At 68.9% G+C, this 113,053-nt stretch carries 107 protein-coding genes and 1 tRNA gene (2 of these 108 cut by a window edge); 42 read left to right on the top strand and 66 right to left on the bottom strand.

The features are described from left to right. The 4 genes from MKK82_RS23370 to folK all read left to right on the top strand — a co-directional run. A protein-coding gene (locus MKK82_RS23370) for a hypothetical protein (RefSeq protein WP_238285395.1) crosses the window boundary here: on the top strand, window positions 1-223 show its 3' portion. 140 nt of this gene lie to the left of the window's left edge; only the last 223 of its 363 coding nucleotides appear in the window; the start codon falls outside the window, past its left edge; the stop codon is at window positions 221-223. Window positions 224-311: 88 nt separating this feature from the next. Continuing rightward, window positions 312-1,148, top strand: a complete 837-nt coding sequence (gene folP / locus MKK82_RS23365; RefSeq protein WP_238285397.1) for a dihydropteroate synthase — start codon at window positions 312-314, stop codon at window positions 1,146-1,148. A gap of 2 nt (window positions 1,149-1,150) precedes the next feature. Next, the gene (gene folB, locus MKK82_RS23360; RefSeq protein ID WP_238285694.1) at window positions 1,151-1,528 is read left to right on the top strand and encodes a dihydroneopterin aldolase; all 378 of its coding nucleotides are present in this window, start codon (window positions 1,151-1,153) and stop codon (window positions 1,526-1,528) included. Beyond that, window positions 1,525-1,995, top strand: coding sequence for a 2-amino-4-hydroxy-6-hydroxymethyldihydropteridine diphosphokinase (gene folK, locus MKK82_RS23355; protein ID WP_283206423.1), 471 nt, complete (start codon window positions 1,525-1,527; stop codon window positions 1,993-1,995). Before folB ends, folK begins: the two co-directional genes overlap by 4 nt. A gap of 53 nt (window positions 1,996-2,048) precedes the next feature. On the opposite strand, the gene xoxJ is transcribed toward folK, so the two are convergent. From xoxJ to MKK82_RS23325, 6 genes are all read right to left on the bottom strand, one after another. Continuing rightward, entirely contained in the window at window positions 2,049-2,909 is an 861-nt protein-coding gene (gene xoxJ, locus MKK82_RS23350; protein ID WP_409566832.1) for a rare earth element methanol dehydrogenase accessory protein XoxJ, read from the bottom strand. Further along, on the bottom strand, window positions 2,894-3,505 hold the full coding sequence (locus tag MKK82_RS23345) for a c-type cytochrome, methanol metabolism-related (protein ID WP_238285399.1): 612 nt from the start codon (window positions 3,503-3,505) through the stop codon (window positions 2,894-2,896). The genes xoxJ and MKK82_RS23345 overlap by 16 nt, the downstream gene beginning before the upstream one ends. Before the next feature lie 132 nt (window positions 3,506-3,637). Then, window positions 3,638-5,443 carry a lanthanide-dependent methanol dehydrogenase XoxF1 gene (gene xoxF1 / locus MKK82_RS23340; protein ID WP_238285400.1) on the bottom strand — a complete coding sequence of 602 codons (1,806 nt, stop codon included), beginning with the start codon at window positions 5,441-5,443 and terminating at the stop codon, window positions 3,638-3,640. A gap of 709 nt (window positions 5,444-6,152) precedes the next feature. Then, window positions 6,153-6,419, bottom strand: a complete 267-nt coding sequence (locus MKK82_RS23335) for a hypothetical protein (protein WP_238285401.1) — start codon at window positions 6,417-6,419, stop codon at window positions 6,153-6,155. Between the two features lie 130 nt (window positions 6,420-6,549). After that, a complete protein-coding gene (gene rnd / locus MKK82_RS23330; protein ID WP_238285402.1) occupies window positions 6,550-7,761 on the bottom strand; it encodes a ribonuclease D in 1,212 nt (403 codons plus the stop codon). A 75-nt stretch (window positions 7,762-7,836) separates the two neighbouring features. Beyond that, window positions 7,837-8,397, bottom strand: coding sequence for a hypothetical protein (locus MKK82_RS23325; RefSeq protein WP_373323267.1), 561 nt, complete (start codon window positions 8,395-8,397; stop codon window positions 7,837-7,839). Between MKK82_RS23325 and aspS the strand changes: the two genes are divergently transcribed. The 4 genes from aspS to MKK82_RS23305 are packed head-to-tail and all read left to right on the top strand — an operon-like array spanning window position 8,392 to window position 12,543. Next, window positions 8,392-10,236, top strand: a complete 1,845-nt coding sequence (gene aspS, locus MKK82_RS23320; RefSeq protein ID WP_243986953.1) for an aspartate--tRNA ligase — start codon at window positions 8,392-8,394, stop codon at window positions 10,234-10,236. The two genes, MKK82_RS23325 and aspS, sit on opposite strands and share 6 nt — an antisense overlap. Before the next feature lie 41 nt (window positions 10,237-10,277). Beyond that, entirely contained in the window at window positions 10,278-11,144 is an 867-nt protein-coding gene (locus MKK82_RS23315) for a glycosyltransferase family 2 protein (protein ID WP_238285697.1), read from the top strand. Continuing rightward, entirely contained in the window at window positions 11,141-12,217 is a 1,077-nt protein-coding gene (locus MKK82_RS23310) for an acyltransferase family protein (RefSeq protein ID WP_238285405.1), read from the top strand. The genes MKK82_RS23315 and MKK82_RS23310 overlap by 4 nt, the downstream gene beginning before the upstream one ends. Continuing rightward, window positions 12,214-12,543, top strand: coding sequence for a hypothetical protein (locus MKK82_RS23305; protein WP_238285407.1), 330 nt, complete (start codon window positions 12,214-12,216; stop codon window positions 12,541-12,543). The genes MKK82_RS23310 and MKK82_RS23305 overlap by 4 nt, the downstream gene beginning before the upstream one ends. Here MKK82_RS23305 and MKK82_RS23300 read toward each other — a convergent pair. Then, window positions 12,513-12,764, bottom strand: a complete 252-nt coding sequence (locus tag MKK82_RS23300) for a DUF3297 family protein (RefSeq protein ID WP_238285408.1) — start codon at window positions 12,762-12,764, stop codon at window positions 12,513-12,515. The two genes, MKK82_RS23305 and MKK82_RS23300, sit on opposite strands and share 31 nt — an antisense overlap. After that, complete coding sequence (locus MKK82_RS23295) at window positions 12,761-13,438, bottom strand: CatB-related O-acetyltransferase (protein ID WP_279603235.1); 678 nt, start codon at window positions 13,436-13,438, stop codon at window positions 12,761-12,763. Before MKK82_RS23295 ends, MKK82_RS23300 begins: the two co-directional genes overlap by 4 nt. Before the next feature lie 78 nt (window positions 13,439-13,516). Between MKK82_RS23295 and MKK82_RS23290 the strand changes: the two genes are divergently transcribed. Together MKK82_RS23290 and MKK82_RS23285 are read left to right on the top strand one after the other, a co-directional pair. Continuing rightward, entirely contained in the window at window positions 13,517-15,847 is a 2,331-nt protein-coding gene (locus MKK82_RS23290) for an NADP-dependent malic enzyme (RefSeq protein ID WP_279603215.1), read from the top strand. Between the two features lie 82 nt (window positions 15,848-15,929). Beyond that, entirely contained in the window at window positions 15,930-17,375 is a 1,446-nt protein-coding gene (locus tag MKK82_RS23285) for an acetamidase/formamidase family protein (protein WP_243986951.1), read from the top strand. Window positions 17,376-17,603: 228 nt separating this feature from the next. Here MKK82_RS23285 and ppx read toward each other — a convergent pair whose 3' ends face one another. The 4 genes from ppx to MKK82_RS23265 all read right to left on the bottom strand — a co-directional run bounded on the left by ppx (window position 17,604) and on the right by MKK82_RS23265 (window position 23,780). Further along, on the bottom strand, window positions 17,604-19,145 hold the full coding sequence (gene ppx / locus MKK82_RS23280; RefSeq protein ID WP_238285410.1) for an exopolyphosphatase: 1,542 nt from the start codon (window positions 19,143-19,145) through the stop codon (window positions 17,604-17,606). Between the two features lie 284 nt (window positions 19,146-19,429). Continuing rightward, a complete protein-coding gene (locus MKK82_RS23275; protein WP_243986949.1) occupies window positions 19,430-21,811 on the bottom strand; it encodes an RNA degradosome polyphosphate kinase in 2,382 nt (793 codons plus the stop codon). Window positions 21,812-21,916: 105 nt separating this feature from the next. Beyond that, complete coding sequence (locus tag MKK82_RS23270) at window positions 21,917-22,627, bottom strand: DnaA/Hda family protein (RefSeq protein WP_238285414.1); 711 nt, start codon at window positions 22,625-22,627, stop codon at window positions 21,917-21,919. Window positions 22,628-22,655: 28 nt separating this feature from the next. Next, window positions 22,656-23,780, bottom strand: a complete 1,125-nt coding sequence (locus tag MKK82_RS23265; RefSeq protein ID WP_243986947.1) for an AI-2E family transporter — start codon at window positions 23,778-23,780, stop codon at window positions 22,656-22,658. 141 nt (window positions 23,781-23,921) lie between these two features. On the opposite strand from MKK82_RS23265, the gene purM reads away from it, so the two are divergent. Then, complete coding sequence (gene purM, locus MKK82_RS23260) at window positions 23,922-25,001, top strand: phosphoribosylformylglycinamidine cyclo-ligase (protein ID WP_238285417.1); 1,080 nt, start codon at window positions 23,922-23,924, stop codon at window positions 24,999-25,001. Then, entirely contained in the window at window positions 25,001-25,657 is a 657-nt protein-coding gene (purN, locus tag MKK82_RS23255; RefSeq protein ID WP_238285418.1) for a phosphoribosylglycinamide formyltransferase, read from the top strand. The genes purM and purN overlap by 1 nt, the downstream gene beginning before the upstream one ends. A 228-nt stretch (window positions 25,658-25,885) precedes the next feature. Here purN and MKK82_RS23250 read toward each other — a convergent pair whose 3' ends face one another. Together MKK82_RS23250 and ndk are read right to left on the bottom strand one after the other, a co-directional pair. After that, complete coding sequence (locus tag MKK82_RS23250; RefSeq protein WP_238285419.1) at window positions 25,886-26,251, bottom strand: hypothetical protein; 366 nt, start codon at window positions 26,249-26,251, stop codon at window positions 25,886-25,888. A 167-nt stretch (window positions 26,252-26,418) separates the two neighbouring features. Beyond that, the gene (gene ndk / locus MKK82_RS23245; RefSeq protein ID WP_238285420.1) at window positions 26,419-26,841 is read right to left on the bottom strand and encodes a nucleoside-diphosphate kinase; all 423 of its coding nucleotides are present in this window, start codon (window positions 26,839-26,841) and stop codon (window positions 26,419-26,421) included. Window positions 26,842-27,108: 267 nt separating this feature from the next. On the opposite strand from ndk, the gene MKK82_RS23240 reads away from it, so the two are divergent. Continuing rightward, on the top strand, window positions 27,109-27,570 hold the full coding sequence (locus MKK82_RS23240) for a DUF2147 domain-containing protein (RefSeq protein WP_238285421.1): 462 nt from the start codon (window positions 27,109-27,111) through the stop codon (window positions 27,568-27,570). A 7-nt stretch (window positions 27,571-27,577) separates the two neighbouring features. On the opposite strand, the gene MKK82_RS23235 is transcribed toward MKK82_RS23240, so the two are convergent. Next, window positions 27,578-28,213, bottom strand: a complete 636-nt coding sequence (locus tag MKK82_RS23235) for a glutathione S-transferase N-terminal domain-containing protein (RefSeq protein ID WP_238285422.1) — start codon at window positions 28,211-28,213, stop codon at window positions 27,578-27,580. Window positions 28,214-28,453: 240 nt separating this feature from the next. Between MKK82_RS23235 and MKK82_RS23230 the strand changes: the two genes are divergently transcribed. From MKK82_RS23230 to MKK82_RS23210, 5 genes are all read left to right on the top strand, one after another. Continuing rightward, window positions 28,454-28,744, top strand: a complete 291-nt coding sequence (locus MKK82_RS23230) for a hypothetical protein (RefSeq protein WP_243986945.1) — start codon at window positions 28,454-28,456, stop codon at window positions 28,742-28,744. A 129-nt stretch (window positions 28,745-28,873) separates the two neighbouring features. Next, window positions 28,874-30,907, top strand: a complete 2,034-nt coding sequence (locus MKK82_RS23225; RefSeq protein WP_243986935.1) for an FUSC family protein — start codon at window positions 28,874-28,876, stop codon at window positions 30,905-30,907. A 23-nt stretch (window positions 30,908-30,930) separates the two neighbouring features. Next, a complete protein-coding gene (locus MKK82_RS23220) occupies window positions 30,931-31,125 on the top strand; it encodes a DUF1656 domain-containing protein (protein ID WP_238285425.1) in 195 nt (64 codons plus the stop codon). Continuing rightward, entirely contained in the window at window positions 31,126-32,181 is a 1,056-nt protein-coding gene (locus MKK82_RS23215) for an HlyD family secretion protein (protein ID WP_238285427.1), read from the top strand. A gap of 109 nt (window positions 32,182-32,290) precedes the next feature. Continuing rightward, entirely contained in the window at window positions 32,291-32,491 is a 201-nt protein-coding gene (locus tag MKK82_RS23210; RefSeq protein ID WP_238285429.1) for a DUF2380 domain-containing protein, read from the top strand. A 707-nt stretch (window positions 32,492-33,198) separates the two neighbouring features. Here MKK82_RS23210 and gatB read toward each other — a convergent pair. From gatB to MKK82_RS23185, 5 genes are all read right to left on the bottom strand, one after another. Then, window positions 33,199-34,671: an Asp-tRNA(Asn)/Glu-tRNA(Gln) amidotransferase subunit GatB gene (gene gatB / locus MKK82_RS23205; RefSeq protein ID WP_238285431.1), complete on the bottom strand. Its 1,473-nt coding sequence runs from the start codon at window positions 34,669-34,671 to the stop codon at window positions 33,199-33,201. A gap of 210 nt (window positions 34,672-34,881) precedes the next feature. After that, the gene (locus MKK82_RS23200) at window positions 34,882-35,181 is read right to left on the bottom strand and encodes a hypothetical protein (RefSeq protein WP_238285433.1); all 300 of its coding nucleotides are present in this window, start codon (window positions 35,179-35,181) and stop codon (window positions 34,882-34,884) included. After that, a complete protein-coding gene (gene gatA / locus MKK82_RS23195; protein ID WP_243986934.1) occupies window positions 35,178-36,656 on the bottom strand; it encodes an Asp-tRNA(Asn)/Glu-tRNA(Gln) amidotransferase subunit GatA in 1,479 nt (492 codons plus the stop codon). Before gatA ends, MKK82_RS23200 begins: the two co-directional genes overlap by 4 nt. 76 nt (window positions 36,657-36,732) lie before the next feature. Further along, window positions 36,733-37,020, bottom strand: coding sequence for an Asp-tRNA(Asn)/Glu-tRNA(Gln) amidotransferase subunit GatC (gatC, locus tag MKK82_RS23190; RefSeq protein WP_091713574.1), 288 nt, complete (start codon window positions 37,018-37,020; stop codon window positions 36,733-36,735). A 112-nt stretch (window positions 37,021-37,132) separates the two neighbouring features. After that, window positions 37,133-37,330 (bottom strand): hypothetical protein, encoded by a 198-nt coding sequence (locus MKK82_RS23185; protein WP_238285436.1) that lies wholly within the window; start codon window positions 37,328-37,330, stop codon window positions 37,133-37,135. 119 nt (window positions 37,331-37,449) lie between these two features. Here MKK82_RS23185 and MKK82_RS23180 point away from each other — a divergent pair, with 119 nt between their 5' ends. Both MKK82_RS23180 and ruvX read left to right on the top strand, forming a co-directional pair. Further along, complete coding sequence (locus MKK82_RS23180) at window positions 37,450-38,019, top strand: SMI1/KNR4 family protein (RefSeq protein WP_238285437.1); 570 nt, start codon at window positions 37,450-37,452, stop codon at window positions 38,017-38,019. Beyond that, window positions 38,016-38,516 (top strand): Holliday junction resolvase RuvX, encoded by a 501-nt coding sequence (ruvX, locus tag MKK82_RS23175; protein WP_238285438.1) that lies wholly within the window; start codon window positions 38,016-38,018, stop codon window positions 38,514-38,516. The genes MKK82_RS23180 and ruvX overlap by 4 nt, the downstream gene beginning before the upstream one ends. On the opposite strand, the gene dprA is transcribed toward ruvX, so the two are convergent. From dprA to MKK82_RS23070, 21 genes are all read right to left on the bottom strand, one after another. After that, window positions 38,506-39,717, bottom strand: coding sequence for a DNA-processing protein DprA (dprA, locus tag MKK82_RS23170; RefSeq protein ID WP_243986933.1), 1,212 nt, complete (start codon window positions 39,715-39,717; stop codon window positions 38,506-38,508). The genes ruvX and dprA overlap by 11 nt on opposite strands. Window positions 39,718-39,751: 34 nt before the next feature. Next, window positions 39,752-40,354, bottom strand: coding sequence for a glycerol-3-phosphate 1-O-acyltransferase PlsY (plsY, locus tag MKK82_RS23165; protein ID WP_243986968.1), 603 nt, complete (start codon window positions 40,352-40,354; stop codon window positions 39,752-39,754). Continuing rightward, the gene (locus tag MKK82_RS23160; RefSeq protein ID WP_238285440.1) at window positions 40,354-41,658 is read right to left on the bottom strand and encodes a dihydroorotase; all 1,305 of its coding nucleotides are present in this window, start codon (window positions 41,656-41,658) and stop codon (window positions 40,354-40,356) included. The genes plsY and MKK82_RS23160 overlap by 1 nt, the downstream gene beginning before the upstream one ends. Next, the gene (hisF, locus tag MKK82_RS23155; protein WP_238285441.1) at window positions 41,655-42,458 is read right to left on the bottom strand and encodes an imidazole glycerol phosphate synthase subunit HisF; all 804 of its coding nucleotides are present in this window, start codon (window positions 42,456-42,458) and stop codon (window positions 41,655-41,657) included. The genes MKK82_RS23160 and hisF overlap by 4 nt, the downstream gene beginning before the upstream one ends. Window positions 42,459-42,492: 34 nt before the next feature. Further along, window positions 42,493-43,236 carry a 1-(5-phosphoribosyl)-5-[(5-phosphoribosylamino)methylideneamino]imidazole-4-carboxamide isomerase gene (gene hisA, locus MKK82_RS23150; RefSeq protein ID WP_243986931.1) on the bottom strand — a complete coding sequence of 248 codons (744 nt, stop codon included), beginning with the start codon at window positions 43,234-43,236 and terminating at the stop codon, window positions 42,493-42,495. A gap of 37 nt (window positions 43,237-43,273) precedes the next feature. Next, on the bottom strand, window positions 43,274-43,933 hold the full coding sequence (gene hisH, locus MKK82_RS23145) for an imidazole glycerol phosphate synthase subunit HisH (RefSeq protein ID WP_238285443.1): 660 nt from the start codon (window positions 43,931-43,933) through the stop codon (window positions 43,274-43,276). A gap of 19 nt (window positions 43,934-43,952) precedes the next feature. After that, window positions 43,953-44,438 carry a DUF2628 domain-containing protein gene (locus MKK82_RS23140; RefSeq protein ID WP_238285444.1) on the bottom strand — a complete coding sequence of 162 codons (486 nt, stop codon included), beginning with the start codon at window positions 44,436-44,438 and terminating at the stop codon, window positions 43,953-43,955. Window positions 44,439-44,502: 64 nt separating this feature from the next. Then, window positions 44,503-45,090, bottom strand: a complete 588-nt coding sequence (hisB, locus tag MKK82_RS23135; RefSeq protein ID WP_238285446.1) for an imidazoleglycerol-phosphate dehydratase HisB — start codon at window positions 45,088-45,090, stop codon at window positions 44,503-44,505. Between the two features lie 82 nt (window positions 45,091-45,172). Continuing rightward, window positions 45,173-46,048, bottom strand: coding sequence for an S-methyl-5'-thioadenosine phosphorylase (locus MKK82_RS23130; protein ID WP_238285448.1), 876 nt, complete (start codon window positions 46,046-46,048; stop codon window positions 45,173-45,175). Between the two features lie 264 nt (window positions 46,049-46,312). Further along, the gene (locus tag MKK82_RS23125; protein ID WP_238285450.1) at window positions 46,313-47,224 is read right to left on the bottom strand and encodes a cytochrome c1; all 912 of its coding nucleotides are present in this window, start codon (window positions 47,222-47,224) and stop codon (window positions 46,313-46,315) included. Window positions 47,225-47,242: 18 nt separating this feature from the next. After that, window positions 47,243-48,529: a cytochrome b gene (locus MKK82_RS23120; RefSeq protein ID WP_238285451.1), complete on the bottom strand. Its 1,287-nt coding sequence runs from the start codon at window positions 48,527-48,529 to the stop codon at window positions 47,243-47,245. Window positions 48,530-48,542: 13 nt separating this feature from the next. Beyond that, window positions 48,543-49,127 carry a ubiquinol-cytochrome c reductase iron-sulfur subunit gene (petA, locus tag MKK82_RS23115; RefSeq protein ID WP_243986929.1) on the bottom strand — a complete coding sequence of 195 codons (585 nt, stop codon included), beginning with the start codon at window positions 49,125-49,127 and terminating at the stop codon, window positions 48,543-48,545. 178 nt (window positions 49,128-49,305) lie between these two features. Next, window positions 49,306-51,171, bottom strand: coding sequence for an ABC transporter ATP-binding protein (locus MKK82_RS23110; RefSeq protein ID WP_238285701.1), 1,866 nt, complete (start codon window positions 51,169-51,171; stop codon window positions 49,306-49,308). Between the two features lie 161 nt (window positions 51,172-51,332). Further along, window positions 51,333-51,917, bottom strand: a complete 585-nt coding sequence (locus tag MKK82_RS23105; RefSeq protein WP_238285453.1) for an AprI/Inh family metalloprotease inhibitor — start codon at window positions 51,915-51,917, stop codon at window positions 51,333-51,335. Between the two features lie 187 nt (window positions 51,918-52,104). Beyond that, entirely contained in the window at window positions 52,105-52,929 is an 825-nt protein-coding gene (locus MKK82_RS23100; protein WP_238285454.1) for a succinate dehydrogenase iron-sulfur subunit, read from the bottom strand. 82 nt (window positions 52,930-53,011) lie between these two features. After that, entirely contained in the window at window positions 53,012-54,829 is a 1,818-nt protein-coding gene (gene sdhA / locus MKK82_RS23095) for a succinate dehydrogenase flavoprotein subunit (protein ID WP_238285455.1), read from the bottom strand. Window positions 54,830-54,860: 31 nt separating this feature from the next. Next, a complete protein-coding gene (sdhD, locus tag MKK82_RS23090) occupies window positions 54,861-55,280 on the bottom strand; it encodes a succinate dehydrogenase, hydrophobic membrane anchor protein (RefSeq protein ID WP_243986928.1) in 420 nt (139 codons plus the stop codon). A 10-nt stretch (window positions 55,281-55,290) separates the two neighbouring features. Next, window positions 55,291-55,692 (bottom strand): succinate dehydrogenase, cytochrome b556 subunit, encoded by a 402-nt coding sequence (gene sdhC, locus MKK82_RS23085; protein ID WP_238285457.1) that lies wholly within the window; start codon window positions 55,690-55,692, stop codon window positions 55,291-55,293. A gap of 129 nt (window positions 55,693-55,821) precedes the next feature. Next, complete coding sequence (locus MKK82_RS23080) at window positions 55,822-57,123, bottom strand: SLC13 family permease (RefSeq protein WP_238285459.1); 1,302 nt, start codon at window positions 57,121-57,123, stop codon at window positions 55,822-55,824. Beyond that, on the bottom strand, window positions 57,120-57,428 hold the full coding sequence (locus MKK82_RS23075; RefSeq protein ID WP_238285460.1) for a hypothetical protein: 309 nt from the start codon (window positions 57,426-57,428) through the stop codon (window positions 57,120-57,122). Before MKK82_RS23075 ends, MKK82_RS23080 begins: the two co-directional genes overlap by 4 nt. A gap of 178 nt (window positions 57,429-57,606) precedes the next feature. Next, window positions 57,607-59,100, bottom strand: coding sequence for an AMP nucleosidase (locus MKK82_RS23070; RefSeq protein ID WP_238285462.1), 1,494 nt, complete (start codon window positions 59,098-59,100; stop codon window positions 57,607-57,609). 112 nt (window positions 59,101-59,212) lie between these two features. On the opposite strand from MKK82_RS23070, the gene tsaA reads away from it, so the two are divergent. Then, window positions 59,213-59,710, top strand: coding sequence for a tRNA (N6-threonylcarbamoyladenosine(37)-N6)-methyltransferase TrmO (gene tsaA, locus MKK82_RS23065; protein WP_238285464.1), 498 nt, complete (start codon window positions 59,213-59,215; stop codon window positions 59,708-59,710). Then, window positions 59,707-60,399, top strand: a complete 693-nt coding sequence (locus MKK82_RS23060) for an SGNH/GDSL hydrolase family protein (RefSeq protein ID WP_243986927.1) — start codon at window positions 59,707-59,709, stop codon at window positions 60,397-60,399. The genes tsaA and MKK82_RS23060 overlap by 4 nt, the downstream gene beginning before the upstream one ends. Before the next feature lie 75 nt (window positions 60,400-60,474). Here the strand turns inward: MKK82_RS23060 and guaA are convergent, their stop codons facing one another. From guaA to MKK82_RS23020, 8 genes are all read right to left on the bottom strand, one after another. Continuing rightward, window positions 60,475-62,031: a glutamine-hydrolyzing GMP synthase gene (gene guaA, locus MKK82_RS23055; RefSeq protein WP_238285468.1), complete on the bottom strand. Its 1,557-nt coding sequence runs from the start codon at window positions 62,029-62,031 to the stop codon at window positions 60,475-60,477. Window positions 62,032-62,284: 253 nt separating this feature from the next. After that, the gene (locus MKK82_RS23050) at window positions 62,285-62,704 is read right to left on the bottom strand and encodes a hypothetical protein (RefSeq protein ID WP_238285470.1); all 420 of its coding nucleotides are present in this window, start codon (window positions 62,702-62,704) and stop codon (window positions 62,285-62,287) included. Beyond that, window positions 62,701-63,099, bottom strand: coding sequence for a hypothetical protein (locus MKK82_RS23045; protein ID WP_238285472.1), 399 nt, complete (start codon window positions 63,097-63,099; stop codon window positions 62,701-62,703). The genes MKK82_RS23050 and MKK82_RS23045 overlap by 4 nt, the downstream gene beginning before the upstream one ends. 284 nt (window positions 63,100-63,383) lie before the next feature. Beyond that, entirely contained in the window at window positions 63,384-64,757 is a 1,374-nt protein-coding gene (locus MKK82_RS23040) for an NTP/NDP exchange transporter (RefSeq protein WP_238285473.1), read from the bottom strand. Between the two features lie 158 nt (window positions 64,758-64,915). Next, window positions 64,916-65,659: an NADPH-dependent F420 reductase gene (locus tag MKK82_RS23035; RefSeq protein ID WP_238285474.1), complete on the bottom strand. Its 744-nt coding sequence runs from the start codon at window positions 65,657-65,659 to the stop codon at window positions 64,916-64,918. Then, window positions 65,649-66,554 carry an aldo/keto reductase gene (locus MKK82_RS23030; protein WP_243986926.1) on the bottom strand — a complete coding sequence of 302 codons (906 nt, stop codon included), beginning with the start codon at window positions 66,552-66,554 and terminating at the stop codon, window positions 65,649-65,651. Before MKK82_RS23030 ends, MKK82_RS23035 begins: the two co-directional genes overlap by 11 nt. A 101-nt stretch (window positions 66,555-66,655) precedes the next feature. Beyond that, on the bottom strand, window positions 66,656-66,994 hold the full coding sequence (locus MKK82_RS23025; protein ID WP_238285476.1) for a hypothetical protein: 339 nt from the start codon (window positions 66,992-66,994) through the stop codon (window positions 66,656-66,658). A gap of 63 nt (window positions 66,995-67,057) precedes the next feature. After that, window positions 67,058-67,498, bottom strand: coding sequence for a CHRD domain-containing protein (locus MKK82_RS23020; RefSeq protein WP_243986924.1), 441 nt, complete (start codon window positions 67,496-67,498; stop codon window positions 67,058-67,060). A 234-nt stretch (window positions 67,499-67,732) separates the two neighbouring features. On the opposite strand from MKK82_RS23020, the gene MKK82_RS23015 reads away from it, so the two are divergent. The 3 genes from MKK82_RS23015 (at window position 67,733) to MKK82_RS23005 (ending at window position 70,886) form a co-directional block, all read left to right on the top strand. Further along, a tRNA-Met gene (locus tag MKK82_RS23015) sits at window positions 67,733-67,809 on the top strand. 233 nt (window positions 67,810-68,042) lie between these two features. Beyond that, window positions 68,043-68,954: a metallophosphoesterase gene (locus tag MKK82_RS23010; RefSeq protein WP_243986923.1), complete on the top strand. Its 912-nt coding sequence runs from the start codon at window positions 68,043-68,045 to the stop codon at window positions 68,952-68,954. 183 nt (window positions 68,955-69,137) lie between these two features. Continuing rightward, a complete protein-coding gene (locus MKK82_RS23005) occupies window positions 69,138-70,886 on the top strand; it encodes a hypothetical protein (RefSeq protein ID WP_238285479.1) in 1,749 nt (582 codons plus the stop codon). A gap of 381 nt (window positions 70,887-71,267) precedes the next feature. Here MKK82_RS23005 and MKK82_RS23000 read toward each other — a convergent pair whose 3' ends face one another. Further along, entirely contained in the window at window positions 71,268-72,524 is a 1,257-nt protein-coding gene (locus MKK82_RS23000; RefSeq protein ID WP_238285480.1) for a glycosyltransferase family 2 protein, read from the bottom strand. Between the two features lie 149 nt (window positions 72,525-72,673). After that, the gene (locus tag MKK82_RS22995) at window positions 72,674-72,940 is read right to left on the bottom strand and encodes a hypothetical protein (protein ID WP_238285482.1); all 267 of its coding nucleotides are present in this window, start codon (window positions 72,938-72,940) and stop codon (window positions 72,674-72,676) included. 505 nt (window positions 72,941-73,445) lie between these two features. Between MKK82_RS22995 and MKK82_RS22990 the strand changes: the two genes are divergently transcribed. The 4 genes from MKK82_RS22990 (at window position 73,446) to MKK82_RS22975 (ending at window position 79,235) form a co-directional block, all read left to right on the top strand. Continuing rightward, on the top strand, window positions 73,446-75,428 hold the full coding sequence (locus MKK82_RS22990) for an acyl CoA:acetate/3-ketoacid CoA transferase (RefSeq protein ID WP_238285483.1): 1,983 nt from the start codon (window positions 73,446-73,448) through the stop codon (window positions 75,426-75,428). Window positions 75,429-75,533: 105 nt separating this feature from the next. Continuing rightward, entirely contained in the window at window positions 75,534-76,409 is an 876-nt protein-coding gene (gene mdcB, locus MKK82_RS22985; protein ID WP_313902112.1) for a triphosphoribosyl-dephospho-CoA synthase MdcB, read from the top strand. A gap of 85 nt (window positions 76,410-76,494) precedes the next feature. After that, entirely contained in the window at window positions 76,495-77,229 is a 735-nt protein-coding gene (locus tag MKK82_RS22980; protein WP_238285484.1) for a DUF3750 domain-containing protein, read from the top strand. Between the two features lie 338 nt (window positions 77,230-77,567). After that, window positions 77,568-79,235, top strand: a complete 1,668-nt coding sequence (locus tag MKK82_RS22975; protein WP_243986921.1) for a methyl-accepting chemotaxis protein — start codon at window positions 77,568-77,570, stop codon at window positions 79,233-79,235. Window positions 79,236-79,249: 14 nt separating this feature from the next. Here MKK82_RS22975 and asd read toward each other — a convergent pair whose 3' ends face one another. Then, window positions 79,250-80,161: an archaetidylserine decarboxylase gene (gene asd / locus MKK82_RS22970; RefSeq protein WP_238285486.1), complete on the bottom strand. Its 912-nt coding sequence runs from the start codon at window positions 80,159-80,161 to the stop codon at window positions 79,250-79,252. 32 nt (window positions 80,162-80,193) lie between these two features. Between asd and MKK82_RS22965 the strand changes: the two genes are divergently transcribed. Then, window positions 80,194-81,876: an aminotransferase class III-fold pyridoxal phosphate-dependent enzyme gene (locus tag MKK82_RS22965; RefSeq protein WP_243986919.1), complete on the top strand. Its 1,683-nt coding sequence runs from the start codon at window positions 80,194-80,196 to the stop codon at window positions 81,874-81,876. Window positions 81,877-82,186: 310 nt separating this feature from the next. Here MKK82_RS22965 and MKK82_RS22960 read toward each other — a convergent pair whose 3' ends face one another. Together MKK82_RS22960 and MKK82_RS22955 are read right to left on the bottom strand one after the other, a co-directional pair. Next, the gene (locus tag MKK82_RS22960; RefSeq protein ID WP_238285488.1) at window positions 82,187-82,798 is read right to left on the bottom strand and encodes a hypothetical protein; all 612 of its coding nucleotides are present in this window, start codon (window positions 82,796-82,798) and stop codon (window positions 82,187-82,189) included. A gap of 50 nt (window positions 82,799-82,848) precedes the next feature. Beyond that, window positions 82,849-83,535, bottom strand: a complete 687-nt coding sequence (locus tag MKK82_RS22955) for a class I SAM-dependent methyltransferase (RefSeq protein WP_238285489.1) — start codon at window positions 83,533-83,535, stop codon at window positions 82,849-82,851. 648 nt (window positions 83,536-84,183) lie between these two features. Between MKK82_RS22955 and MKK82_RS22950 the strand changes: the two genes are divergently transcribed. Together MKK82_RS22950 and MKK82_RS22945 are read left to right on the top strand one after the other, a co-directional pair. Further along, the gene (locus MKK82_RS22950; RefSeq protein WP_243986967.1) at window positions 84,184-84,975 is read left to right on the top strand and encodes a lytic transglycosylase domain-containing protein; all 792 of its coding nucleotides are present in this window, start codon (window positions 84,184-84,186) and stop codon (window positions 84,973-84,975) included. Window positions 84,976-85,209: 234 nt separating this feature from the next. After that, complete coding sequence (locus MKK82_RS22945; protein ID WP_238285491.1) at window positions 85,210-86,340, top strand: DUF2778 domain-containing protein; 1,131 nt, start codon at window positions 85,210-85,212, stop codon at window positions 86,338-86,340. 52 nt (window positions 86,341-86,392) lie between these two features. On the opposite strand, the gene gyrB is transcribed toward MKK82_RS22945, so the two are convergent. The 4 genes from gyrB to MKK82_RS22925 all read right to left on the bottom strand — a co-directional run bounded on the left by gyrB (window position 86,393) and on the right by MKK82_RS22925 (window position 92,381). Further along, entirely contained in the window at window positions 86,393-88,837 is a 2,445-nt protein-coding gene (gene gyrB, locus MKK82_RS22940) for a DNA topoisomerase (ATP-hydrolyzing) subunit B (protein ID WP_238285492.1), read from the bottom strand. Between the two features lie 178 nt (window positions 88,838-89,015). Then, window positions 89,016-89,978, bottom strand: a complete 963-nt coding sequence (locus MKK82_RS22935) for an aldo/keto reductase (protein ID WP_238285493.1) — start codon at window positions 89,976-89,978, stop codon at window positions 89,016-89,018. A 4-nt stretch (window positions 89,979-89,982) separates the two neighbouring features. After that, on the bottom strand, window positions 89,983-90,627 hold the full coding sequence (locus tag MKK82_RS22930; RefSeq protein WP_238285494.1) for an MBL fold metallo-hydrolase: 645 nt from the start codon (window positions 90,625-90,627) through the stop codon (window positions 89,983-89,985). Between the two features lie 86 nt (window positions 90,628-90,713). Continuing rightward, window positions 90,714-92,381: an alpha-amylase family protein gene (locus MKK82_RS22925; protein ID WP_238285495.1), complete on the bottom strand. Its 1,668-nt coding sequence runs from the start codon at window positions 92,379-92,381 to the stop codon at window positions 90,714-90,716. A 158-nt stretch (window positions 92,382-92,539) separates the two neighbouring features. On the opposite strand from MKK82_RS22925, the gene MKK82_RS22920 reads away from it, so the two are divergent. After that, on the top strand, window positions 92,540-95,563 hold the full coding sequence (locus tag MKK82_RS22920) for a penicillin-binding protein 1A (RefSeq protein WP_243986918.1): 3,024 nt from the start codon (window positions 92,540-92,542) through the stop codon (window positions 95,561-95,563). Window positions 95,564-95,603: 40 nt separating this feature from the next. Next, complete coding sequence (locus MKK82_RS22915) at window positions 95,604-96,656, top strand: hypothetical protein (protein ID WP_373323269.1); 1,053 nt, start codon at window positions 95,604-95,606, stop codon at window positions 96,654-96,656. A gap of 15 nt (window positions 96,657-96,671) precedes the next feature. Here the strand turns inward: MKK82_RS22915 and MKK82_RS22910 are convergent, their stop codons facing one another. Beyond that, window positions 96,672-96,887, bottom strand: coding sequence for a hypothetical protein (locus tag MKK82_RS22910; protein ID WP_238285500.1), 216 nt, complete (start codon window positions 96,885-96,887; stop codon window positions 96,672-96,674). A 270-nt stretch (window positions 96,888-97,157) separates the two neighbouring features. On the opposite strand from MKK82_RS22910, the gene MKK82_RS22905 reads away from it, so the two are divergent. Together MKK82_RS22905 and MKK82_RS22900 are read left to right on the top strand one after the other, a co-directional pair. Further along, window positions 97,158-97,406 carry a hypothetical protein gene (locus MKK82_RS22905; protein WP_238285502.1) on the top strand — a complete coding sequence of 83 codons (249 nt, stop codon included), beginning with the start codon at window positions 97,158-97,160 and terminating at the stop codon, window positions 97,404-97,406. A 187-nt stretch (window positions 97,407-97,593) separates the two neighbouring features. After that, complete coding sequence (locus MKK82_RS22900; protein WP_238285504.1) at window positions 97,594-98,232, top strand: hypothetical protein; 639 nt, start codon at window positions 97,594-97,596, stop codon at window positions 98,230-98,232. Window positions 98,233-98,244: 12 nt separating this feature from the next. Here the strand turns inward: MKK82_RS22900 and MKK82_RS22895 are convergent, their stop codons facing one another. Then, window positions 98,245-98,823, bottom strand: a complete 579-nt coding sequence (locus MKK82_RS22895; protein WP_238285705.1) for a polysaccharide biosynthesis/export family protein — start codon at window positions 98,821-98,823, stop codon at window positions 98,245-98,247. A gap of 188 nt (window positions 98,824-99,011) precedes the next feature. Here MKK82_RS22895 and MKK82_RS22890 point away from each other — a divergent pair, with 188 nt between their 5' ends. After that, a complete protein-coding gene (locus MKK82_RS22890) occupies window positions 99,012-101,234 on the top strand; it encodes a GumC family protein (RefSeq protein WP_238285506.1) in 2,223 nt (740 codons plus the stop codon). Window positions 101,235-101,238: 4 nt separating this feature from the next. On the opposite strand, the gene MKK82_RS22885 is transcribed toward MKK82_RS22890, so the two are convergent. Further along, complete coding sequence (locus MKK82_RS22885) at window positions 101,239-102,423, bottom strand: GNAT family N-acetyltransferase (protein WP_238285507.1); 1,185 nt, start codon at window positions 102,421-102,423, stop codon at window positions 101,239-101,241. A gap of 248 nt (window positions 102,424-102,671) precedes the next feature. Between MKK82_RS22885 and MKK82_RS22880 the strand changes: the two genes are divergently transcribed. Beyond that, window positions 102,672-103,733 carry a polysaccharide deacetylase family protein gene (locus MKK82_RS22880; RefSeq protein WP_238285508.1) on the top strand — a complete coding sequence of 354 codons (1,062 nt, stop codon included), beginning with the start codon at window positions 102,672-102,674 and terminating at the stop codon, window positions 103,731-103,733. A gap of 4 nt (window positions 103,734-103,737) precedes the next feature. Here MKK82_RS22880 and MKK82_RS22875 read toward each other — a convergent pair whose 3' ends face one another. Both MKK82_RS22875 and MKK82_RS22870 read right to left on the bottom strand, forming a co-directional pair. Beyond that, window positions 103,738-104,076 (bottom strand): hypothetical protein, encoded by a 339-nt coding sequence (locus MKK82_RS22875; protein ID WP_238285706.1) that lies wholly within the window; start codon window positions 104,074-104,076, stop codon window positions 103,738-103,740. An 84-nt stretch (window positions 104,077-104,160) separates the two neighbouring features. Beyond that, on the bottom strand, window positions 104,161-104,367 hold the full coding sequence (locus MKK82_RS22870; protein ID WP_238285510.1) for a DUF2842 domain-containing protein: 207 nt from the start codon (window positions 104,365-104,367) through the stop codon (window positions 104,161-104,163). A 165-nt stretch (window positions 104,368-104,532) separates the two neighbouring features. Here MKK82_RS22870 and MKK82_RS22865 point away from each other — a divergent pair, with 165 nt between their 5' ends. The 4 genes from MKK82_RS22865 to MKK82_RS22850 all read left to right on the top strand — a co-directional run bounded on the left by MKK82_RS22865 (window position 104,533) and on the right by MKK82_RS22850 (window position 109,460). Then, on the top strand, window positions 104,533-105,633 hold the full coding sequence (locus MKK82_RS22865) for a COX15/CtaA family protein (RefSeq protein WP_243986966.1): 1,101 nt from the start codon (window positions 104,533-104,535) through the stop codon (window positions 105,631-105,633). 149 nt (window positions 105,634-105,782) lie between these two features. Then, window positions 105,783-106,466 (top strand): PAQR family membrane homeostasis protein TrhA, encoded by a 684-nt coding sequence (trhA, locus tag MKK82_RS22860; RefSeq protein WP_238285511.1) that lies wholly within the window; start codon window positions 105,783-105,785, stop codon window positions 106,464-106,466. Between the two features lie 131 nt (window positions 106,467-106,597). Then, complete coding sequence (locus MKK82_RS22855; RefSeq protein WP_238285512.1) at window positions 106,598-107,797, top strand: glycosyltransferase family 4 protein; 1,200 nt, start codon at window positions 106,598-106,600, stop codon at window positions 107,795-107,797. A 142-nt stretch (window positions 107,798-107,939) separates the two neighbouring features. Beyond that, on the top strand, window positions 107,940-109,460 hold the full coding sequence (locus MKK82_RS22850) for an undecaprenyl-phosphate glucose phosphotransferase (protein ID WP_238285514.1): 1,521 nt from the start codon (window positions 107,940-107,942) through the stop codon (window positions 109,458-109,460). A gap of 41 nt (window positions 109,461-109,501) precedes the next feature. Here the strand turns inward: MKK82_RS22850 and MKK82_RS22845 are convergent, their stop codons facing one another. From MKK82_RS22845 to MKK82_RS22835, 3 genes are all read right to left on the bottom strand, one after another. Then, window positions 109,502-109,855, bottom strand: coding sequence for a hypothetical protein (locus MKK82_RS22845; RefSeq protein ID WP_238285516.1), 354 nt, complete (start codon window positions 109,853-109,855; stop codon window positions 109,502-109,504). Between the two features lie 206 nt (window positions 109,856-110,061). Further along, complete coding sequence (locus MKK82_RS22840) at window positions 110,062-112,632, bottom strand: TonB-dependent receptor (RefSeq protein WP_238285517.1); 2,571 nt, start codon at window positions 112,630-112,632, stop codon at window positions 110,062-110,064. Window positions 112,633-112,891: 259 nt separating this feature from the next. Further along, window positions 112,892-113,053: the 3' end of a hypothetical protein gene (locus MKK82_RS22835; protein WP_238285518.1), read on the bottom strand. Its footprint extends 468 nt past the window's final position; only the last 162 of its 630 coding nucleotides appear in the window; its start codon lies beyond the right edge, outside the window; its stop codon occupies window positions 112,892-112,894.

Raw genomic sequence — 113,053 nt, 5'->3', positions numbered from 1 at the left:
CGGTCAGACCCGCGAAAGCCTGCAGAAATGCTCCTGCTCGCTCGACCAGCTGGCCGCGATCCTGCCCTACGACAAGTACGTTCAGGCCAGCACGGTCCTGTCCATGCGTCAGGGCGTGGGGAATCGCGCCAACGAGTTCAAGTCGACCAAGATCTTCGACGACAAGGTCGCCGACCTCCGCCGCGCCCAGGCCGAGGCCGAGATCCGCTGCTACCGCGGCTGACCGCGGGATCACGCCGGCCGGCGTTGCGCCGGCCGTGCGATTCGCGCACACCGGCTCCCGAACCGCGTTCAAGAACGGGACCCGCTCCGTGACCCCCTCCTCCGGCCTGTCCGACCTGCTGCCCGATCTCGGAGGGCGCACGCTGGTCATGGGCATCCTCAACGTCACGCCGGACTCCTTCTCGGATGGCGGTCTGTTCGCCGGGGAGCAGGAGGCCGTGGCGCAGGCCGAGCGGCTTGTGGCGGAGGGTGCGGCGATTCTCGATGTCGGCGGCGAGTCGACGAGGCCCGGTCACGTTCCGGTCCCGGCCGACGAGGAGCAGGCGCGCGTGCTTCCGGTGATCCGGGCCGTCGCTCCGCGGCTTGCGGTGCCGATCTCCATCGACACCTACAAGGCGTCCACGGCGCGGGTCGCCCTGGAAGCCGGCGCCCGGATCGTGAACGATGTCTGGGGTCTTCAGCGCGAGCCCGACATCGCCTCCGTGGCTGCCGCGCACGGCGCTCCGGTCATCATCATGCACAACCGCGAGACCATCGAGGCGGATCTCGACATCGTCGCCGACATGCTGGCCTTCTTCGAACGGTCGCTCGCCATCGCGCATCGCGCAGGCATCCCGGATTCCGAAATCGTGCTCGACCCGGGCGTCGGCTTCGGCAAGACGTGGACGCAGCACCTCGAAGCGCTGCGCCGGCTCCCCGAGATCCGCGCCCTGGGCTTTCCGGTCCTGGTCGGCGTCTCCCGCAAGTCGCTCCTCGGACGCCTGCACGATCGCGAGACCCGTCCGGCAGACCGGCTTCACGGATCCCTGGCCGCGCATGCGCTCGCGGCCACGCTGGGAGCCGATATCGTCCGCGTTCACGACGTGGCTGCGCACATCGACGCGATGCGAGTGGTCGATGCCGTGATGCGGCCGGAGGGCCGGTGAGCATGGGACGCGACCTGATCCGTGTCAGCCGCATCGCGGTGTTCGGTCGGCACGGCCTGCTGCCCGAAGAGGCCGTGCTCGGCCAGCGCTTCTACCTCTCGCTGGAGGCGCGTCTCGACCTGAGCGATGCGGGGGGCTCCGACGACGTCGCCGGCACGGTGAGCTACGCGGACCTGACGCAGGTCACGGTCGATATCGCCACGGGCCGGCGGTTCAATCTGATCGAAGCGCTGGCGGAGTCGATCGCCTCGGCCATCCTGACGGGGTTCCCCTTGGTCGAGGAAATCACCGTTCGGGTCGATAAGCCGAGCGCACCGGTCCCCGCGATTCTGGACGGCGTCAGCGTCGAGATCACGCGCCGCCGCGAGGACCGCCCGTGAAAGCCTATCTCGGCATCGGCAGCAACGTCGGCGACATGGCTGCCATGCTCGAACGGGCAGTCACCGGGCTGGCGGCAACGCCAGGCGTCAGCGTCTTGAAGCGCTCGGCCGATTACCGCACGCCCCCGTGGGGCAAGACCGACCAGCCATGGTTTCTCAACGGTGCGGTCGCCGTCGAGACGGAACTCGAACCGCACGGGCTGCTCGATACATGCCTGCGGATCGAACACGAGCTCGGTCGCGTACGCGAAGAACGCTGGGGTCCGCGGGTGATCGATATCGACGTGCTGGCCTACGAGGGCGCAGCCGTGAACGACGCGCGCCTCGTCCTTCCGCATCGTTTCGTCCGCGAGCGGGCTTTCGTTCTGGTTCCGCTGGCCGAAATCGCCCCGGACCTCGTTATCGGCGGCGAGCGCGTCGCCGATGCCTTGGCAAAGCTGGATCGCACCGGTATCGCGCGGGCCTGAGCGGCCCGTCTTCGGGATGACGAAGCACCCCGACTTCCGCGGTCCCGGGTCCGTCAGCGTTCGCCCGGCTCTGCCAGCTTGTTTTCCTCGTCATCGAGGAGCGGCACGTCGAATGCGCGCAGAACCGCATCGATATCCGCCTTCCGCTTGCGCAGAATGGTGTTGAGCGACCGCTTCCAGTCGTTCTCGCCGATCCGAACGCCCATGGCGATCCGGTAGGCCATCGGCGGCCGCTGCGGCTCCCTGAGCAACGGGACGACGCGCATGGCCGTCCCGGATTGCTTCGCCAGCCAGCCGGCCGCAGGTCCCCAGAGCACAGCAGCATCGATCTCCTTGGCGGCGAGCGCCCCGACGATCTCGGCTCCGACGGTCTGATAATTGCGCGAGGGGTCGAGCTGGTAAGGCGCGTAGGCCTTCATGGAGGACACCAACCCGACCTCGCCCATCCGGTTGACGGGCGGCGTACCGGCGATCACGCCGACGCTCTTGCCCTTCAGGCGCGGGTCGTCAAGGGCCTCGATGCCGTCGAACTCCCCCGATCGGGTGACCAGCGTATAGGCGGAACGGTAATAGGGATTGGTGGTCTGAACGAGGTCGCTGCCGAAGGCCTGCCCCATGATGAGGTCGCAGAGGCCGGTGCCGAGGGTATTGCGGACGAAGCCCGGTCCCTGGGTCAGCCAATAATAGCGGACCTTCACCTTCAACTCGTCGGCGATGATCGCCGCGATCTTGTTCTCGAAGCCGTCCTCCTTGCGCTCGGAGAACGGCATGTTGCCCGGATCCCCGCAGACGCGCAGGACGTCCGTGGTGACCATATCGGGCACATGCTGAGCATGGGCACCCTGCGCCACTGTCAGAGACAGGGCGCAGAGCGCTGCAATCCGTGCGAAGGACGACATCAGCCGCCCATGCATTCCTTCTCCGCCTTCCGGGCGGTTTCGGGCTTGTCCTCGTGATCGGAAGGCCGGATACGCCCGATCGCCCCGGCGGCACGCGCCTTGAGGTAGACGTAGAGGTCGTCCGAGTAGCACATGACGTTCTTGTTGTCGCCGAAGGCGGGCATGACCTTCTGCTCAGCGGCGCTCACGTCCTGCTTGCCGCCGACCAGGATGCCGATGAACTCCTCGTAGGAGAGGTGCTTCAGCGAATCCTTCAGCGCGGGCGCGTAGGTGGAGCCCATGCCGTCGGGGCCGTGGCAGACGTGGCACTCGGCATGATAGCGGCGGTAACCCGAGTAGGTATACCAATCGAGCTTTTTGCCGTCCTGCGTCACGCGGAAGGTGGGGTGACCCTCGGCGTCGACATACTTGCCGTCCTCGACCTTGACGGCCGCGTCTTTCTTCAAAAGCTTTTCGTCCTGCTCGGCCGTCTTGTCATTCGCGTTGAGCGAGTTGGCGAGGGCGGGATCGGCAGGCTTGGCATCCTCAGCATGTACGGCCACCGCGGAAACGGTGGCTAGGGCGAGGGCGGCGATAACCGGCCGCGTTACGATCGTGCTGAGGTTGAGCAACGCATCTGTCTCCCTGGAGCGAGGCCTTTCGTCTCCCTTCGAGCCGCAGCCTCTTGCGCCTAAGTCTAATCACAAGGATGCCGGCGCGGGAACCCGCGCCGGCATCTATTTTACTCTTGCACCTGCGGCCGATTAGTTCGGCAGAGCGAAGACGGTGAGCTGACCACCGAGGTTGGTGTACTGCGACAGAGCCGCATAGCCACCCACCGCGCCGAGGCCGGCGTTCGGGTCGGTCAGGCCGGCCGCGAGGCCGATGCCGGCCCAGCCGCCGACGCCCGACAGGACGCCCACGTACTGCTTGCCCTTGTGCTGGTAGGTCATCACGTTGCCGATGATGCCCGACGGGGTCTTGAACTTGAACAGCTCCTTGCCGCTCTTGTCGTCGACCGCCTTCAGGTAACCCTCAAGCGTTCCGTAGAACACCACGTCGCCGGCGGTGGCCAGAGCACCGGACCACACCGAGAACTGCTCGGCGTTGGACCACTTGATCTTGCCGTTGACGCCATCCCACGCGATGAAGTTGCCCATGCCGCCGTGCGAGTTCGGAGCCGGGTACATCGAGAGGGTCGCACCGACGTAGGGCTGGCCCGGGGTGTAGGTCACCCGGAACGGCTCGTAGTCCATGCAGACGTGGTTAGTGGGCACGTAGAACAGGTTGGTCTTCGGCGAGAAGGCAGCAGGCTGCTGATCCTTGGTACCAAGCGCCGCCGGGCAGATGCCCTTGGAGTTGGTGTCCTCACCGTTCTGCTCAGTCGAGTACTTCGACACGACCAGCGGCCGGCCGTAGTTCTTCGAGCCCTTGTCCATGTCGACCTTGGTCGCCCAGTTGACGGCCGGGTCGAACTTCTCGGCGACGAGCAGGCTGCCGTCCGCGCGGTTCAGCGTGTAGCCGAAGCCGTTGCGGTCGAAGTGGGTCAGGAGCGGCTGCTCCTTGCCGTCAACCTTCTGATCCGTGAGGATCATCTCGTTGATGCCGTCGTAGTCCCACTCGTCGTGGGGGGTCATCTGGTAGACCCACTTGGCGACGCCGGTATCCGGGTTACGCGCCCAGATGGTCATGGACCACTTGTTGTCGCCCGGACGCTGCTTGGGGTTCCAGGTCGAGGGGTTGCCCGAGCCGTAGTACATCAGGTCGAGCTTCGGGTCGTACGAGAACCAGCCCCAGGTGCAGCCGCCGCCGGTCTTCCACTGATCGCCTTCCCAGGTCTTCAGCGAGGAGTCCTTGCCGACGGGCTTGCCCAGCGAGGTGGTCTTCTCCGGGTCGACCAGCATCTGGTCGTCCGGGCCCTCGGAGTAGCCGCGCCACACCTTCTTGCCGGTCTTCAGGTCGTAGGCCGTGACGTGGCACTGCACGCCGAACTCGCCGCCCGAGATGCCAACGATGACCTTGTCCTTCACGGGCAGAACCGTGGCGGTGTTGGTCTCGCCCTTCTTCGGGTCGCCGTTCACGACGGACCAGTTGACCTTGCCGGTCTTGGCGTCGAGCGACACGAGGGTGGTGTCGGCCTGGTGCAGGAGGATGGTGCCGTCGGCGTAGGCCAGACCACGGTTGACCGTGTCACAGCACATAACCGGGATCACGGACGGATCCTGCTTCGGCTCGTACTTCCAGACGATCTTCGCCTCGTGGTCGAGGTCGAGGGCGTACACGATGTTCGGGAACGGAGTGTGCACGTACATCATGTTGCCGACGACGAGCGGCGAGCCCTCGTGGCCGCGCAGAACGCCGGTCGAGAAGGTCCAGGCGACCTGGAGGTTCTTCACGTTCGACGCATTGATCTGGTCGAGCTTCGAATAACGGGTGTTCGCGTAATCAACCGTCTGGAGCACCTGCTCCGCCGGGTTGGCGATGCCCTTCATCACGCTTTCGTTGGCCAGGGCCGGCGCCGCGACTGCCGCGACACCTGCACCGAGCGCAAGGAGATGTACCGCTCTCATGGGTTCCTCCGACAAGTCTTTGAGAGTATTCGCGCGCACCTAGAGAGTGGTGTCGCTCAGACCCCGACCTGACTGTTTGCGACAGGGATGGACGCCTCGGTAGCGGGCATTTCGGACTTGAGGAGATCGAGAGATCTCCGAGCCAGGAGCCGCCATCCCTGAGGCGGCCCCCTCGAAACCGAGGCTTGCGGCGACCTTAAGAGATTTTTGAGCGCCGTCAACTCGCTCTTGGCCTTCGCGATGCTCACGGTGAAAGCTTCATTTCCGGTGACAGAAGCATGGCTGTTGTCATTGCTTCGCAAAAATTAATTTTGCGCCGCACAACGACCGATGCGTTCTTTGTGGCAGATCCTGCGGCTACGTGGGGGCTTCTCATGCAGGTCTTGCAATCCAGAGAGCTTTGCTGGAGCGGCTCATGCGGTGGCGACTTGGTTCATCTCGCTGACGCGAGGAAGCTGAGCCGTGGGAGGGCAAATCCGCCCGCGGCGCAACGACCCCTCCGGACCCCGGGCGTCACCACCAGAGCAGGCCCGATACGGCTGCGCCCAGTCGCCGCAGACTACTCGGTGCCGGATCTTTCGCAGGCTCGGGGTGTTTGCGGGGCGAAATTTGCCGAATCGTCCCGTCCAGCGGAGCGGCTGTTGAGAGGTTTGTGAGACGTACAGCCTGACGAACCCGGGCTGTCGGCAGCGCCGGTGGGAGCGCCGGATCAGAGGGCCCCGATCGTCCCGATCCCTTCGAACTCGGCCGTGTCGTTGACGAGATCGGTGATCGAGATGTTCAGCCGCCGCCCATTGGCGAGGCGGAGTTGCGCGTCTGGTTCGAGCCAGATCGGCCGCAGGCTCACATGGCTGCCGTAGAGGTTGCCGTAGGCGACGACCCCGCCTTCCCGACGCTCGACGACCACGCGATAACGAACGCGCGCGGATCCACAGCCTTCCGCCGAGACCAGCCCGCGACCGGTCAGGGTCTTCAAGACTTCATTCGGCTCAAACATTCACGCGACGCACGATGGGACTTATCGGCAAGCCTATTGCCGTTTAATCCCGGTCCGCCTGTGTGTCACGCCGGCAAGGACGGTTTGCCGTCCCGCGGGTGGTGCCGGATCAGCCGTTCTCGTCGCGTCCGGCACCGGGTGCTTCATCGGGTACCTCACCGGGCGAAATGCCCTGGAGTTCCCGCACGACGATGCGACCTGCCACGACCGAGAGCGCTACACGGCCCTGCTTGAGCGCCAACGCCTTCTCGCCGAAGAGCGACCGCCGCCAGCCTTGAAGAGCCGGCACCTCGGCAGCGTCGTCGTCCGCGAGCGCCTCAAGGTCGTCCACGGTGCCGATGATCTTGGGCGCGACGCCCTCGGCCTCACAGACCGCCTTCAATAGGACTTTCAGGAGCTCGACGATCGCGCCGTTGCCGCCGCTCCGACGGATCCGCTCCGGCAGGCGGATGTCGCTCGTGTCGCGGTTCAGGCCCCGCTCCACCGCCGCCATGATGTCGGCTCCGGTCCGGGAGCGCTCGAAGCCGGCCGGGATCGTGCGCAGCCGGCCGAGGGCTTCGGCGTTGCGCGGGGCCGCGGAGGCCACGTCGATCACCGCCTCGTCCTTCAAAACACGGCCGCGGGGCACATTGCGCGCCTGGGCCTCGGCCTCGCGCCAGGCGGCGACCTCCATCAGAACGGCGATCTCGCGGGGCTTGCGCATCCGGCCGGACAGCCGCCGCCAGGCCTGCGCGGGGTCGGCACGGTAGGTTTCCGGCGAGGTCAGAACCGCCATCTCCTCGTCCAGCCAAGCGCCGCGGTCGGTGCGCAGCAGCTCGGCCACCAGGACTTCGTAGACCTTGACCAGGTGGGTCACATCCGAAAGCGCGTAGCTGAGCTGCGCCTCGGAGAGCGGCCGCCGGGACCAGTCGGTGAACCGCGACGACTTGTCGATCTTCGCCTTGGCGACGTCGTTGACGAGCTGCTCGTACGAGACGGAATCGCCGTAGCCGCACACCATGGCGGCGACTTGTGTGTCGAAGAACGGGTGCGGCAGGATCCCGCCCATCAGCCAGATGATCTCGAGATCCTGGCGGGCCGAGTGGAACACCTTAACGGTCCGCTCATCCGCCATCAGATCGATAAACGGCTGGAGATCGATCCCCGGAGCCAGGGGGTCGACCAGCGCGGCGGTCCCATCCGGAGCCGCCATCTGGATCAGACAGAGCTTCGGGTAATACGTCGTCTCGCGCATGAACTCCGTGTCGACAGTCACGAAGGGCTGCTCGGCAAGGCGCACGCAGACGTCGCGCAACGCGGCGGTGGAAGTGATCAGATCCATATCCCGGCTATACGCAACCGCCGCGAACATGGGGAGGCACCGCCGCAAAGCTCCCCATCTTTCCCACGTCCCCTGTCACGAAACTGCATCCGCCGACCCGGCGAGGACGGCCTTGCGGCGCGCGAGGGCCTGTCGGCGGATCCGTACAGCGTCGGCGCGACGCTGGGATTCAGCCCGCGCGAGCAGACGATCCAGGATACCGGTCTCGACACGCTCGCCGGTGGCGCCATCGACAAGTCGGCGGATCCGATCGACCCGGAAGCCTCGATAGCCGCCCCGCCGGGCGTCGATTCCGCCGAGCAGCGTCCGACCGGGGCCCAGCTTCAGTTCGCGCGCCGCCAGGGACCGGTTGCTCCAGGCGCCGGCCGCGTCCTCGTAGACGAGGTCGAAATGGCCGTCGAGGGGCAGCGTCCGCCACGCGCCGAGGTTGGTCTCCGATGGCGGATCACGGGACACGGCTGGAGGGAAAAAAGCGTTCTGCTTCATAGACATCATATGGGTATCGAACGGGCCGTCCGGTAGTCCGGAACACGGGAAACGCCCGCCTTTCGGGGCCTCGGGGCGCCGCCCGCGCTTGACTTGGGGGGCACCGCGTGAATGGTGCCGGCCTTCCGTCAGAAGAAGCCCGTCATGCACCGTTACCGTTCCCACACCTGCGGGGCGCTCCGCCCGTCCGACGTCGGGCAGAGCGTCCGCCTCTCCGGCTGGTGCCATCGCATCCGCGACCATGGCGGCGTGCTCTTCATCGATCTCCGCGATCATTACGGCCTGACGCAATGCGTGGTCGATTCCGACTCACCGGCCTTCAAGGCCGCCGAGGCCGGGCGCTCGGAGTGGGTGGTGCGGATCGACGGCCGCGTCCGCACGCGGCCGGCCGGCACCGAGAATGCCGAGCTGCCGACCGGCGCAGTCGAGGTGTACATCGACGATCTGGAAGTGCTGGGCCCGGCGGGCGAGCTGCCGCTGCCGGTCTTCGGGGACCTGGAATACCCTGAGGAAACGCGCCTCCGGTACCGCTTCCTCGACCTGCGTCGGGAGAAGCTCCACGCCAATATCATGAAGCGCGGCGCGATCATCGACTCGCTGCGGCGGCGGATGCGCGAGGGCGGCTTCTTCGAGTTCCAGACCCCGATCCTGACGGCCTCCTCGCCGGAGGGTGCGCGCGACTACCTCGTGCCGTCGCGGGTGCATTCCGGCAGATTCTACGCCCTCCCGCAGGCGCCGCAGCAGTTCAAGCAGCTGACGATGATCGCGGGCTTCGACCGCTACTTCCAGATCGCGCCCTGCTTCCGCGACGAGGACGCCCGGGCGGACCGGAGCCCCGGCGAGTTCTACCAGCTCGACATCGAGATGAGCTTCGTCACCCAGGAGGACGTGTTCCAGGCGGTGGAGCCGGTCCTGCGCGGGGTGTTCGACGAGTTCGCCAATGGCAGGCGCGTCACCCGGGAGTTCCCGCGGATCACCTTCGCGGAGTCGATGTTGAAATACGGTGTCGACAAGCCGGACCTGCGCAACCCCCTGATCATCGCCGACGTCACCGACCTGTTCGGCCGCGAGGACGTGGCCTTCAAGGCGTTCAAGGGGGTCATCGCCTCGGGCGGCGTGGTCCGGGCGATCCCGGCGACCGGGGCTGCGGCACAGTCGCGCTCGTTCTTCGACCGGCTGAACGACTGGGCCCGCTCAGAGGGGGCGCCGGGCCTCGGTTACATCGTGTTCGAGGCGGAGAACGGCGGTCTCGCCGGCAAGGGGCCGATCGCCAAGTTCATCCCGGCCGAGGTTCAGGCGCTCATCGCGGAGCGCGTGGGCGCGAAGGCCGGCGACGCGGTGTTCTTCTCTGCCGGCGCCGAGGTTAAGGCGGCCGGACTGGCCGGCAAGGCCCGCATCCGCATCGGCGACGAGCTGGGCCTGTGCGACAAGGACCAGTACGCGTTCTGCTGGATCACCGACTTCCCGATGTACGAGTGGAGCGATGAGGAGAAGCGGATCGACTTCTCCCACAACCCGTTCTCGATGCCGAACATCGACCGTGAGGAGTTCCTCAATCTCGATCTCGATGCGCTGGCCGCCGAGGACGAGAGCGGTGCCAACACCCGGAAGATCCTCGGCATCAAGGCGTTCCAGTACGACATCGTCTGCAACGGCATCGAGCTGTCCTCCGGCGCAATCCGGAACCATCGACCCGATGTGATGGAGAAGGCCTTCGCCATCGCGGGCTACGGCAGCGAGGTGCTCGAACAGAAGTTCGGCGGCATGCTGAACGCCCTGCGCATGGGCGCCCCGCCGCACGGCGGCATCGCGCCGGGTGTCGACCGGATCGTCATGCTCCTGTGCGACGAGCCGAACATTCGCGAGGTGGTGCTGTTCCCGATGAACCAGCGCGCCGAAGACCTGATGATGGGCGCACCCGCCGAGGCAACCCCGAAGCAGCTGCGCGAGCTGCATATCCGGCTCAACCTGCCCGAGAAGAAGGCCTGAGGCCCGGTTAGATCCGCCGCGCGGTGGCGGGCTCCGTCGCGATGGTCGTCGCCGTCGTGGTCGCCCATGACAGCGCCGACGTGCTCGCCGCCTGTATCGGGGCGCTCGCCGGCCAGGGCGTGCCGGTGATCGTCGTGGACAATGCCAGCCGGGACGCCTCCGCGGCGGTCGCGGAGGCCGCCGGCGCGCAGGTCATTCGCAACGTCCGCAACGAGGGCTACGGCCGCGCCAACAACCAGGGCATCCGCGCCGCGGAGACGGCGGAGCACGTGCTCATCGTCAACCCGGACGTTGTCCTGCGCGCCGGCGCCGTGGATGCCCTGCGCGACGCGGCCCGCTCCTGGCCGGAGGCCGGACTGTTCGCGCCCCGCCTCGTCGAGCCGGACGGCCGCTTCTTCTTCCAGGCGCGGTCGCTGCTGGCGCCCTATCTGACCAATCCCGGTGGCCGCCGCGCGCTGCCTGAGGGCGATGCCTGCGCACCGTTCCTCTCCGGGGCCTGCCTGATGATGCCCCGCGCCCTGTTCATCGAACTCGGCGGCTTCGACGAGAACATCTTCCTGTTCTACGAGGATGACGACCTCTGCCGGCGCGTGGCGGATTCCGGCCGCGCCCTGATCCACGTCCACGGCGCCGAGGCACTGCACGGCCGCGGCCGTTCGTCGGCGCCGGAGCCCGGGCGGGTCTTCCGCTCACGCTGGCACCAGGCGTGGTCACGAGCCTATGTCAGCCGCAAATACGGCTTGCGCGCTCCGAGCTTCGCCGACCTGATGACCAACCTGCCCAAAGCGCTCCTGTCCGCCGTCGTCCTGCGCCGGGCCGGGCTGGAGCGCTACGGCGGCTCCGCCACCGGGGCTCTCGCGTTCCTGTTGGGGCGCACGGCTCTGGCCCGCGAGGGTCTGAGCCGATGAGTGCGCCGACAATTGCGACCGCGCTCGACGCGCGGCGCAACGGCTTCACCGGCCTGCGGCTCGCCCTGGCGCTCGCGGTGGTCGTGTCCCACGCCTTCAGCGTCGCCACCGGCGCTGCCGGGGATGAGCCCCTGGCCCGGCTCACCGGCTACACCCTCGGTGAGCACGCGGTGAACGGCTTCTTCGCCGTGTCGGGCTTCCTGGTCACCATGAGTTGCGACCGCCGCGGGCTGCGCGACTACGTCCTCGCCCGGACCCTGCGGATCCTGCCCGGCTTGCTCGCCGCGACGACCGTGGTTTCGCTGGGGCTGGGCGCCGCGCTGACCCGCCTGCCCGTGTCCGAGTATCTGCGTGAGCCGGCCGTGTGGTCGTTCATCCGCGGGACGCTGACGACCTTCAAGAGCAACGCCGCCCTCCCCGGGCTCTTCGAAGCCAACCCGTACCGGGCGCCCCTCGGCACGGTCTGGACCCTCAAATACGAGGTGCTGTGCTACCTGGGGGTTGTGGTCGCCGCCCTGTGCGGACTGCTCCGGCGGCGCTGGCCGGCGCTCCTGATCGTGGCGGGACTGGCGCTGGCCCTCTCGGTGGCCAGCGGCCTGCGCGGTTCGGATCTGCCGAAGGGCGTGGAGACCGCCCTGCGCCTGCCGATGATCTTCGCCGCCGGCGCGTGCCTGTATCTCTGGCGCGCGCAGCTACGCGTCTCGGCCGCCGCCCTCGCCTGCCTGACCTTCGGCGCCGTCGTCCTCGCGCGGACGCCGGCCTACCCGGCTCTCCTGTTCCTCGCGGAGGCTTACGGCGCGGTCTGGCTCGCCCTCGGCCCGCTGGCGCACAGAGTGTTCGATCCGCCCGCCGACCTCTCCTACGGGATCTATCTCTACGGCTGGCCCGTCCAGCAGAGCCTGCACGCGCTCTGGCCGGACGTTTCCGGCCCGGCCCTCCTGATCCCGGCCCTCGGCCTGACGCTGCCGGTGGCGGCCCTGTCGTGGTACGGGATCGAGCGACCGGCCCTGTTGCTGAAGGCCCGCGCGCTCGGGCGGAAGCGTTTGGGCACGATCGAGCCCGCCGGGCCGTGAGCGCCGACAGGGCGCTTCCGCCGCTGGCGTCCCTCGCCCAGGCAGCGCGGCTGCTGGAGGAGCACGGCTTCTCCATCGTGGCCCGGAACGAGCGCGGCGACAGCCTGTACCTCCGCCGCGCCGAATGCGCCTGGCACCTGCGGCTGTCGAACCACGCACGCACCGCGAAGCAACGTGCCCGCCGCGCCGACATCCTCACAAGCCTCGTCATCGACGGGCCGCGCGCTCCCGAACAGATCGGAAGGCTCGTCCGGGATGCCGTTCGGAACTTCGAGGCGGCCCTCGCGAGGGCCGATCAGACGTCCGCCGCGGGCTCGCGGAAATAGGGCTCCACGGCGCCCTTCAGCTTGACGGTCATCGGGTTTCCGGCGCGGTCGAGAGTCTTCCCGGCCGAGAGACGCACCCAGCCCTCGCTGACGCAGTACTCCTCGACGTTGGTCTTCTCGACGCCCTTGAACCGCACGCCGACGCCGCGCTCCAGCAGTTTCTCGTCGTAGAACGGGCTGTTCGGGTTGGAGGCGAGGCGGTCGGGAGGCGTGTCGGTCATTGTCCGGTTCTCGGGTCGGGTTCGTGGTGTGCCCTGTGGGCATCATGCGGAGACTCGGCCCCGCCGGTACGGGAATCCGCGCCCGTGCGCAACGCCGCGAGCAGGTCCGCGACCCGGCCGCTCTGCAGGAGCGGCACGAGGCGCGTCACGACCTCGTGGGGCCGGTCCCACCAGGCGGCGGCTTCCAGCGCCTTCGCGGTGGCCTCGTCGAAGCGGTGCCGCACCACCCGGGCCGGGTTGCCCGCCACCACCGCGTAGGCCGGCACGTCGCGGGTCACCACCGCCCGGGCGGCGACGACCGCACCCGGCCCGATCGTGACCCCGGAGAGGATCATGCAGCCGGATCCCAGCCAGACATCGTGCCCGATGACCACGTCGCCCCGGGAGGCGTGATAATCCTCCGGTGCCCGCGCGTCCGGGAACAGGCCGCGCATCGCCGCGAAGGGATAGGTAGACGCCCAGTCGAGGCGATGGTCGCCACCGAGCAGGATCTCGACTTTGTCTGCGATGGAACAATAGCGGCCGATCGTCAGCCGCCGCCCGCTCTCGGCAAAGCGCACCTTGGGACGCCCGTACGAGTAAGCGCCTATGGAAAACCCGTACCGCTTCGCCAGCTTGGCGAGGTGGACGCGGGTCTCGTTATGCGGGTTGCGCCCCCTGCGCAGCCGGTGCAACAGACCGATCAAGACGCAAACCGGTGCGATGCGCGATCGCGTCGTCCTCGGGAAAGCAGGTGAGCGGGAGCGTGGGCGATGGCCGATAACATGTCCGAGGACCTCAAGGCCGGGGCGCTCGTCTACCACCGCCTGCCCAAGCCGGGAAAGCTGGAGATCCAGGCCACCAAGCCGCTGGGCAACCAGCGCGACCTCGCGCTGGCCTACTCGCCCGGCGTCGCCGCCGCCTGCATGGCGATCCACGACGATCCCCAGGAGGCCGCGACCCTCACCATCCGCCAGAACCTCGTGGCGGTGCTCTCCAACGGCACGGCCGTGCTGGGCCTGGGCGATATCGGCCCGCTGGCCTCGAAGCCCGTGATGGAGGGCAAGGCCGTCCTGTTCAAGAAATTCGCCGGCATCGACGTGTTCGACATCGAGGTCGACCAGAAGGACGTGTCCAAGCTCGTGGACGTGGTCTGCGCCCTGGAGCCGACGTTCGGCGGCATCAACCTCGAGGACATCAAGGCCCCCGAGTGCTTCGAGGTCGAGGAGCAGTGCCGGGCCCGGATGAACATCCCGGTCTTCCACGACGACCAGCACGGCACCGCGATCATCGTGGCGGCCGCCGTCCTCAACGGCCTGGAGCTCGCCGGCAAGAACCTGTCCGACGTCCGGATCGTGACGTCCGGTGCCGGCGCGGCGGCCCTGGCGTGCCTCAACCTGCTCGTATCCCTCGGCGCCACCCGCGAGAACATCACGGTTACCGACATTAAGGGCGTCGTCTACAAGGGCCGCGCCGAGCTGATGGATCGGTGGAAGGACGTCTACGCCCAGGACACCGACAAGCGGACGCTGGCCGAGGTCATTCCGGGCGCCGACGTGTTCATCGGCCTCTCGGCCGGCGGCGTGCTGAAGCCTGAATACCTGAAGGAGATGGCCGAGAAGCCGCTGATCATGGCGCTCGCCAACCCCTATCCGGAGATCATGCCGGATCTGGCCGAGAAGGAGCGGCCGGACGCGATGATCTGCACCGGCCGGTCGGACTTCCCGAACCAGGTCAATAACGTCCTGTGCTTCCCCTACATCTTCCGCGGCGCGCTCGATGTCGGCGCCCACAAGATCAACGAGGAGATGAAGAAGGCTGCCGTCAAGGCGATCGCGGGCCTGGCGCACGAGACCACCTCGGACGTGGTCGCCCGCGCCTATGGCGGCGAGGCCCGCCCGTTCGGTCCGAAATCGCTGATCCCGAGCCCCTTCGACCCGCGCCTGATCCTGCGCATCGCCCCCGCGGTGGCCAAGGCCGCGATGGATTCGGGCGTCGCCGGCCGGCCGCTCGCGGATTTCGAGGCCTACGCCGACAGCCTCGACCGGTTCGTGCATCGATCCGGCCTCATCATGAAGCCGCTGTTCTCGAAGGCGAAGGCCGAGCCCAAGCGGGTGATCTACGCCGAGGGCGAGGACGAGCGCGTGCTGCGCGCGGTCCAGGCGATCGTCGAGGACAAGGTCGCCTTCCCGATCCTGGTCGGCCGGCCGCGGGTCGTCGAGACCCGGCTCAAGCGCTTCGGCCTGTCGATCGAGCACGGCCGCGACTTCGAGCTGATCGATCCCGAGGACGATCCCCGCTACCGCGCCTACGTTCAGACCTATCTGGAGGTGGCGGGCCGCCGGGGCATCACGCCCGACGCGGCGCGCACGCTGGTGCGCACCAACAGCACCGTCATCGGCGCCATCGCGGTCCGCCGCGGTGAGGCCGACGCGCTCATCTGCGGCCTCGAGGGCCGGTTCGAGACGCGCCTGCGCATCATCCGTGACGTGATCGGGCTCGCGCCCGGTGTGGAACAATGCGCCGCGATGAGCCTCGTGGTGACTCACAACGGCGCCTACTTCCTGGCCGATACCCATGTCCGCCAGAATCCGACCGCCGAGGAGATCGCTGACGTGGCGCAGGCCTGCGCAAGCCACGTCAGCCGCTTCGGGATGACGCCCAAGATCGCGCTCCTGAGCCACTCGGATTTCGGACAGTCGGATTCGCCGTCCGCCATGAAGATGCGCGAGGCCCTCGCGCTCCTGCAGCGGCGCGATCCGGAGCTTCAGGTCGACGGCGAGATGCAGGCGGATTCGGCCCTCAACGAGATGGTCCGGGAGCGGGTGCTGCCCGGGTCGCGGCTGAAGGGGGCGGCCAACGTCCTGATCTTCCCGAATCTCGACGCGGCCAACATCGCCTTCCAGTTCGCCAAGGTGCTGGCGGATGCCCTGCCGGTCGGCCCCCTGCTGATCGGCCCGGCCAAGCCCGCCCACATCCTGACGCCCTCGGTGACCGCGCGCGGCATCGTCAACGTCACGGCCGCCGCCGTCGTCGAGGCGCAGGCGGACGAGGCGCCCGCGCCGAAGCCCGAGGAGGCCGGGCTCGGGATGATCTCCGAGTGAGGCCGCCCCGCGACGGCCGCGAGAGTGGCCGTCGATTTGCTTGGCCGTTTTCGGGGGAAGGCGAGCCACGGAAGTCGACACCATGTGCCAGGGCGATGATCCGAACTGCCACGCCTTCGAGGCGCATCGCCGCGGCCTGCGGCGGGACCTGGAGCCGGAGCGGCGCGCCTTCCTGAAGAGCAGCTTCGTGGCGACCGGCGCGGCGGCCGCGGCCTTCGCGGCGGCCGGACCGTCGCTCGTGAGCCCCGCCCTCGCCCAGGCGAGTGGAGCCAAGATCGCCGCGACCGCGCATTACCACCTGCCGGCCAACGCCGAGACCGTGCACTGGGGCTTCTTCAGCCGGAGCCTCACGCCGCAGGTCGAGATCGGCTCGGGCGACTACGTCACCATCGAGACTCTGACCCACCAAGCCAGCGACGACGCCGAGCGCATGATCCAGGGCGATCCCGGCGCCGAGAGCGTCTATCTCTGGACGAAGGACAAGATGGGCGTCTCGCCCCGGGGCGCGGGCGCCCTCGACGCCAAGGTCGGCCCCGGCGGCGGCCTCGGGGTGCATATCTGCACCGGCCCCGTGGCGATCCGCGGTGCCGAGCCAGGGGACGTTCTGGAGGTCCGAATTCTCGACGTGGCCCCCCGCCCCTGCGCCAATCCCAAGTACAAGGGGCTGACCTTCGGCAGCAACGCGGCCGCCTGGTGGGGCTACCACTACAACGACCTGATCACCGGCGATAAGCCGCGGGAGGTCGTGACGATCTACGAGGTCGACGCCACCGGCGAGCGTGACTGGGCCCGGGCGGTCTACAGCTTCCGCTGGCCCGGCGTGACCGACCCGTTCGGCGTCGACCACCCGACCATCGACTATCCCGGCCTGCCGGTGGACCACACGAAGACGCAGAAGACCTTCGAGGTGCTCAAGGGCATCCGGGTGCCGATCCGCCCGCATTTTGGCACGATGGGCGTGGCGCCCGCGGAGGCCGACCGGGTCAACTCGATTCCACCGAGCTACACCGGCGGCAACATCGACAACTGGCGGATCGGGAAGGGCGCGACCCTGTACTACCCGGTGGCGGTCCCGGGCGCCCTGTTCTCGGTGGGCGATCCCCATGCCAGCCAGGGCGATTCCGAATTGTGCGGCACCGCGATCGAGTGCTCGCTCACCGGCACCTTCCAGTTCATCCTGCACAAGAAGGCCGATCTCCCCGGCACGCCGCTGGAGGCCCTCGACTTCCCGATGATCGAGACGCGCGAGGATTGGGTGCTGTCCGGCTTCAGCTACCCGAACTACCTGCGCGACCTCGGTCCGGACGCGCAGACCGCGATCTTCCAGAAATCCTCCGTCGACCTCGCCATGCGCGACGCCTTCCGGAAGATGCGCCAGTTCCTGATGCACGCGAAGGGGCTGACCGAGGACGAGGCGATCTCGCTGATGTCGGTGGCGGTCGATTTCGGGATCACCCAGGTGGTGGACGGCAACTGGGGCGTCCACGCCGTGGTCAAGAAGGCGATCTTCGCCGATCGCGCCGCCTGAGGGGTTCCGTCAGGGGCAGCGCGAATCCCGATCGCGCGCCGGAGCCGCCCCGGGGCAAATGCTCGTTGCATCTGCGTAGCCGGAACCCCGGCTCCGCTGCGGCAGCCCGCAGATGACGGCGCGGCAGCAGGCCAGCACCGTCCGGGAGGGGCAATCGAGCCACGCGCATCCGACATACAGGTGAGGCGGCGCGGTCGCCTCCGGCGTTGAGCGAGGGGACCGGGCCGCTCAGACGATCTCGATTCGTCCTTCCAGGCCGACGATACGGCCGAGACCGCGGATGCGGTTCAGCAGGCGGTCGCCGCTCAGGGCCTCCCAGTCGCGGGACAGCCGCAAGGTCACGCGCCCGTCCACGACGGTGAGGGGCGCCCGACCCAGGGCTCCCCCCATCCCGGCCGAGATCGGGTAGGCGACGCGCAACAGGGCACCGAGGAGGCGCGCCCGCTCGAACAAGCGCGTTCCCGCCACGCTGCGCAGGATCGGGTTGGCCTTCTCGAGGGCGAGGCCGGTATGCCGGAGCGAGACCGCCAGGGCGAGATAGGCCCGCCCCGGATGGTCGACGCCCACGAAGGCTGCGTTCTGGATCGCCGCGATGCTCTGCTCGTCGCGATAGTCCGGATGGGCGCGCCAGCCCACGTCCGAGAGCAGGCAGCCCGCGTGGCGCAGGCGGCGCTCGTCGGCGGTCTCGTGCCCGTCCAGCGTCTCCACGAAGCGATCCGTCCAGGCGATCAGCTCCTCCCCGTGGCGCGGGGAGCGGGCGCGCAGGGCATTGAACTCCGCCGCCGAGGCGAGCAGCGGATCGATCAGGCGGACATCGCGGTCGAGCTGCTCGAACAGCAGGCCTTCGCGCACGCCCGAGGCCGAGATTGCCAGCTCGCGCGGTCGCCCGACCCGGATGATCTCCTCCAGCACCGCGGCGCCGTACGCGAGAAGGGGGCGCCGGGCCTCCGAGATGGCATCGACGTCCTGGAGCAGCGACACGTCGGTCTGCTCGACGATCTGGAGGAAGGTCAGCTCGTCGGTGGGCTCCACGGTGTAGCCATGCATCACGTGGACGGGATAGCCGCGGGCAGCCTGATGGAGCCGCGCGAGCGCCCGCCACGTGCCGCCGACCGCGTAAAAGGTCCGGCCGCGCAGGGTCTCCAGTTGCGGAGCCGCCTTGCGCATGTGCTCACGCACGATCTTGGCGGCCTTCTTCACCGAGCCGCCAGAGAGATCCTGCAGGGCGAGGCCGCCGAGCGGCATGGTCACGCCCTGGCCGACGATGCTCCCGCGCACGTCCACGAGCTCGAGCGATCCGCCGCCGAGATCGCCGACGACGCCATCCGGCGCGTGGAAGCCCGAGATCACGCCCAGCGCCGACAGCTCCGCCTCGCGCCGCCCGGAGAGAAGCTGGATCTCCTGTCCGCAGGCCGCCTCGGCGGCGCGCAGGAAGTCCGGCCCGTTCGCGGCGTCGCGGGCCGCCGCGGTCGCCAAAACGAAGACCCGGCCCACCCGCATGGTCTCGCACAGCACCCGGAACCGGGCCAAGGCGGCGAGTGCCCGGGCCACCGCCTCCTCGTTCAGCCGCCCCGTGGTGAGGACATTGCGGCCCAGTCCGCAGAGGACCTTCTCGTTGTAGAGCGGGGTCGGCGCCCGGGACAGACCGTCATAGGCGACGAGGCGGACCGAGTTGGACCCGATATCGATGATGGCGATCGGGGATCGCGCCGCCTCCACGGTCGGGTCCGCGGAATGGGCGAGGATGAGATTGGCGCGAGGGCTGCCCAAACGTCCGTGTCCTTGCTCGAGCGCGACGGGCCCGACTTGCGCACCGTCGGTGCAATCTAGAGCCGCAGTCGATGGCGGTCCAATCGAGGCCGGGTCCGGATCGGTCATGTCATGTGCCGGTCGCCGCACAGGTATCCCGGTCGGCGACGCGGACATCGTGCGCCTCTGCGTCGGCGGCCGGGCCCTTCGTTTGCGCAGATCTTGGATCGCGCGCAAGTTCTTCGCGCAGAACCGCACCGCGGTCCTGCGAAACCTCTTGAGCCTGTTGTGCACAGGCCGGCCGTTCAGCCGCGCTGCGCCCGCCGGCTCAGGGCCCGCGGACTCGACTTCTTCGAGGCCTTGCCGCGGCCCGAGAGGCTCGGGTTGGTCATGAAGTACTTGTGCGCGTTGAACGGCTCCTCGCCCTCCGCAGGCTGGATCCGCTCGCAGCCCCCGGAAGCCAGCAGCCGCCAGCTCTGGCGGTTGTCCAAGAGGTTGGCCAGCATGATCTGATCGAGCACCTGCTGATGCACCGTGGCGTTGGTGATCGGCAGCAGCGCCTCGACGCGTCTGTCGAGGTTCCGGCTCATCAGGTCGGCCGACGAGATGTAGACCGTCGCCTTGGGGTGGGGCAGCCCGACGCCGTTGCCGAACGCGTAGATCCGGCCGTGCTCCAGGAAGCGCCCGACGATCGACTTCACCCGGATCGTCTCCGACAGGCCGGGGATTCCGGGCCGGAGGCAGCAGATGCCGCGCACCACGCAGTCGATCTGAACGCCGGCTCCCGAGGCGTCGTACAGGGCGTCGATGATCTGGCCGTCGACCAGCGAGTTGCACTTGATCCAGATCGCCGCCGGGCGTCCGGCCCTGGCATGGGCCACCTCGGCCTCGATGTGCTCGAGCAGCTTGTTCTTCGCCGTCAGCGGCGAGACGGCCATCCGCTCCAGCTCCGCGGGCTCGGCGTAGCCCGTGATGAAGTTGAAGATCCGCGACACGTCCCGGGCGATCGCCGGGTCCGCGGTGAAGAACGACAGGTCCGTGTAGATGCGGGCCGTGATCGGGTGATAGTTGCCGGTGCCGACGTGGCAGTAGGTGACGAGCTTCTCGCCCTCGCGCCGAACCACCAGCGACAGCTTGGCGTGGGTCTTCAGCTCGACGAAGCCGAACACCACCTGCGCGCCTGCCTTCTCGAGGTTGCGCGCCCAGCGGATATTCGCTTCCTCGTCGAAGCGGGCCTTCAGCTCCACGAGGGCCGTGACCGACTTGCCGAGTTCCGCCGCCTCGGCGAGGGCCGCGACGATCGGCGAGTTCGACGATGTCCGGTACAGCGTCTGCTTGATCGCCACGACGTTCGGGTCTCGGGCGGCCTGGGCCAGGAACTGCACCACCGAATCGAACGACTCGTAGGGGTGGTGGACGATGAAGTCCTTCTGCCGGATCGCCGCGAACACGTCGCCGCCGCTCTCGCGGATCCGCTCCGGGAAGCGCGGATTGTAGGGCTTGAACTTCAGGTCCGGCCGATCGATCCCGACCACCTGGGACAGCTCGTTGAGCGCGAGCATCCCCTCCACCAGGAAGATCGCGTCCGACGAGATCTCGAGCTCGTCCGCCACGAAGCTGCGCAGGTCCTCCGACATGCCGGACTCGACCTCGAGGCGGATCACGACGCCGCGGCGCCGCTGCTTGAGGGCGGTCTCGAAGTGGAGGACCAGATCCTCGGCCTCCTCCTCAATCTCGAGGTCGGAGTCGCGCACGACGCGGAAGGCGCCGCTGCCCTTGACGAGGTAGCCCGGGAACAGCCGCCCCGTGAACATCCCGATCACCTGCTCGATCGGGATCAGCCGCGCGGCGGTGTCGCTGTCGCTCACCGGCAGGCGCACGTACCTGTCGATGACCCCGGGCAGACGGATCAGGGCACGCAAAACCCTGCCGTCCTTCGGCCGCACCAGCATCAGCGCGATGGTCGTTCCGAGGTTCGGGATGAAGGGGAACGGGTGGGCCGGATCGATCGCGAGGGGCGTCAGCACCGGGAAGACGTGGTTGAGGAAGTATTCCTCCAGCCACGCCGCCTGCTCCGCGGTGAGCGAGGCAGGCTCGACGATGGCGATATCGGCGGCGTGCAGTTCCTCGCGCAGCTCACGCCAGCGGGCCTGCTGGTCGGCGGCCAGCCGCGAGACCTCGGCGCCGATGCGCAGGAGTTGCTCGGAGGGCGACAGGCCGTCCTGCGACGGGACCGTCAGGCCAGCCCGCACCTGATCGATCAGGCCGGCCACGCGGACCATGAAGAACTCGTCGAGGTTGTTGGCGGAGATGGAGAGGAAGCGCAGCCGCTCCAGGAGCGGATGGTTCGGATTGGACGCCTCCTCCAGAACGCGACGGTTGAACTGGAGCCAGGACAGCTCCCGGTTCACGAACCGCTCCGGCGAATGGCGCAGCGAGCGCCCGGCCTCGACCACCGACTCCCGCGCCGCGCCCGTCGCCAGCTCCGACGGGGAGGCCGCCGCCGGCCACTCGTCGTTGGCATCCGGGACGGGGCCCGCGGGATCCGCCGCGCCGCTGGCGAGCTCGGCCGCGGCACGCTTGACCGCGGGGGCGCGCCGCGCTGTCGGACTGGCCGCCGAGCGCCGACGGGGCTCCGCTGCCTCGTCGGCAGCGTCGCGATCCATGGGCTTCTGCGTCGATTCCATCCCCGGTTCCTGTCTCTTCCCGTGGCTCCGCAAGGTGGCGGAGCCTGTATCACTCAAGACCGGCGGCCATCACGACAGTTTCGTGACGGGAGCCGCATTCCGCGCTCAGCCATGCGGATCGGACTCGTCGTCCAGGCCCATGCGCCGCAGCACCGCCAGGGCGAGCGGCCGGCTGATGCGGCGCCCGCGGCCGAGGGCGTCGCGGTCCAACTCGGCGACCACGTCGCGGGCGCGGCCCAGGGACCGGTCGATCCGCAGCGCCAGCGAATCGATGACGCCGAGATCGACAACGAGCTGCCGGTCGACGAACAGCTTGACCAGGACGGCGCGCAGGAGGGCGTCGTCCGGCGCCTCAATGGCGATGCGCGGGGCGAGCCGCAGCCGCGAACGCAGATCGGGCGTGGCGAGACCGAGGGCGTCGATCCCGGTGGCGCTGGTCAGCAGCACCGGGCAGGCCCGCTCCCGCGCGCGGTTGAGCAGGTGAAACAGGGCCGCCTCGTCGCGATTCTCGGCCCGGTCAACGTCCTCGATGACCAGCGCGCCGTTCGAGACGAGGTGCTGGACCGCGTCGGCGCCGACTTCGGAGGCCGGGATGGTCCAGGCATGGGCGCGCTCAGCCCAGATCGCCGCCAAGTGGCTCTTGCCGCTGCCGGGCGGCCCCGTCAGCACCAGCACGCTGTCGGGCCAGTCCGGCCACGCCTCGATCAGCGTGTAGGCGGCCTCGTTGGCCGGTCCCACGAGGAAGTCCTCGCGCCCGTACCGGGGATCGAGCGGCAGGTCGAAGGCCAGCTGCCGCGGTGGTGCATTCTCGCGCATGCGTCGTCCAGGATTGCGGCGTCCAGCATCATCCCGCGCCCGCGGAGGTCAAGGCTGCGCCATGCTCGACGTTATGCTCAATCAGGACCGGTTGTCCGGCGTGATAGAGGCGGCTTTCGAGATACCGGGCCAGGGCGAACCGCACGAGCACGCCGATCGAGGCCGCGATCGGTACGGCGAGCAGCAGCCCGACGAAGCCGAACAGCGTGCCGAAGGCCAGCAGCGCGAACATCAGCCAGACGGGGTGCAGCCCGGTCGAATCGCCCACGAGCTTCGGCGAGACGACGTTGCCCTCCAGGAACTGGCCCACCAGGAACACGCCGACGGTCAGGCCGAGATGCAGCCAATCGGCGGATGGCCAGAACTGGACCAGCGCCACGCCCACCGAGAGCAGGAAGCCCGTGAGGGTGCCGACGTAGGGGATGAAGGTCAGGAACCCGGCGATCAGCCCGATCAGCACGCCGAAGTTGAGGCCAACGAGCCAGAGGCCGACCGCGTAGAAGCTGCCGAGGATGAGGCAGACCAGCGTCTGGCCGCGGACGTAGCCGGTGACCGCCCCGTCGATCTGGCGGGCGAGGTCCCGCACCGTCGCCCGGTGCCGCGGAGGCACCCAGCCGTCGATCGCCGCAACCATCCGGTCCCAGTCGACGAGGATGTAGAACGCGACCACCGGCGTCACGACCAGCAGCGACGCGATCGAGATCAGCGCCTGGCTGCCCGACCACAGCGACTTCAGGAAGGCCAGGAGCCACGTCCCCGCCTGCGTCGCGAGGGTGCCGACGGAGGATTGCAGCTCGGTCAGCACATCCGCGCCGCCGACCCGTTCGAGGAGCGTACCGGAGCGCTCGGCGATGATCGCCTGGAGCCGCGACACCATTCCCGGAAGGGCGTTGACGAGGGCGACGACCTGATTGGCCGCGAGCGGAACCAGGATCAGCAGCGTCACCACCAGCGTGACGACGAACAGGGCCAGGATCATCAGGCTCGCCGCCAGCCGCCCGAGTCCGAGCCGCTCCAGCCGGTCGGCCAGGGGATCGAGGAGATAGGCCAGGGTGATGCCGGCCACGAAGGGCAGCATCACCTCGCGGAGCAGGTAAACCACGAGTCCGAAGGCGACCACGGCGGCCAGCCCGATCACAGCCCGTGTGCGCACGAAGATGCTCCCCCTGCGGACATCCGCCAGCGCGCAGAGTGGGTATGCGGCGCACGCCGATCAAGGCGCCCGCTCGGCCGACTCGCGCGCCGCGTCGTAAGTCGCTAGAGCGGGTTCCTTATCGAACGAGGTTGCGCGGGCATGACGGCCAGGGACGGCAAGGAGCCGAAGACGGGGCTGACCTACGCGGCGGCGGGCGTCGACATCGATGCCGGCAACGCCATGGTCGAGACGATCAAGCCGCTGGTGCGATCGACCCGGCGACCCGGTGCCGATGCGGAGATCGGCGGGTTCGGCGGATTGTTCGACCTGAAGGCCGCGGGCTTCCGCGACCCGATCCTGGTCGCGGCCAACGACGGCGTCGGCACCAAGGTCAAGATCGCCATCGAGACCGGCCGCCACGACACGATCGGCATCGATCTCGTGGCGATGTGCGTGAACGACATCATCGTCCAGGGTGCCGAGCCGCTGTTCTTCCTCGACTACTACGCCACCGGCAAGCTGGTCCCGGGGGTCGGCGCCGACATCGTGCGCGGCATCGCCGAAGGCTGCCGTCAGGCGGGCTGCGCGCTCATCGGCGGCGAGACTGCCGAGATGCCGGGCCTCTACGACGGCTCCGACTACGACCTCGCGGGATTCTCCGTGGGCGCCGCCGAGCGCGGCACGCTGCTGCCGCGCCCCGGCATCCGCCCCGGCGACGTGGTGCTGGGCCTGCCCTCCTCCGGCGTCCATTCCAACGGCTTCTCGCTGGTCCGCCGGATCGTCGCCAAGACCGGTCTCGCCTGGGACGCACCGGCGCCGTTCGATGCCGGTCGCAGCCTCGGCGAGGCGCTGCTGGAGCCCACCCGCATCTACGTGAAGCCGCTCCTGGCGGCGCTCGGCGCGACGGAGGGGATCCGGGCGCTCGCCCACATCACGGGTGGCGGATTCCCCGATAACCTGCCCCGGGTCCTGCCCGACGAGGTCGGCATCGCCATCGACCTCGACGCGGTGACGCCGCCGCCGGTCTTCGGTTGGCTCGCCCGCGAGGGCGGCGTCGCCGAGGCGGAGATGCTGCGCACCTTCAATTGCGGGATCGGCATGGTGGTGATCGCTGCCGCCGACTCGGTGGACGACGTCGACGAAGCCCTGACCCGGGCCGGCGAGACCCCGGTCCGCCTCGGGCGGATCACGGAGCGGGGCTCCGAGCCGGTGACCTTCAGCGGTCGCCTCGCCCTCTGATGGCGACCGTCCGCAGCCGCAGGACCCGCGTCGCCGTCCTGATCTCGGGGCGCGGCTCGAACATGGTGGCGTTGCTGGAGGCGGCGCGGGATCCCGCCTATCCGGCCGAGATTGTGCTGGTCGTCTCGAACCGTCCGGAGGCCGCCGGCCTCGCCAGGGCGGCGGCCTCCGGCATCCCGACACGGACCATCGACCACAAGGCCTTCGCCGACCGCGCCGCCTTCGATGCCGCCCTCGACGCCGCTCTGCGCGGGGCGGACGTTGACCTCGTGTGCCTCGCGGGTTTCATGCGGATCCTGACGCCGGATTTCGTCGCGTCCTGGGCGGGCCGGATGCTGAACATCCACCCGTCGCTCCTGCCCTTGTTCAAGGGTACGCACACGCACCGGCAGGCGCTCGAGGCCGGCGTGCGTCTGCACGGCTGCACGGTCCATTTCGTCGTGCCCGAACTCGACGCGGGCCCGATCGTCGCTCAAGCGGCGATCCCGGTTCGGCAGGGCGACGATCCGGACAGCCTCGCGGATCGCGTGATCGTGCAGGAACGCCGCCTCTACCCGGAGGTGCTCGCCCTGGTGGCGGGCGGCCGCGCGCGCCTGGAGGGCGATCGCGTGGAGATCGCCGACGCGGCGCCGGACGGCGTGCTGTTCAGCCTCTGAGGTCCTGTCCGGCGCCCCGATCCGGCTGATCCCGCCCCACTCCGTCGTCCTGACGTGCGACGCGGCACGACTTCGAACCGCGCGAGTCGCCGACGGTACCGGCCGTTGCGATGCCACGGGGCGGCGCGCGGCGATCCGGCGGCGCCGCGCGCCACGACGTCCCGCTTCCCCGGGTTGCTTCGCCGCGCTCGCGCGTGGGCGGCGGACCGAAGCAACCCCGCGCGCTCCTCAGACCGGGCGCTGCAGCTTGCAGCTGTCCAGCGCCGCGAGCGCCTTCGCGCGGGCAGAATCGTTGAAGTAGCCGGTGACCCGGTAGGCCTCGATCTCCGTCGCGTCGAGGCTGCGCAGCGTCTGGCGGGCGTAGCATCCGCAGGGACGCTCCAGGGATGCCTCGGGTGCGCTGGTCAGGCGGGCCTGGACGACCGTGCAGGCGTGGCGCACCCGGCCCTCGAGGTTGGACTTGGTGGCGGTCTTCAGGGCCGGATCCGGCTCGTACTGCTGGAACGGAGCCGGGGAGCCGCCCGCGAGGGCGGCGGTCGCGCCGAGGGCGAACAGTCCGGTCGCGATCAGCAGGGGCAGGCGGCGCATCGTCATGGTCGTGATGGTCCAGGGCTGGGATTGGTCAAGCTCAGCCGTTGGACTCTTCCGGGCTCCATTCCGTCAAGGACGGCTCGGTCACACAGGGCGGCATTCACCGCCCTGGCGGATGCGGTGCCGGACGATGGCGGGAAGGTGTGCCCGAGCCGCCACCGCCCTCGCCGTCAGGCGGCGATATCGGAGTCCTGGAAGAACTGCGCGATCTCCATCTTGGCGTTCTCAGCGCTGTCCGAGCCGTGGACGGTGTTCTCGCCGACCGACTCGGCGAACTTCTTGCGGATGGTGCCCTCGGCGGCCTGGGCCGGGTTCGTGGCGCCCATGACCTCACGGTACTTGGCCACCGCGTTCTCGCCCTCGAGCACCTGAACCACTACCGGGCCGGAGGTCATGAAGGTGACGAGCTCGCCGAAGAACGGCCGCTCCTTGTGGACCTCGTAGAACTTCTCGGCCTGGTCCTTGGTCATGCGGATGCGACGCTGGCCGACGATGCGCAGGCCCGCCTCCTCGATCACCGCGTTCACCGCGCCGGTCAGGTTCCGCCGCGTCGCGTCGGGCTTCAGGATCGAGAAGGTGCGCTCGGTGGCCATGGTGCGTCCGGTCTGTCTGTGGAAAAGAATGTGCGGCGCGCCGGAAGTCCGGACGCGCCGCGGCAGCGAGAATTTCGCTTCGGCGACGGGCTTATAGCGGGCGCCCCCCGGTGTCTCAAGCCACGGATCGGAACCCGACCGGCCAAGCGTGGCCGTGGCGCTGCCGCAACACCGCCGAAAAATCGCCCGATTGCGGCGGCTCAGTCGCGCATCGACCGATTTCGTCCACCCCGGGCGTCCGCAACGCCCCAATCCCGGAGACGAACCATGCGACTCGCTCTCAGCGCCGCCCTGCTTCTCACCGGCCTCTCCGCCGCTGCCGCCGACACCGGCAAGGACCCCTCCGGCACTTGGCTCACCGGCGACGGCCGCGCCAAGATCCGCATCGACCGCTGCGGCCCGGGCCAGAAGCTCGTCTGCGGCAAGGTCGTCTGGCTCAAGGTGCCGAACGACGGCGGCGCCCCCCGCACCGACCTCAAGAATCCCGATCCTAAGAAGCGCGCCCGCCCGGTGATCGGGCTTCAGCTCATCGAAGGTCTCAAGCCCGACGATGAGAAGTTCACGGGAGAACTCTACAATATCGAGGAAGGCAAGATCTACACGGTCAGCCTTGAGCGCGAGAGCGAGGCCGAACTCAGCGTCTCCGGCTGCATGCTCAAGGTGCTGTGCGGCTCCCAGACCTGGACCAAGGTGCCGGACGTGAACCAGCAGGCCGCCAACAAGAACTGACCGTCGGTCAGATCGACGCGAGGCCGCGCTGCACCGCCGGCCTCGCCAGGATGCCGTCCAGCCATCGGGCCACGTTCGGCAGGGTGGCGATGTCGACGCCCTGCTTGAAGTTGAGCTTCGCCCAGGTGAACGTCGCGATGTCGGCGATCGAGTAATCGTCGGCCAAGTAGGCCCGTCCCTCGAGCCGCCGCTCCAGCACGCCGTAGAGACGCTTGGCTTCCGCGGTGAAGCGCTCGATCGCGTACGGCACCTTCTCGGGCGCGTAGATCTTGAAGTGGTGCGTCTGGCCGAGCATCGGCCCGAAGCCCGCCACCTGCCAGAACAGCCACTCATCGACGACGACGCGCGCGCGTTCGTCGGCGGGATAGAATTGGCCGGTCTTGCGGCCGAGATACTGCAGGATCGCACCCGATTCGAAGACGGAGATCGGCTGCCCGCCCGGTCCGTCCGGGTCGACGATCGCCGGAATCTTGTTGTTGGGCGATATTGCCAGGAAATCCGCGGCGAACTGCTCGTTCTTGGCGATGTTCACCGGAACGATCCTGTAGGGGAGGCCGCACTCCTCCAGCATGATTGGGATCTTCCAGCCGTTCGGCGTGCTCCAGGTATGGACGTCGATCGGCCGCCCGGACACCGCTGCCATGCTCTGTCTGCTCCTCGACCGGATTGTCGGCGATGCGGTGGACCTCCGCTGGCTCCGGACAACCTTCTCAGTGAAGACGATTTCCCGCCCGCGCTCAAGGGTTACGCCTTGCCGCGTCTCACGTTTGCGAGAAAGGGGCGCGGTGCCTGTTGGCAGACGGCAGCACCGGCTTGCCGCGGCTGCGGTTGGGCGGCGACACTGAACACTGGGCGTCGTCGCGACGCTCAGGGGGAAATTCCGATGATCGTCCGACTCGCCAGACTCGCGGCCCTATCCGTGCCGCTCCTCGTCACGCACCCCGTCCTCGCCAAGGACGCGCCCGCGAAGGCTCCCGCGGCGACCGAAGCGCCGGCCGCCGCGCCGGCTGCGAAGCAGCCGAGCCCGGGGCAGACCGCGGCCCGCGACCGCCAGAAGAAGTGCGGCGCCGAGTGGCGCGGCCTCACGGATGCGCAGAAGACCGCGCAGGGGCCGAAATGGCCGCAGTTCTGGAGCAAGTGCAACAAGCGCCTGAAGGGTAACGACAAAGCCTGATGGATCGCGAACCGCGGCGCATTTCGACCGTTCCTTTCCCCGGAGCCGCGGATCACCGGGAGCGTGAGGTCATGACGGATCGGCCTCAGCGGCGACACTCACGGCCGCGCGCTCACCGCCGGGCCGAGCATGGCTGAGGCCGCCGCCGCCGCAGGCCGGACGCAAAGGTCGATCGTGGATCGCGTCGTCGCGGTCCTCGACGACTGGGTTCCGAAGCCGGCGGCCTGGGCCTTCGCGTTGCGCATCTGGATTGCCATGATGCTCGCGCTGGCGCTCGCCTTCTGGCTGCAGCTCGACAGCGCCTCCTCGGCCGCGACGTGCGTGGCCATCCTCGCCCAACCGAAGCGCGGTCAGGCGATCTCGAAGGCGATCTACCGGCTGCTCGGCACGCTGCTCGGCGCGGCCGTGTCGATCGTGCTGATGGCCCTGTTCGGGCAGGACCGGGTGCTGCTGCTCGTTTCCTTCACGGTGTGGCTCGGGCTCTGCGTGTTCGTCGCGCAGTACCTGCAGGACACCCGGGCCTACGGCGCGATGCTGTCCGGTTACACGGTCGCGATCATCGCGCTCGGCCAGATCGACGAACCGCAGGGCACTTTCGACGCCGCCGTCTCCCGGGTCGCCGTGATCGTGCTCGGGATCGTCGTGATCACCTTCATCAACGACGCGCTCGCCTCGCCGAGCACGTGGCGGGCGCTGCTGCCGCAACTCCGCGGTGCCTGGGACGGGACGCGGGCCTACGCCTGCGAGACGCTGACGGCGGGGGATCTCGGACCGGCGCGGACCGCGGCCCTGATCCGCACGATCGCGCCGATGCGCGCCGATGCCAGCGCCATCGCGGGCGAACTCGACGACGGATCGTTCCGCGCCGCGGGCGCGCGCAGCTGCATCGCCGCGCTCTACGTCATGGCGGCGGCGATCCGCGCGGTGGCCGCCGCCACGTCCTGCCTGCGGACCCCAGGGCCCGCCGTGGCGGAGGCGCTGGCGATCTGCCGCCGGGTCGCCGATGCGCCCGACGTCGAGATTCTCGACCGGGACGACGAGCGCCTGCGCGACCTCGTCGATGCGGCGATCCGCGATGGCCACCGACCGCTGGACGAGATCGTGGTGCTGCAGCGGGCCCTCGACTTCGTCTGCGCGGCGACCTTCGCGCAGGACGGGCTTCGCGCCCTCGCGGACGGGCACCGGCCGCTGCGCGATGCGCGCCTGCCGACACACCGCGACTTCCAGGTCGCCCTCCGGGGCGCCCTGCGGGTCGCCATCGGTTTCGCCGTGACGGCCGCGGCCTTCCTGGCGCTCGGCCTGCCGCAGGCCACCTTCGCGCTGGTTCAGGTGGCGGCGACGGCCGCGCTGTCGTCGGTCACCCCGGACCCTAAGAAATTCGCCAACGGCGTCGTGATCGGGATGTGCACCGCCGCCACGCTCGCGGGCATCGCGCGGTTTGTCTTCCTGAACGGCGTGCAGGGCTTCCCCATGCTCGCGATGGTCATGGCACCGGTCATCTTCTTCGGGTGCTTCCTGTCGCTGAATCGCAAGACCTTCGGCATCGGCTTCATCGTAATCGTATTCTTCCCCGTCCTGCTCGGCCCCGCGAACCCGCAGAGCTACGACGCCCAGACTTTCCTGCTGAACGCGTTCCTGGTGGTCGTGTCGTCGGTGATCCTGTCGATCGTGGTCCGCCTGCTCCTCCCGATCACACCCGCACAGCGGCGCGCCTTCGCCCTCGATTCGGCGCGGCGCGACCTCGCCGACGCCCTCGTCGGGGAAGGCGGCGACGCCACAACGCGCACCAGCCTGAACGCCGACCGGCTCTTCCAGTTCGCCGCCTACAGCTCGGGCAGCGGCGCCGTGCGGCGGGCGAATCTCGCGCACGCCTTCGCGCTGGCCAGGCTGGAGGCTGCCGCCGCCCGCGCGCACGCCGAGCTCCGCCGCCTCTGGCCCGCGGCGGAGCTGCGCGAATCGATCCGCCGGGCGGGCAGCGGCCTCGCGGCCGGGAACGACCGGGCGCTCGAGACGGCGGCCCGCGACCTGATCCGGGCCGCCTCGCCGGCAAGTCGAGCGGTGCGGCTCACCACGGCGCGGGCGGCGAGCGACCTCATCACGGCGGCTCGAACCATCGCGCGCCATCGGCGATTCCTCCAACGCCTCGGAATCGCGCTATTCTGACCGGGATCTCATTCGGGGCGGCCATGTACGAGGACGTTCATATCGGTGGCGTGCTGATCTCCTCGTTCGTCGCCTATGCCCTCATCGCGTTCGCGATCCTTCTCGTGCTGCGCTGGTTCTTCGCGCGCATCCGCTTCAGCCGCTACGTTGCCAATGCCCCGCTCGCCGAGGCCGGGATCTACGTCTGCGTCCTCGCTCTCCTCATCGCGTTGATCTGAATGCCCGATACGACCGCCGACGAGGACGATCCGAAGCCCGTCGCGCGCGAAGGCGCGGTGGATCGCTACGACAAGCTGCCTATCGTCAGACGCCGGGGCCGCACCGCCAAGATCCTCCGACTGGCTGCCACCGGCGTCATCCTGCTGGTGGCGGGCGTGGCGGCGGCCTACGTCTGGGCGTTCTACGTCGTGGCGCCCTGGACGCGCGACGGGACGGTGCGGGTGCAGGTGGCCAACATCGCTCCACAGGTCGCCGGCCAGATCATCGAGGTCCGCGTCCGCGACAACCAGAATGTCCGGAAGGGCGACGTCCTCTACGTGATCGACCCGATCGATTTCGAGGTCTCGGTCACCTCCGCCGACGCCGAGGTGAAGAACCGCGAGGCCGACCTGCAGGTCAAGAACGCCCAGTCGGCCCGGCGGCAAGCCCTGACCACGGTCTCCACGTCGATCGAGGAGAAGCAGCAATATGCCGGCACCGCCAAGATCGCCGAGGCGACGCTGGAGAGCGCGCAGGCGCAGTTGCGGCAGGCAAAGGTCAACCTTGAGCGCACCCAGGTGCGCTCCACCGTCAACGGCCGCGTGACCAACCTCCTGATGCGGGTCGGCGACTACGCCCGCACCGGCACCTCCAACATCAGCGTCGTCGATACCGATTCGTTCTGGATCGACGGCTACTTCGAGGAGACGAAGATGCCCAACATCCACGTCGGCGACGCGGCCGACGTGAAGCTGATGGGATTTGATCCGCACCTCACCGGGACCGTGGAGAGCATAACCCTGGGCATCTCCACCGCCAACGCGGCGGCGAGCACGCAGGGCCTGCCGGATGTCAATCCAGTCTACACCTGGGTGCGGCTCGCTCAGCGCGTCCCGGTGCGGATCAAGATCGACCACGTTCCGCCGGAAGTGCCGCTGATCGCCGGCATGACCGCGACCGTGGTGGTGAACGGCGGCCGCGCACCGACCCCGAACTGGTTCATGGATCTGAGCGCGCGCGTCTCCGCGCTGACGAATTCGGCCCACGGTCCGATCAAGGAAGCCGATCGCCGCTGAGCGGTCGCGCAGGACCGCATCGTGTTCCGATGGATGGGTCCGATGTGGCTATCATCGGGAAACGCGCCTGGGGACCATCCGCCACCGCAGCGACTTGTGTGTCGACGAGATGGTGCGCAGGCTCGGCGCCGACGGTGCGATCATCGGCGAGGTCCAGAAAGTATCGAACCTGATCCTGAACCTGAACGCCTGCGTGCAGCCCATAAGCCGGCGCGCTCCGGAGCGGGATTACAGGGTCGACCTGCGCGGGCGGCACCGACGATTCGTTCGACGGCGGTCTCCGCTGTCCGGTCGAGAACAACAGGGGTGACGGCAAATAGCTTGTGCCCCAATCAATAATCGGGAGCGCTTCGCGATCGATCCAAGGCATTGATCGGACAGGGGTGCGTCCCGGCGTTCCCGGTAGCTGGGTCAGAAAAAGGAGTTTGACCGAAAAATGGTCATTGACCGGCCCAAAAGACGGGCGCAGTCTCCAACTGTGCTTCGCGAAGGCGGGCATGGACCGATCGACAACCTTGACGTGGTCAGGTTTTGGATCGTGAACGGTCGTCAGAGGCTGGAGGAGACAGGCATGACTCCACCGCAGCGGAACGCCGCTTAGACGGGATCGGGACAGGTTCGGCCCGGCACTTAGCGGCACGACACGAGCAGCCGGACGGACGCGGCTCCAGGGGCGCAGAAGCGGCCAGAATGGCACGCCTTCGAATGCGCGAAAGGCCCCACTTTGAGCCGTTCCGCCGCGGTTTTTACACGTCAGGATCTGTTCGGCCCTCACCTGCCCGGCGGCGCCGCGGTGGGTTTTCGTCGTGGTCAGACGTCCGTGTCGGGTCCGGGAAGCTGCTATCGCGTGTGCAGCGACGATGTCGCCCGGCCTTCGCTTGGCCGTCCCGGCTTCGGAGGACACCACTGCGGCCCCGAAATGAAGGCGGAGCGGCGGTCGAACCGACCCCGGCCGAAGAACGGCGGCAGACCGACGCGTCTGAGCGTCAGCGCCGCCACGTTCGATCCGGCGACCGATCAGTCGATCCCGAGCTTCGCCTTCAGCAACGCGTTCACGGCCGCTGGATTCGCCTTGCCGCCGGTCGCCTTCATGGTCTGTCCCACGAACCAGCCCAGCAGCGTCGGCTTCTCCTTGGCCTGGGCGACCTTGTCGGGATTGGCCGCGATGATCTGGTCCACCGCCGCTTCGATGGCGCCGGTATCGGTGACCTGCTTCATCCCGCGGCTCTCGACCACGGCGCGCGGGTCGCCGCCCTCCGTCCAGACAATCTCGAACAGGTCCTTGGCGATCTTGCCGGAAATCACTCCCTCGCCGATCAGGTCGATGATCGCGCCGAGCTGCGCCGCCGAGACCGGAGTCGACTCGATGGACAGACCCTCCTTATTGAGGCGACCGAACAATTCGTTGATCACCCAGTTGGCCGCGGCCTTGCCGTCGCGATCCTTCGCTACCGCCTCGTAATAGTCGGCGGAGGCGCGCTCAGCGATCAGGACGCCAGCGTCGTAGGGCGACAGGCCGAACGCGGATACGAACCGGGCTTTCTTGGCGTCCGGCAGTTCCGGCAGGCCCTCAGCGAGGGTGTCGACATAAGCCTGGTCGAACTCGAGGGGCAGCAAATCCGGATCGGGGAAGTAGCGGTAATCGTGCGCCTCTTCCTTGGAGCGCATCGAACGGGTTTCGCCCTTGGTCGGATCGAACAGGCGCGTCTCCTGATCGATCGAACCGCCGTCCTCCAGGATCGCGATCTGACGGCGGGCCTCGATCTCGATCGCCTGCCCGATGAAACGGATCGAATTGACGTTCTTGATCTCGCAGCGCGTACCCAGCGGCTCGCCCGGTCGGCGCACCGAGACGTTCACGTCGGCGCGCAGCGACCCCTTCTCCATGTCGCCGTCGCACGTGCCGAGGTAGCGCAGAATGGTGCGCAGCTTGGTGACGTAGGCCTTCGCCTCCTCCGAGGAGCGCAGGTCCGGACGGGACACGATTTCCATCAGCGCCACGCCCGAGCGATTCAGGTCGACGAAGCTGCGGGTCGGGTCCTGGTCGTGCAGAGACTTGCCGGCATCCTGCTCGAGGTGCAGCCGCTCGATGCCCACCGTGATCGAGGACCCGTCGGCCATGTCGACCAGTACCTCGCCCTCGCCAACGATCGGGTCCTTGTACTGCGAGATCTGGTAGCCCTGCGGCAGATCCGGATAGAAGTAATTCTTCCGGTCGAAGACCGAGCGCAGGTTGATCTGAGCCTTGAGGCCGAGGCCGGTGCGCACCGCCTGCGCGACGCATTCCTCGTTGATCACCGGCAGCATGCCCGGCATCGCGGCGTCGACCAGCGAGACGTGATCGTTCGGCTCGCCGCCGAACTCGGTCGAGGCGCCGGAGAAGAGCTTTGCCCGGCTGGAGACCTGGGCGTGGATCTCCATGCCGACGATCACCTCCCAATCGTGGAGGCCGCCCTTGATCAGCTTCTTGGGGTCGACGGGTGCGTTCATGGTCGGTCCGGGCAAGCTCGTTGGGCCGTGCGCCTGTTCCCAACCCCACTCACATCCTGAGGTGCCGCGAAGCTGCCTTAAAGGAGGGCTCCAGGGGCCGGGCGGCCACTGGAAACCTCCTTCAAGGCCCGCTCGCGCGGGCACCTCAGGATGGGGGCGCAGATGGGAGCGGGTGTGGTTCGGTCACTTACGGGCCACGCATCGAAAAGATCAAGCGCGGCGTCCCACCGCCCGCCGCGCGCCGTGGCCCGCGATCGCCCAAAGAAGGGCCGCCACGGCCCGAACAGGGAAGAAGGTCGGTCCATCCTGCGTGATCGGCGCCGGCCACGGGATGCCGGCCGCGCTCACCGCCCAGGAGAACAGCACCGAGAAGCCGAGCGCCGCAATCGCGGCGATGAACACCTTGCCGAACTGGCTGGCGGTCCAGCCGAGGTAGATCGCGACGGCGATCAGCGCCGGATCGAACGCGGCCCAGATCCAGACCGTCCAGGGATAATAGGGGACCGTCATGCCCACCAAGGCTCAGGCAGGGCCGTGCGGCCGGCTGAATCCTCGATCACCTGAGCCACCGCGAACAGCGTCTCCTCGTCGAAGGGCCGACCGATCAGCTGAAGGCCCAGCGGCAGCCCCTGGCCGTCGAGTCCGGCCGGCACGGCGATGCCGGGCAGGCCGGCCATGTTGACCGTCACAGTGAACACGTCGTTGAGGTACATCTCCACCGGGTCGGCCGAGGCCTTCTCACCGATCCCGAAGGCCGCCGACGGCGTCGCGGGGGTGAGGATCGCGTCGACCCCGTCCGCGTAGGCCGCCTCGAAGTCGCGCTTGATCAGCGTGCGGATCTTCTGCGCGCGGACGTAGTAGGCGTCGTAATAGCCGGCCGAGAGCACGTAGGTGCCGATCATGATGCGGCGCTTCACCTCGCGCCCGAAGCCGGCCGCGCGAGTGTTCTCGTACATCCCGGCGATGTCCTTGCCGGGTACCCGCAGGCCGTAACGCACGCCGTCGTAGCGGGCGAGGTTCGAGGAGGCCTCGGCCGGGGCCACGATGTAGTAGGCCGGCAGCGCATAGGACGTGTGCGGCAGCGAGATGTCCCGGAGTGTCGCGCCCGCCGCCTTCAGCCAGGCAGCACCCTCGTCCCAGAGCTTCTGGATTTCGGCCGGCATGCCGTCGACCCGGTATTCCCTGGGGATGCCGATCGTCAGACCCTTCACGCCGCGCGACACGGCGGCCTCGAAGTCCGGTACGGCCAGATCGGCACAGGTCGTGTCGCGGGGATCCGGCCCGGACATCGATCCCAGCAGGATCGCGCAGTCGCGGACCGTGCGGGCGATCGGACCGGCCTGATCCAGGGATGACGCGAACGCGACCGTGCCCCAGCGCGAGCACCGGCCGTAGGTGGGCTTGATCCCGACCGTGCCGGTGAAGGCAGCGGGCTGACGGATCGAGCCGCCCGTGTCGGTGGCCGTCGCACCCAGGCAGAGTTGCGCCGCCACGGCCGCGGCGGATCCGCCCGAGGAGCCGCCCGGCACCAGCGGGGCGTCCGAGCCCCTGCGACGCCAGGGAGAGACGACGTTCCCGAAGGCGCTGGTCTCGTTGGACGAGCCCATCGCGAACTCGTCGAGGTTCAGCTTGCCCAACATCACGGCGCCGTCGCGCCACAGGTTGGCCGACACCGCCGATTCATAGTGCGGCTCGAAAGCCTGCAGGATCTTGGAGCCCGCCGTGGTCGTCACGCCGTGCGTGCAGAACAGGTCCTTGATCCCGAGCGGGATGCCCTCCAGCGGCCCCGCCTCGCCGGATGCGATCTTCTCATCCGAGACGTCCGCCATCTGCAGGGCGCGATCGGGCGTCTCCAGAAGGTAGGCGTTCAGTGCGCGGGCCTTCGCCATCGCGTCGAGATGCGCCTGCGTCAGTTCGCGAGCCGAGAGGCGCTTCGCCTTGAGGGCGTCGCGCGCCTCGGCCAGGGTGAGTTCGTTCGGATTCACGCTGTTCACGTCCCCGCGCGCCGTCGCGCGCCTGCCCGCCAAAGATCCGGTTCCGGAGGTTCGCGCCGCGGCGCGGCTACTCAACCACCTTCGGAACCAGGAAGTAGTTGTCCTCGGTTTCGGGCGCGTTTGCGACCACGTCGGCGGCGCGGCCCCCCTCCGTGACCACGTCCTCGCGCTTCTTCATCGCCATCGGCGTCACCGAGGTCATCGGCTCGACGCCCGACACGTCGACCGTCCCGAGCTGCTCGACGAAGGCCAGGATGGCGTTCAGCTCACCCTGGAGCGGGCCGACTTCGTCGTCGGTGACCGCGATTCGCGCCAGGTGCGCGATGCGCCGAACCGTCTTCTCGTCGACCGACATGCCGCCCCGTTCGTTCCGTTCCGGGAGATGCCCCCCGAGATCGATCGGGCTATAGCATCGGCATTCGACGCGCCGCAACGCGCCCTGGGCTGTGCGTCCGACCGGCGGCCGTTCAGGTCACGACGTGGTTCGGAGTGACAGACATCTCGATGGAGATTCCGGTCTGGCGAACGGGCCGCACGACCGATTGCGTGACGCCGAGAACGAGGATCTCGAACGCGAGAAGCAGCATCCAGCACTGCTTGCGGGTCAGCGCACGCGCGGGTGCGCTACCAACCGTGGGGCGGTTCGGCGGGGCGGTCGTCGACATGGCGGTCACCCGTGATGGGGAATTAACGAAGTCTTAACCTACCTATTCGCGAACGGCTCCGCACGCATCCGAGGCGGTCTGCGGAGTTGGTTAAGGCTGTGGACGGCGGAGCGGGACCGATGTGGGAGCAGATCTTCACCAGCCTGTCGCCGGGTTTGACGGCGGATGACGCGGCGCTGGAGCAGGCGGCCGCTGCGCTGGATTTCGCGTTGCCGGACTCCTATCGCGGCTTCTGCAAAAGCTGCGGGGTCGGACTCGCGGGCGCGCAGTTCCGGATCGCGGTTCCGGCGGCGTTCGAGGCGGTCGATCTGGTCAACCAGGCCGGTGTCATCGCCCACAGCGTCGGCGCGGCCGTGCGGATGCTGCAGGATGAGCCCAACCCCCATCGCTTCGACGTCGACGGCGACGATCCGAGCGTCATCGAGCGCGCCTGCTTCTTCGGTGCGGGCGAGGATGGGAGCTTCCTGTTCTGGGACGTGTCCGGTTCCGGCCCCGAGTACGATATCTGGGTGCTCGCCCCCGACTTGGAGGCGGTTCGGTTCGGCGGCGAGAGCCTCACCGACTTCTTCACACGCGCTATGGCACCGTCGGCCGCCCTCGTCCTCGGACCGGGCGGCGATCCCCTCCCCGCCCGGTTCGACGGCTTCTCCGAGGCCACCCTGGCTCGAAGCGCGCAGATCGCACCATGAATCACGACGCGATCCGCGCCTTCGTTACGGCCTCCCGGGGTGGAGCGCGGCTGATCGGCATCGATCTCGGCACCAAGACGATCGGGCTCGCCCTGTCCGACCTGGGACGCCAGATCGCGACGCCCCTCGAAACGATCCGACGGGTGAAGTTCACGCCGGACGCACAACGGCTCGCCACCCTATGCCGACAGCACGCCGTCGGTGGTCTCGTGGTCGGCTTGCCGCTGAACATGGACGGGAGCGAGGGGCCGCGGGTCCAATCGACCCGCGCGTTTGTCCGCAACCTCGCGCCGATCCTGCCGCTGCCCCATGTCTTCTTCGATGAGCGCCTGTCGACCGCCGTGGTGACGCGCGCGCTGATCGAGGCCGATGCGTCCCGGGCTCGGCGTGGCGAACTCGTCGACAAGCTTGCCGCCGCCTACATCCTGCAAGGCTGTCTCGACGTCATGCGCCACCTTGCCGACCGAGACGCCGACGCGGATCCGCTCACCGACTGACCAGGGAAACCGTCCCGCTTCCGTGCCGCTCGATCCGGCCGTCCAATTCCAACTCCAGAAGGACGGATTGAACGACCCGGGCTCCGACGCCAGCGCACCGCGCCAATTCGTCGGTGCCGACCGGGCACGGTCCCAGGAGAGCGATGATCCGCGCGCGGTCATCCGCGGGTTCGGGCGGGTCGAACCCGATCTCGTCAGTGGCGGTATCGGGACGCCCGCGGGGGGCGTGAGGCGGTGCGGAATTCGGCAAGTACGCGTCGAGGTCGATCTCGTCCCAGAAGTCGGGCTGCTCGGCGAGATCCGGCCCGCCCCGCGCCGGCGCGGCTTCGGCCTCCGGGCCGCCCTCGATGATCGGGCCGAGGACGTCGAGGACGTGGGACACGTCGGACACGAGGGTGGCGCCCTGGCGGATCAGGTCGTTGGTGCCCTCCGCCCGGGGATCGAGCGGCGACCCGGGAACCGCGAAGACCTCACGATTCTGGTCCAGGGCGAAGCGCGCCGTGATGAGGGAGCCGGAGCGCCGCGCCGCCTCGACGACGATTGTTCCGTAGGACAGACCGGAGATGATGCGGTTGCGCCGGGGAAAATCCCGCCCGCGCGGCTCCCAGCCCATCGGCATCTCGGCCAGCACGGCCCCGCCCTCCCCGAGGATCGCGTCGACCAGCGCGGCGTGGCTCGCCGGGTAGATCCGGTCCTGCCCGCCGGCCATGACGGCGACCGTGCCGGTGCTGAGGCTCGCCCTGTGCGCCCGCACGTCGATACCCCGGGCGAGGCCCGAAACGATCGTGAGCCCCGATTCGCCGAGACCGCGGGTCAGCCGCTCCGCGAAGGCGAGGCCGGCGGTCGAGGCGTTGCGGGAACCGACCACGGCCACCGCCGGCCTGTTCAGGATCGGTGCGCCGCGCAGTGCCAGGAGCGGAGGCGCGGCATCGGTCCAGTGCAGCAGGCGGGGATAATCCACCTCGCCGGCGGCGATCAGGCGACCGCCGATGCGGTCCAGGGCGGCGACCTCGTCCTCAGCCTGCGCCTGCGTGAACAACACGGCCGGCCTGCCCTGGCGCCGCGCGAGGGCGGGCAGGGCCTCGAGGGCCGCCGCAGCGCCACCGAAGCGGTTGATGAGGGCACGGAAGCTGCGCGGGCCGACGCCCTCCGTCCGGATCAGACGCAGCCAGTCGAGCCGTTGGGCGTCGGTGAGCTGCATGCACCATCCCCCGAGGCCTGCGCGCCGCGCGTGCTCAGCCCTTCTGGCCGATACGCCCCTCCGTGCCCGATGCGAGTCGGCGGATGTTGGGGGCGTGCTTCCACCATAGCAGCAGGCCGAGGAGGAGAAACAGCAACGCTTGCGCCGGGGCGCCGAGCGCCCACAGGGCCAGCGGCGTCGCCGCCGACGCGGCCAGAGCGGCGAGCGAGGAATACTTGAGCGCGAAGGCCAGACCGAGCCAGATCGCCGCGAAAAGGCCCAGAGCCGGAGGGCTGAAGGCGAGGAGCACGCCGATGAATGTCGCGACGCCCTTGCCGCCCTTGAAGCCGAGCCAGACCGGGAAGAGGTGCCCGAGGAAGGCCCCGAATCCCGCGGCCAGGGCAGCGCCCTCGCCCATCTGCCGCGCGATCAGGACGGCGGCGGTGCCCTTCAAGGCGTCGCCCAGGAGTGTCGCGGCGGCGAGACCTTTCCGGCCCGTGCGCAGCACGTTGGTGGCGCCGATATTGCCCGAGCCGATCGCCCGCACGTCCCCGAGGCCGGCAAACTTGGTCAGGATCAGGCCGAACGGGATGGAGCCGAGGGCGTAGCCGAGGGCGAGACCGCCCAGCGCGGCCGGCGTCGCGAGATCCGGGGGCATCATGCGGCCGCCGCGAGATCGTCGGCCGCGTGCACGATCCGGCCGCCCACCAGCGTCAGTACCGCCGCCCCCTGGAGACGCGCCTCGTCGAACGGCGAGTTCTTCGAGCGCGACTTCAGGCGGCGCTTGTCGAGGACGTAGGGCAGATCGGGATCGATCAGGACCAAGTCGGCGGGGGCGCCGACCGCCAGCCGTCCGGCCGCGCGGCCGAGGATTCGCGCCGGGTTCACGGTGAGCGCCGCGACGAGCTTGGACAGCGCGAGGTCGCCGGTATGGACGAGGCGCATCGCGGCTCCGAGCAGGGTCTCGATGCCCAGCGCCCCGTCCGCCGCTTCGGCGAAGGGCAGACGCTTGGTCTCCACATCCTGCGGGTTGTGATCGGATACGACCACGTCGACCACGCCCTCGTCGAGGGCGCTCACCACCGCGTGCCGGTCGGTCTCGTGACGCAGGGGCGGCGAGAGCCGGCAGAAGGTGCGATAATGGCCGATGTCGTTCTCGTTGAGAACGAGGTTGTTCACCGAGACACCGCAGGTCACCGGCAGGCCGTCCTGCTTGGCGCGGCGGACGATCTCGACCGAATCGGCACAGGAAATCATCGCCGCGTGGTAGCGGGCGCCGGTCAGCCGGACGAGGCGGATGTCGCGCTCCAGCATCACGGTCTCGGCCTCGCGGGGGATGCCCATCAGGCCGAGGCGTGAGGCGAGCTCGCCCTCGTTCATCACGCCTTCGGACACCAAGTCCGGATCCTCGACATGCTGCATGATCAGGGCGTCGAAATCCCGGGCATAGGTCAGGGCACGCCGAAGCACCTGGGCATTCGACACCGCGCGCAGGCCATCGGTGAAGGCGACGGCGCCGGCTTCCTTGAGCAGGCCGAACTCGGTCATCTCCCTGCCGGCCAAGCCCTTGGTGATGGCGGCGGCGGGGAGAACGTTGACGCAGGCGGTATCGCGCGCTCGGCGGAGCACGAAATCGACGATGGCCGGCCCGTCGATCACCGGGTTCGTGTCGGGCATGCACACCAGCGTCGTGACGCCGCCCGCGGCCGCTGCTGCGCTCGCCGAGGCGAGGGTCTCGCGGTGCTCCGCCCCCGGTTCGCCCACGAAGGCGCGCATGTCGATCAGCCCCGGGGTCAGCACGCGGCCTGTGCAGTCCACCCGCTTCGCCTCGTCCGGGGCGCCCGGGGCCGCACCGGCGGCGATGTCGGCGATGCGGCCGTCCCGCACCAGCACCGCGCCGGCGGTCTCACGGCCGGTCGCGGGATCGAGCAGGTTGGCGTTCGTGAGAAGGTAGCTGCTCACAGGGGCGCCCTCGCGGAAGAGGCCGGGCCGTCGAGGCGCATGGCGAGGCCGGCCGCCGCCATGTGCGCCTTCGCCTCGGCGACGCTTGCCTGCCCGAAATGGAAGATGGAGGCCGCCAGCACCGCGCTCGCGCCGCCCTCGGCCACGCCGGCCACGAGGTCGTCGAGGCCGCCGACCCCGCCCGAGGCGATCACCGGCACGGTGACGGCGTCGCTAATCGCCCGCGTCAGGGCGAGGTCGTAGCCGGAGCGGGTCCCGTCCTTGTCCATGGAGGTGACCAGCAGTTCGCCCGCGCCCTTCCCGGCGACCAGCCGCGCGAACGCGACGGCGTCGATCCCCGTCGGATCGCGGCCGCCATGGGTGAAGATCTCCCACGCCGCCGGAGCACCGGGCGGCGCAACGCGCTTGGCATCGATCGCCACGACGATGCACTGGGCGCCGAACTTCTCGGCGGCCCTGGCTACGAGGTCGGGATCCTTCACGGCCGCGGTGTTGATCGCGACCTTGTCGGCGCCGGCGAGCAGCAGCGCGCGCACGTCCTCGACGGTGCGCACGCCCCCGCCGACGGTGAGGGGCATGAAGCAGGCCTCGGCGGTGCGGCTGACGATGTCCAGCAGGGTGCCGCGGGCCTCGCGGCTCGCGGTGATATCGAGGAAGCAGAGTTCGTCGGCGCCGGCCGCGTCGTAGACCTTGGCGGCCTCGACGGGATCGCCAGCATCGCGCAGGCCCTCGAAACGCACGCCCTTCACGACGCGCCCGTCCTTCACGTCGAGGCAGGGAATGATGCGGATCTTCAGCACGGGCGGCGTCTCATGTCGCGAGCCTCTGGAGATATCACGCTGCCGGGCCGCGCGCCGCAGCGATCGCCGCCAGGGCCGCCTCCGGGTCGATGCGGCCGTCGTAGAGCGCCCGGCCCGTGATCGCGCCTGCGATCAGGGCGCAATCCGGCTGCAGCAGTCGGTGCACGTCGTCGATCGAGGCGAGGCCGCCCGATGCGATCACCGGGATGCGCACGGCCTGGGCGAGGGCCAGGGTCATCTCGACGTTGAGCCCCTTCAGGATCCCGTCGCGGGCGATGTCGGTGTAGATGATGGCCGCGACACCCGCGTCCTCGAACCGGCGTCCCAGCTCCTCCGCCGTCATGCTGGAGGTCTGGGCCCAACCCTCGACCGCGACGCGGCCGTCCTTGGCGTCGATCCCGACCGCGATCTTACCGGGATACTTCCGGGCCGCCTCCCGGACGAAGCCGGGATCGCGCACCGCCGCGGTGCCGATGATCGCCCGGGCGACGCCCTTGCCCAGCCAGCCCTCCAGTGTCTTCATCTCGCGGATGCCGCCGCCGAGCTGGACCGGGATCCCCACCCGCGCGAGGATCGCGTCCACGGCCTCCGCGTTCCGCGGCGCGCCCGCGAAGGCGCCGTCGAGATCGACCACGTGGAGCCAGGGGAAGCCCTGCGCCTCGAAGATGGCAGCCTGGGCGGCCGGATCGTCGCCGAAGACCTTGGCCTGCGCCATGTCCCCCTGGATGAGGCGGACGCAACGCCCCTCTTTCAGGTCGATCGCCGGGTACAGGATCACGGGCGTTACAGTCCTTCTTGCCGAGGCGGAGCCGCCCTCAGGGCCGCCAGTTCAGGAAATTGGCGATGAGCGCGAGGCCCAGACGCTGACTTTTCTCGGGGTGGAACTGGGTCCCGGCGATGTTGTCCCGCGCGACGAGGGCCGTGACCGGCCCGCCGTACTCGGCGCGCGCCACCACGTCGTCCGGGCGCTCGGCGGTCAGCGCGTAACTGTGCACGAAATAGGCGTGCGAGCCGTCCTCGCCGGTCGGGATCCCGGCAAGGAGCGCGTGGTCGCGCTCGGCCCGCAGGGTGTTCCATCCCATGTGGGGAACCTTGAGGGCCGGGTCCGAAGGCCGGATCGGCCCGACATCTCCGGGGATCCAGCCGAGACCGGGGGTGGTCGTGTATTCCAGGCCGCGGCTGGCCAGCAGCTGCATCCCCACGCAGATCCCCAGGAAGGGTCGTCCGGCCCCGTGGGCAGCGTGCGTCATCGCCTCGACCATGCCGGGCACCGCGTCAAGCCCGCGGCGGCAATCCGCGTACGCCCCCACGCCCGGCAGGACGACGCGATCGGCCGACGCCACGACCTCCGGCTCGGAGGTTAAGCGGATCCGCGCGTCGCAGCCGCTCTCGCGAGCGGCGCGCTCGAAGGCCTTGGCGGCGGAATGGAGATTGCCCGACCCGTAATCGATGATCGCGACGGTCTCGGCGCTCATGCTCGTCTCGCCCGTGAACTCATCGTGCGCCTTCCTGGGCGGGGAACAGGCCGATCACCGGCTCCGAACGCCGGCTCGGACCGCTCGGGAACGGGGAACGCGGCGTTCCGGCGCTTGCACCGAGCCAGCGATTGAGCGCCCGGAACTCGGCCTCTTCGCGGCTTGCGGCAGTGACGGCGTCGCGCGCCGGCCAGCCACGTCGCGCCAAGGTCCAGCGGCGGAGGCTCGACGCCTCGAGGCCGATCAGCCACGCGGCCAGGAGAGAGGCGATCAGGCCGGCGCCGGTGGACAAGCCGAGCGCGATGCCGGCACCGGCGAGGGCGACGAGGGCGACCAGCACGATCAGCGCCGCGACCCAAAGGCGATGGAAGAGGAACCACAGCACCGTGTAGGCGAAGGCCGCCCAGGAGAAGCCGTCCGGCACCAGCACGGCCCGGTCGAGGCCGATCGCCTCGCCCGGCCGCGCCTCCGTGGGCAGGTGGAGCGTGTAGCTGCGCATCCGCATCGTGGGACTCCGGCTGAGCACTCCGGACGGCCGAAGGGCCGGCCGGTGCGGGACGACGACAGGTCTACAGGGAGCCCTTCGTGGAGGGAACGCGCCCCTCCTCGCGCGGATCGACGGCCACGGCCCGCCGCAAGGCGCGGGCCAGCCCCTTGAAGCAGCTCTCCGCGATGTGATGGGCGTTGTCGCCGTACAGCGTCTCGACGTGCAGGGTCAGGCCGGCATTCATGGCGAAGGCCTGGAACCACTCGCGCACCAGTTCGGTGTCGAAGTTCCCGATCTTCTCCACGCGGAAGGAGGTGCGGAAGACCAGGAACGGCCGACCGGAAATGTCGACGCAGACCCGGGTCAGCGCCTCGTCCATCGGCAGGTGGATGTCGGCGTAGCGCGTCACGCCGCGCTTGTCGCCGAGCGCCTTCGCGAAGGCCTGCCCCAGAGCGATACCGCAATCCTCGGCGGAATGGTGCTGGTCGATATGCAGGTCGCCATCGACCTTGACGTCCAGATCGAACAGGGCGTGGCGCGCCAGCAGATCGAGCATGTGATCGAGGAAGCCGATCCCGGTGGCGATGTTCGACCGGCCGGTGCCGTCGAGGGACACGGTGACCGCGATATCGGTTTCGGCGGTCTTCCGCGTGATGGTGGCGCTGCGCATATTGTCGGACTTCGCATCGAGGGCGGCCGCGGCCGCTCGCGCCTTCTAGAGGGAGTCCCGGCCGAATGGAAAGGGCTGCGCCCTATCCGTTCAGCACCCGCCCCGCCACGGCGTCGAGCTTGGCCAGGAGCGCGGCGTCGCGGACGGCGGGCGCCGTCATGATCGCTCCGTCGAGCGCCCGGTGCGAGCCCGCCGGGCACGGCTCGCGCTCCGCCGGGAAATCCCGGGCCAGCCGCGCCACCAGCCGGGCCGCCTTGTCGGCATTCGCGCGGGCGACCGCGACGACGGCGGCGACGTCTACAGCGTCGTGTCCCGGATGCCAGCAATCGTAATCGGTCACCATGGCGATGGTGGCGTAGGTGATCTCCGCCTCGCGGGCGAGTTTAGCCTCGGGCATGTTGGTCATGCCGATCACGTCGAAGCCCTGCGCCTTGTAGGCCCGCGATTCGGCGAGCGAGGAAAATTGCGGCCCGTCCATGCAGACGTAGGTACCGCCCCGGTGGACGGCGATGTCCTCGGCTTTCGCGGCGGACGCGATGCGCGCCTGGAGTCCCGGTCCGACCGGATGGGCCAGCGAGACGTGGGCCACGCAGCCATCGCCGAAGAACGAGGAGGCCCGTCCGTGCGTGCGGTCGACGAACTGGTCGATGAGGACGAAGAGGCCCGGCGGCAGATCCTCGCGGAACGATCCGCAAGCGGAGAGCGAGACGAGGTCCGTCACGCCGGCCCGCTTCATGGCGTCGATGTTGGCGCGGTAGTTGATGCCCGACGGCGCGTAGCGATGGCCGCGGCCGTGCCGGGCCAGGAACACGACCCTGGTGTCACCGATCCGCCCGGTGCGCAGGGCGTCGGACGGTTCGCCCCACGGCGAGGCGACGCGCTCTTCGCGCACGTCCGCGAGCCCCGGCAGGTCGTACACGCCCGACCCGCCCATCACGCCGAGCACCGCTGCCGTCATTTCGTTTTCCTCGTCGTCGCGCCGCGCACCAGGAGGCCGCCCGTTCCTGCCACCCCCTCACCCTGAGGCGCCGGCGCGTAGCCGAGACCTCGAACGCCGAGGGCTCCGGGGACCGCGCGGGCGATTTCTTATGAGGGTGTTATCGCGACCGACCCGCCGTCCCCCGACCGATCGCCGGGCGGCGACCGGTAGCACGCCCCCGGAGCCCAAAAAAGATGGGCCTCCCGAGGGAGGCCCATGGCATCGCGCAACCCGTCTCCGCGCTCAGAACGTCTTGTGCAGCTCCGGCTGGAGGCCGTGCACCTCGCCGCCGACATCGGCCCAGACCTTCTTCTTCACGTAGTACAGCAGCCCCGACAGGATGATCAGGAACAGGATCACCCGGAAGCCGAGCGCCTTGCGGTCCATCATGTGCGGCTCGGCCGCCCACATCAGGAAGGCCGCCACGTCCTTGCCGTACTGGTCGACCGTCTCGGGCACGACCGGCTGACCCTGATCGTTCTTCGGATAGGTGACCTGACCGTCGGTGATCGGCGGAGGCATCGCGATGATGTGGCCGGGATAGTACTTGTTGTAGTGCCCACCATCCGGCACCGTGAAATCCTTCGGCGCTTCCTCGTAGCCGTTGAGCAGCGCGTGGATGTAGTCCGGCCCCTGCTCTGAATAGCCGACGACCGGCAGCCAGTCGGTCAGGAAGTAGAGCGACCCGCGGGAGAAGGTCCGGGCCTTGGCGATTACCGAGAAGTCCGGAGGCGCCTTGCCGCCATTGGCCGCCGCCGCAGCCTGATCGTTCGGGAATGGCGGCGGGAAGTTGTCGGCCGGGCGGCCGGGCCGCTCGAACATGTCGCCGGCGTCGTTCGGTCCGTCCTTGACTTGGTAGGTCGCGGCCAGGGCCTTGACCTGTGCGGCGCTGAAGTCGGGCCCGCCGTCCTGCGCGAGGTTCCGGAAAGAGACCAGCTTCATCGAGTGGCAGCTGGAGCAGACTTCCTTGTAGACCTGGAAGCCGCGCTGCAGCTGTGCCGTGTCGAACCGGCCGAACGTGCCGGCGAAGCTCCAGTTCACGCGGGCCGGGATCGGCCCGCCATGCCCTTCCTGGGCGGAGACCGGCACGGTGCCGATCAGCAGGGCCGCCATGGCGGCCGCAGCGGCAGTCGAGAGGACACGGGTCATCATCATGGTCCTGTCGTCAGCCCGTCAGCCCTTGGTGGTCGGTGCGGCGGCGGCACCCGCCGGCATGCCGGATCCGCTCACCTGCTTGCCCGGCCCGGTCACGCTCTCCAGGATCGAACCCGGCAACTTCTTGGGCGTCTCGAACAGGCCGCAGAGCGGCATGACGATCAGGAAGTGGGCGAAGTAGTAGGCCGTGCAGATCTGCGACGCCAGGACGTAGCCCCCTTCCGGCGGCTGCGAACCGAGCCACCCGAGCAGCAGCGTCGCGCCGATGAACGCCCAGAAGAACTGGCGGTAGATCGGCCGGTAGTTGCAGGAGCGGACGCGGGACCAGTCCAGCCACGGTGCGAACGCCAGGATAAGCACCGCGGAGAACATCAGGATGACGCCGCCGAGCTTGCTCGGGACCGCGCGCAGGATCGCGTAGAACGGCAGGAAGTACCATTCTGGCACGATGTGCGCCGGCGTCACCGCGGGGTTCGCCTGGATGTAGTTGTCGGCGTGTCCGAGGTAGTTCGGCTGGTAGAACAGGAACCACGCGAACAGGATCATGAACACGCAGGTGGCGAACACGTCCTTGATCGTGGCGTACGGGGTGAACGGCACAGCGTCCTTGCCCGACTTGATCGGGATGCCGGCCGGGTTGTTCTGACCGGTGACGTGCAGGGCCCAGACGTGAAGCACGACGACGCCGGCGATCATCCACGGCAGCAGGTAATGCAGCGAGAAGAACCGGTTCACGGTCGGGTTGCCCACCGAGTAGCCGCCCCACAGCAGGGTCTGGATCGTGTCGCCCACGACGGGGATCGCCGCCAGGATGTTGGTGATGACGGTGGCACCCCAGAAGCTCATCTGGCCCCAAGGCAGCGTGTAGCCGAGGAACGCCGTGGCCATCATCAGCAGGTAGATGACGACGCCGAGGATGTAGAGCACCTCGCGCGGGGCCTTGTACGATCCGTAATACAGGGCGCGGAACATGTGGACGTAGACGGCCACGAAGAACATCGAGGCGCCGTTGGCGTGCGCGTAACGCAGCAGCCAGCCGTAGTTGACGTCGCGCATGATCTTCTCGACGGAGTTGAAGGCTCCCGTCGCCGAAGGCTCGTAGTGCATCGCCAGCCACACGCCGGTGATGATCTGGATACCCAGGAAGGCAGCGAGAATCGCGCCGAAGGTCCAGAAGTAGTTGAGGTTCCGAGGAACCGGGTAGGCAATGAAGGACGAATGCACCAGCCCGGCGATGGGCAGGCGCGCCTCGAACCATTTGGCCACGCGGCTCTTGGGGACGTAGGTGCTGGCCGTTCCGCTCATGCTTCCGTCCTCCTCAGGCCGCTTCCTTGCCGCCTTCGCCGATCCGGATCTTGCTGTCCGTCTCGAAGGCGTAAGGCGGGATCGGCAGGTTGATGGGCGCCGGCCCATGGCGCACCCGGCCCACCGCGTCGAACTGCGAGCCGTGGCACGGGCAGGCCCAGCCCTCGAAGCTGCCCTGATGGCCGATCGGCACGCAGCCCAGGTGGGTGCAGTTGCCGTAGACCACGAGCCACTGGTCGTGGCCGTTCTTAACCCGCGTCGTGAACGCGGCCGGATCGATCATGGCCGACAGCGGGACCGCCTTCATGTCGGTCAGTTCCTTCGCGGTCAGCTTGCGCACGAAGATCAGCTTGCCGCGCCAGAACACGTTGACGATCTGACCGTCCTGGATGGGCGTCAGATCGACTTCGATCGGGGCACCGGCCGCGATCGTCTCGGCGTCCGGCGCCATCGACGACACGAGCGGCCACGCTGCGGCCGCGGCGCCGACCGCGAGGCCGGCACCGGTGGCCAGGAACAGAAAATCGCGACGGCTGCCATCCGGCCCGAGGGCAGTGGCAGCGGCGGCAGTGTTATTCGCCAAGATTCGGAACTCCATGCGTCGGCGTGAGGGCCGCAGGCGCCCTGCTTCGATGTCCCGGCTGGGACAACATCAAAGCATTATCGTTCTAAGGCGCGCAATGAGACCGTCTGCCGCCCCGGAGTCAAGCACCCGTGTGCAGCGCAGCAACGGCGTTGGAACAGGATCGGCGCGTTCTGTTGCCGCCCTCGGTCGATCAGGCCACGGCGCTGTCGAGTCGCGCCGCGGCGTCGCCCAGGAATCCGCCCGACTGGCGGGTCCACAGGCCCGCATAGACGCCGCCCCGGGCGACCAGCTGGGCGTGGGTGCCCTGCTCGATGATCCGCCCGCGGTCGATGACGACCAGCCGGTCGAGGGCCGCGATCGTCGAGAGACGGTGGGCGATGGCCAGCACCGTCTTGCCCGCCATCAGCATGTCGAGGGATTCCTGGATCGCCGCCTCGACCTGGCTGTCGAGTGCGGAGGTCGCCTCGTCCAGGATGAGAATCGGTGCATCCTTGAGCATCACCCGGGCGATGGCGATCCTCTGGCGCTGGCCGCCCGACAATTTGACGCCGCGCTCGCCGACCTGGGCGTCATAGCCGCGCCGACCCTTGTGGTCGATGAGATCGGCGATGAACGCCTCGGCATGGGCCAGCCGCGCCGCCCGAGCGATGGCTTCTTCGTCGGCATCCGGTCGCCCATAGGCGATGTTGTCACGGATCGACCGGTGAAGCAGCGACGTGTCCTGGCTGACCATCGCGATGGCCTGGCGCAGGGAGGTCTGCGTGACCGTGGCGATGTCCTGGCCGTCCACGAGGATCCGACCGCTCTCGACGTCGTAGAGACGCAGGAGGAGGCTCGCGAGCGTCGACTTGCCCGCGCCGCTCACGCCGACCAGGCCCACCTTCTCGCCCGAGCGGATTGTCAGCGAGAAATCCTCGATGATGGTGGCGTCGCCGCGTCCGTAGTGGAAGCCCACGTTCTCGAAGCGGATCTCGCCGCCCGAGACGACGATCTCCCGGGCGTCCGGGGCGTCGACCAGCGCGTGCGGCCGCGCCATCGTCTGCATGCTTTCCTGAACGACGCCGACATTCTCGAACACGCCGCGGACCGTCTGCATCACCCATCCCGACATGGCGATCAGGCGCAGGACGAGGGCGAGACCCGCGGAGGCTTCCCCGGTCGTCATGCCGCCGTCGCGCCAGAGGACGAGGCACGCCGCGCCCGTGGCGATCAGGAGGCCGCTGTTGAGGATGCCGAGGAGGCTCGTGGTCAGGGTGACCAGCCGGAACTGGTGCAGGTAAGCGTCGGTGTGGACCTCCACCGCGTCCCGGACCGCGGCCCGTTCCTCACGGTCGCGGGCGAAGAGCTTCACCGTCAGGATGTTGGTGTAGCTGTCGACGATGCGTCCGATGAGCGTCGAGCGTGTGTCGGCGGTGCGGTGGGAACGCGTCCGCGCCCGGGGCACGAACCACGTCGTCAAGGCGGCATAGGCCGCGATCCAGACGAGGACCGGGACGGCGAGCCACGGGGAGATCGACCCGAACAGCCCGACCGCGGTGATGGCGTAGATCGCCACGTAGAGGAGCGTATCGATGAAGACGACGGCGAGTTCGCGCACCGCCGGGCCGACTTGGACGACCCGGTTCGCCAATCGGCCGGAGAAGTCGCCCTGGAAATACGAGAGTGCGTGGCCGAGCGTGTAGAGATGCGCCCGCCACCGGATCTGGCTGGTCGATTGCGGCACGACGAGCTGGTTCGACAGGACTTCGTGGGCCCAGATCGAGAGTGGTCGCACCACCGCGATCAGGCCGATCACGAGGCCCAACCCCACCGCGTGGTCCGACAGCACCGTCGCCCGGTCGGCGGTGCCGAGCAGGTCGATGAACCAGCGCATGACGAGGTAGAGAGACGCCTCCACCGTGCCGGCGACGATCGCGATGACGAACAGGAGCGCCAGCGCCACGCGGATGGGACGCAGGTAGAACCACGCGAAACCGATGACCGACCGGGGCGGCATCCGCGATTCGTCGAAGGGCGCGAACGGGTCGACTCGGCGCTCGAGCCAATCGAGGAACATGCTGCCGGGGGGTGTGAGACTGCGGGAGCCCCTGATGTAAGCCCGGGCCGCCACGTGCCAACCGTGCGGAGTGGTCGCGGCGGCGATCACCGCGACGGGTCGCGGGCCACGGCCGGATTTACCGAGCCGCCCCTGTATCATGCAGGGGCGGCGTGCCCGCCCTAGCGATTGAGGGCCAGCGCCGCGCCCGACTTGGTCAACGCCCCGTCCAGGCCGACGCCACCTTGCCGCAGGCGAGCCGCCACCGACCCGCCCGGCTGATAGAGGTAGACCTCACCGTCGCGGAAATCCCAGGCCGAGACCCGGGCGAGATCCTTGTTGGCGCACCCCGAGGCCGTGGCCTTGTACAGGTCGAGGGCCGGGGCGCTCGACAGCGTGACCTTGCAGTTCGCGCCCGTGGCGTCCCGCGCATCCCAGGTTCCGACCACCGAGGCGCGTCCGCTCGCAACGACCGGCGGCGGCGGCGGCGGGGGCGCGACCGGCTCGGCTATGACGGTCGGGGTGGACGGCGAGAGTGCCGCCTGGGCTCCTGGGGGAGGCGGCGCGTCCGGGCTCGCGGCCACGCCGGGCGGCGGCGCCAGCGGTGCGGCGGTGACGGTCCCGGACGGGATCGCCGTCACCGCGTCCAAGGCGCCCTGCTGGGCCGGCGCGCGGGTGCGCGGCGCGTCCAGGCGACTCGACGCGCAGGCGCCGAGGGTGGCGCTCAGGCAGAGGACTGCGAATGTCGGCAAAGTCGGGCGCAGCATCGGTCCACTTCGAGTCGGGCTGGGAGCAGCGCGGACGCGCTTCCCGCCTGACTCGGGTTCAAATGCGCTGACCGCAAGGCGTTCGCTCCCTCACCGCACGAAAGCGGTGCGGACGACCCGCCTTTCTTCCCCGGTGTGACCGGGAGGCCTCACCGGGCGGGGAACCAGATCGGAATCCCGGTCGGGATCAGAGCGTGCGCTCGACCATCATCTTCTTGATCTCGGCGATGGCCTTCGCCGGATTCAGGTTCTTCGGGCAGGTGTTCGCGCAGTTCATGATCGTGTGGCAGCGATAGAGCCGGAAGGGATCGTGCAGCCCGTCCAGACGGTGACCGGTGTTCTCGTCGCGGGAATCGATCAGCCAGCGATAGGCCTGGAGCAGAGCGGCCGGGCCGAGGAACTTGTCGCCGTTCCACCAGTAGCTCGGGCACGAGGTGCTGCAGCAGGCGCACAGGATGCACTCGTAGAGGCCGTCGAGCCGCGAGCGGTCCTGCGGGGTCTGCCGCCACTCCTTCTCGGGGGCCGGCGTCTCGGTCTGGAGCCAGGGCTCGATGGCAGCGTGCTGCGCGTAGAAGTTCGTGAGATCCGGAACGAGGTCCTTCAGGACCGGCATGTGGGGGAGCGGGTAGATCCGGATCGCCCCGTCCTTGTCCTTGCGGGTGAGGACCGGCAGGGCGTTGTCCGGGCTCTTGCATTCGTCGATGCCCATCGTGCAGGCGAGCGCGTTCTGCCCTTCGATGTTCATCGCGCAGGAGCCGCAGATCCCCTCCCGGCAGGAGCGGCGGAAGACCAGCGTCGAATCGACCTTGTTCTTGATCCACAGCAGCGCGTCGAGGACCATGGGCCCGCAATCCTCGCGGTCGACCTGATAGGTGTCGATCCGCGGATTGGCCCCGTCGTCCGGGTTCCAGCGATAGATCTTGAAGGTCTGCAGGCTCTTGGCGCCGGCGGGCGCCGGCCAGGAGCGACCCTGCGTGATCTGAGAGTTCTTCGGAAGATTGAACTGAGCCATGATTGTCGGCGGCTTCCGCTAGAGCAGAACAAGGCGAACGCAGGGACGTGCCCTGCGTCGCGCTCAAGATGTGTAAGTCAGATCAGTACACGCGGGCCTTAGGCTCGATGTATTGGATCTCGTTCGACATCGTATAGGTGTGCACCGGGCGATAATCGATGTTGACCTGCTGCCGTCCCTCGTCGAGCCAGGACAGGGTGTGCTTCATCCAGTCCTTGTCGTCGCGGTCGGGGAAGTCCTCGCGGGCGTGGGCACCGCGTGATTCCTTCCGGTTGGCGGCCGATTCCATCGTCACCACCGCCTGTCCGATCAGGTTGTCGAACTCCAGCGTCTCCAGGAGATCGGTGTTCCAGACCAGCGAACGGTCGGTGATCTTCACGTCGGCGGACGCGTTCCAGACCTTGTGGATCAGGCCCTTGCCCTCCTCCAGGACCTCGCCGGTGCGGAACACGGCGCAGTTGTTCTGCATCGTCTTCTGCATCTCGGCGCGGAGCTCCGCAGTCGGGGTGGAGCCGTTGGCGTAGCGGAAGCGGTCGAGGCGCTCGAGGGCCTTGTCGGTGGCGCCCTTGGGCAGTTCCATGGCCCGGCCGTTCGGCTCGACGATCTCGGCGCAGCGCTTGCCGGCGGCGCGACCGAACACGACGAGGTCGATCAGCGAGTTCGAGCCGAGGCGGTTGGCGCCGTGGACGGAGACGCAGGCCGCCTCGCCGATGGCCATCAGGCCCGGAACGACCGTGTCGGGGTTGCCGTCCCGCAGGGTCAGCACCTCGCCGTGGTAGTTCGTGGGGATGCCGCCCATGTTGTAGTGCACGGTCGGGATGACCGGGATCGGCTCCTTGGTCACGTCGACGCCCGCGAAGATCTTGGCGCTCTCCGAGATGCCGGGCAGGCGCTCGTGCAGGATCTTCGGATCCAAGTGGTCGAGGTGCAGGTAGATGTGGTCCTTGTCCTTGCCGACGCCGCGGCCGTCGCGGATCTCCATGGTCATGGAGCGCGAGACCACGTCGCGCGAGGCGAGATCCTTCGCCGACGGGGCGTAGCGCTCCATGAAGCGCTCGCCCTCCGAGTTCGTCAGGTAGCCGCCCTCGCCGCGAGACCCCTCCGTGATCAGGCAGCCGGCTCCGTAGATCCCGGTCGGATGGAACTGCACGAACTCCATGTCCTGCAGCGGCAGGCCGGCGCGCAGAACCATGGCGTTGCCGTCGCCCGTGCAGGTATGGGCGGACGTCGCCGAGAAGTAGGCGCGGCCGTAGCCGCCGGTCGCCAGGATGGTCATCTGGGCGCGGAAGCGGTGGATCTCGCCCGTGGCCTGGTCGAGGGCGATGACCCCGCGGCAGCGGCCCTCCTCGTCCATGATCAGGTCGAGGGCGAAGTACTCGATGAAGAAGTCGGTCTGGTTCTTCACCGCCTGCCCATAGAGGGTGTGCAGCATGGCGTGGCCGGTGCGGTCGGCCGCCGCGCAGGTCCGCTGCGCGGTGCCTTTGCCGTAATCGGTGGTCATGCCGCCGAACGGGCGCTGGTAGATCTTGCCCTCCTCCGTGCGGGAGAACGGCACGCCCCAGTGCTCCAGCTCGTAGACGGCCGCGGGCGCGTTCCGGACGAGGTACTCGATGGCGTCCTGATCGCCGAGCCAGTCCGACCCCTTCACGGTGTCGTACATGTGCCAGCGCCAGTCGTCCGGGCCCATGTTGCCGAGCGAGGCCGAGATGCCGCCCTGTGCGGCGACGGTGTGCGAGCGGGTCGGGAACACCTTGGTGATGCAGGCGGTGCGCAGCCCCGCTTCCGAGCAGCCCACCGTGGCGCGCAGGCCCGCGCCGCCCGCGCCGACGATCACCACGTCGAAGGCGTGATCGTGGATCGTGTAGGCAGGCCCGCTGCCGTTTGTGCCGTTGACGGCCATGGTCGGCTCCTCGAAATTGGTGATGGCGGGTTCAGGCCGGCTGTCCGAAGCCGATGCGCAGGACCGCGTAGACGCACGCCACGGCCACCAGGACCGCGTAGACGTTGTTGGCGAACACGGCGACGATTTTGGTCGCCTGCGCGTGGACGTAATCCTCGATGACCACTTGCATGCCGATCCGCATGTGGAGCGTGACCGAGAGGAATGCCAGAATGAGAATGATGGAAACGAAAGGGTTCGCGACCACGTGGACTGCGTCCGCGTATCCCTTGCCAGCCATCCTCGCGATGATGACCACGAAGGACAGCATCAGCACAGTATTGGTCACTGCGGTAATTCGTTGCAGCCACCAGTGGCCGACGCCGTGATGGGCGACGCCGAGACCGGCGACGCGGGCGCGGGGCGTGCGGATCGAGACGCTCGTGTCCTGGCGGACCTGTTCCTTGGCCATGCCGACCTCCTCAGCGGACCAGAAGGGCGACCGCCCAGATGACGATCGTGAGCGCGGTCGATCCGATCAGCGTCAGGCGGGACATGGCGAGGCGCTTTTCGCGATCGAACCCGATCCCGAAATCCCACGCCAGATGGCGCAGGCCACCGAGCATGTGGTGCATGAGGATCCACGTGTAGACGAACAGGATGAGCCGGCCGATCAGCGAACCGAAGAACCCGGCCACGTAAGAGTAGGCCACGGGGCCCGAAGCCAAGGCGACCAGCCAGATCGCCACGAGGGCAGTTCCGCCGTAGAGCGCCGTGCCGGTGACGCGGTGGAACACCGACATCGCCATGGTCCAGGTCCAGCGATAGATCTGGAGATGCGGCGACATGGGCTGTGCCACTGTCGGGCGTGCGGTGGGTGCCATCGTTTTGAAGCCTCGCAGCGGCGAACTGGACCGTCTCTAATCTGGTAGCGCTAGTGCCTGCCGGGGCAAGCCGCAATGCGTCATGCTGCAACGCAATGTGGGACCGGGCGCGACACTATTGGGAATCTGTCACTTCAGTTGCCCCAGGATGCGCCACCAGACGTAATCCAGCGGCACCGCCACCAGCAGCGAGACCACGCCGAAGCTCAAGGTGAGCCGCGTCGCATCCCGGAGGCGGATGCCGCCGAGTTCGCTGGCGAACACGATCGGGGGCGCCTGGTAGGGGAAGAATAGGGTCGAGTAGCCGATCACCTGTATCGAGACGACCGCCAACGGTGACAGGCCACTGGCCTCCGTCATCTCGCCGGTGAGGCCGGTGTAGAGCGCCGGAGCGCCGTTGGCCGTCACCATCAGGGTCAGAACCGTGCCGAGGCCGGTCAGGATCGCAAAGTTCTTCGCGTCCGCACCGGGCTCCAGGGGCGCGACCGCCAGCATCAGGTGCCCGAGCCGCTCGCCGAGTCCGGTCTCGTTGACCAGGGCCACGAGACCGAGCAGCGCCGCGATGTAGAAGCATGTCCGCAAATTGACCTGCTGGAACGCCTCAGCGGGAAGCACGCCAATCCGTGGCATCAGGCAGATCACCGCGGCCGCGAGCCCGACCCAGGCGGGGGCGAGGCCGTGCAGGCTGTCGGTCATCCAGAGGGCGAGCGTACAGGCCAGGATGATCGCGAGGCGCCGCTCGGCACCCGAGATCGGCGGCAGGGTCGGCAGACCCCGCGCGGTTTCCGCGAGCCGGTCCGGGAACAACCGCACGATCAGGGCCACCAGCATGGCGCCCTTCGCCAGCGCCAGGACCGGCGCATGGAGCACGAAGTAGGACAGGTAAGACAGGTGCAGGCCGAGAAGGCGCTCCGCCGAGCCGGCCATGACCAGGTTCGGCACGTTGGCCGGCAGGATCGCCGCGGACAGGATCGGCGTCGCCACGCCCACCGCCAGAACGGCGCCGGTCCGCCCCGGCCGGCCGGCTTTCAGCCCGTACGCATCGCACAGCGCCAGCGTGATCGGGATCATCAGCGCGATGCGGCCGAGGTTCGACGGCATGACGAAGGCGATGAGGAAGCTCAACATCACCAGCCCGGCGATGAACCGACCGTAGGAGCCCGACAGGCGCGCGGCGAGCGACCGTGCCATGCGGGCGCCCAGTCCCGTGCGGGTCATGCCCTGACCCACGATCATCCCGGAGAGGACCAGCCAGAACGCGGAGGCCGAGAAGCCGGAGAAGATCGTCCCGGCGCCGCCGAGACGCAGCAGCATCGCCAGGCCGAAGAACGCGAGGGCGGTGACGACTTCGGGCAGCAGGGCGGTCGCCCACAGCCCCATGCACAGCACGAGGAGAACCGCCGTCACCGGAATAACCGCTCCCCCGCTCATGCGCCCCTCGCGACCGACCCTGGAACGTGGGCCTCCGGCATCGTGGCCCCTCTGGAATCGTTCGCAATTCGGATGTTCTTGATGGTGCCTTCGTCAACGACGAAGGCAGGCCGCGGCTTTGCCTGCGGCTCGAAGTCATTCATCGTCATCCTTTCCGCCCCGTGACGAAGGCCTGGCCACCACGCCGGCGCGTCGGCGTTCTCGAAAAAGCGGCGCTCAAGCTTCGTGTCCGGTTTTGCAGGCGTCCGCGCCGCCCCGATTCTCGCCACCGCAACATCGTTCGCGCGATCCGGCGGGCGGGCCACGGCCGCCGCCGGCACCATCGATCCAGCGGCAAGATTCCTCCCGGGACAGCTCGAAGCTCGGAGCGCTGCTCGCGGTATCGGCCCGCATGAGCACAAGAGTCTCGACCTCGGCCAGGGCGCGGCCAAGGTCCAGCCGGTCGCCGGGACGATTGTCCCGTGATGGCTGGGCCGATCCCGGCTATCGGAACGGCGGCTCGTCGAAGCTCCGCAGCTTCCGCGAGTGCAGCCCCTGCCGATCGGCGCGAAGCGAGTCCAGCGCCGCGAGCCCGACCCGCAAATGCTCCGAGACCGCCCGGTCGTAGAAGGCGTTGGCGGCGCCGGGCAGCTTGATCTCGCCGTGGAGCGGCTTGTCGGAGACGCAGAGCAGCGCCCCGTAAGGGACCCGCAGGCGGAAGCCCTGCGCCGCCACGGTGCCGCTCTCCATGTCGACCGCAACGGCGCGGGACTGGTTGATCCGCCGACGCTCCTGGCTGAAGCGCAACTCCCAATTGCGATCGTCGTAGGTCACCACCGTGCCGGTGCGCAGCCGCCGCTTGAGGGCGTCGGCCTGCTCTCCAGTGACGAGGGCGGCGGCATTCTGCAGCGCGACCTGGACCTCCGCGAGGGCCGGCACCGGTACGTCCGGCGGCACCAACTCGTCGAGGATGCGGTCGCGGCGGAGATAGGCGTGCGCCAGGACGTAGTCGCCGATGGTTTGGGATTGCCGCAGGCCGCCGCAATGCCCGACCATCAGCCAGCAATCGGGGCGCAGAACCGCGAGGTGATCGGTGATGGTCTTCGCGTTCGAGGGACCGACGCCGATGTTGACCAGGGTCGTGCCCTGATGGGTTCCGTCCGTACCCCGGGCGACGAGGTGATAGGCCGGCATCTGATGGCGGTGCCAGGGTGAGGCCGCGATCACCGCCGCCGGATCGGCGCTCGCCGCTTCGGCCCGGCTGACCGAGACCCCGCCCGGCAGGACCAGCCGCTCGAAGCCTTCCTCACCGGAGGCGAGCCGCTCAAGGCCGTGGCGGACGAACTGGTCCACGTAGCGATGATAGTTGGTCAGCAGGATCCAGGGCTGAACGTCGCGCCAGTCGCAACCCGTGTAGTGGACCAGTCGCCGGAGCGAGTAGTCGACCCGCACGGCGTCGAACAGCGCGAGGGGCAGCGGCTCGCCCGCCGGCTGGTCGAAGGTGCCGTCGGCGATCTCGTCCCCGACGAGCGACAGGAGCGGCACCGGAAAATAAGTGGCGAGATCGGCGCCGTCGACCGCCCGGCCGCGGGCGTCGAGGCCGGTTTCCAGAACGTAGGGATAGGGGATCTCCTGCGCGCTGAGGCCGACCTCCAGGCTGATCCCGTAATCGGCGATGAGCGGCCCCAGCTGGCGGGAAAGATAGTCCCGAAAGAAAGCCGGATGGGTCACCGTCGTGGCGTAGGTGCCAGCGGCCTGAAGCTTGGCGGTGGCCCGCCGGACCCGCGGCAGCGGCCCTTCGGGGCGGTAGCTGATGCGCAGCTCGGGATAGCGGAACGCCAAGCGCTCGGTGGCGTCGGGGGGCGGGCCGCCGGCGAGGTAGCGCTCCAGGGCGCGCCGCAGGGCACCGGCCGCGTCGTCGTAGAGTTCCACCAAGCGGTCGATGGCGGTCTTGGCATCCGCCACCGCCTGCATCGGCCGCAATTCCCGCTCGATCATGGCACCTCCGATCCTGGTCCGGCTCTACACCGACGCCCGCGGCGGGGCGAGATGCGGGCTTGCCGGCCTCGGGCGCTTGGCCGACAAGCCGGCCGGAGCACAGCGAGGACGCATGAGCGCGGACGAGTTCGGGATCCGTCCCGGTGAGGAGATGGCGACCCTGCCGCCGACCTTCGACGCCGGCCTCCACTTCATCGGGCGCCTGCGCACGCCCTGGCAATCCCGCTCTGCATGTCCGAAGAACGGGTTGCAAACCGACGCGCTCTGCACCGTCGAGGTCGATCCAACCTTCGCGCCCGGCCTGCGCAATGTCACGGGCTGCACGCACCTGATCCTGCTCTACTGGATGGACCGGGCGACCCGCGGCCTCGTGGTGCAGCAGCCGCGCCACGCCGATGGGCCACGCGGCACCTTCTCGCTGCGTTCGCCCGCGCGGCCGAACCCGATCGCCCTGTCGGTGGTGGAGTTGATCGGCCGGGAGTCGAATAGCCTGCGGGTGCGCGGCCTCGACTGCCTCGACGGCACGCCGCTCCTCGACATCAAGCCCTACTACGCGTCGACGGACGCGCGGCCCGACGCGCTCGTCGATCGCGCCGGGGCGGTTTCGTGAAACGTGTCGCCGTGCTCATCCTGGCTGGCGTGGTGCTGCTCGCCCTCGGCGGCGTCGCCGGATGGCGCCTGCACCGGCCCGGGACCGACGCGCGGGCCTACGCGGAGATGCGCCTCATCGCCGTCCAGGTCAGCCTCGACGAGGCGCCGCCCGACTACGTGTTCTGGGCCGGCGACTCGCAGGTGGAGCTGCAGCCCGGCAGCCAGCGGCCCTGCGGGCTGGATTTTCTCAGCGGCGGCGTCAGCGGCGCCACGGCCGCCAGCTACAGCGACTATCTCGGGCGCCTCACCTTCAAGGTCCATCCCCGGATCGCGGCGCTGACGATCGGCACCAACGATATCCTGGTCAAGAACAATCCCCAATTGCACATGCCGACCGAGCAGTTCGAGGCCGCAACCGAGGCGATCGTCAAGCGGCTCCAGAGCCTGAGCGCACGGGTGGTCGTGACCGCCCTCCCCCCGGTCGGACGGGAGATCGGCACGCTCGTGGATGCGGGCGCGGTGCCGGATTATTCACGGCGGCTGGAGAAGCTCTGCGGACGGCTGGGCTGCACCTTCGCGGATCCGTTCGCGGATCTGCGCGATGGCGACACGGGCTACGCCAAGCCGGGCGCGCTCCGCGACGGGCTGCACCTCGCGGCGTTCCGGCCGGCTTTGAAGGCCCTCGAGCCGGCGTTGTGCGGGCGCTGAGGTTCCGGACGGGCCTCGCCCCGGATCGCGCCCCGCCGTCACGGCTCCGATCGCCAGGGCTTCAATCCGGGCCGCTCACTCCCACTCGATCGTGCCTGGCGGCTTCGAGGTGATGTCGTAGGTCACCCGGTTGATGCCCTTCACCTCGTTGATGATCCGGGTCGCGACCCGACCCAGGAAGGCCATGTCGAACGGGTAGAAGTCGGCCGTCATGCCGTCCACCGATGTCACGGCCCGGAGCGCGCAGACGTGGTCGTAGGTGCGCCCATCGCCCATCACGCCCACGGTCTTCACAGGCAGAATCACCGCGAAGGCCTGCCAGATCGTGTCGTAGAGGCCGGCCTGGCGGATCTCGTCGAGGTAGATCGCGTCGGCCTTGCGCAGGGCCTCCAGCTTCTCGGCGGTGATCGTCCCGGGGCAGCGGATCGCCAGGCCCGGCCCCGGGAAGGGATGGCGGCCGACGAAGGCTTCGGGCAGGCCGAGTTCCTTGCCGAGCACCCGGACCTCGTCCTTGAACAGCTCGCGGAGCGGCTCCACGAGCTTCATGTTCATGCGCTCGGGCAGTCCGCCGACATTGTGGTGGCTCTTGATCGTCACCGACGGGCCGCCGGTGAACGACACGCTCTCGATCACGTCCGGGTAGAGCGTACCCTGCGCGAGGAACTTCGCGCCGCCGATTTTCTTCGACTCCGCTTCGAACACGTCAATGAACAGGCGGCCGATCGTCTTCCGCTTGACCTCCGGGTCCGACACGCCTTCGAGCGCCGAGAGGAACATGCCCGAGGCTTCCACGTGGACCAGCGGGATGTTGTAGTGGTCGCGGAACAGGGCCACGACCTGCTCGGCCTCGCCGAGGCGCAGGAGGCCGTGGTCGACGAACACGCAGGTCAGCTGATCGCCGATCGCCTCGTGGATCAGCACTGCCGCCACCGCGGAATCGACGCCGCCCGACAGGCCGCAGATCACCTTCTCCGTGCCGACCTGCTCCCGGATCTTGGCGATGGCCTCCTCGCGATAGGCGCCCATCGTCCAGTCGCCGGAACAGCCGGAGACGTCGCGCACGAAGTTGCGGATCAGCAGGGCGCCGTGCGGCGTGTGCGCCACCTCCGGGTGGAATTGCACCGCGTAGTAGTTGCGGGCCTCGTCGGCCACCGCCGCGAAGGGCGCGTTCTTGGAGATCGCCACGGTGGTGAAGCCGTCGGGCAGCTTGGTCACCCGATCGCCGTGGCTCATCCAGACCGGGTATTTCTCGCCCTTGTGCCAGACCCCGTTGAACAACGGACAGTCCGCCAGGATCTCAACCTCGGCCCGGCCGAATTCCGCGTGATGGCCGCCCTCGACGGCGCCGCCGAGCTGGGCCGCCATGGTCTGCTGGCCGTAGCAGATGCCGAAGACCGGCACGCCCGAATCGAACACGAGCTGCGGTGCCCTGGGCGAGGCCTCGACGGTGACCGATTCGGGCCCGCCGGAGAGGATGACGCCCTTGGGCTTCTGCTCGCGGAACGCGGCCTCCGCTTTCGTGAAGGGCACGATCTCGCAATACACGCCTTCTTCCCGTACGCGACGGGCGATGAGCTGCGTCACCTGAGAGCCGAAATCGACGATCAGGATCTTGTCGTGGTCGGTGTTCATCGCGGGCGATTATCCGATGGCCGCGGCGCGTGCAACGCGCGGGTCCGGCGCGGGCTGGGGATCGCGGCGCAAGTCACGCGCCAAAGTTCACCGGCTTGCCGCGCGCGGCCCCATTGGGGGACGGGGCGGGTGCGCCGCGGAAGCCGTGGCGGCGCCCTCGGGCCGGTCGCGCACGCGCGCGAGAGTCTCTCGGTGCCCGCCGCCGCGGGTGACTCCGATGCGCCGGCGACGGAAGGCCGTGACCCGCGAGATCTCAGTCGAAGTTGCGGACCTTGGCCGAGCCGCCGAGGCTGATCGCGGGCTTCGGCGCGGCGCCGGCGAGACTGACCTTCTTCTGGCCGGGCGGCGTCTTGGCGCGAAGCTGCGGGGCTGCCTCCGGCACCGGCCGCGCCGGCTTCAGATGTGCCTGCCCGTGGATCACCGAGCCGATCTCGCCCGCCACGCGGATCAGGTCGTCGCGGTCGCAGGAGCGCGCAACCTTCAGCCCGAGCTTATGCATGTGGCTCTTACCGTAGAGGTAGGCGGCGAGCTGTGCGCGCTTCAGCGGCGGGATCTCCTCCAGGATCAGCGGCAGATCGAACTCGTCGGCCCGGTAGACGGAGCCCAGGACCTCGAGGCTGACGGGGCAATCGACTTCGGGCTCGGCGCCGCTCGTCGGATGCGATTGAGTCATGGATGCCTCTCGGAGATCGACGGATCGGGATGCTGTTCGGATGCCCCGGAGCCGGGGTCGAGTTCAACCCCTATCCGGACCGTGAGGTTCGCGATCCGATCCTCCGCGGTGGCGAGGGGCGGTGCGGATGCCGATGCCGGTTCGGGCTTCCAGGCGCCCAGGCAGCCGCGGCAGACGGATTCGATGACCGTTCGGGCATGGGCCTGCCGCCGCGCCCAGAGCGACTCCCGGGCCACACGCGCCGCCTCGGCGTCCGGCAGGGGCCGGATGCGGATGAACAGAGGCTCCTGCGCGACGGCGGTCGCCAGCGTCAGGATGAGCAGGACGAGCGCGGCCGCGAGATCGCGGCGGTGGCAGCGCCGGCGTCGCCGCGTTGACCTCGCCAAACCCGCCATGTTCCTCCCCCGTGGCGTACCGAGCCCGTTACCTCGCGCCTTACGGTAAATCGGATCTTAACGACCGCAGGACGCGGTAAAGACGCCATGCTCCCGATCCCGCCCGAGCCGGATCGTGCCTCACCGACAGCTGGGCAAATGACCCCTGTCGCCCGCGTGTCGCGTCACCCAACGGCCGGGGGCGACGGAGCGAGGCCGCACTCCGTCCGCCGAGTTGATCGACACGGCTTCGGTCGTCCGCCTGCGGCCGCCTGCCGATGACCACGGGCCGATGCCGGATCCGGTCACCGGCCGGACGAAGCGGATGCGGGCCTGAGCGGCGCGGCAGACCCAGCCGGATCGCCGCCTCCGGCCTCCTGATCGATCCGGCGCCGCTCTTGCGCGCGCCCGAGCCAGACGCTGTTCACGAGCCACGCCATGGAGAGCGGGACGGCGACGCCCGCGATGCTCGCGCTACCGAGCCCGATCCCCTGGATGCCGGTGAACGACCACGCGCCCACCTGATCGCCCAGGCGGTAGACCACCGTGTCGATGAAGCTCTTGGCCTTGTAGCGGTCCTCGCGCGGGACCACGGTGAACAGCACCTCCCGCACCGGCCGGGCGATGGCGAAGTTTCCCGCGCGGCGCAGCACCTGGAAGGCGACGATGACGCCGATCGTCGGCCACACCGCCAGCGCCGCGAACCCCAGGATGCTGAAGGCCGGCAGGATCCCGAGCGTGAAGGCGACGCCCAGCCGGTTCACGATCCGGCCGGTGAGGAAGAGCTGGATGCCGAGCGTCAGCACGTTCACGGCCAGGTCGACGCTGGCGAAGAAGGCGGTCTGGGAACCCCGGTCGGGGAAGCTGCGCTTCGCGATGCCCGCCTGCTCGAAGTACAGGAACGTGGACGTCACGGAGAACAGCAGCAGGAACAGCGATATGTTGAGCAGGTAGGGTGACGCCAGGGTCCGCGTGACGCCCGCCAGAACACTGCCGCCGATCGTCCGGTCCTGCCCGTCCTCCACACCCTGCCCGCTGCCCGGCACCTCATGGAGGCGGGTCGAGAGAACCGCCAGGCCGCGCATGCAGAACACCGCGAGTTCCAGGAGGAGCACGGCGCAGAGCATCAGGCCCCAGGTCGGAACATTCTTGGCGAGGATGGCCGTGGTGGCCGAGCCCGCGATGGCGCCCACCGTCGCCCCGGCCGCGATGAAGCCGAACAGCCGCTTGCCCTGCGCGTTCGAGAACACGTCGACGATCGTCGCCCAGAAGATCGACACCACGAACAGGTTGAAGATCGACAACCAAACGAAGAACACCCGGCCGGTCCAAATCCCCCATTCCGGCGGCGCCAGGTAAAGCGTCAGCGCGAAGGCGAGGATGTTGGCGGCGAAGAACCGATAGGTGATCGGCACGAAGCGCGCCCGCGGCATGCGCTTCACCAGGTAGGCGAAGGGCAGGTTGAGGCACAACATGCCGACCAGGGTGGCGGTGAACAACCACGGCAGGTTCTCGATGCCGCCGGCGACGCCCATCTGATCGCGGATCGGCCGCAGCACGTAGTAGGCCGCCAGAATCGAGAAGATGTAGGCCCAGGACCACGCCAGCGCCCGGCCTTCGCCGGGCTGAACGTCGATCAGGCGCGCGAGCGGACCGCGGACGGGTACCGGTTCAGACATCGACCGATCTCACCGGCTCTCCCGCATCGGCGCCCACGATTGTCGACCGGACCGGCATGCCCTCCCCGCCGACGGGGGAAGGGACCCGGCCGACCCGGATGCGGTCACCGCGCTCCGGGCACCGGCGAGAGAGAAGCGGGCACACCCCGCCTCCGCCCTCAACGACCCAATCCGAGCTTCTCCTTCAGTTCCGGCGCCGTGACGTCGTGGCCGAAGCCCGGCGAACCCATGGCGAACTTGTCGGCATCCTTCAGCGGTCCGACCACGACCGGATCGAAGCCGGCGTCCCGGATCAGACCCTCCGCGACCTTCAGCGCCTCGGGATCGTCTCCGGCGATCGGAATCGCCATGCGGCCACCGGCGCGTCCCTTGCCGCCGTCGGCGCCCTCCTTCGCGAAGATCTTGTAGTTGGCTGCATTGAACGCCCGAACGAGCTTGGCGCCGGGGAAGTACTTGGCCGTGGTCGTGCCGACGCCGTTCGCCGTGACCTCGTCGTAGAGCGCCCCGTCCCGCTTCTGGGTGGCGTTGCCGGCATCGAGGACGATCTTGCCCTTGAGGGCCGGGCCGACTTCCTTCGCGAGATCCGGATAGGCCTTGTAGGGGACCGCGATGAACACGGCGTCGCCGAACGCGACCGCCTCTTCGGGCGTGCCTGCCTTCGCCTTGGGACCGAGGTCTCCGACCATCGAAGCCAGGGTTTCCGGATGGCGCGACGCGAACATCACTTCATGGCCGTCCTTGACCCAGAGCGTCCCGATCGTGCCGCCGATATTGCCGGCGCCGATCACCCCGATCCGGATCTTCTTGGCGGAGTCCTGCGCCAGAGCCGGCAGGCTGGCGGCCAGGGTCAGCCCTGCCGCCAGGGCGAATGCCGCGCGGCGGGTGGTGCGATCAAACCGCATCGATGAAAGTCTCCATCTGTTTGCGCTGCGCCGCGTCCGGGAGCTTGCCCCGGGCGGCGCCGAGGTTGTCCTCGACATAGGCAGCCTTGGCCATGCCGGGAATCGGGCAGGTCACGGCCGGGTTGCCGAGCACGTACTTGAGGAAGAACTGCGGCCAGCTCGCGCAGCCGAGATCCTTGGCCACAGACGGCAATTCCCTGCCCTGGACCGCCTTGAACAGGCGGTCACGGCCGAATGGCACGTTGGTCATCACCGCCACCCCCCGGTCTGCGGCGAGCGGAAGCACCCGTTCGGCGGCGGCGCGATTGTCGATGGCGTAATTGACCTGGATGAAATCGAGGGTCTCGCGCTTCATCACGGCTTCGAGGGCCTCGAGCTGGTCGTCGCGCCACACGGTGACGCCGACGTAGCGGATCCGCTTCCGGCTCTTCAGGTCCCGCAGCACCGCGAGATTGTCGTTCACGTCGATCAGGTTGTGGACTGCCACGAGGTCGATCGCATCCACCCGCATCCGCTTGAGGGACCGCTCGAATTCCGCAAGCGTCTGGTCGTGGCCCGTCGTATTGACCTTGCTGGCGAGGAAGATCTTCTCGCGCAATCCGGCCGCAGCCAGGATCACGCCGAGCACGTCCTCGGCGGTGCCGTAGCTCGGGGCGGTGTCGATCACCGTGCCGCCCCGTGAGACGAAGGCCTGCACGGCCTCCTTGAGAGGCGCGACCTTGTCGGGCACCGGCTCGACCTCGTAGCGCCGGGAGGTGCCGATACCGATCGCCGGCAGCATTTCGCCGGTGGAGGGGATCGGCCGGCGTATCAACGGTTCGGCCGCGTGCCCGAGACGCGCCGCGAGCGGCGCGAGGGTTGCGGCCGCGATGACGGCACGTCGGGATACGGGCAAGGCCGGCCTCCGATGGGATCAGGATGCCGGTACGAGATAGGGCGCCGCGCGGCGATGTGTATTCGTTATTCTCACGCTTGCGTGAGCGGACCGGCCGCCGGTCAATCCTCCTCCGGCGGATCTTCGAACTCGGCTCCTTCCGTATCCGGGGCGATGCGGAACCGGTACTCGTCGATGGTCAGGAACGCCCGGTGTGCGACCTGCGGATCGATCCCGTCGCGCACGACCAGCGTCTGGAAATCGATGAACAGCCGCGCGATCCGCGCGTCCTCCGACAGGGTGGCGAGCGCCGACGAACTGGCGCCCGCGCGCATCATGTACCGCTTCGCCTCGGTTGCTCCTTCGACCGCGGGCAGAACGGCGACCTGCCCGGCGGTCTCGGGTTTCAGCTCCGCCCATCGGACGGGTGTCCAGGCGATGATGGCCTCGGTCTGCTTCATCCGAACGCTCCGGGAGGTGAGCCTTCGCCTAACCGGGCCCGGTGCGCCCGTCGAGACGCCGTCTCAGCGCCCCCGCTCGACCTGACCGCGGAGCTCGCCCTTGGGATTGGCCGCGGTGTGAAGGTTGAAGTAGAGCCGGCCGCCCTCGAGGTCGGCGGCCTTGGCGTCGTCCAGCGTGGCTTCACCGGAGAACGGGCTGCTCGCCGCGGTCACCGGAACCAGCACGCCGGCATTCTCGCCGGCCTTGGCCGGACCGTGGAAATGCGCGGCCGTGACCGGTCCGGTGAGACCGCCATACGATCCCGTCCAGCTGAGCCGCTTGGTGGCCGGATCGAAGGTCGCGTTGACCTCGCCGGAGCCCTGCGACTGCGTCGCCGGCACTTCGCTGCTACCGCTCAGGGTCGCCCGGTAGGCGACGCCCGCCGCCAGGGCGGGAGACGCGACGAGCGGCGTCGCCGCCAAGGCGAGAACCATTGCGAAACGGGGTTTGACGCAGCTGGTCATCGAACGCTCCGGGTTGGCGGGCCCATGATCCGGGCCACCGGATCAACATAGGGGAGCCGGCCAAACCGGACACGGCAGGCCGACGTGCCGTCCGCGCGGGGAGTGACACGCACGCAGCACCTTCAGCGCAGAAGGAATCTGCGCAGGACCCGCCGTGGACCGTTGACACCCTGCACCCGGCCTACCTATACCCCGGCCACTCGACGCACCGTCCTCCGGGGCGGCTCGGCTTGGGGCGGGGTAGCTCAGTTGGTTAGAGCAGAGGAATCATAATCCTTGTGTCGGCGGTTCAAATCCGTCCCTCGCTACCATCGTTGCTCGAAGCCCCGCTGTCCGTAAGCGGGGCTTTTTGTTTGTCTGACCCGTGTCCCGCCCTATGCGCGCGTTCGGCGGATCCGGGCCGCCGCGCGTTGCGAGGCTCACGGTGACGCCCGGACGATCCGAGGCCGATCGTAATCGGATCGAAGGCCGTTCGCCGCATCCTGACGGCGACTCGCTCCTGGGCCCAGGTGCTCCGCCTCCGATGCCCACGCGCCGCGCGCTCATGTCCCGCCCTGTCCTGACCGGAACGCTGATCGCGGCGGGCGGGCTCCTGAGCACCGGTTATGCGACCGCGCTGGAGCCGCACCGCGTTCAGGTGACATCCTATCGCCTGTCGCCACCTAACTGGCCGGGTGGGCTCCGTCTGCGCGTCGCGGTCCTGACGGATTTCCACGCGCATCCGCGCTGCATGGGCGAGACCGAGATCGCGGCCGTGGTTTCACGCACCAACGCCCTCGCGCCGGACGTCACGGTCCTGCTCGGCGATTACGGCTCGCAGAGCACGGGTCCGGTGCCCTTCGAGACGGTCGCGCGACTCTTGAGCGGCCTGGAGGCGCCGAAGGGCGTCTACGCCATCCAGGGCAACCACGACTGGGGCGACGACCGCGAGGCGCGGCGTCGCGGTCACGGTCCGACGCGGGCTGAGCGTGCGCTGAGGGAAGCCGGCCTCGGTTTCCTGGAGAACGCCGTTGCGCGCCTCGATCTTCCGGTTCCGCTGTGGCTCGCCGGACTGGAGAGCGAGATGACGCCGCGTGTGCCGCAAGCCCCGGCGCTGCTCGATCGCCATCGACTGTCCGTCCTCGGTCGGACGCTGCAGCACGTGCCGCCCGGCGAGCCGGTGATCCTGCTGGCGCACGAACCCGACATCTTCGCCCTCGACCTCGATTCGCGGATCGTCCTGACGCTCTCGGGCCACACGCATGGCGGCCAGATCCGGATCCTGGGCTGGTCGCCCTGGATCCCCTCGCGCTACGGCCTGCGCTACGCCTATGGCCACGTCGTGGAGCGCGGCCGCGACCTCCTCGTATCGGCCGGGCTCGGATCGCACTTCGTGGCCGGATGGCCGGTCCGGCTCGGTGTCCCACCGGAGATCGTCATCGTCGACATCGCGGCAGCGGAGGCCAACACGTCCTGACGGCGAAGCCGGTCCTTGCCCCGCGCTCCTCGCATGGACGGAGCGCCTGTGGGTCCTCGTCTGCGCGACCGCCCGGGCCGGCGATCACGTCGGACGCGACACGGCCGGTCCCCCGCCGGCGCCAAGTCCCCCCGTGCCGGCTCGCACCGGCGGACCGGTCTCAGCGGCGTCACGAACTCTGCCATGTCCACAGCATCCAACGCGTCGGCACCCGTGGCTCCGCTCGGCGGACTTCCCGCCCCGCTGCGTCGAGCTGTGCTGGCGACGGCCGGCATCGTCCTCCTCGCCACGGGCATCGAACTCCTGTTCGGCCTCAGGCCCGGCATCGCGACGGTGTTCTTCCTCGGCGACCTGCGGATCCTCCTCGCCCTCGTCGCGCTCCTGCTGGCGGCGGCCTTCTGGCGGCCGGCCGCCGTGCTGGCCGCCTGGGCCAGGCCCGCAGCGTACCGGCGCCGGACCATCCTGCTGACCGCGATCTTGGCCGGCGCGGTCTGCCTCGCCGGCACGCATCTGATCTTCGAAACCTATCTCCTGTCCTACGACGAGGTCATGGCGGCCTTCGATGCGGAGATCTTCCGGTCGGGACGGCTGATCGCGCCTCTGCGACCGGAGTGGCAGGGCTATCAGCACGCCCTGGCCCCCTCCTTCCTGCTGCCCGTGCCGGGGGAAGTCGCCTGGGTGTCGGCCTATCTGCCGGTCAACGCCGCGCTGCGGGCACTCGTCGCCAGCGCGGCGAGCCCGATCCTCACGGGGCCGCTCCTCCTCGTCATCGCCGTGCTCGCCCTGAACGGCATTGGCCGGCGCCTGTGGCCGGACCGGCCGGACGCGGCACTGGTGGCGACGCTCCTGCTGGTCACCGCCCCGCAGGTCCTGGTCACCGCGATGACGCCCTACGCGATGACGGCGCATCTCGCCTTCAATCTCGTCTGGCTCTGGCTGTTCCTCCGCGGCGGCGTACTCGGCCATGCTGGCGCGGCCGCCACCGGCGTCCTGGCGTGCGGCCTGCATCAGGTGGTCTTCCATCCGCTGTTCGCGGCGCCGTTCATCGCCCTCACGCTGCTGGAGCGGCGCTGGCGGCTCGCGGCGTTCTACCTCGCCGTCTACGCGGCCGCCGGGCTCGCTTGGATCCTCTACTGGCAGGTGCTGCTGGCGATGAGCGGAACCGGTGCGGCCGACGCCACGACGGTCGGTGCCGGCCTGTATCTGCGTCGGGTCACCGCGCTGCTAGGAGCCTTCGATCCGAGCACCTTCGACCTGATGACGAAGAACACCTTGCGCTTCGTCGCGTGGCAGAGCCCCCTCCTGCTGCCGCTCGCCGGTCTCGCGTGGCCGGCCCTGCGGCGGGGGGAGCGGATCGCCTGCGCGCTGGCGGCGGGCATCGGCCTGACGCTGGTGACGGTCACGGTTCTCCTGCCGTTCCAGGGTCACGGATGGGGCTACCGGTACCTGCACGGCCTCGTCGGCTCCGCCTGCCTGCTGGCGGGCCGGGGTTGGATCGCCGTGACCGAACGGGCCGGCGCCTCGCAGCTCACCGCCGCGCGCGGCACCGTGGCGGGATCCTGTCTGGTGGCAGTCCTGATCCTCGTGCCGATCCGTGCCCACGACGTCCACGAATTCGTCGCACCCTACGCGGCCGCGTACCGGGCGATCGCTTCGACCGACGCCGACATCGTTGCCCTGCGGGCGGGCGAAACCCTCTACGGACGCGACTTGGTCCGGAACGATCCCTTCCTCCGCAATCGGCCGATCATCGTGCTGCTCGACGATCTCGATGCCGCACACCGGAACGCCCTGTGCGGGCGCGGCACTATTTTCGAGTTCGGGGCGTCGGAGGCGCAGGCCTTCGGCATCGCCGGGCATTATCGCGGCGATCCAGCCGCCGCCACGCAGGACGAGTTACCGTGCACGACTGGTCGGGTACGGCATCGCTAGCGGTCGTCGCGCGCCACGTGGGCCGCGGCCGACCTATCCGGGATGCGGCGGGCGGGGCAGGCCGCCGAGCGGGCAATGCGGCCACGGGGATCGCCGAACTCGGTTGAAACGACGGTCGAACTTAGACGGGCAGTCCCGTCACCCGGCGCGCGAGGCGTTCCCCCGCGGCCGCACGCTGCCATCGAGCACGCGGACCCGGCAGGCGCCCGCTTCCGCATATCCCGCAGCAGCCCGTGAAAGGTGCTCGGCACGGAGCGGCATGCCGAGGCTCGTCAAAGCCCGGCGCGGTCCGCCCCATATTTTTCGGCGACCTGGCCCGAACCCGATGCAAGCGGGGCTGCGATCGAGCGAGCCCGGGCCGCGGGAGGCGCGTCGTGCCGCTCAGGCCGCCATCGAATCGGTGCCGGGCTGCATCGTCTCCCGGTCCGGGATCCGGGCGCGCCCCACCCGCAGGAAGGCGGCCTCATTGCCGCCGATCACCGCCAGGAGGAAGCCTCCGAGGGCGTTCTGGGTCCCGATGGCGACGAGCGACGTTCCGATGACCGCAGGCAGGACGCTGCCGATCGGGCCGAAGCGGTGGAGCGACCAGTAGCCCAACACGGAGAGCAGCAGGCCGGCGCCCGAGAGGATGCCGGCGGCTCCGATCCCCAGCATCGTCTCGAGGGACACGAAGCGCGCCCAGCGTGTGTGCCGTCGCCCTGGCAGACGATAGCCCTCGCGCACGCCGTAGAGATGCACGGCGGCGGCGAGCAGCGCGGCATTGTGGGCGACACCCAGGAGGGCACCGGCCAGGATCACCCAGTAATTGCCGAAGAAGCCTCCGACCACAGAGGGCGCGACGGTCGCGATCGTCGCCACCGCGAGGATCGACAGGCCGACGAAGGCCAGGAGCGCGGCAGGCAGGGCGAACAGCCATGCCGGACTCAGCATCAGGAGGAAGCGCAGATGCCGCCAGCCGTCCCGCCAGGGCCGGAGGTGCGGCGGTCTCCCGCGCTGGTCTCGGTGAAGCGAGGCGGGAACCTCCGCGATCTGCTCACCCTTCAGGATGGCCTTGATGATCATCTCGCTGGCGAACTCCATGCCGGAGCCGCGCAGGTTCAGCCGCTTGAGGCACCCCTTGGTCAGCGCGCGCAGCCCGCAATGCGCGTCGCCGACTTTCGCGCCGAACAGCAGGTTGAGGAGTCCGGTCAGGATCGGGTTGCCGAGGTACCGGTTCTTCCAGGGCATCGCACCGGGCGCGATCCCGCCACGGAACCGGGAGCCCATGCACAGATCCGCCCCGCCCTGAAGGGCCACGACCATGGCGACCGCGTCGCCGAACTCGTAGGAGCCATCCGCGTCGCCCATGACAAGGTAGCGGCCGCGTGCCTCCGCGAATCCGCCCATCAGGGCCGCGCCGTAACCCTTCTCCGGAACGGCCACCACGCGGGCCCCCAGCCGCCGCGCGACCTCCTGACTCCCGTCGACGCTGCCGTTGTCGGCGACGACGATCTCGCCCGCCAGCCCGTGGACGGTGTCGAGGACCGCGAGCGCGGCCGTCGCGCTCGCCAGGGCGACCGGCAGCGCACGCACCTCATCGAGGCACGGCAGCACGACCGAAACGTCGATGGGCCGGTTCAGCCCTGTCGAAGGTGGCATTGAGGTCACGTCGCTTGCCGATCCCGAGCGATCCTGCGCAGCGCGAGGGTGGCCGGACTGACTTGCGAAGTGGTTAAAGGACGGTCAGCGCCGCGACACGCCGGAACCGGTGTTCCATCTTGCAGCAGCGTCGCGGCGTGACCGGCGCCTCAGGGCGCCTGCGCATCGCGGAGCACCGCCCGGACCTGCCCGGCCGCCGCGGCCAGCGTCGTCTCGCCCGCGAGGCCATCTGCTCCGTCCGTCGCGAGCGAGCCGAGTCGATAGGTGATTCGATGCTCGACGGCCTGCAGCAGTTCCCGCGCCGGCTCCGCATCGATGCGCAGGAGCGTCTGCGCCAGATCGAGATAGGCGCTGCGCAGCAGGCTGAAGGCGAAGCGTGTCGCGGCTTCATCCGCGATCGGAGTCATGTCGGTCATGGCGTGTTCCTGACTAAACACGCTCCCCAGATTCGAACGCCTATAAACGCATCCGCGACGATTGTAAAATCAGCGTTACGGGACGGCTTTCTGCGGCTTATGCAGCACATCCGTGATCGGATGCTAACATATGCGAAAACGCGTTGCTGCCGACGACTTCAGGCTGCTCCGCCGCCGGAGCCCCGCCGGCGGTTGTGGTCGACCAGAAACCCAATCGCGCCGGCGGGAGAGCGGATCAGCGGTCAGACGCAATTTTTCTAACAGTGCATCGAAGAGTTTTTCAGCAGCAGAGCTATCCGAAATCGGAGTACTGTGGGGCGACAGGCATCTGCTTCGATGCGATGCGGTAAATATTGATGCGACGCAATAAGCGCTGCGCACTGAACTCCCCCGAATCCACGATCTGGTCCGGTGGGACGGTTCAAGGGCGACGCGCGACAACATGGGAGGTGGCGGGCTCGACAGCCGGTCGCCGTTCCGGATCCCGGAGAGGGTTACGCGTTCCATGAGGAAGAACAAGGTCATCTCGGCGGACGAAGCCATTGCGCTGATCCGCGAGAACGACGTCGTGACGACCACCGGGTTCGTCCAGAGCTGCATTCCGGAGGCGCTGCACGCGGCCTTGGAGAAGAGGTTCGTCGAGACCGGATCGCCACGGGGTCTGACCCTGATCATGACAGCGGGTGCGGGCGACAGCAAAGGGTTGGGGACGGGCCGCCTGCACCATGACGGCCTGCTCACGCGCGTGATCGCGGCCAATTTCGGCCGCATGCCGAAGGTCGCGAAGGCCGCGCAGGAGAATCTGATCCGCGGCTACAACCTGCCCCAGGGGGTCATCTCGCAGCTCTACCGGGCGTGCGCCGCCGGCCAGCCGGGCCTGTTCTCGAAGGTGGGCCTCAAGACCTACGTCGATCCCCGTCACGGTGGCGCCAAGGTCAACGAGCTGACCACCGAGGACATCGTCAAGCTCGTGGAGGTCGATGGCGAGGAGTGGCTGTTCTACACCGCCACCAAGATCGACGTCGCCTTCATCCGCGCTACCTCGGCGGACCCGTCGGGCAATCTCTCCTACGAGAAAGAGGCGCTGACCCTCGATTGCCTCGCCCAGGCCATGGCGGCCCGGAACAACGGCGGCATCGTCGTGGCCCAGGTCGAACGCATCGTCGATGACGGCTACCTGCTGCCCAAGGACGTACGAGTGCCGGGGATCCTGGTGGACTGCGTCGTCCTCGCCGAGCCCGAGATGCACCGCATGAACTACGGCGTGCTCTACGACGCCGCGCTGGCCGGCGAGATCCGCGTGCCCGTCACCGGCATCAAGCGGATGGCGCTCAACGAGCGCAAGATCATCGCCCGGCGGGCCGCCTTCGAGCTGCCGCCGAACGGCGTCGTGAACCTCGGCGTCGGCGCGCCGGAGGGCATCTCGTCCGTGGCCAACGAGGAGAAGATCACCCCCTACATCACCCTCACCACCGAGGCCGGGGCCGTGGGCGGCGTGCTGGCCTCCGGCTCAAGCTTCGGCGCGGCCACCAACGCCGACTGCATCATCGACCAGAACCAGATGTTTGATTTCTACGACGGCGGCGGCCTCGACATGACCTGCCTGGGCATGGCCGAGTGCGATCAGGCCGGCAACGTCAACACGTCGAAATTCGGCGGCAAGTTGAACGGCTGCGGCGGCTTCATCAACATCTCGCAGAATGCCCGCACGGTGGTCTTCGCCGGCACCTTCACGGCCGGCGGCCTCGAGATCGCGGTGAGCGACGGCACGGTCCGCATCGTCAGCGAGGGCAAGGCCCGCAAATTCGTCACCCAGGTCCAGCAGAACACGTTCTCCGGGCCATACGCGGTGGAGCGCTCGCAACCGGTCCTCTACGTGACCGAGCGCTGCGTGTTCCAGCTGACGCCGGAGGGGCTGGAGCTGATCGAGGTGGCGCCCGGCATCGACATCGAGCGCGATATCCTCGCCCACATGGATTTCGCGCCGGTGGTGCGAAACCCGGTACCCATGGATCCGCGCATCTTCCGCGAGGAGCCGATGGAGCTGATCTCCGACCTGCTGAACCTCGATCTGAAATCGCGGGTCAGCTACGACGGAGAGCGGAACATCCTCTTCATCAACCTGGAAGGCTGGTACTGCCGGGTGAAGGGCGACATGGACGAGCTGCGCATGACCATCGTGGCGGCCTGTCGCGCGGCGGGACAGCGGGTCAATGCCGTGATCAACCACGACGGGTTCCGGCTCAATGAGAACCTGTTCGACGACTATGCCGGGATGATCCAGTATCTCCAGGCTAATTACTACGCGACGACGACCCGGTACGCGACGAGCGCGTTCCTGCGGTTGAAGATGGAGGAGGCGCTCAACAAGCGCGGTGTCGCCCCGCACGTCTTCGAGCGGAAGGAGGATGCGCACGCCTTCGTCAGCAGCACGGAGGACCGGAAGGCGCGCAAGCGGATCTCGCCGGCCGTCGCGTCCGCCGCCTGAGGGCATCCGGATCACCGGTGTCGCGCCGCCGCCGCCCTCTGGTATACGCGGCGGACGCCGTCCTCGTCTCGGGCTCCCCGACGAGCGGCGCGAGGAGCCCGCGCCCTGGACCTGCACCCGAGCCCCGCCCCGGCGCGCGACGACGGGCAGGTTGCCCGAGACGACGGCTGGCCCCGGCAAGTCGCGTCCCTGGCGCACGACGCGCTGATCGCCGAGCTTGAAACCTGGCCCAAGCCGGGGCTCGTCAGCCCCGTCGATTCCGGCAGCCACGACGACATGGATGCCGGCACGCTGCGGGCGAGCGCCGCGGCGATCCGCCCGTTCTTCGCGGACCTCGTCGCGGCTGGAACGCGGGGGGCGACGATGGAGCATTTACGCGCCATCGGCCTTGAGGCGGAGGCCGCGATGATGGACGCGACCGACGGCGTGAACGCGCATCGCGGCGCCATCTTCTCGCTGGGACTGATCTGCGCGGCCGCCGGGGTAACCGGCGATGGACCCTGCACCGGCGAAGCCCTCGCTCTGGCGGTCGGCCGTCGGTGGGGCCCGGTGATCGGCGGGGCCCCGACCTCGCCGACGAGCCATGGCGGCCGCGCCGCGCGCCGCTACGGCGTGGGCGGCGCCAGTGCCGAGGCGGCTGCCGGCTTCCCGACGGTCCGCGTGGTCGGTCTGCCCGCCCTGCGCCTCGGCCGGACCCGCGCCCCCATGGATCCCGTTGCCGCCCGCGTCGACTGCTTCTTCGCGCTTCTGGCCGTCGTGGACGACACCAACCTCCTGCATCGCGGCGGAACGGACGGGCTGAACGCCGCGCGCGCGGCCGCTTCGGTTTTCGCGGCGACCGGCGGTGTGTCGGCGGCGGGCTGGCGCGACCGCGCCCTCGACGTCCACCGCGCCTTCGTGGCGGCGCGCCTGAGCCCCGGTGGCTGCGCCGACCTCCTCGCCACGACGCTGCTCCTCGACGCACTCGAGAATCGGGCTTGAGCATCCGCCGGACCGTTCGGCCGCATTCCCGTGACGGCGCCGGGTCCCCACATGCGAGCCATCACCTCCTCGCCACGGTTGCCTCGTGACCTTCATCAGGATCGCGCTGCTCGCGCTCGTTGCTCTCTTCCTCGTCCCGGTCGCCATCTCCGCCGCGCTCTATTGGCTGCGGGCGAGCGGCGATTGGCGCCATGCCGACCGGTCGAGCGCGGGTCTGCTGCCCAAGGCCGAAGCCCTTCCCGGAGCCGTCGTGCGGATCTTCTCGGCCCGCACCGTGAGCTGGCGCGGCATCGTCGCGACGCATAGCTGGATCGTCATCAAGGATCGCGATGCCCGCGCCTATCGGCGATTCGATTACACCGCCTGGGGCCAGCCGATCTGGGTGGATCGCTTCGTTCCTGACGGCAACTGGTTCGGGAATGCCCCGGCCATGATCTTTGCCGCCGACGGTGCGGAGGCGGAGGCCATGCTTCCGCGGATCCGCAAGGCCGTGACCGAATATCCGTACGCCCGCCCCGGCGACTACGTCGTCTGGCCGGGCCCGAACTCCAACACCTTCGTCGCCGCCGTCATGGCGGCCGTGCCGGAGATCCGGGCCAGCCTGCCGACGACGGCGATCGGCAAGGACTTCCCTTATGATGGCCGGTGGATCGGCTGGACCCCGTCGGGCACCGGCATCCGAATCAATCTCGGCGGTTACGCCGGCCTGACGATCGGCTGGATCGAAGGCCTCGAACTCAACCTGCTCGGGGGGGTGGCCGGGATCGATCTGCGTCGGCCGGGCATCAAGCTACCCGCCCTGGGACGCGTCGGCCTCTAGGCGGCGAGGTTTGTCGGCCACGTCACCGATGCGACGGCGAGGATGGCGAACAGAATCCTCCTGTCGCCCCGCGCGGCGTTCGGCTGCCGCGGGGCCGCCACGACCGTTCCATCCCCGGGAACTCAGAAATCCAGAAGGAAATTTGATCGCGCGGATGCCCTTCGAACGTTCGGCGGGCAGGTCCGATCACTGTATCGGCCCGTAATACGCACAAATTATTGGAACTATAGCCATTTCGAATTACGGTCGGTTCGAGTCCGATCATTTTGATCTCTTTGCTGCGGCGCAAGATCCTGTAAGACGCGGGAGTATCTTTATCAAAGACTCGGTCGAACCCTATGCGCGCCTCCATCAAAGCTCGTCTGATCACCCTCCTCGCCTTGCTGGGGGCCCTGTGCGTCGGCTCGACGATATTGGGCAATGTTGCGCTCTACAAAAACCACCAGAGTCTTCGAACGGTGTTCGACGATCGGCTTTTGTGCTTGAGTCAGTTCAGCCAGATCCGGGACTCGTACGAGGTCATACTCCGCGCCATGCGCAACGCGGTGTCGCGCGAGATCGGCCCGGAGGAGGCTGCCAAGATCTTCAGACGGGAGCTGGCGCGCGCGAAGGAGGTCTGGGCCGCGTACACGGCCACCGCCATGTCGCGCGAGGAGAGCGGGGTCGCGGGCGAGGTCGCGGCTCGCCTGAGGCAGAATGAGGCGATCGTCGAGGATCCGCTGCGGCGCTTGGACCGGGGTGAGGCAGTCGATTTCGCGGCAACCCGGCTCACCCTGCTGGCCGGGACGGGGCCGACGAATGTCGGCCTGGCCAAGCTGACCGAGATGCAGGTCGGGGAGGCCCGTGCCGAGTTCGAGCGCGCGACCGCGCTGGCTTGGTGGCTTCGTGCTCTGCTGCTCGTCGCGCTGGGCATCACGGTCGCCGCAGTCGCGTACGGTCTCGTCGTGATCCTCGTCCACGTGATGCGGCCCATCGGCATGACGACCGCCACGATGTCTCGTCTCGCTGCGGGCGACCTCGACGCGCCGGTCCTGGGAGCGGGCCGCCGCGACGAGATCGGCGCCATGGCCCGCGCGGTCCAAGTGTTCAAGGACGCGCTGATCGCGAAGCGCGCGTCGGACGCTGCGGCGGCCATTCAGCTGGCGGAGAAGGCCCACCGGGCCACGACCTTGGAGCGAGCCACGGATGCGTTCCGTGACCAGGTCGAACGCATGGTCCGGACGTTGGCGCGCGCCGCGGGCGAGATGGAGGCGGCCGCGCGGCTCATGAGCCGGAACGCCGACCAGACGGCCGCCCAGTCCTTCACCGTCTCGTCGGCGGCCGAACGTACCTCGGCCAACGTCCAGACGGTGGCCGCGGCCAGCGAGGAGCTGGCGACATCGATCGGTGCGATCAATGTCCAGATCGCCCGATCGTCCGACATGGCGGAGCGTGCCGCCGCCGACGCGACGGCGACCAATTCGCTGGTCATCGGCCTGGCCGACGGCGCGGAGCAGATCGGAACCGTCATCAGCCTGATTTCCGGCATCGCGGCGCAGACCAACCTGCTCGCCCTCAACGCCACCATCGAGGCGGCCCGCGCCGGCGAGGCGGGCCGCGGCTTCGCCGTGGTGGCCGCCGAAGTCAAGGAACTGGCCAGTCAGACCGCCAGGGCCACCGAGACGATCTCCGGGCAGGTCGCCACCATCCAGGGCGAGACCGACCGCGCGGTCGACGCCATCCAGTCCATCGCGGCCACCGTGCTGGACCTCCGCACCATCGCGGTCGGCGTCGCGGCCTCCATGGAGCAGCAAGGCGTGGTCACGCAGGAGATCGTCCGCAACGTCACCCAAGCGGCGGACGGCACGCATTCGGTCACGGTCAATATCGCGGCCGTCACCGAAGCGGCGGGCGAGACCGGTACCGCCGCGAACCGTGTCCTGGCCGCAGCGACGGAGCTGTCGCGGCAATCCGAAGATCTGGGTGACGCGGTCGCGGATTTCCTGGCGACCGTGCAGGCTGCCTGAGAAGCAGAGGCTCGTCAGAGCATCGGCGATGCCACAGGGTCGGGCAGGCGCATCAGGGGCGCGCCCACGCGCAGGCGCGCGCCCTCGACCAAGCCCGGCCGCAGGTCGAAGCCGGCCGGCGCCAGGACGACGAGGGTCGAGCCGTGCTCGAACCAGCCCATCTCGGCGCCCTTCCCGAGCCGCGCCGAGGTGGCGAGAGTCCGACCTCCGGTTCGGCGCAGGGCTGCGCCTTCCGGCAGGAAGCCGAGGCGCAGGCCCGCGACGAGGATCGCCGCGACGGGGACGAGGGTGACGGCATGGCCGGCCTCCGCGACCGCGAGGCGGATCACCGCGCGCTCGTTGCGGCAGAACAGCGCCTCGACGCGCTTCAGGGCAATCGGATTCACGTTCCAGGTGTCGCCCCAGATGTGCCGGACCGATTCCACGCGCAGGTCGTGGGGTGCGTGGAAGCGGTGGTACATGCCGGCGGTCAGCCGCAGGGTGGCGTAAGCGCCGCCCTCGTGGGATTGCGCCAAGCCCTCGTCGCCGCCGAGGAGGTCCGCCAGCCGGTAGGACAATCCCTTGATTTGATACAGCCGCCCCGCCTCGATCCGCCCGTGCGCACCCAGGATCGCGTCGCACGGGCTCGTGAGGATGGCGGGATCCGCGTCGATCGGCCGGGCGTCGGTCCTGAGGGCGCGCACGAAGGCGGCGTGCAGGCTCGGGAAGCGCGCCTCCTGCGCGTCGCTGAGATCGACCTCGCAGAACAGGCGCCACGCTGCGATCGAGAGATCGCGCACGAGCGGCTGCTCGATGCGGCTGAACCAGCCCATGAACCGCGTCGCAAGGCGGCGCGGGAGGCGGTTGGTCAACAGGAAGTTGAGATCTTCCTGCGCGCCGAGCTGGGCCAGGATACGGCGCAGCCGGAATTCGGTGACCGTCATCATGCCGTGAACCACCTCCGATAGGGCGCGGGGCGATGTCCGCGCTCCTCGCCGCCCTGTCCGCCGCCGCCGCGCTCGTCCTGCCGCGCGCGGTTCAACGCCTGCAGCTTTCCCGGGCGAAACACCCCTCGCTCACGGGCCACGCGCGGATGGCCCGGCGCGTGGCCCGCCTGATCCCGCACTACGCCTATTCCGAGCGCGCCTTCTTCCGCTCGGACGATCCCAACGAGGCCGTGGCGCTCCGGCGGGAAGCCGGCTTCGCGCGGCTCTCCGCACTCTACCGGACACGCTTCGCCAAGACCCGGGCCGAGACAGAGGGGGTGCGTGACGGTCTGTCGGACCTGCAGTTCACCGGGCTCTACCGGGTGCCGTTCCAGTATGCCGGGCACGTGCGCGCGCATCTCGGCGCCGGCGCCTTCGCGGCCACGTCCGAGGGCGTGACCGTCACGGACCTCGACGGCAACGTCCTCTACGACCTCGCCGGATCCTACGGGGTGAACCTGTTCGGCGTGGATTTCTACCGCGCCTGCCTGGAAGACGGGGCGGCGCGGGTCTCCTCGCTCGGCCCGGTGCTGGGCCCGCTTCACCCCGTGGTCGCCGGCAACGTTGCCCGGCTGAGGATGCTGTCCGGCCTCGATGAGGTCTCGTTCCACATGTCGGGAACCGAGGCGGTCATGCAGGCGGTGCGCCTGGCCCGCTTCCACACCGGCCGGCGCCGGATCGTGCGCCTGTGCGGCGCCTATCACGGCTGGTGGGGCGAGGTGCAGCCCGGTATCGGCAATCCGATCCCGACCCGCGACACCCTCACCCTGGCCGACATGTCGAAGCGCACGCTGCGGGTTCTCGCGACCCGCCGGGATGTCGCCTGCGTCCTGATCAACCCGCTCCAGGCCATGCACCCCAATGCCGGAGCGGCAGCGGATTCCGCCCTGGTCGACAGCGGCCGGAAAGCCAGGTTTGATCGCGCCGCCTACACCCGGTGGCTCCAGGACCTGCGGGCGGTGTGCAGCGCCCGCGGCATCGTACTGATCCTCGACGAAGTCTTCCTGGGTTTCCGCCTCGCCCGCGGCGGCGCGCAGGCATATTTCGGCCTGCGCGCCGACATGGTCACCTACGGCAAGACCCTCGGGGGCGGCCTCCCTGTCGGCGTCCTGTGCGGGCGCGCCGACCTGATGCGTCGCTACCGGGACGACCGACCCGTCGACATCTGCTTCGCGCGGGGCACGTTCAACGCGCATCCCTACGTGATGGGCGCCATGAGCGCGTTCCTCGACCGACTCGATACGCCCGAGATCGCGGCCCTGTACCGGGATCTCGACGCGACCTGGGAAGGACGGGCCGCGCGGCTCAACGCCCTGCTGGCGGAGGCCGGCCTTCCCGTGCGGGTGGCCAACATGTCCACGGTCTGGACGGTCCTCTACACGGAGCCGTCGCGCTACAATTGGATGCTGCAATTCTACCTGCGTGCCGAGGGGCTCGCCCTGTCATGGGTGGGATCGGGCCGCCTGATCTTCAGCCTCGCCTACGACGACGCGGCCTTCGAGGCCGTCGCGATGCGGTTCGTGGCGGGGGCCGAGGCCATGCGGGCGGATGGCTGGTGGGATTCCGGGCCGTCGAGCGACAGGGCGATCCGACGGAAGATCCTTCGCGAGGTGGCGGCGGTGCGCCTGGGCGGCCTCGGCGCCGCCCTGGGTCTGCGTGCGCCGGACCGCGCCTGATCCGACCGGGGCCGGGCTTCGGCGTTTGGAGAGGATCGTTCCCTGGCTGGGAGGGAGAGCCGACGCCGTCGTTTGAGAAGCCGGAGGGGATCCTGGGGGCCGGCATCGCGTCGGCGCACGATCCTGCGCATCGGCGGGACTGGATGTCGACCTCCGGTTCGCGACCCTGGGAAGGCCGCCGCAGCCGTCGATGCGACGAGTCCTTCGGTCGACGTGCGTGTGCTCGGCCGGACAGGCCGAGTTCCGCGCGCGGTCAACCGACCGAGCGCCACGCCTCGGATTGCGCGCCGATCCACCGGCCGGTCCGCCCTCAGGCGCCGCGCTCGTGCGGCTCGGGCTCCTCGACCAGTTCACCGTGCAGGAGGGCGAGCGGCGCCCTGTGGTAGAGCTTGATGTCGTGAAACGGGTCGGTGAGGATCTTGGCGCCCCAGACCAGGCCGGTCTGCACATCGCGCTGGATGAACAGCTGTGCCATCCGGAACACCAATCCGGCGAGCGCCAGCCACAGCCAGATCCAGCCGACGTTGCGGATCAGATCCGTGGTGGTCTGGTGCGGGGTGATCAGACCGAGCAGGCTCGGATCGAAGTAGAGGATCAGCGGCGCGAGCGCCCAGATCACCAGCAGCACGACCTTGCGCTGCAGGTTGTATCCGACCTTGATCTCTTCCTTGTGCTCATGCGTGGTCTCATTGACGTGATCGTAGCCCTTGGGCTCGAAGAACAGGTGCCCGACCTGGCGGGACGTCATCGCCACGAGCCAGCCGACCAGCGCCGCGGTGGCCGGATCCTTGAATGCCAGGGCGTAGGCGACGAGGAAGCTGACCGCACTCACCACGTGCAGGCTCTGGTTGATGCGATTGTGGTGATAGTAGCGGTGGTCGTCCCAGCGCTGCACGCGCAACGCTTCCATGAAGCTCGCCATGATGTGCGTCCCCATTCGGATATGATGGTCGGTACCGGGTTGGCGGGCCGTCAGCCGTCCCGCTTGCGCAGGCGGACGAGGGAGAAGTGGCCGAGCGGCGGTAGCGCGCGGCGCTCGACGATCTCGACAGGGGCATCGGCGGCCCAGGCGGTGTAACGGTCCCAGGCGAACTCGGTCCGCCAGCCCAGGCGGCCGGTGATCGGAGCCAGCGCGTGTTCCACGGTGCGGCGCAGGCCGGCCTCGGCGCCGATTCGCGTGGTGATGACGATCTCCCCCCCGGGCCGGAGAACCCGGGCGAACTCGTCGAGGGCGGCCTCCGGATGCGGCACCGCCGTCACCACGTACTGCGCCACGACGACGTCGAAGGCGGCATCCGGGAAATCGAGATGTTCGGCGTCCATGACGGCGAGCCGCTCGACGTTGCGCAGACCGAACCGCGCGACGCGCCGACGCGCCTTTTCCAGCATCGGCCCGGAGATATCGATGCCGACGATGCTGCGGGCGCGCCGGTAGGCCGGGAGCGACAATCCTGTACCGACGCCGACTTCCAGGATGCGTCCCCCGACCCGTTCGGCTGCGGCCGCCGCCAGGGTCCGTCCCTGCGCGAAGACCGGCCCGAAGACGAGATCGTAGACCGGCGCCCAACGGCCGTAGGCCCTCGCGACGCCGTCGCGGTCGAGATCCGGGCCGAGGGCTCGTGCGCGCGACGTGCCGGTGCCGTGCATTCCGATGGCCATGAGATTCCGTCTCTGTGAGTGCCGTGACGAGGCTCCGCGGCCGGCCAAGCTTGCCGACTGGAGGGACGGAGGTGCCGCCGGTCCGGGCGTGGATCCGGTGCGGGGGCCGCCAGCGCCGGGGAAGCACGGCCACCTGTCAGGGTGCCGATCCCGCGCGTCGCGCCGGTTCGCTCAAGACAAACGGGGCGATCGAGAACGCTGCATTGCCCTGCACCTCGTAGATCGCACCGCGCCGCTCCGCGAAGATCTTTCCGCCGGCAAAGCTATGACTGTCCTTTGACAGCGTTGTGACAATAAAACTTACGCTCTCCTGCCAGATGCACTTCGCTGGCAAAGCATACGGGGGTCCAACGAGCGGGATCGCGGCCTTCCGCGCCGCGGCCGGCATGGACGACCGGCTGTCGCGCTGGGCTCGCTGCCGCGATCGAGGGCTGCCCTCGTGGCCGCCGCGGCGCACGCATTGTTCACGACGTTCGAGCCGGTGCAGGCCGGCAGCCTCGCCGCGGGGTCGCAAATGAGCGATGTTTTGATGACCGGATGTCGCGAGGTCGGGCCTCCGACATCATCTCGCCCTGATATCGACGAGATGTGATCGGGTATCGCTGGGAGAACGGGGCGCTGTGACGCTCCGAAGGAGCATTGCGCGTGATGAAGACTATGCGGCGTCAGACCATCGCGGTGGCGGCCATCGCGGGGCTCGCCCTCGGCGCCGGACAGGCCCGGGCGGCGCAGTGCGGCAGCACCGCCGCGGGTTTCGAGACGTGGAAGCGTCAATTCGCCGAGGAGGCGCGCGGCCGCGCCAGTGCGGCGAGCCTCGCGGCGCTCCAGAACACCACCTACTCCACGGCCACCATCTCGGCGGACCGCGGACAGCACAGCTTCAAGCTGTCGCTTGAGCAGTTCCTCGCGAAGCGCGGCGGTCCGACGATCGTGTCGAAGGGCCGGGCGCTCAAGCGGCAGAACGCGGCCCTCTTCGATTCGATCGAGCAGCGCTACGGGGTGCCCCCGGGCCCGCTCCTGGCGATCTGGGGCATGGAGACCGGGTTCGGCGCGGTGCGCGGCAACGTCAACACGCTCTCGGCGGTGGCGACCCTCGCCTACGATTGCCGGCGTTCGGAGTACTTCACCGACCAGCTCTACGCGGCCCTCACGCTCGTGGACCGGGGCCTCCTGACGTCGAGCACCCGCGGCGCCGCCCACGGCGAGGTCGGCCACACGCAGTTCCTGCCGAAGAACGTGCTCGCCTACGGCACCGGCGATCTCAACAACGTCGGTGCGGCCCTGTCGTCCACGGCCAACTTCCTCAAGGCGCATGGCTGGCGGGCCGCTGCGGGTTACCAGCCCGGCGAGCCGAACTTCGCCGCGATCCAGGGCTGGAACGCGGCGTCCGTCTACGAGCGGGCCATCGCTCAGCTGGGACGTCAGATCGACAACGATTAGTAGTCATCGCCAGCCAATTGCGGCGTGTAACCTCGGGCGAGAACAGCAACGCGCCCGAAAATGGTCCCGATCGATCAAAGATCGACCATGGAGCCGCCCCAGAAAAGCCCGCCCGTCCCTGCTGTTTCGGCCCGGGCGGGGCCCGAATGACCGTCGCGATCCCTGAGCCAAGCGCCTGGAGATCGCGACGATCGTGCGAGCACCCGCTCGGCGACGAGGAGCACGGGCACTCGCATGACCATCGTATCCGTGTCGGCGGACGGCCGAGACACCCGGCACGCGCGGCGTTCCTGCGTGGCACCCCTGTCGCTGCTCACCGGCGCGATCCTGATGGCCGCGATCGGGAGCCACCTGCCGCAGCGCGAGCTGCCATCCGGCGTCCAGATCGATCGCGCCGAGGGTCCGATTGCCGAGGCCGGACCCGCGCCCGGGGCGCTGCGTGCCGAAACCGACAGCACGATCTCGACCCTCGACGCGCTTCCCTTCGAGCCACCGTCCGGGGACGGTCGGCGCGAGGCCACCGGCGGACCCTTGTCGCGTTGGGCCTGGACCCAGATGGTCCCGCCGGCCCTGCCGTCGGACGTTGAGCCCGAGACCGGCAGAAGCGTCGAGACGCAGATTCCCGAGCCGCCGCGGGCCGCGATGATCGTCCCGCTGCCGCTGCCGCGTCCGCCGGAATTCCGAGCGCCAGCGGCGGCCGGTCCGGTTCGCAGGATGGACCGGCGGATGGCGCGACGCGACAGCCCGCCGCTCCAACCGGCCGCACCCGCGGCCGACGACCGCTCGTTCCTCGAGAAGTTCTTCGGCATCGACCGCGCGCCGGCCCTGGCCTACGCGGCACTGGAGAGCAAGCCGGCCGACGTCGCTCCGCAACGCCGCATCTCGCCGCCGCTGCCCCTGGCCCGCGAGCCCGGGGCGACGGCCGGAATTGCCGTCTACAACATCGCCGCCCGGATCGTGACGCTGCCGAACGGCGAGCGGCTGGAAGCGCATTCCGGCCTCGGCGAGGGCTTGGATGATCCGCGGCTCGTCAACATCCGCATGCGCGGTCCGACCCCTCCGGGAACCTACGACCTCACCGAGCGCGAGCAGCCGTTCCACGGCGTGCGCGCCATCCGGCTCAACCCGGTCGGCGGCAGCGAGGCGGTCTACGGCCGCGTCGGCCTCCTGGCGCACACCTACATGCTGGGTCCGCGGGGCGATTCGAACGGCTGCGTGTCGTTCCGCGACTACGACCGCTTCCTGCAGGCCTTCCTGCGCGGCGAGGTTCAGCGCCTCGTGGTGGTCAGCGGAACGCAGGATGCTCTGCCGGCCCTCGCCGACAGCGGCGCCGGGCGGACCCGGCTGGCGCGCAACGGCGGCTGAGGCGGCGCGGGAGGGACCTGAAGGAGAGGGCCGAGGCCCTCCCGGGGTCTGATCAGACGTCCAGGTTGGCGACGCTCAACGCGTTCTCCTGGATAAACTCGCGGCGCGGCTCGACGACGTCGCCCATCAACTTGACGAACAGGTCGTCCGCATCGGTCGTGTCCTTCACCTTCACTTGGAGGAGCGATCGCACGTCGCGGTCAAGGGTGGTCTCCCAGAGCTGCTGGGCGGTCATCTCGCCGAGGCCCTTGTAGCGCTGGAGCTGGAGGCCCTTGCGGCCGAAGGCCATCACCGCCTCGAACAGGGCCACGGGGCCGTGCAGCACGGTCTCGTCAGCCTTGCGCATCAACGTGGCGGGCTCGCCGTAGATCTCCCGGAACGCGTCGGCCCGCTCCGCCAGGCGGCGGGCCTCCTGAGAGGTGATCAGGCCGGCGTCGAGGGTCGCGACCTGCCGAACGCCGCGCAGGGTTCGGCTGAGGCGGTAGCCGCCCTCGAAGGCCTCGCCCGACCAGCCCTGCTCGATCTCGTCCGCGATGCCGTCGAGCCGGCGCGCGGTCACGTCCGCCAGCACCTCGGCCTCGCCCGCCCGGGACGCCACCTCGGCGTCGAACGCCCCCGCCAGCACCGCCTGCTCGACCACGGCCCGGTCGTAACGGGTGTGAAGGCCCTGCAGGATGTTCCGGAAAGTGCGCGCCTCCTCGACGAGACTCTTGAGCTGGGCGCCCGCGAACTCCGCCCCCGTGGACAGGCGCAGGATCGCTCCGTCGGTGCCCTGGTCGATCAGGTAATCCTCGAGGGCGCGCTCGTCCTTGAGGTAGATCGCCCGGCGGCCACGCTCGGCTTTGTAGAGCGGCGGCTGCGCGATGTAGAGGTGGCCCCGGTCGATGAGTTCCGGCATCTGACGGAAGAAGAAGGTCAGCAGCAGCGTGCGGATGTGCGAGCCGTCCACGTCCGCGTCGGTCATGATGATGATGCGGTGATAGCGCAGCTTCTCCGGGTTGAAACCCTCGCGGTCGGTCGAGGAGCGACCGATCCCGGCGCCGAGTGCCGTGATCAGGGTGCCGATCTCGGCCGATGATAGCATCCGGTCCGCCCGGACCCGCTCGACGTTGAGGATCTTGCCGCGCAGCGGCAGCACCGCCTGGAACGCCCGGTCCCGGCCCTGCTTCGCCGAGCCGCCGGCCGAATCACCCTCGACCAGCAGGATCTCGCATTTGCTCGGATCGCGCTCCTGGCAATCGGCGAGCTTGCCGGGCAGCGAGGCGATGTCGAGGGCGCCCTTGCGGGTCACGGTCTCGCGCGCCTTACGGGCCGCCTCGCGGGCCGAGGCCGCCAGCACGACCTTGCTCATCACGGAGCGGGCCTGCTGGGGATTTTCCTCCAGCCAGGTCGACAACCCCTCGTTCAGTACGTTCTCCACCGCCGGGCGGACCTCGGACGAGACGAGCTTGTCCTTCGTCTGCGACGAGAATTTCGGGTCCGGCACCTGAACGGAGACGACCGCGGTCAGGCCCTCGCGGCAATCCTCGCCGGTGAGCGAGACCTTCTCGCGTTTCGAGACGCCCGACGAGTCGGCGTAGCCGGTGATCTGCCGGGTCAGCGCCGCCCGGAACCCCGCCATGTGGGTGCCGCCGTCGCGCTGCGGGATGTTGTTGGTGAACGGCAGGACGGTCTCGTTGAACGAGTCGTTCCACCAGAACGCCACCTCGACCCGGATGCCGTCACGCTCGGCTCGAACCACCACCGGGCTCACCATGCCGTCGATCGGCTTGCGCGACCGGTCGAGGTAGCGGACGAACGCCTCGATGCCGCCTTCGTAATACAGCTCCTCGCGCTTCTTCTCGGCGTGGCGCGCATCGGTCAGGACGATGCGCACGCCCGAATTCAGGAAGGCGAGTTCGCGCAGGCGCTTCTCCAGCGTCCCGTAATCGAACTCGATCATCGTGAAGGTTTCGGTCGAGGGGAGGAACGTCACCTCCGTCCCGCGCCGCCCGTCTCCGGGGCCGACGACCTTGAGCGGCGCCACGGCGTCGCCGTGGCGAAACTCCATCGCGTGCTCCGTGTCGTTGCGCCAGATGCGCAGGCGCAGCCAGGACGACAGCGCGTTCACCACCGAGACGCCCACGCCGTGGAGGCCGCCGGAGACCTTGTAGGAGTTCTGGTCGAACTTCCCGCCCGCGTGCAGCTGGGTCATGATGACCTCGGCCGCCGAGACGCCCTCCTCCCTGTGGATGTCCACCGGGATGCCGCGCCCGTTGTCGGAGACCGTGCAGGATCCGTCGGCGTTGAGGGTGACGGTCACGAGATCGGCGTGGCCGGCCAGGGCCTCGTCGATGGCGTTGTCCACCACCTCGTACACCATGTGGTGCAGTCCGGAGCCGTCATCGGTATCGCCGATATACATGCCGGGCCGCTTGCGGACGGCATCGAGGCCCTTCAACACGCGGATCGATTCCGCGCCGTATTCGGCGTGCTCGGTCTGGGGGGTGTCGGACATGTACTTCCTCGGGCAGGCGGGCCTTGAAGCGACGGAGCGACTCGCGCCGTCGGGCGCCCACGCCTGCGCTCTCGTCTGGTCCGCCTGATATAGGGGTTCCGCGTTGAGAATGCACGATTTTACGGGCTTGAGCCGAGCCTGTGTCCCGCTTTTCTGACGCGCTCGGCTTAACGCGGCGTTAGCCCTCGATGCCGCCTGCGCTCGCCGTGTCCAAGCGCGCGATGGCCTCGTCCGGAAGCGTGAGGCGCGCGGCGCCGAGCAGCTCCTCGAGCTGGGCCACGGACGTGGCGCTGGCGATCGGCGCGGTGATGCCCGGGCGGGCGATGATCCAGGCAAGTGCCACCTGGGCGGGGCTCGCCCCCCGCTCGGCGGCGACCGAATCCAGGGCGTAGAGAAGCGCGAGGCCGCGCGGGGTCAGGTACTTGGAAACCCGGTTCTCCCGAGCCCGGCCGGCGGCGGCCCCGGGCGCGCGGTACTTCCCGGTGAGGAAGCCGGCGGCCAGGGAGAAGTAGCCGATCACGCCGACCTGCTCGGCGCGGCATACGGGTTCGAGTTCGGCCTCATAGCCGCGCTCGGCGAGGCTGTAATCCGGCTGCAGGCACTCGTAGCGCGGCAGGCCGGCGGACGCCGAGAGCGTCAGGGCCTCGGTCAGCCGCGCCGCGCCGTAGTTGGAGGCGCCGATGACGCGGACCTTGCCGGCCGCGATCAGCCGCTCGTAGGCCCGCAGGGTCTCGTCCAGCGGCACGGCGGGATCGTCGAGGTGCGACTGATAGAGGTCGATCCGGTCGGTCTGCAGCCGGCGCAGCGAGGCCTCGCAGCCGCGCGCGATGTGTTCGGGAGAGAGCCCCTTGCCGGCGTCGCCGAGATCCATGCCGACCTTGGTGGCCAGGACGATCCGGTCCCGTACCCCGGGGCGAGCGGACAACCAGCGCCCGATCACCGCCTCGGACTCTCCGCCCGCGTGGCCCGGCGCCCAGCGCGAGTAGACGTCGGCGGTGTCGATGAAGTCAAAGCCGCTCGCCACGAAGCGGTCGAGGATCGCGAAGGAGGTGGCCTCGTCGGCTGTCCAGCCGAAGACGTTGCCGCCCAGGCAGAACGGCGCGACCGTCAGTTCGGAGCGTCCAATGCGTCGCTTGTCCACGGCGTCAATCCTGCAGGAACGGGTTGGAGACGCGCTCCTCGCCCAGCGTGCTCGTCGGACCGTGGCCCGGGATGAAGGCGATGTCGTCGCCGAGCGGCAGAACCTTGTCCTTGATCGCGCGGATGAGCTGCTCGTGGTTGCCGCCCGGAAGGTCGGTACGGCCGACCGAGCCCTTGAACACCACGTCGCCGACGAGGGCGAAGCGAGCGTCCCGGCTCACGAACACGACGCTGCCGGGCGAGTGGCCGGGGCAGTGCAGGATGTCGAAGCCGAGGTCCCCCACCGTGACCGCATCGCCCTCGTTGAGCCAACGGTCCGGCGTCACCGGGCGGGCCTCGCCCAGCCCGTAATTCGCCGCGGTCTCCGGCAGCGAGTCGAGCAGGAACTTGTCGGCCTGATGCGGCCCCTCGATCGGCACGCCGAGGCGCTCGCGCAACTCGTCGGCTCCGGCCGCGTGGTCGACGTGTCCGTGCGTGAGCAGGATCTTCTCGACGTGGACGCCCTGCTCCCGAATCGCCGCCTCGATCCGATCGAGGTCGCCGCCGGGGTCGACCACGGCCCCGACTTTGGTGGCGTCGTCCCAGATCAGGGTGCAGTTCTGCTGGAAGGGCGTGACCGGGATGATCCCGGCGCGGGGCGTTCCTGGCATCGCGTATACGGTCCTCGGCGCGCCCGGCGGGCGCGGATCGCCCTGGTTTAGCGCGATCGGCGGCCGGGCACACCCGGGGGCCGCCCTCAGGCTGGCCGACGCTTGAGCAGGGCATCGAGCCCGCCGATCCGGAACCAGTGGTAGCCGTACCCTTCCAGGTACAGGCAATGCGTCCCATCCTTCCCGACCGCGCTGTGCGCGCCGGTCAGAAGATCCACGAGCAGGTCGCCCTGCGGCTCGGGCAATCCGGTGTCGAGGGCGACCTCGGTCGGCTCCGGTGCGAGGTTGTGGACGCACAGCACGGCGTTGCCGCGCCATTCGTACCGCAACGCCAGAACCGACGGCCGGCCGGCGTCGAGCGCCACCACGTCACCCCAGCCGATCTCCGGCGCCTCCTTGCGCTGCCGGATCATGCCCTGCATCCAGTTGAGCAGCGAGCCCTGCTCGTGGCGCTGGTCGGCGACGTTGACGTGCGCGTAGCCGTAGGGACCGTGATCGATGAGCGGCAGCACGGTCTTGTCGGCCTTGGAGAAACCGCCCTGACGCTCGCTGGTCCACTGCATCGGCGTACGGGCGCAGTCGCGCTCCTTCAGCGAGAGGTCGTCGCCCATGCCGATCTCGTCGCCGTAGCGCAGCACCGGCGTGCCCGGCAGGGTGAACATCAGCGAGTAGGCGAGCCGGATGCGGCGCGGGTCCCCCGCCAGCATCGGAGCGAAGCGGCGGCGGATCCCGCGCCCGTACAGCTGCATCTCCTTCTCGGGCCCGAACTCGGAGAAGACCGCTTGCCGCTGCTTCTGGGTGAGGCGGCCGAGGTCGAGTTCGTCGTGATTCCGCAGGAAGATGCCCCACTGGCAGGACATCGGGCGGGGCTTGGTCCGCTCGATCGCCTTCACGAGGGGCCGGGCGTCGTGGGCGGCCAGGGCGTAGAAGGTCGCTTGATTGACCTGGAAGTTGAACATCATGTGCATGCGGTCGGCGTCGTCGCCGAAATAATCGAGATCCTGCTCCGGCAGGATGTTGGCCTCGGCCAGGATGATGCTGTCGCCCTGGCGCCATTGCAGGAACTCGCGCAGGTCGCGCAGCATCTCGAACTGCTCGCGCGGCTTGCCGCCGACATCGGAGCCCTTCTCGGCGATGACGAAGGGCACGGCGTCCATCCGGAAGCCCGAGACGCCGAGCTCGATCCAGAAGCCCATGATCTTCAGGATCTCGGCGAGCACCTCCGGATTGGCGGTGTTGAGATCGGGCTGAAAGTTGAAGAAGCGGTGGAAGTACCACGCCTTCGCCTTCGAATCGTACGTCCAGGTCGTGTCCTGCACGCCCGGGAAGACCATGCCCTCGTCGGCGTTGGCCGGGCGCTCCTTCGACCAGACGTACCAGTCGCGGTGGGGGGAATCCGGGCTGGAGCGGGCCGACTGGAACCACGGGTGCTGGTCCGAGGTGTGGTTGACCACGAGGTCGATCAGCACCCGCAGGCCGCGCTGCTTGGCGGCGTGCGTGAAGGCGACGAAGTCGCCGAGTGAGCCGTAATCGGGATCGACGCCGTAATAGTCGGCGATGTCGTAGCCGCCGTCCTTCTTGGGGGAGGGCTGGAAGGGCATCAGCCAGACCGCGGTGGCGCCCAGACTCTGGATGTAGTCGAGGCGGCGCTCAAGTCCGGAAAAGTCGCCGATGCCGTCGCCGTTGGCGTCCATGAAGGTGCCGACCGACAAGCAGTAGATGATGGCGTTCTTGTACCACAGGTCGTTGATCATACGGGCCCCCCGGCGTCGTCGTGAAGCACGAACGTCGATGCGGCCGAAAGCGTTGCCGTGACCCGTCCTCCTTAAATCAGCCGCGTTGTCCACGCCCTGTTCAGCCGCGTGCCCGGATTCTGCCTGGCCGCCCCGTCGCGTCCCCGAACCCGGCCCGCATGAACGCCATTCTGATCAAGCTGTTCGCGACCGCCCTCACGCTGAGCCAGGTCACGACCCGGCCGGACGCGGTCCGGACCCGGTTCGACCCCGCCACGGACGGACCGGAGGTCGTGCGCCTGCTGCGCGACGGCTGCGCCCACATGCGCAAGAGCTTCGACATCGAGGACATCAACCTCGATGAGCTGATCTCGACCGCCATGGAGGATCCGTCGACCGTGGCCGGTCCCGCCGCGCCGAAGATCCTGCACGGGCTCGATATCAACGAGCTCAACACGAGCTACAAGCAATTCTGCAAGGGCGAGAACCCGGCAAATTCACCGTTCGACGCGCGAGCGGTGATCGAATTTTATGACAACGCCACCAAGGACCTTCCCAGCGCCGAGGCGCTGCGCGACAAGGCCCTCCCCGGCCTGACCCGCATCCTCGACGGAGCCGGCAAGCCCTTCGCCGAGGCGTCCGAGCCGAACGGACGCCGCATCGTCGTGCCGATCACCGCGGTCCCGACGCTGGTTCAGAAGGCCTTCATCGCCGCCGAGGACAAGCGGTTCGAGAGCCACCACGGCATCGACGAGCGCGGCGTGATCCGCGCCTTCATCGGCAACCTCGCCTCGCCGGGCCGGCCCGCGGGCGGCTCGACCATCACCCAGCAGGTGGTGAAGAACCTCTCGGTGGGCGACGACGTCACCTACGAGCGCAAGATCCGCGAGATGATCGTGGCCTCGCGGCTCGAGCGCATCCTCACGAAGCCGCAGATCCTGGGCCTCTACCTCAACGGCATCTATCTCGGCCGCGGCGCCTACGGCATCGAGATGGCGGCGCAGAGCTATTTCGGGAAGCCGGTGAGCCAGCTCACCCTGCCGGAAGCCGCCCTGCTCGCCGGAATGCCCAAGGGGCCGAATTTCTACAGTCCCGACAGGTACCCGGACCGCGCCCGGGAACGGCGCGCCTACGTGCTGGCACGCCTTAAGGACGAGGGCACCATCACGGAAGCCGAGATGAACACCGCCATCAAGGCGGATCTCGGCCTGAAGCCGATCGAGATCGCGAGGCGCGATTCCGGCTTCTACGTGGTGGACTTCCTGAACCGCGAGGCACGCACCTTCGCGGGCGTGGATTCGCTCACCGCGGGCTCGCTGACAGTGCGCTCCACGATCAATGCCGGTCTGCAGCGCGCCGTCGAAGAGGCGCTCCAGGACGGGCTGGCGAATTACGAGCGTTCGACCGGGCGGCAGACCTTCGCGGGTCCCGAACTGAACCTCGCCGACAGTGTCCGCCGCATCCAGGCGGCGACGCCCGCGCCCGAAGCCTCCGCGCAGGCCGCTCCCGGCGTGACCGGGGCGCGGGCGGACGCGATCAAGCCGGATGCCAGGAGCCTCAAGGCCGGGAAGGCCGCGGCGCCGGCGCCGGCTTACAAACCCGCTTGGCTGCTCGCGCTGGAGAGCGCACGTCCGGTGCTCTACGACGTGCGCTGGCCCCTGGCTGTGGTGCTGGAGACCGGCCGCGCGGGGATCAAGGTCGGGCTGGCGGACGGCCGTACGGCCAGCCTCGACGCCGGCGTCGCCCGCGGAAAGCTCCAGCCCTACGACCTGGTGCGGGTGAAGCTCACCGCCGGCAAGGGCGGCCCACGCGCGCAGATCCGCGTCCGGCCAACCGTCCAGGGCGCGGCCCTCGTGCTGGAAAACCAGACCGGCCGGATCCTGGCCATGACCGGTGGCTTCTCGTATCCACTCAGCCAGCTCAACCGCGTCACCCAGACGGTGCGCCAGCCGGGCTCGACCCTGAAACCCCTCACCTACCTGGCTGCGCTCAATGCCGGGCTCCAGCCGAACACCCTGGTGATGGACTCGCCCGTCACCCTCCAGCCGATCAACGGCACGGGCGAATCCTGGTCGCCGAAGAACTACGAGGGCGGCGGCTCCGGTCCCACGACCCTGCGGCGCGGACTCGAATTCTCGAAGAACCTCGTCACGGCCCGCCTGCTTCAGGGCGGTATCGCCCCAAAAGCGCCGGCGAGCCTCAAGCGGGTCTGCGACATCGCCCTGGAAGCGCAGATCTACGCCGAGTGCGAGCCCTATTATCCCTTCGTGCTCGGCGCCCAACCCGTGCGGATGCTCGACCTGGCGGGCTTCTACGCGGCGGTCGCCAACGAGGGCGCACGGCCCGCGCCCTACGCCCTGGAATCGGTGGAGCGGGACGGAAAGTCGCTCTACACGCACGCGGCCCGCGAGCCGACGCGCATCGGTTCGGCGGACCGGATCGCCTTCTACCAGCTCAAGACCATGCTGCAGGGCGTCACCCAGCACGGGACCGCGGCGGCCTTGTCGAAGGTGTCGCCCTACGTGGCCGGCAAGACCGGGACGTCGGAGAACGAGAACGACGCGTGGTTCGCAGGCCTCACCAACGAGATCAGCGTCGTGGTCTGGGTCGGATACGACAACGCCGACGGCAGCCGGAAGACGCTGGGCCGGGGCCAGACCGGCGGACACGTCTCGGTCCCGATCGCCGCGGCGATCCTGCAGGCGGCCTGGGCGAACGGGGTCCCGAAGACCGCCCTGCGAGGCCCCTCCTCTGAGGCGCGGCCGTTCATCGCCGACCTGCCCGTCGATCCGCGCAGCGGCGTGCGGGTCGCCGGTGGCGGCTTTCTCGAACATTTCCGGACCAGCGGCGACGGCCGCATGGCCGACACGCAGTACCGCCTCGTCCCGCGCGAGACGCTCTACGCCATGCGGCCCGACGCCGAGGACGGCGACCTGGCCGGAGCCGATGACGGCGCCAGCGTTGCCGGAGACTACAACGGCAACATGACCGGCGAGCGCCCGCGTCCTGACTTCCTCGATCCGTTCGGTGAGCGGCCTGCCCCGCGCAGCCGCCGTGCGCAGGGCGATCTGGATCCGGAGGTACAGGATTCCTACCGGCCCTGGCCGGGCCAGGGGGCCCGCTCGCCCTTCGGGGACGAAGGGGTACGTCGGCCCCGCCGCCGCGATCCGGACTACCTGTTCGGCGAAGATCCCGGCTTCTGATCGCCCTATCGATCACCCGTTCCGAAAGATGAGACGCCCGTTGCGACCGCAGTTTCCTGCCGCCCTCGCCCTCGCCCTGACGGCCGCCACGCCGCTCGCCGCGCAGACGCCCGCCGCCAACACGACGCCGCCCCCCGGTTCGGAGCGGATCAAGGAAGTCCCATCCATCACGGCCGTCGATCCGGCGACGATCAAGCCCGGCCAGATCCTGTTCACGGATCACCGCGACAACCCGTCCGCGCCCGAGAACAGCCTGATCCCGTACCTCGACTGGCAGAAGGTGCGGCCCGCCGAGGCCGCGGTGCTGGCGCCCTACCCCGGCTACAAGGAGCCCGACTACACGGTCACGGTGAATGGCGTGACGAAGCCCCGCCACGAGACCCTGAAGATCTACGTGGCCGAGGGCCGGTTCGTGGTGGCCCGCCCGCCGGAATCGATCGATCTGTCCGCCTATGCCAATCTCGGCTTCATCCAGAAGATGGACCCCGCGATCAAGCACCGGGCCGTCGCCATGGTCGACGTGACCCCCAACAAGGATCCGGCCGCCGCTTTCGCGAAGCGACCCGACCGCCCCTGGTGTGAGGGCGCGGGCGCCTGCATCGAGTCCCGCTACGACCTGGAGGGCAAGCTGCCCCTGGGCGTGAAGCTCGCCAACAAACTCGAGGACGGCTCGTCCAAGAAGATCGCCGAATACGTCTCCTTCCAGAGCGAATTGCGGGTGCTCGGGCCCGACCAGGGCGCGCCGCTGCAGGCGCTCACGAAGGTCGAGGCGCCGGTCGCCGGCGGACTCGAGCAGACGATCTTCTGGGTCAATCAGATTCTGCGGTTCGGCAAGTTCCTGGCCGTGTTCCAACCCCTGCCGAACGATCCGGCCAAGACGGTCGTCACGACCTACATGGTCCTGGCGATCAAGGGCGACGTTCTCGACCGCAAGGCCGAGTACGCCCGCGTTCCGGTCCTGAAGAACCTGCTGCCCGCGCAGGTCCTGATGGGCAATTCGAGCTTCAACACCGGCACTTCGATCAGCGCCGGCCTTCCCGTCTATGCCCGCAATCGGATCACCACCTTCGCGGATGCGGTCGCGAAACGCTGAGCCGACTTCGGCCGCCTACATCCCGCGGTTGCCGATCGTCGGCAGGGTCGGCTGGGTGTAGGCGCGGTTCACGTCGCGGCGGGTCTGCGTGCCGTTGGTGTTGCCGGAGGCCCGGTAGTTGTCGAGGTTGAAGGTTTCGGCGAGGCCGCTGCGCGAGCCGGGGCCGTCGCTCGTGCAGGCGCACAGGCCGCCGAGCGACAGCGCGGACAGGGCGAGGAGGGTTAAGCGCATGTCGAATCCTGATGGGTGCCGAATCGGCCGGTGAATTGGTATCGACCGGCGCGACATCGAGCGAAGGGGCTATCGCGGCATGGTCAGCGCCAGGAAGGATCCGTCAAGGTCGGTGGCGGCGGGTAAACCTGTTCTGCCGTCTCCGATGCGCGGCGGCCACGGAAAATCCACCACGCCTCGGCTTTGCGCAGGATATCGGCCGGCAATCGTGTTGAGCGGAGCCGCCGCCCCCTGGCGGATCCGGGGCCTTTCGGGTGACACTCCCTGTCGATGACCAACGTGTTGCCTTTCCGACCACGCCCCGCCGTCACGCGCCTCGCCCGTTGCGAGGTCGTGACCGTGGCGGGTGACCTCCTCGCCCTGCTGGAGCAACTGGAGGATGTAAGCGCCCGCGCCGCCGCGATGGGCCGGCCCGCCCTCGAGGTGGAGCGCACGGTGCAGCACCTGCTGGACGCCGTGAGCGCCGTGGAACGCGCCCTCGACTGCATCGGCGAGGGTGAGCAGTCCGCCCCGGGCTGATCGAAGCACCGACTGCCGATCTGCGGCCGGTTTTGCACAATCTATCCGGCGACTGATTCGTCGAATACCGCACTTTCATCGCGTTGACTCGTAGTCTCACCGTAGAGTGACACTATCCCGGAACCCACGCGCTCGCGCTGCCGTTTAAGCTGGGATGCTCGCGTCGGGCGTCGTTTCGGAGGACGACATGAGGCTTCGCACGAGCGGCACGCTGGCGATCATCGCCGGTGCGCTTCTGGTCGGAACGGCCGTGCGCACAGAGGCCGCCGAGGTGGGCTTCCTCGAGATGCTGTTCGGCGCCAAGCCAGCGGCGCAACAGTCTCCGGCGGCGGCGCCTTCCGCCTCACCGGGATTGCCCAACTACGCCTACGGGCGCCGGTCGACGCCGCGGCTCGGCGCGGCCCGCCGACGCTTCCAGACCCGCTACGCGGCGCTGCCGCTCAAGATCCGGGCGAAGGAGCCGGAAGTCAGTCCCCGGCAGATCCCGATCGACATGAGAGCGGGTGCCACTGCGGCGTTGCTGAAGGACGAGACGTTGCGCCCGGGCGACATCGTCGTCCTGCATTCCGGGGCCAAGGTCTTCACCGGCGATCCCGAGAAGCGCCATGCGTTGCGCGATTTCGAGCCGGTCCAGAACTCGCGGATGGTCAGCAAGGACACCCGCAGGGTGCTGGCCGGATTGTTCACGCCGGTCGGCAGCATGCCCGCCCAGGAAGCACGCCGGATGATGGCCCGCGCCAGCAAGGCCGCGGAGCCGGTGGCTACGCCGATTCCCGCGCAGAAGACCGCGATGCGGATCATCAACCCGTGGCAGAGCGGACAGTGAACGCCGGGCCGCTCAGAAGAAGCGCTCCTTGATGACGATCGTGTCGCCCGGGCGGACCGAGTAGGTCATCGGCACGATGCCGGAGACGAGGTTGCCGCCCGTGTCTCGGGTGAGGACCGCGTAATCGCGTGCCGCCCGGGGTCCGAACCCGGCGGCGATCGCCACAGCCGTCTCCACCGTCATGCCGTTCACGAAGGGATACTGGCCCGAGGTGGTGACTTCGCCCAGGATGTAGAACGGCCGATACGCGTCGACCTCCACCGTCACGTGCGGCTCACGGACGAACCCGGAAGCGAGCTTGGCCTCCACCGACCGGGCGGCCTGACCCGTCGTCTGCCCACCGACCTGGACGGTGCCGATCAGCGGCATCGCGATCCGGCCCGCGCCGTCGACCGCGTAGATGTTCGAGAGGTTGTCCTGACCGAATACGATGACGCGGAGCTTATCGCCGGCGGCGAGCGTATAGCGCGCGGCGATCGACCCGGTGCCGGTGGCGTCGAGCTCTCCGGTTCGGAAGGTCGGGCGCAGGCACCCGCCGAGAGCCAGGGTCGAGCCGAGTGTGAAGAGAAGAGCGCGCCGGTTCATCACCATCGCCGTCATGGATGCGGTTGCCGCATCGATTAGGCCGTTAAGGTTAACGAAACTTGATGATCGCTCCGGCCGCAGGCGGTTCTGGCAGCTAGTGTCTCCTTTAACTCTTGAGCAACCTTAACATCCACTAATGGGCGGCGGGCGCCAGTAACGGCTGCCCGGTCTGACTTCGCCGCCAGAGCGTCCGCATGTCCCGTATCCGTCAACGCTCGACCCACGCCGAGCCCGCGTCGCAGCCGCAGGCCGAAGAGGGTCTCGGCCTCGCCCAGGTGCCGCGTGTTCTGCGCCGGTCGATCGGCTGGATCGTCGGGCCGACCCTGATGGTGGCGCTGGGCGCCAGCGTGTTCGTCAACGTGGTGAGCCCGCGCTACACCGGCGAGGCGAAGCTGATCCTGGAGAGCCGGGACGCGGCATTCGCCCGCACCACGCAGGAGCGCGCCGACCAGCAGGTGCCGATCGACGAGCAGGCGGTGGCGAGCCAAGTGCAGGTCGTCATGTCCCGCGATCTGGCACGCGAGGCGATCCGCCGGCTGAAGCTCGTCGGCAATTCGGAATTCGATCCCGGCGCGGGTAGCATCGGCCCGGTGCAGCGCGTGATGATGATGCTCGGCATCGGCGCCAACCCCCTCGACCGTCCGGCCGAGGATCGGGTGCTCGACGCCTATTTCGATCACCTGCTCGTCTTCCCGGCCGGCAAGTCCCGCATCCTGACCATCGAGTTCCGCTCGAAGGACGCGAAGCTCGCCGCCGAGGGTGCCAACACCATCGCGCAGCTCTACATCGCGTCGCTCGAAGCCGATAAGGTCGACACGGCGCGCTACGCGTCCACGTGGCTCGGCGGGAACATCGACGGCCTGCGCAAGCGCGTCGCCGAAGCGGAGGCCAAGGTCGAGGCGTTCCGGGCGAAGAACGGCCTCATCGGCAGCGCCGGGGCGACGGGCCGGCCCCTGAACGGGCAACAGCTCGGCGAATTGTCGAGCCAGCTCTCCGCCGCCCGGATCCTCAAGGCAGATCTCACCGGCAAGGTGAAGGCCATCAAGGACCTCATCAAGGACGGGCGGGCCTTCGAGATTCCGGACGTCGCCAACAACGAGGTGATCCGGCGCATCGTCGAGAACCGCATCGCGGTCCGGGCCCAGCTAGCCCTGGAATCGCGCACGCTGTTGCCGGCCCATCCCCGGATCAAGGAGCTGAATGCTCAGCTCGAAGATCTCGACGCGCAGATCAAGGCCTCGGCCGAGCGCGTCGTGCGGACCATGGACAACGATTCGAAGATCGCCGGGGCGCGCGTCGAGAGCCTTCAGGCCGCCGTCGACGGTCAGCAGGACGTCGTGGTGAAGGGCAATGCCAGCGAGGTGCAGCTCCGGGCGCTGGAGCGCGAGGCGAAGGTTCAGCGCGAGCAGCTCGAATCCTACCTGTCCCGCTACCGCGAGGCGGCCGCGCGCGACGGCGAAGCCGCGACACCGGCGGATGCGCGGGTCGTCTCCCGCGCGGTCACGCCGGAGGTACCCTCGTTCCCGAAGAAGCTGCCGATCGTCGGCTTCGCGACGCTGTTGACGCTCATGCTCGCGGCCGGCGCGGTGATCGCCCGCGCCCTGCTCGCCGAAGGCGCCCGGATCGGAGCCGGACGGGGCGGTGCCTTCGACCCGGCGGACGATCGCCAGCGGCGCGAGCCGATCATGGAGCGGCCGGTCTTCGCATTCCCGGAAGCGATGCCGCCGGCCCGCTGGTCCGAGCCGGTCGCGGCGGCTGCCGTGCAGCCCCATCCGGCGGTGGCAGCGGACGCCGCCGGTTCGTTCGACCTCGCCCCGTTGGTTGAGCGGATCGTCGCGGCCCCGCGCGGCGACGCCGCGCCCGCCGGCCGCCGCGTGCTGATCGTGGAGACTGAAGATTCCCTCGCCGCTCCGGCGCTGCCCGACGCCCTCACCCGCGCCCTCGGCCGCCAGGGCAGCCTCGTCGCCGTCGACCTGAACGCGCCGGCCTCGCACGAGCCGGAGGTGGGATTCACCGACCTCGTCGCCGGCGACGCCGCGTTCCTCGACGCGATCCAGCCCGACCGGGACAGCAACCTGCACCGCATCGCCGCCGGCCTGCAGGCCGCCGCCGTGCTGTTCGATGAGCCGGATGCCCTGGCCCTGACCTTCGAGGCCATGGCGGAGGCCTACGACTGGGTCGTGTGCCGCATCCATGCCGTCCCGGGCGCCGTCGACCTCCTCGACCTCGTCGCCGGCGAGATGGATTGCGTGGTCATCGCGTCGAACGCCGCGGCCGAAGACCCGGCGCTCGCCGACCTCTACGCCATCGCCAGCGATGCGGGGGCCGGCCAGATCCTCGTGGCGCAGGACCGTCCCGTGACGGCGGCGGACGTCGCGGGCGACAAAGCCGCGGAGCTGCGCCTCAACGCGGCCTAGGACATCACGGACGGCGCAGCTTCCGCAGCCGCTGGAGGGCGGCGTAGAGGCGCGGATCCCTCTTGATGCGCCGCTTGGCGCGGGTGAAGCCCCGGCGGAGCGCCCCGTAGGCGCGGCCCGGCGGGCTCACTGGCACGAGGGTCTCCACCAAGCCGATGGTCTCGTCGCAGATGCTGGCCTTGTAGCGCGCCTCGCCGACACCGAGGTCGAAGCCCTTCCGGCACCGCGCGGTCTGGTCGTGGACGAGATGCTGCAAAAGGAGGTCGCCGGGGCTGAACCGGGAAACCTCCGGATCGGCATCGAAGGCGGTCATCATCCCGCTGAAACGGCGCTCGCTCACGGCCCCGCCGAAGGTCGCGAGAACGCGCCCGCTCTCGGCGAGGCAGAGCGCGTACATCTCGACCGCGGGATCTGGACCGGCGGTCGCCGCCCCCAGGAAGGCGCGGATGGTCGGTTCGGCATAGGGATCGGCGATGCCCATGCCGGCGAAGCGGGCCGCCTTCTGGGCGTAGAACGCCCCTAGGAACCGCGCGGCCTCCTCGGCCGACTCTGCACGCCGGAAGACGAGCGCGCCCTTCGCCTCGACGAGGCGCTTCTCCTTCGAGCGCAGCTTCTTGCGGGCATCCGCGCTGAAGACCCGGCGTACCGTCGCGTCCGGGTCCGGCCCGAGCATCAGCCCGTAGCCATCGCTGGCCTCCGGCTCGCCGGTCGCCGCCAGGGGATTGGCCGCGCCGTCCCACATCCGCGGCTGATGCGGGAGGGCGTAGAGGTCGATGCCGGCCGAACGACCGGCGCGGATCAGGGCCGCCAGGATCGCACCGTGTGGGATCGCCGCCGCGTCGCGGGTGGCGAAGAGGGGCATGTGGTAGTTCGCGTGGGTGTCGCCCACAGTCCGGGCGATCCGGAGCCCGTACGTCCGCTGCACGATCAGCGGCAGCAGGAGACGCGCCCGACCGTCCTGGTCCCGCAGGATCACCACGCAGGCCCGGTCGAAGTCACCGGTCGCGCGCAGATAGGCCATCACCCAGTCGAAACGCTGGTACGGCGTCTGGAGGCTCGCCGGATCCGCCTCGATCCGGCGCCAGACCGCCTCGGCCGCCGCCATTCCGGGAAGGACCTCGGCGACCAGCGCGCCGCTCGCTCGCGCGTCGATCATGCCCGTTCCCGATATCTGCGCGCCGACCGCCATGGTCCTGGACTCCTCCGGATCGCACGCGATCCACCGTCGAGGCCGCAACTTGGAGGTCGGCGACTGAACAGCCCGTGACCTCAACCGTCTTCGGCGCGGCACCACCGCGGCAAACCCCCGGGAAAGCTCCGGGTTGGCTAACATATCCTTCCGGAATTCCTGCCGCCGTCCGGCGCCCTTCGAGTTTCTTTAACCCGCCGCGCGCAGGCTGCGCCGATCCGGGTCCGAGGCCCGATCGGTTCAGGACCATGCTGTCGTCGCGCACCAAGCATCGGGTCTTCGCGTCCGGATTCCGCGCCATCCAGGCTCTCCGCGCGGATCGCTGGCTGGCGCCGGCGGCGCGCGGTCTCGGCGTGATCCTCACCTTCCACCATGTCAGCCCGCAGCCTGCGCCGGCTTTCGCGCCGAACCGGCTGCTCGGCATCACCCCCGACTTCCTCGACCTGACGCTGCGCGAGCTCGACGCCCGCGGCTTCGAGGTGATCGGCCTCGACGCGGTGCCGGAGCGCCTCGCTCAGGGCGATTATGCGCCGCCCTTCGCGGTGCTGACCTTCGATGACGGGTACCGCGACAACGTCGAGCACGCGCGGCCGGTCCTGAGGCGCCACGGGGCCCCCTGGACCCTGTTCGTCACCAGCGCCTTCGCGGACCAGACCGGCCGCCTCTGGTGGATCGAACTCGAGCGTGCCATCGCGCGTCTCGACCGGGTGCGTATCGCCATCGGGTCGCGCAGCCTCGATCTGCCTGCGCGCAGCCCGCAGGAGAAGGCGATCGCCTTCGACGCCGTCTACCGCGACCTGCGCGGCGGCGGCGAGGCCGAGCTTCTCGGCGGTATCGCCGACCTCTGCCGTCAGGCCGGCTTCGCGCCCGGTCAGATCGCCTCCGAACTGTGCCTGTCCTGGTCGGAGCTGCGCGATCTCGCCCGCGATCCTGCCGTGACGCTCGGCGCCCACACGGTCAGCCATCCGATGCTGGCCAAGCACGACGCGGCGGTGGCAGCCCGCGAGATCGCGTCGGGCCGCGCGCGCATCGAGGCGGAACTGGGTCGTCCGGTCCGCCACCTGTCCTATCCGGTGGGCGACCCGGGCTCGGCGGGGCCGAGGGAGTTCGCGCTGGCCCGCGACATGGATTTCGCCACCGCGGTGACCACCCGGCCCGGCCACCTCTTCGCCGAGCATGTGGGCCACCTGCACGCGTTGCCGCGGGTGTCGGTGAACGGATGCCACCAGTCGCGCGCGGCGCTGGCCGGTCTACTCTCCGGCGTGCCGTTCCTGGCGTGGAACCGGGGCCGACGCCTCAACGTCGCCTGACGCGTCAGCGCCGCCGACGGTGACGGTATCCAGTGGAGAACGACGCGTATTGCCGGCCGCGGCTCGACCGATAGCGCCGCCGCCGGCCCGTACTGACTTCGGCCGTCTCGTCGACCTGCGGGATCGGCTCCGCCATGGCGGCTGCCGGGGCTGAAGCGATGTCGGCCGACGCGTAGCCGCCCGCCACGTTCTTGGCCGCGGGTCCGAACATCGCGAGGCACTGATTGTAGGCGAGGTCGTTCTTCAGCCTCTCGCACTCGCCGATCGAGCGGGGCGTTCCCTGCGCCAGGGCCGGCAACGGGGCCAGCAGCGCGACGAAGGCGACCAGGGGCGTCAGGCGCATGAGCGAAGGATACACGGAGGCTCGATCTCGGCGGCGGGCTCGCCGGCTTGTGGCGCCGGAGTGCGGCGAAATCGAGGGTCCGCGTCAGGGGTCCGCCCGTTCCATCCAGCGGATCAGCGGCATCAGCGGGAAGATCCAGACGATCCCGAGGATCGAGTAGAGCACCGCCTGAACCACCGCGGGCGTCTCGGAGATGCGGCTGTCGGCCAGCGCCATGGCGAGCGGCCCGTAGACGCACACGAAGGCCAGGATCGTGAGGGTGCCGATCAGGGTACGGGTGCGGCGGCGCATGGAGGATCCCGGGGACGCTGAGGGCCGACCGCTATCGCCCCTCTTTCGACTTGGCAACGCGCGCATGGCCGCGGGCTGCGGCGCCGCCGACGTTGCTGGCGCGGCGCGCATCCCCTAACCCGGTCGCACCGGCCGGCTGTCCCGGCCGATGCGGAAGGGATGCGGATGGTCATCGGCGGCGCGGGCGACCGGCAATCGTGGGTGCGGGCCTGGCTCTACGTGGTCGCGGCCCTGGTGGTCGCCATGGTGGCGGTCGGCGGCGCAACGCGGCTCACCGGATCCGGCTTGTCTATCACGGAGTGGCGTCCGGTCACGGGTGCCCTGCCCCCGCTCTCCGAGGCTGATTGGGCCGCCGAGTTCGCCAAGTACAAGGACACGCCCCAGTACGCCATCCTGAACCAGGGCATGGGATTGTCCGCGTTCAAGGTCCTGTACGGCTGGGAATGGGGACATCGCCTCCTCGGCCGGATCATCGGCCTCGTCTTCTTCCTGCCGCTCATCCTGTTCTGGTGGCAGGGGCAGATCTCTCGTCGTCTCGGGCTCGGGCTCCTCGGGCTCGGCCTGCTCGGCGGCCTGCAGGGCGCCATCGGCTGGATCATGGTGGCCTCCGGCCTTCAACCCGGCATGACCGCGGTGGCACCGATCAAGCTGGCCCTGCACCTCACCACCGCCAGCCTGATCCTGGCCGGCCTGGTCTGGCTGGCGGCGGGCGAGCGCGGCGGCGTCTCCGCTGCGGCTCCGGCACGCCTGCGCGTCACGGCATCGGTTCTGCCGATCCTCGTTCTCGTTCAGATCTTTCTCGGCGGTCTCGTCGCCGGATCCCATGCGGGTCTCGTCTACAACACGTGGCCGACGATGAACGGATATCTCGTGCCGCCGGCCGAGGCGCTGTTCGCGATCCGCCCATGGATCGAGAACTTCGTGGACAACCACACCCTCGTCCAGTTCGACCACCGGGTGGCCGCCTATCTGGTGATCGTCGTGGCGCTGCTGCACGCCATCGACGCGCGGCTCACCGGCTCCCGTGGGACGGCCGGACGGGCGGGCGGCGTGGCGTTTCTCGTCCTCCTGCAGGTCGTCCTGGGCATCACGACGCTCCTGCTCGGCGTGCCCCTCTGGGCCGCCCTCGCCCATCAGGTTCTCGCGATGGCTGTGCTGACGATGGCCACCGTCCATGCGCGACTGAGCCGCGGGACCGGCCGCCTAAAGCCGGTCGCCGCGGCAGTGCCCTTCGGCTTCGAGGGGCTGGCCGTACAGGGCACCTAGGCGTTTTGGCGCTGCATCAAGGTTGTGGCAGTGCAGGAATCCCGTGCCGACCACCTAGAAACTTTGGGATAACTCCGCTCAGCACTCTCCACGTGGAACGATCAAGACATCTCAAGCTTTAAGCTGCACGCGTTGCAGGAGGCTTCAAGATGTCTCTCGCGGAGGATGGTCGACCGATCTCCCTGACCTGGCATTACACGCCCCGGGAGATCATGGCGGATGGCGTGATCCACGGTCTCGGGGTCGTGCTGGGCCTCGCCGGTGCGGTCGCGCTCGTCACGACGGCGGCGACGGCACATCTCGGGCCGGGCGAGCGGGCGGCGGTGGTGGTCTACGCCACGGCGCTGGTCCTGATGCTCGGCGTATCCGCTCTGTACAACCTGTACCCGGTCAGCCCGCGCAAATGGCTGCTGCGGCGGGCCGACCACGCCCTCATCTATCTGATGATCGCGGGGACCTACACGCCGCTCGTCGCCCTGGTGGGTTCCGGAAGCCGTGCCTACGGCCTACTCGCCGTGATCTGGGCGGTGGCCTTGGTCGGGATCGCCGTGAAGCTGTTCCTTCCAGGACGCTTCGACCGCCTCTCGATCGTCCTCTACCTGATGCTCGGCTGGAGCGGCCTCTTCGCGTACGAGTCCGTCATCGCCACCCTGCAGCCGACTGCCCTCTGGCTCCTCGCCATCGGCGGGGGGCTCTACTCGATCGGCGTCCTGTTCCACGTCTGGCGGACGCTGCCGTTCCAGAACGCCATCTGGCACGGCTTCGTCCTCGCCGCCACGGCGTGCCACTACGGAACCATTTGGGCCAGCCTTAACGGATTGACGACGACATAAGACGGATTTGATCGATTCGAATTCCAGTTACCGTCTTGATCAAAAGGTCGGGCCGGTACGATTGATTTTAAGTTCCCCGCGACGGTCGCTGCGTCAAGACTTTCGGGACTGATCTTCCCGGGAGCGATACCGTGATCGCCAAGACAAACGATACCCGAAATATTCATCGTTACCGAATTCTTCACGTCTTCCGCGCGCCTGTCGGCGGATTGTTTCGCCATGTCATGGATCTAGCCCGCCTCCAGGCCGCGGCCGGGCATGCCGTCGGCATTGTCTGCGACTCCACCACCGGCGGCGAACGCGGCGAGCGGGCCCTGGCGGACCTGATGCCGTATCTGGAACTCGGCCTCATCCGGATCCCCATGCGCCGCAACCCGCATGCCTCCGACTGGTCATGCCTGCGCGCCGTCAGCAAGCGCGCCGCGACGGTGGGCGCCGAGGTCATCCACGGTCACGGGGCGAAGGGCGGCGCCTATGCGCGCCTCGCGTCGGCGGCCTCCGCGATCCGCGCCTATACCCCGCACGGTGGCAGCTACAATTATCGCCCCGGCAGTCCGATCCACCGCCTCTACATGGCCGCGGAGGCCGTGCTCGCCCGCCGCACCGACGCCTTCCTGTTCGAGAGCGAGTACGTCGCCGGACGCCACCAATCGTTCGTGGGTGGACCCGAGCGCGTGACGCGCATCGTGCACAACGGCATCGCCGAGGCGGAGTTCGCGCCGGTCGAGCGCGTCGAGGATCCCTTCGATCTCCTGTATGTCGGCGAACTGCGCGAAGCGAAGGGCCTCCCCTACCTGCTCGAAGCCCTGGTGCGCCTGCGCGCCGAAGGTCGGACGCTGCGCCTGCTGATGGTGGGTTCGGGACCGGACGCGGAGATCCTGCGGCAGACCGTCGAGCGGATGGGACTGGCGGATGCGGTGGCCTTCGAGCCTCCACAGGCGATCCGGTCGGTGCTTGCCCGCGGGCGGATCCTGGTGGTCCCCTCGCTGGCGGAGTCGCTGCCCTACGTGGTGCTGGAAGCCGCGGCCGCGGCGCAGCCCCTCGTGGCGACGCGGGTTGGCGGCATACCAGAGATCTTCGGTCCGGCCGCCGGCGATCTCGTACCCGCCCGGGAGCCGGAAGCCTTGGCGGAAGGCATCCGGCGTGTCCTGGACGATGCGCCTGACGTACTCTCGGCCCGGGTCCACGCCCTCAGCGCGTCGATCCGACAGCGCTTCTCGCTGGAGCGAATGGGCAGCGAGGTTATCGCCGGTTACGCCTCGGCCTTCCAGGCCCGACAGCTCCCCCGCACCGTCGAAGCGCCCGGGATCGCAGGGCCGCGCACCGCCTGAGCGGGTCCACGGAAACGTGAAGTCTGGGAAGCGCGGCGGCGACCGTTATGGCCGCAGCCGTCCCGCTTTTAATTCTTCCGACAACGCCCTGTGCCACTCTGCGGACGAGAGAGCCGCCGGTTGACGCGGAAGAGGCCGATCGATGAGCGCGTTCGACATCCGCGATCTCCTGGAAGCGGCCGGGCCGTCCGAGGCCCGGCTGAGCGCCGTGCGCCCCGAGGCGGTGCCGCTTGCCGAAACGACGGTGTCCGGTCCGACAGCGATCTCGCCGGTGGTGGTGGCCGGGCTGGTGCGGGCGCTCGAAAGCGCCCTGATCTTCAGCCTCGGCTCCCTGCTGCACCTGATGATGCTGCGCGGCCGTGTACCCTTCGGACTGACCTACGCCGGCGCGATCGGGCTCATCACCGTGATCACGGTCGCGCTGATCCAGGCGGCCGGCGGCTACCGGATCGGCGCCTTCCGCGCCTATTTTAAGACCGCCCTCCGGCTGATCGCCGCGTGGTCGATGACCTTCCTGATGGTCGCCACCGGCTTGGTTCTCGCCAAGGTGGCCGATCATTACTCGCGCCTGTGGCTCGCCGCGTTCTTCGCGGCCGGGCTCGCCGCCTTGATGATCGGGCGCTTCGTGCTGTTCGCGGTCATCGACAGGCAGACTCGGGCGGGCCGCTTCGACCGCCGTACGGCCATCGTGGGGGGCGGGAAGCCCGCCGAGGACCTGATCGCTGCCCTGGAGACCCAGAGCGACAGCGGCATCCGCATCGTTGGCGTCTTCGACGACCGGAACACCGACCGGTCATCGGACGTGATCGGCGGCCACCCCAAGCTCGGCAACGTCGACGACCTCGTCGCCTATGCCCGGCACGCCCGCCTGGACCTGATCGTCTTCACCATCCCGATCACCGCCGAGGCGCGCATCCTCCAGATGCTGGCCAAGCTCTGGGTGCTGCCGATCGACATCCGCCTGTCGGCCCATGCCGCCAAGCTGCGCCTGCGCCCGCGCAGCTACTCGTATCTCGGTTCGGTCCCCGTGCTCGACGTGTTCGACAAGCCGATCGCCGACTGGGACGTGGTGGTAAAGGCGCTGTTTGATCGCTGCGTCGGGCTGATGATGCTGGTTGCCCTGTCGCCGCTCATGCTGGCCATCGCCCTGGCGGTGCGGCTCACCTCGCGGGGCCCCGTTCTGTTCCGGCAGAAACGCCACGGCTTCAACAACGAGTTGATCGAGGTCTACAAGTTCCGCTCGATGTACGTGGACCAGTGCGATGCCGGGGCCGCCAGAATGGTGACCCGGGGCGATCCGCGGGTCACGCCGGTGGGCCGCTTCATCCGCAAGACCTCGCTGGACGAGCTCCCGCAGCTGTTCAACGTCCTCAAGGGCAACCTGTCGCTGGTCGGCCCGCGGCCGCACGCCCTTCAGGCGAAGGCCGCCAACACCCTCTACGATCAGGTCGTCGACGGTTACTTCGCCCGCCACAAGGTCAAGCCCGGCATCACCGGCTGGGCGCAGGTCAATGGTTGGCGCGGCGAGACCGACACGTCCGAGAAGCTGCAGCGGCGCGTGGAGCACGACCTGTACTATATTGAAAACTGGTCTGTGCTGCTCGACCTTCAGATCCTGTTGACCACGCCGTTCGCGCTGATGAAGACCGAGAACGCGTATTGATCGTCGGCGGCCGGCAGAGCGCCGGCCGCGCGGTCAAGGAACTACGGCAGCGCGCCGGCCTTCTCCTTGGCCTTCATGATGGTGTCGCGGCAGCCCTGGGCGTCACCGGACTTGTCCTGCTGCCGCGCCTGGGCCACCAGCTTCTTGGCTTCCTCCACACCCGAGGCCGTCGGCTTCACGTCGGCGTCCGACTTGGTCAGCGCCGGCGGCTTGTCGAGCGCCTTCGGCGAGTTCGACGAGGTCGGGCCGCCCGGGGGCGTGGTGCCGGTCACGGACGCGGCGCCGGCACTGTCGAGCCGCCGCTGCAGCGTGTCCACCTCGTCGGAGCACGGGGTCGCCAGGGCCGGCGTGGCTGCGGCAAGGGCCAGGGCTGCAACGGCAATTCGGAACATCATCGAGGCGTTTCTCCAGGGTGTCGGGTGGCGCGAGCCGGATCACGACAAGCGGGACCGCGCGGCTCTGCACAGAGCGACTACCGGAAAGACGCCGGGCGCCCGTCGCCGTTCCCGAGACAGGAGGCCGCACCGGCGCCGAAACGCCACGGGCGCCCCGCCGCGGCCCGAAGGCCGCGGGAGGCGCCCGCATCGCGACCCCGTCGGGATCAGTACTTCCGGATGATCGGCTCCGGCGACATCGGCACCGGATCGGCCCCGAAGGCGTAGCGGACACCGGCATAGACCGAGAAGGGCTGCGCCAGGGTCGTGGTCCGCGGATCGCTGATCCGCAGGTTGCCGGCGACCGGGCCGGGCTCCGCGAAGGTGCCGAACGTCGCGTACCGGTTGTTGGTCAGGTTGGTGATGAGGCCGAAGATCTCGAGATTCTTCGTCACCTGATACTTCGTCTGCAGATTCAGCGTGTAGTAGGCCGGCAGCTTGCGGTTCAGGTTCGACTCGTCGCCGCGGAAGTAGGAGGACGAGAAGGCTTGCAGGTAGAGGCCGAACTGCCAGGCCGGCGTCACGGAGTAGTCGAAGCCGGCCTTGAACTGGTGGGTCGGCACCAGCGGCACGATGTTGCCCTTGCGCAATTCGATCGCGCCGTCATCCGCCAATGGGTTGTTCGGCGACGACAGGGTGCCGTTGAACTGGAAGGTCGCATCCACGAGGGCGTAGTTCGCGTAGACCCGCAGGTAATCGGCCGTGTACTCCCCACCGACCTCGATGCCCTGCCTCTGCGTCGCCGGCACGTTGACGAAGTACGCGCGGGCCGTGTTGCCGGGGGTGGCCAGCGACAGGATGTCGTTGCTCAGGTCGGTGCGGAAGGCGCCGATCTTGTAGGTGATGATCCCGCCGTCATAGGTATCGGGCAGCTGGCCGCGGAAGCCGACCTCGTAGGTCCGCCCGGTCACCTGTTTCAGCGGCGGATCGGCCACCAGGGAGTTCGGCAGGAGGCACGGCCGGTCCGGGTTGGCACAGGCCAGTTCCAGAGGGGTCGGGGCGCGGTTCGACTCCGAGTAGCTGCCGTAGAGGTTCAGCGCGTCGAAGAAGCGGTAGGTCAGGCCCGCCACCGGGTTGATCTTGTTGAAGTAGTGCGTCCCGGTCACGTCCGGCGAGAAGCCGGTGAGATCCTCGCTCTGGATGCGCGCGAAGTTGAGGCGCGCACCCGCCGTCAGCGACAGCCGATCCGTCACGTCCAGCGTGTCGAGGGTGTAGAGACCCATGTAGAGGTTCGAGCCGTTGACCGAGCTCGGGGCGATGCCGAGGGCTCCCGCGGTCCGAAGCTGCGGCGTGCCGAGGCCCGGGATGTTGCCGTAGTAGAGGTTGTTCGGATTGGTGGTGATCGACAAGTCGGGATTGATGACCCCCAGGGTGCTGGACGACTTGAACGAGTAATTCGCCGCGTCGATGCTGCCGCCGACGACGAAGCTGTTGGGCAGGCCGAACACGCGGTCGCGGTTCGAGGCCTGGAGCGAGCCACCGAAGCCGGTCGCCTGGGTCTGGGTCGTGTCCAGCGTGCCGTACGGGATGTTCGCCCGGAACGGGACGCGCTGGTTCTGCTGGCCCAGGATCAGGAACTGGTTGCGGAATGCGAGCTGCGACTGGCCGGCAGCCGGGCTGAACCCGTCATCCTCGAAGCAGAGGTTGCCGCGGAAGCTGGACCGGGTGCTGCAATTCTCGAAGTTGCCGTCGTTGCCGTCGATGTAGGTCTGGCTGAAGCGGCGGAAATACGCGTTGCCGGCGAGATCCCACGTCGGCGAGACGTCGACGCGGCCGGTGAGCTGCAGGGTGCCGACCTCGGTGGCGGTGGTCTGCGGGTAGGTGAAGATCGCCCGCGGGTCGCGGTGGGTGAAGTCCACCGGCGCCGCCGCGGCGGCGCCGAAGAAGCTGCGGGCCGCGAGGCCGATCAGGTGGAACTCCGAATCCTGCGAGCGGTAGCCGATATCGCCGTAGAGGCGGCCGATCGTGCTCGGGCTCTCGTAGCGCCACCCGCGGTCGTTGAGCCCGTCCCCCGTAAAGTACACGCTCCAATTGTCGACGACCTTGCCGTATTGCAGGTAGCCGGCGGTCCGGGCGTCCGAGCCGCCCCAGGCGGCGATCTCGGTGCCCTGCCAGGTGAAACCGTTCTTCATCTGGATGTTGACCGCGCCGCCCAGCGCATTGAGGCCGAAGACCGGGTTGCCGGTGACCACGTCGATCCGCTGGATCGCCTGCTGCGGGATCAGGTCGAAATTGACGACGTCGCCGAAGGCCTCGTTGATGCGCACGCCGTTCTGGTAGACGGCCAGCCCCTGCGGCACGCCCTGCACCGGCGAGGCCGTGAAGCCGCGATAGGTGACGTCGACGCGGTTGCTGTTGCCTTGCGAGTCCGAGATGTTGAGGCCGGGGGTGCGGCGGGCCAGCGTGGTGACGAGATTGTTGTTGGCCTGATCGATCGCGAGGTCGCTCGCGGTGACCGATTCAACCGTGCTGGGGATCTTGTAGAGGGGCTGCTCGCTGCCGCGCAGGCGGGTCAGGCCGGTGGGCGGCACGGATCCCAGGGGCGGGACCGGGCCGGGACCGTTGAACGTCTGCGCCTGGCTCGAGGTACCGCCGCCCGAACCGACCGGCGACGTGGAGACGACGCTGATCTCGCCGAGCGTCACCGATTGTTGAGCCTGCACGGCGCCGGACAGGACCGTTCCGGCGAGGACCGATGCGGACGCGACCAAGCTGCTCCGCAACGCGCGAAGTGACATTCCCAACCCCCGTGACCCGATACCCATGCTCGGTAATGCCGAGCTTGTGATCACTCATGGCCGGTGATGGGAAAGCACACAATCGGCCGTGAACCACGACCGCACTGTTTCCGCCGCATTTACCGCATCGAACGGTCGATCACGGTGCGACGTGATCAAACCGCAACAGTTTCGCTAGCACTTTCAGTCACTTAGGGACGGATCGGCAATCGCCTTGGGAGAATGTGGCAATCGCAGCGACCGCCGCAGCGCTGGACGGTCAGAGCTTGGACTGAATCATCCGGGCGAGTTCGCCGAGGCGCTGCTCCAGCAGCTGCGGCACCTCGCAGACGTAGGTGAGCGACTGGCTGCGCTCTTGGAAGATGCGCCGGTCCCAGGCGAACTTCGTCTCGAGCTCGGATTGGTCCTTGGGCAGTTCGGT

It is taken from the genome of Methylobacterium sp. E-046, from assembly GCF_022829625.1.
GTDB classification, from domain to species: domain Bacteria; phylum Pseudomonadota; class Alphaproteobacteria; order Rhizobiales; family Beijerinckiaceae; genus Methylobacterium; species Methylobacterium longum.
The sequence above is the reverse complement of the archived record's forward strand: the minus strand, read 5'-3'. Positions and strand labels throughout refer to the sequence as shown.

Bases quoted from the DNA above. Each gene is read 5' to 3' on its own strand.
- folB (WP_238285694.1), top strand. From the start codon at position 1,151: ATGGGACGCGACCTGATCCGTGTCAGCCGCATCGCGGTGTTCGGTCGG.
- xoxJ (WP_409566832.1), bottom strand. From the start codon at position 2,909: ATGCATGGGCGGCTGATGTCGTCCTTCGCACGGATTGCAGCGCTCTGC.
- xoxF1 (WP_238285400.1), bottom strand. From the start codon at position 5,443: ATGAGAGCGGTACATCTCCTTGCGCTCGGTGCAGGTGTCGCGGCAGTC.
- rnd (WP_238285402.1), bottom strand. From the start codon at position 7,761: ATGGATCTGATCACTTCCACCGCCGCGTTGCGCGACGTCTGCGTGCGC.
- aspS (WP_243986953.1), top strand. From the start codon at position 8,392: ATGCACCGTTACCGTTCCCACACCTGCGGGGCGCTCCGCCCGTCCGAC.
- MKK82_RS23315 (WP_238285697.1), top strand. From the start codon at position 10,278: ATGGTCGTCGCCGTCGTGGTCGCCCATGACAGCGCCGACGTGCTCGCC.
- MKK82_RS23310 (WP_238285405.1), top strand. From the start codon at position 11,141: ATGAGTGCGCCGACAATTGCGACCGCGCTCGACGCGCGGCGCAACGGC.
- MKK82_RS23300 (WP_238285408.1), bottom strand. From the start codon at position 12,764: ATGACCGACACGCCTCCCGACCGCCTCGCCTCCAACCCGAACAGCCCG.
- MKK82_RS23290 (WP_279603215.1), top strand. From the start codon at position 13,517: ATGGCCGATAACATGTCCGAGGACCTCAAGGCCGGGGCGCTCGTCTAC.
- MKK82_RS23285 (WP_243986951.1), top strand. From the start codon at position 15,930: ATGTGCCAGGGCGATGATCCGAACTGCCACGCCTTCGAGGCGCATCGC.
- MKK82_RS23275 (WP_243986949.1), bottom strand. From the start codon at position 21,811: ATGGAATCGACGCAGAAGCCCATGGATCGCGACGCTGCCGACGAGGCA.
- MKK82_RS23270 (WP_238285414.1), bottom strand. From the start codon at position 22,627: ATGCGCGAGAATGCACCACCGCGGCAGCTGGCCTTCGACCTGCCGCTC.
- purM (WP_238285417.1), top strand. From the start codon at position 23,922: ATGACGGCCAGGGACGGCAAGGAGCCGAAGACGGGGCTGACCTACGCG.
- purN (WP_238285418.1), top strand. From the start codon at position 25,001: ATGGCGACCGTCCGCAGCCGCAGGACCCGCGTCGCCGTCCTGATCTCG.
- MKK82_RS23250 (WP_238285419.1), bottom strand. From the start codon at position 26,251: ATGACGATGCGCCGCCTGCCCCTGCTGATCGCGACCGGACTGTTCGCC.
- ndk (WP_238285420.1), bottom strand. From the start codon at position 26,841: ATGGCCACCGAGCGCACCTTCTCGATCCTGAAGCCCGACGCGACGCGG.
- MKK82_RS23240 (WP_238285421.1), top strand. From the start codon at position 27,109: ATGCGACTCGCTCTCAGCGCCGCCCTGCTTCTCACCGGCCTCTCCGCC.
- MKK82_RS23235 (WP_238285422.1), bottom strand. From the start codon at position 28,213: ATGGCAGCGGTGTCCGGGCGGCCGATCGACGTCCATACCTGGAGCACG.
- MKK82_RS23230 (WP_243986945.1), top strand. From the start codon at position 28,454: ATGATCGTCCGACTCGCCAGACTCGCGGCCCTATCCGTGCCGCTCCTC.
- MKK82_RS23225 (WP_243986935.1), top strand. From the start codon at position 28,874: ATGGCTGAGGCCGCCGCCGCCGCAGGCCGGACGCAAAGGTCGATCGTG.
- MKK82_RS23220 (WP_238285425.1), top strand. From the start codon at position 30,931: ATGTACGAGGACGTTCATATCGGTGGCGTGCTGATCTCCTCGTTCGTC.
- MKK82_RS23215 (WP_238285427.1), top strand. From the start codon at position 31,126: ATGCCCGATACGACCGCCGACGAGGACGATCCGAAGCCCGTCGCGCGC.
- MKK82_RS23210 (WP_238285429.1), top strand. From the start codon at position 32,291: ATGGTGCGCAGGCTCGGCGCCGACGGTGCGATCATCGGCGAGGTCCAG.
- gatB (WP_238285431.1), bottom strand. From the start codon at position 34,671: ATGAACGCACCCGTCGACCCCAAGAAGCTGATCAAGGGCGGCCTCCAC.
- MKK82_RS23200 (WP_238285433.1), bottom strand. From the start codon at position 35,181: ATGACGGTCCCCTATTATCCCTGGACGGTCTGGATCTGGGCCGCGTTC.
- gatC (WP_091713574.1), bottom strand. From the start codon at position 37,020: ATGTCGGTCGACGAGAAGACGGTTCGGCGCATCGCGCACCTGGCGCGA.
- MKK82_RS23185 (WP_238285436.1), bottom strand. From the start codon at position 37,330: ATGTCGACGACCGCCCCGCCGAACCGCCCCACGGTTGGTAGCGCACCC.
- MKK82_RS23180 (WP_238285437.1), top strand. From the start codon at position 37,450: ATGTGGGAGCAGATCTTCACCAGCCTGTCGCCGGGTTTGACGGCGGAT.
- ruvX (WP_238285438.1), top strand. From the start codon at position 38,016: ATGAATCACGACGCGATCCGCGCCTTCGTTACGGCCTCCCGGGGTGGA.
- dprA (WP_243986933.1), bottom strand. From the start codon at position 39,717: ATGCAGCTCACCGACGCCCAACGGCTCGACTGGCTGCGTCTGATCCGG.
- plsY (WP_243986968.1), bottom strand. From the start codon at position 40,354: ATGCCCCCGGATCTCGCGACGCCGGCCGCGCTGGGCGGTCTCGCCCTC.
- hisH (WP_238285443.1), bottom strand. From the start codon at position 43,933: ATGAGCGCCGAGACCGTCGCGATCATCGATTACGGGTCGGGCAATCTC.
- MKK82_RS23140 (WP_238285444.1), bottom strand. From the start codon at position 44,438: ATGCGGATGCGCAGCTACACGCTCCACCTGCCCACGGAGGCGCGGCCG.
- hisB (WP_238285446.1), bottom strand. From the start codon at position 45,090: ATGCGCAGCGCCACCATCACGCGGAAGACCGCCGAAACCGATATCGCG.
- MKK82_RS23130 (WP_238285448.1), bottom strand. From the start codon at position 46,048: ATGACGGCAGCGGTGCTCGGCGTGATGGGCGGGTCGGGCGTGTACGAC.
- MKK82_RS23125 (WP_238285450.1), bottom strand. From the start codon at position 47,224: ATGATGATGACCCGTGTCCTCTCGACTGCCGCTGCGGCCGCCATGGCG.
- MKK82_RS23120 (WP_238285451.1), bottom strand. From the start codon at position 48,529: ATGAGCGGAACGGCCAGCACCTACGTCCCCAAGAGCCGCGTGGCCAAA.
- petA (WP_243986929.1), bottom strand. From the start codon at position 49,127: ATGGAGTTCCGAATCTTGGCGAATAACACTGCCGCCGCTGCCACTGCC.
- MKK82_RS23110 (WP_238285701.1), bottom strand. From the start codon at position 51,171: ATGTTCCTCGATTGGCTCGAGCGCCGAGTCGACCCGTTCGCGCCCTTC.
- MKK82_RS23105 (WP_238285453.1), bottom strand. From the start codon at position 51,917: ATGCTGCGCCCGACTTTGCCGACATTCGCAGTCCTCTGCCTGAGCGCC.
- MKK82_RS23100 (WP_238285454.1), bottom strand. From the start codon at position 52,929: ATGGCTCAGTTCAATCTTCCGAAGAACTCTCAGATCACGCAGGGTCGC.
- sdhA (WP_238285455.1), bottom strand. From the start codon at position 54,829: ATGGCCGTCAACGGCACAAACGGCAGCGGGCCTGCCTACACGATCCAC.
- sdhD (WP_243986928.1), bottom strand. From the start codon at position 55,280: ATGGCCAAGGAACAGGTCCGCCAGGACACGAGCGTCTCGATCCGCACG.
- sdhC (WP_238285457.1), bottom strand. From the start codon at position 55,692: ATGGCACCCACCGCACGCCCGACAGTGGCACAGCCCATGTCGCCGCAT.
- MKK82_RS23080 (WP_238285459.1), bottom strand. From the start codon at position 57,123: ATGAGCGGGGGAGCGGTTATTCCGGTGACGGCGGTTCTCCTCGTGCTG.
- MKK82_RS23070 (WP_238285462.1), bottom strand. From the start codon at position 59,100: ATGATCGAGCGGGAATTGCGGCCGATGCAGGCGGTGGCGGATGCCAAG.
- tsaA (WP_238285464.1), top strand. From the start codon at position 59,213: ATGAGCGCGGACGAGTTCGGGATCCGTCCCGGTGAGGAGATGGCGACC.
- guaA (WP_238285468.1), bottom strand. From the start codon at position 62,031: ATGAACACCGACCACGACAAGATCCTGATCGTCGATTTCGGCTCTCAG.
- MKK82_RS23050 (WP_238285470.1), bottom strand. From the start codon at position 62,704: ATGACTCAATCGCATCCGACGAGCGGCGCCGAGCCCGAAGTCGATTGC.
- MKK82_RS23045 (WP_238285472.1), bottom strand. From the start codon at position 63,099: ATGGCGGGTTTGGCGAGGTCAACGCGGCGACGCCGGCGCTGCCACCGC.
- MKK82_RS23040 (WP_238285473.1), bottom strand. From the start codon at position 64,757: ATGTCTGAACCGGTACCCGTCCGCGGTCCGCTCGCGCGCCTGATCGAC.
- MKK82_RS23035 (WP_238285474.1), bottom strand. From the start codon at position 65,659: ATGCGGTTTGATCGCACCACCCGCCGCGCGGCATTCGCCCTGGCGGCA.
- MKK82_RS23025 (WP_238285476.1), bottom strand. From the start codon at position 66,994: ATGAAGCAGACCGAGGCCATCATCGCCTGGACACCCGTCCGATGGGCG.
- MKK82_RS23020 (WP_243986924.1), bottom strand. From the start codon at position 67,498: ATGACCAGCTGCGTCAAACCCCGTTTCGCAATGGTTCTCGCCTTGGCG.
- MKK82_RS23010 (WP_243986923.1), top strand. From the start codon at position 68,043: ATGTCCCGCCCTGTCCTGACCGGAACGCTGATCGCGGCGGGCGGGCTC.
- MKK82_RS23005 (WP_238285479.1), top strand. From the start codon at position 69,138: ATGTCCACAGCATCCAACGCGTCGGCACCCGTGGCTCCGCTCGGCGGA.
- MKK82_RS23000 (WP_238285480.1), bottom strand. From the start codon at position 72,524: ATGCCACCTTCGACAGGGCTGAACCGGCCCATCGACGTTTCGGTCGTG.
- MKK82_RS22995 (WP_238285482.1), bottom strand. From the start codon at position 72,940: ATGACCGACATGACTCCGATCGCGGATGAAGCCGCGACACGCTTCGCC.
- MKK82_RS22990 (WP_238285483.1), top strand. From the start codon at position 73,446: ATGAGGAAGAACAAGGTCATCTCGGCGGACGAAGCCATTGCGCTGATC.
- MKK82_RS22975 (WP_243986921.1), top strand. From the start codon at position 77,568: ATGCGCGCCTCCATCAAAGCTCGTCTGATCACCCTCCTCGCCTTGCTG.
- asd (WP_238285486.1), bottom strand. From the start codon at position 80,161: ATGATGACGGTCACCGAATTCCGGCTGCGCCGTATCCTGGCCCAGCTC.
- MKK82_RS22965 (WP_243986919.1), top strand. From the start codon at position 80,194: ATGTCCGCGCTCCTCGCCGCCCTGTCCGCCGCCGCCGCGCTCGTCCTG.
- MKK82_RS22960 (WP_238285488.1), bottom strand. From the start codon at position 82,798: ATGGCGAGCTTCATGGAAGCGTTGCGCGTGCAGCGCTGGGACGACCAC.
- MKK82_RS22955 (WP_238285489.1), bottom strand. From the start codon at position 83,535: ATGGCCATCGGAATGCACGGCACCGGCACGTCGCGCGCACGAGCCCTC.
- MKK82_RS22950 (WP_243986967.1), top strand. From the start codon at position 84,184: ATGAAGACTATGCGGCGTCAGACCATCGCGGTGGCGGCCATCGCGGGG.
- MKK82_RS22945 (WP_238285491.1), top strand. From the start codon at position 85,210: ATGACCATCGTATCCGTGTCGGCGGACGGCCGAGACACCCGGCACGCG.
- gyrB (WP_238285492.1), bottom strand. From the start codon at position 88,837: ATGTCCGACACCCCCCAGACCGAGCACGCCGAATACGGCGCGGAATCG.
- MKK82_RS22930 (WP_238285494.1), bottom strand. From the start codon at position 90,627: ATGCCAGGAACGCCCCGCGCCGGGATCATCCCGGTCACGCCCTTCCAG.
- MKK82_RS22925 (WP_238285495.1), bottom strand. From the start codon at position 92,381: ATGATCAACGACCTGTGGTACAAGAACGCCATCATCTACTGCTTGTCG.
- MKK82_RS22920 (WP_243986918.1), top strand. From the start codon at position 92,540: ATGAACGCCATTCTGATCAAGCTGTTCGCGACCGCCCTCACGCTGAGC.
- MKK82_RS22910 (WP_238285500.1), bottom strand. From the start codon at position 96,887: ATGCGCTTAACCCTCCTCGCCCTGTCCGCGCTGTCGCTCGGCGGCCTG.
- MKK82_RS22905 (WP_238285502.1), top strand. From the start codon at position 97,158: ATGACCAACGTGTTGCCTTTCCGACCACGCCCCGCCGTCACGCGCCTC.
- MKK82_RS22900 (WP_238285504.1), top strand. From the start codon at position 97,594: ATGAGGCTTCGCACGAGCGGCACGCTGGCGATCATCGCCGGTGCGCTT.
- MKK82_RS22895 (WP_238285705.1), bottom strand. From the start codon at position 98,823: ATGGTGATGAACCGGCGCGCTCTTCTCTTCACACTCGGCTCGACCCTG.
- MKK82_RS22890 (WP_238285506.1), top strand. From the start codon at position 99,012: ATGTCCCGTATCCGTCAACGCTCGACCCACGCCGAGCCCGCGTCGCAG.
- MKK82_RS22885 (WP_238285507.1), bottom strand. From the start codon at position 102,423: ATGGCGGTCGGCGCGCAGATATCGGGAACGGGCATGATCGACGCGCGA.
- MKK82_RS22880 (WP_238285508.1), top strand. From the start codon at position 102,672: ATGCTGTCGTCGCGCACCAAGCATCGGGTCTTCGCGTCCGGATTCCGC.
- MKK82_RS22875 (WP_238285706.1), bottom strand. From the start codon at position 104,076: ATGCGCCTGACGCCCCTGGTCGCCTTCGTCGCGCTGCTGGCCCCGTTG.
- MKK82_RS22870 (WP_238285510.1), bottom strand. From the start codon at position 104,367: ATGCGCCGCCGCACCCGTACCCTGATCGGCACCCTCACGATCCTGGCC.
- MKK82_RS22865 (WP_243986966.1), top strand. From the start codon at position 104,533: ATGGTCATCGGCGGCGCGGGCGACCGGCAATCGTGGGTGCGGGCCTGG.
- trhA (WP_238285511.1), top strand. From the start codon at position 105,783: ATGTCTCTCGCGGAGGATGGTCGACCGATCTCCCTGACCTGGCATTAC.
- MKK82_RS22850 (WP_238285514.1), top strand. From the start codon at position 107,940: ATGAGCGCGTTCGACATCCGCGATCTCCTGGAAGCGGCCGGGCCGTCC.
- MKK82_RS22845 (WP_238285516.1), bottom strand. From the start codon at position 109,855: ATGATGTTCCGAATTGCCGTTGCAGCCCTGGCCCTTGCCGCAGCCACG.
- MKK82_RS22840 (WP_238285517.1), bottom strand. From the start codon at position 112,632: ATGTCACTTCGCGCGTTGCGGAGCAGCTTGGTCGCGTCCGCATCGGTC.